Annotated in this window: 101 protein-coding genes, 1 pseudogene and 1 riboswitch (1 of these 103 only partly in view); of the genes and pseudogenes, 49 read left to right on the plus strand and 53 right to left on the minus strand. The window is 68.8% G+C overall.

Annotated features, from left to right (window positions below):
• Positions 1–634: the 5' portion of a 5'-methylthioadenosine/S-adenosylhomocysteine nucleosidase gene (locus MYL53_RS08800; protein WP_247853313.1), read on the minus strand. Its footprint begins 32 nt before the window's first position; the window shows 634 of its 666 coding nt (coding positions 1–634); its start codon is at positions 632–634; its stop codon lies off the left edge, out of view.
• A 206-nt stretch (positions 635–840) separates the two neighbouring features.
• On the opposite strand from MYL53_RS08800, the gene MYL53_RS08805 reads away from it, so the two are divergent.
• From MYL53_RS08805 to MYL53_RS08820, 4 genes are all read left to right on the plus strand, one after another.
• Positions 841–1185 carry a DUF427 domain-containing protein gene (locus tag MYL53_RS08805; protein WP_247853314.1) on the plus strand — a complete coding sequence of 115 codons (345 nt, stop codon included), beginning with the start codon at positions 841–843 and terminating at the stop codon, positions 1183–1185.
• A 178-nt stretch (positions 1186–1363) separates the two neighbouring features.
• Positions 1364–1870 carry a hypothetical protein gene (locus tag MYL53_RS08810; protein ID WP_247853316.1) on the plus strand — a complete coding sequence of 169 codons (507 nt, stop codon included), beginning with the start codon at positions 1364–1366 and terminating at the stop codon, positions 1868–1870.
• Positions 1871–1968: 98 nt separating this feature from the next.
• The gene (locus tag MYL53_RS08815; RefSeq protein WP_247853317.1) at positions 1969–2520 is read left to right on the plus strand and encodes a biosynthetic peptidoglycan transglycosylase; all 552 of its coding nucleotides are present in this window, start codon (positions 1969–1971) and stop codon (positions 2518–2520) included.
• A 611-nt stretch (positions 2521–3131) separates the two neighbouring features.
• On the plus strand, positions 3132–3623 hold the full coding sequence (locus tag MYL53_RS08820; protein ID WP_247853319.1) for a hypothetical protein: 492 nt from the start codon (positions 3132–3134) through the stop codon (positions 3621–3623).
• A gap of 164 nt (positions 3624–3787) precedes the next feature.
• Here the strand turns inward: MYL53_RS08820 and MYL53_RS08825 are convergent.
• From MYL53_RS08825 to MYL53_RS08845, 5 genes and pseudogenes are all read right to left on the minus strand, one after another.
• Positions 3788–4060: pseudogene (locus MYL53_RS08825) on the minus strand (ATP-binding domain-containing protein); the annotation flags it as partial.
• A gap of 558 nt (positions 4061–4618) precedes the next feature.
• Positions 4619–6796 carry an exodeoxyribonuclease V subunit alpha gene (gene recD / locus MYL53_RS08830; RefSeq protein ID WP_247853320.1) on the minus strand — a complete coding sequence of 726 codons (2178 nt, stop codon included), beginning with the start codon at positions 6794–6796 and terminating at the stop codon, positions 4619–4621.
• Positions 6793–10761, minus strand: a complete 3969-nt coding sequence (gene recB, locus MYL53_RS08835) for an exodeoxyribonuclease V subunit beta (RefSeq protein ID WP_247853321.1) — start codon at positions 10759–10761, stop codon at positions 6793–6795. Before recB ends, recD begins: the two co-directional genes overlap by 4 nt.
• Positions 10758–14438 carry an exodeoxyribonuclease V subunit gamma gene (recC, locus tag MYL53_RS08840; protein ID WP_247853322.1) on the minus strand — a complete coding sequence of 1227 codons (3681 nt, stop codon included), beginning with the start codon at positions 14436–14438 and terminating at the stop codon, positions 10758–10760. The genes recB and recC overlap by 4 nt, the downstream gene beginning before the upstream one ends.
• A gap of 85 nt (positions 14439–14523) precedes the next feature.
• A complete protein-coding gene (locus MYL53_RS08845) occupies positions 14524–15027 on the minus strand; it encodes an HPP family protein (protein WP_247853323.1) in 504 nt (167 codons plus the stop codon).
• A 90-nt stretch (positions 15028–15117) separates the two neighbouring features.
• On the opposite strand from MYL53_RS08845, the gene MYL53_RS08850 reads away from it, so the two are divergent.
• The 3 genes from MYL53_RS08850 to MYL53_RS08860 are packed head-to-tail and all read left to right on the plus strand — an operon-like array spanning position 15118 to position 16571.
• Positions 15118–15714, plus strand: a complete 597-nt coding sequence (locus MYL53_RS08850; protein WP_247853325.1) for a TetR/AcrR family transcriptional regulator — start codon at positions 15118–15120, stop codon at positions 15712–15714.
• Positions 15715–15739: 25 nt separating this feature from the next.
• Positions 15740–16069 (plus strand): hypothetical protein, encoded by a 330-nt coding sequence (locus tag MYL53_RS08855; protein ID WP_247853327.1) that lies wholly within the window; start codon positions 15740–15742, stop codon positions 16067–16069.
• Positions 16070–16082: 13 nt separating this feature from the next.
• Complete coding sequence (locus MYL53_RS08860; RefSeq protein ID WP_247853328.1) at positions 16083–16571, plus strand: metallophosphoesterase family protein; 489 nt, start codon at positions 16083–16085, stop codon at positions 16569–16571.
• Between the two features lie 27 nt (positions 16572–16598).
• Here the strand turns inward: MYL53_RS08860 and MYL53_RS08865 are convergent, their stop codons facing one another.
• Both MYL53_RS08865 and MYL53_RS08870 read right to left on the minus strand, forming a co-directional pair.
• On the minus strand, positions 16599–16988 hold the full coding sequence (locus MYL53_RS08865) for a carboxymuconolactone decarboxylase family protein (protein WP_247853329.1): 390 nt from the start codon (positions 16986–16988) through the stop codon (positions 16599–16601).
• Positions 16985–17968, minus strand: coding sequence for an aldo/keto reductase (locus MYL53_RS08870; protein ID WP_247853330.1), 984 nt, complete (start codon positions 17966–17968; stop codon positions 16985–16987). The genes MYL53_RS08865 and MYL53_RS08870 overlap by 4 nt, the downstream gene beginning before the upstream one ends.
• A 67-nt stretch (positions 17969–18035) precedes the next feature.
• On the opposite strand from MYL53_RS08870, the gene MYL53_RS08875 reads away from it, so the two are divergent.
• Entirely contained in the window at positions 18036–18971 is a 936-nt protein-coding gene (locus MYL53_RS08875; RefSeq protein ID WP_247853332.1) for a LysR family transcriptional regulator, read from the plus strand.
• A 5-nt stretch (positions 18972–18976) separates the two neighbouring features.
• Here MYL53_RS08875 and MYL53_RS08880 read toward each other — a convergent pair whose 3' ends face one another.
• The 10 genes from MYL53_RS08880 to MYL53_RS08925 form a co-directional block, all read right to left on the minus strand.
• Positions 18977–19627, minus strand: a complete 651-nt coding sequence (locus MYL53_RS08880) for a LysE family translocator (RefSeq protein ID WP_247853334.1) — start codon at positions 19625–19627, stop codon at positions 18977–18979.
• An 80-nt stretch (positions 19628–19707) separates the two neighbouring features.
• A complete protein-coding gene (locus MYL53_RS08885; protein WP_247853335.1) occupies positions 19708–20508 on the minus strand; it encodes an AraC family transcriptional regulator in 801 nt (266 codons plus the stop codon).
• 142 nt (positions 20509–20650) lie between these two features.
• Complete coding sequence (locus MYL53_RS08890; protein ID WP_247853337.1) at positions 20651–22174, minus strand: malonate--CoA ligase; 1524 nt, start codon at positions 22172–22174, stop codon at positions 20651–20653.
• Positions 22171–23538 (minus strand): malonyl-CoA decarboxylase, encoded by a 1368-nt coding sequence (locus MYL53_RS08895; protein ID WP_247853338.1) that lies wholly within the window; start codon positions 23536–23538, stop codon positions 22171–22173. The genes MYL53_RS08890 and MYL53_RS08895 overlap by 4 nt, the downstream gene beginning before the upstream one ends.
• A 13-nt stretch (positions 23539–23551) precedes the next feature.
• Positions 23552–24886 carry a TRAP transporter large permease gene (locus MYL53_RS08900; protein ID WP_247853339.1) on the minus strand — a complete coding sequence of 445 codons (1335 nt, stop codon included), beginning with the start codon at positions 24884–24886 and terminating at the stop codon, positions 23552–23554.
• 1 nt (position 24887) lies between these two features.
• Positions 24888–25412: a TRAP transporter small permease subunit gene (locus MYL53_RS08905; protein ID WP_247853341.1), complete on the minus strand. Its 525-nt coding sequence runs from the start codon at positions 25410–25412 to the stop codon at positions 24888–24890.
• Positions 25413–25474: 62 nt separating this feature from the next.
• On the minus strand, positions 25475–26476 hold the full coding sequence (locus tag MYL53_RS08910) for a TRAP transporter substrate-binding protein (protein ID WP_247853342.1): 1002 nt from the start codon (positions 26474–26476) through the stop codon (positions 25475–25477).
• Between the two features lie 316 nt (positions 26477–26792).
• Positions 26793–27284: a methylated-DNA--[protein]-cysteine S-methyltransferase gene (locus tag MYL53_RS08915; protein WP_247853343.1), complete on the minus strand. Its 492-nt coding sequence runs from the start codon at positions 27282–27284 to the stop codon at positions 26793–26795.
• 18 nt (positions 27285–27302) lie between these two features.
• Positions 27303–28670: a DNA-3-methyladenine glycosylase 2 family protein gene (locus MYL53_RS08920; protein WP_247853345.1), complete on the minus strand. Its 1368-nt coding sequence runs from the start codon at positions 28668–28670 to the stop codon at positions 27303–27305.
• A gap of 83 nt (positions 28671–28753) precedes the next feature.
• Positions 28754–29218, minus strand: coding sequence for an Lrp/AsnC family transcriptional regulator (locus tag MYL53_RS08925; RefSeq protein WP_247853347.1), 465 nt, complete (start codon positions 29216–29218; stop codon positions 28754–28756).
• A 135-nt stretch (positions 29219–29353) separates the two neighbouring features.
• Here MYL53_RS08925 and kynU point away from each other — a divergent pair, with 135 nt between their 5' ends.
• The 4 genes from kynU to MYL53_RS08945 all read left to right on the plus strand — a co-directional run bounded on the left by kynU (position 29354) and on the right by MYL53_RS08945 (position 34459).
• Entirely contained in the window at positions 29354–30586 is a 1233-nt protein-coding gene (gene kynU, locus MYL53_RS08930) for a kynureninase (protein WP_247853348.1), read from the plus strand.
• Complete coding sequence (locus MYL53_RS08935) at positions 30586–31383, plus strand: alpha/beta hydrolase (protein WP_247853350.1); 798 nt, start codon at positions 30586–30588, stop codon at positions 31381–31383. Before kynU ends, MYL53_RS08935 begins: the two co-directional genes overlap by 1 nt.
• Positions 31384–31462: 79 nt before the next feature.
• Positions 31463–32953, plus strand: a complete 1491-nt coding sequence (locus tag MYL53_RS08940; protein ID WP_425591744.1) for a DUF2252 family protein — start codon at positions 31463–31465, stop codon at positions 32951–32953.
• Positions 32954–32983: 30 nt separating this feature from the next.
• The gene (locus MYL53_RS08945) at positions 32984–34459 is read left to right on the plus strand and encodes a protein adenylyltransferase SelO (RefSeq protein ID WP_247853352.1); all 1476 of its coding nucleotides are present in this window, start codon (positions 32984–32986) and stop codon (positions 34457–34459) included.
• A gap of 84 nt (positions 34460–34543) precedes the next feature.
• Here the strand turns inward: MYL53_RS08945 and MYL53_RS08950 are convergent, their stop codons facing one another.
• Together MYL53_RS08950 and MYL53_RS08955 are read right to left on the minus strand one after the other, a co-directional pair.
• Complete coding sequence (locus tag MYL53_RS08950; RefSeq protein WP_247853354.1) at positions 34544–34942, minus strand: cupin domain-containing protein; 399 nt, start codon at positions 34940–34942, stop codon at positions 34544–34546.
• Positions 34943–35091: 149 nt separating this feature from the next.
• On the minus strand, positions 35092–36015 hold the full coding sequence (locus MYL53_RS08955; protein WP_247853356.1) for an AEC family transporter: 924 nt from the start codon (positions 36013–36015) through the stop codon (positions 35092–35094).
• A gap of 119 nt (positions 36016–36134) precedes the next feature.
• On the opposite strand from MYL53_RS08955, the gene MYL53_RS08960 reads away from it, so the two are divergent.
• Positions 36135–37028, plus strand: coding sequence for a LysR substrate-binding domain-containing protein (locus MYL53_RS08960; protein ID WP_247853357.1), 894 nt, complete (start codon positions 36135–36137; stop codon positions 37026–37028).
• A 103-nt stretch (positions 37029–37131) separates the two neighbouring features.
• Here the strand turns inward: MYL53_RS08960 and katG are convergent, their stop codons facing one another.
• On the minus strand, positions 37132–39315 hold the full coding sequence (gene katG / locus MYL53_RS08965) for a catalase/peroxidase HPI (RefSeq protein WP_247853358.1): 2184 nt from the start codon (positions 39313–39315) through the stop codon (positions 37132–37134).
• Positions 39316–39740: 425 nt separating this feature from the next.
• On the opposite strand from katG, the gene MYL53_RS08970 reads away from it, so the two are divergent.
• The 7 genes from MYL53_RS08970 to MYL53_RS09000 all read left to right on the plus strand — a co-directional run bounded on the left by MYL53_RS08970 (position 39741) and on the right by MYL53_RS09000 (position 48820).
• The gene (locus MYL53_RS08970; protein WP_247853360.1) at positions 39741–41240 is read left to right on the plus strand and encodes a CoA-acylating methylmalonate-semialdehyde dehydrogenase; all 1500 of its coding nucleotides are present in this window, start codon (positions 39741–39743) and stop codon (positions 41238–41240) included.
• A 294-nt stretch (positions 41241–41534) separates the two neighbouring features.
• Positions 41535–43457 carry a DUF3604 domain-containing protein gene (locus MYL53_RS08975; protein ID WP_247853361.1) on the plus strand — a complete coding sequence of 641 codons (1923 nt, stop codon included), beginning with the start codon at positions 41535–41537 and terminating at the stop codon, positions 43455–43457.
• A gap of 21 nt (positions 43458–43478) precedes the next feature.
• Positions 43479–43925 carry a YbaY family lipoprotein gene (locus MYL53_RS08980; RefSeq protein WP_247853362.1) on the plus strand — a complete coding sequence of 149 codons (447 nt, stop codon included), beginning with the start codon at positions 43479–43481 and terminating at the stop codon, positions 43923–43925.
• Between the two features lie 88 nt (positions 43926–44013).
• Positions 44014–45879: a DUF3604 domain-containing protein gene (locus MYL53_RS08985; protein ID WP_247853364.1), complete on the plus strand. Its 1866-nt coding sequence runs from the start codon at positions 44014–44016 to the stop codon at positions 45877–45879.
• A gap of 86 nt (positions 45880–45965) precedes the next feature.
• A complete protein-coding gene (locus MYL53_RS08990; RefSeq protein WP_247853366.1) occupies positions 45966–46736 on the plus strand; it encodes a hypothetical protein in 771 nt (256 codons plus the stop codon).
• A 252-nt stretch (positions 46737–46988) separates the two neighbouring features.
• A complete protein-coding gene (locus MYL53_RS08995) occupies positions 46989–47825 on the plus strand; it encodes a peptidyl-prolyl cis-trans isomerase (protein WP_247853368.1) in 837 nt (278 codons plus the stop codon).
• Positions 47822–48820 carry a HupE/UreJ family protein gene (locus tag MYL53_RS09000; RefSeq protein WP_247853370.1) on the plus strand — a complete coding sequence of 333 codons (999 nt, stop codon included), beginning with the start codon at positions 47822–47824 and terminating at the stop codon, positions 48818–48820. Before MYL53_RS08995 ends, MYL53_RS09000 begins: the two co-directional genes overlap by 4 nt.
• Positions 48821–48842: 22 nt before the next feature.
• On the opposite strand, the gene MYL53_RS09005 is transcribed toward MYL53_RS09000, so the two are convergent.
• Positions 48843–49520 (minus strand): hypothetical protein, encoded by a 678-nt coding sequence (locus MYL53_RS09005; protein WP_247853371.1) that lies wholly within the window; start codon positions 49518–49520, stop codon positions 48843–48845.
• A 126-nt stretch (positions 49521–49646) separates the two neighbouring features.
• Positions 49647–49756, plus strand: a riboswitch (TPP riboswitch).
• Between MYL53_RS09005 and MYL53_RS09010 the strand changes: the two genes are divergently transcribed.
• On the plus strand, positions 49746–51134 hold the full coding sequence (locus MYL53_RS09010; protein WP_247853373.1) for an SLC5/6 family protein: 1389 nt from the start codon (positions 49746–49748) through the stop codon (positions 51132–51134). It overlaps the preceding riboswitch by 11 nt.
• A gap of 71 nt (positions 51135–51205) precedes the next feature.
• The gene (gene ilvD, locus MYL53_RS09015) at positions 51206–52894 is read left to right on the plus strand and encodes a dihydroxy-acid dehydratase (RefSeq protein WP_247853375.1); all 1689 of its coding nucleotides are present in this window, start codon (positions 51206–51208) and stop codon (positions 52892–52894) included.
• A gap of 99 nt (positions 52895–52993) precedes the next feature.
• Here the strand turns inward: ilvD and MYL53_RS09020 are convergent, their stop codons facing one another.
• Positions 52994–53665: a hypothetical protein gene (locus tag MYL53_RS09020; RefSeq protein ID WP_247853377.1), complete on the minus strand. Its 672-nt coding sequence runs from the start codon at positions 53663–53665 to the stop codon at positions 52994–52996.
• A gap of 93 nt (positions 53666–53758) precedes the next feature.
• Complete coding sequence (locus MYL53_RS09025) at positions 53759–54034, minus strand: XRE family transcriptional regulator (protein WP_282103447.1); 276 nt, start codon at positions 54032–54034, stop codon at positions 53759–53761.
• 236 nt (positions 54035–54270) lie between these two features.
• Here MYL53_RS09025 and MYL53_RS09030 point away from each other — a divergent pair, with 236 nt between their 5' ends.
• The 6 genes from MYL53_RS09030 to MYL53_RS09055 all read left to right on the plus strand — a co-directional run bounded on the left by MYL53_RS09030 (position 54271) and on the right by MYL53_RS09055 (position 61977).
• Positions 54271–55689, plus strand: coding sequence for an APC family permease (locus MYL53_RS09030; RefSeq protein WP_247853381.1), 1419 nt, complete (start codon positions 54271–54273; stop codon positions 55687–55689).
• A 162-nt stretch (positions 55690–55851) separates the two neighbouring features.
• Positions 55852–56823 (plus strand): glutarate dioxygenase GlaH, encoded by a 972-nt coding sequence (glaH, locus tag MYL53_RS09035; RefSeq protein ID WP_247853383.1) that lies wholly within the window; start codon positions 55852–55854, stop codon positions 56821–56823.
• A 101-nt stretch (positions 56824–56924) separates the two neighbouring features.
• The gene (gene lhgO / locus MYL53_RS09040; protein ID WP_247853385.1) at positions 56925–58121 is read left to right on the plus strand and encodes an L-2-hydroxyglutarate oxidase; all 1197 of its coding nucleotides are present in this window, start codon (positions 56925–56927) and stop codon (positions 58119–58121) included.
• Positions 58122–58303: 182 nt separating this feature from the next.
• Positions 58304–59269: a TAXI family TRAP transporter solute-binding subunit gene (locus tag MYL53_RS09045; RefSeq protein WP_247853387.1), complete on the plus strand. Its 966-nt coding sequence runs from the start codon at positions 58304–58306 to the stop codon at positions 59267–59269.
• A gap of 71 nt (positions 59270–59340) precedes the next feature.
• Positions 59341–59928 carry a DUF1850 domain-containing protein gene (locus tag MYL53_RS09050; RefSeq protein WP_247853389.1) on the plus strand — a complete coding sequence of 196 codons (588 nt, stop codon included), beginning with the start codon at positions 59341–59343 and terminating at the stop codon, positions 59926–59928.
• A gap of 42 nt (positions 59929–59970) precedes the next feature.
• On the plus strand, positions 59971–61977 hold the full coding sequence (locus MYL53_RS09055) for a TRAP transporter permease (protein ID WP_247853391.1): 2007 nt from the start codon (positions 59971–59973) through the stop codon (positions 61975–61977).
• Positions 61978–62066: 89 nt separating this feature from the next.
• On the opposite strand, the gene MYL53_RS09060 is transcribed toward MYL53_RS09055, so the two are convergent.
• Positions 62067–62828 carry a YbaY family lipoprotein gene (locus tag MYL53_RS09060; protein ID WP_247853392.1) on the minus strand — a complete coding sequence of 254 codons (762 nt, stop codon included), beginning with the start codon at positions 62826–62828 and terminating at the stop codon, positions 62067–62069.
• Positions 62829–63134: 306 nt separating this feature from the next.
• Here MYL53_RS09060 and purE point away from each other — a divergent pair, with 306 nt between their 5' ends.
• Complete coding sequence (purE, locus tag MYL53_RS09065; protein ID WP_247853394.1) at positions 63135–63647, plus strand: 5-(carboxyamino)imidazole ribonucleotide mutase; 513 nt, start codon at positions 63135–63137, stop codon at positions 63645–63647.
• Positions 63648–63663: 16 nt separating this feature from the next.
• Complete coding sequence (locus MYL53_RS09070) at positions 63664–64776, plus strand: 5-(carboxyamino)imidazole ribonucleotide synthase (RefSeq protein WP_247853396.1); 1113 nt, start codon at positions 63664–63666, stop codon at positions 64774–64776.
• A 183-nt stretch (positions 64777–64959) separates the two neighbouring features.
• Here the strand turns inward: MYL53_RS09070 and MYL53_RS09075 are convergent, their stop codons facing one another.
• Complete coding sequence (locus MYL53_RS09075; RefSeq protein WP_247853398.1) at positions 64960–65967, minus strand: YeiH family protein; 1008 nt, start codon at positions 65965–65967, stop codon at positions 64960–64962.
• A 124-nt stretch (positions 65968–66091) separates the two neighbouring features.
• Between MYL53_RS09075 and MYL53_RS09080 the strand changes: the two genes are divergently transcribed.
• The 10 genes from MYL53_RS09080 to MYL53_RS09125 all read left to right on the plus strand — a co-directional run bounded on the left by MYL53_RS09080 (position 66092) and on the right by MYL53_RS09125 (position 73911).
• Complete coding sequence (locus tag MYL53_RS09080) at positions 66092–67003, plus strand: LysR substrate-binding domain-containing protein (RefSeq protein WP_247853399.1); 912 nt, start codon at positions 66092–66094, stop codon at positions 67001–67003.
• Between the two features lie 104 nt (positions 67004–67107).
• The gene (gene atpD, locus MYL53_RS09085; protein ID WP_247853401.1) at positions 67108–68589 is read left to right on the plus strand and encodes a F0F1 ATP synthase subunit beta; all 1482 of its coding nucleotides are present in this window, start codon (positions 67108–67110) and stop codon (positions 68587–68589) included.
• Positions 68567–68992 (plus strand): F0F1 ATP synthase subunit epsilon, encoded by a 426-nt coding sequence (locus tag MYL53_RS09090; protein WP_247853403.1) that lies wholly within the window; start codon positions 68567–68569, stop codon positions 68990–68992. Before atpD ends, MYL53_RS09090 begins: the two co-directional genes overlap by 23 nt.
• Positions 68985–69317 (plus strand): AtpZ/AtpI family protein, encoded by a 333-nt coding sequence (locus MYL53_RS09095; protein ID WP_247853405.1) that lies wholly within the window; start codon positions 68985–68987, stop codon positions 69315–69317. The genes MYL53_RS09090 and MYL53_RS09095 overlap by 8 nt, the downstream gene beginning before the upstream one ends.
• A complete protein-coding gene (locus MYL53_RS09100; RefSeq protein WP_247853407.1) occupies positions 69307–69624 on the plus strand; it encodes an N-ATPase subunit AtpR in 318 nt (105 codons plus the stop codon). Before MYL53_RS09095 ends, MYL53_RS09100 begins: the two co-directional genes overlap by 11 nt.
• Positions 69621–70337 (plus strand): F0F1 ATP synthase subunit A, encoded by a 717-nt coding sequence (locus MYL53_RS09105; RefSeq protein ID WP_247853408.1) that lies wholly within the window; start codon positions 69621–69623, stop codon positions 70335–70337. Before MYL53_RS09100 ends, MYL53_RS09105 begins: the two co-directional genes overlap by 4 nt.
• A complete protein-coding gene (locus tag MYL53_RS09110; RefSeq protein WP_247853410.1) occupies positions 70330–70608 on the plus strand; it encodes a F0F1 ATP synthase subunit C in 279 nt (92 codons plus the stop codon). The genes MYL53_RS09105 and MYL53_RS09110 overlap by 8 nt, the downstream gene beginning before the upstream one ends.
• A 3-nt stretch (positions 70609–70611) precedes the next feature.
• Complete coding sequence (locus tag MYL53_RS09115; protein ID WP_247853411.1) at positions 70612–71379, plus strand: F0F1 ATP synthase subunit B family protein; 768 nt, start codon at positions 70612–70614, stop codon at positions 71377–71379.
• 2 nt (positions 71380–71381) lie between these two features.
• Positions 71382–72998 (plus strand): F0F1 ATP synthase subunit alpha, encoded by a 1617-nt coding sequence (locus tag MYL53_RS09120; protein WP_282103448.1) that lies wholly within the window; start codon positions 71382–71384, stop codon positions 72996–72998.
• A 4-nt stretch (positions 72999–73002) separates the two neighbouring features.
• Positions 73003–73911 (plus strand): F0F1 ATP synthase subunit gamma, encoded by a 909-nt coding sequence (locus tag MYL53_RS09125; RefSeq protein ID WP_247853413.1) that lies wholly within the window; start codon positions 73003–73005, stop codon positions 73909–73911.
• On the opposite strand, the gene MYL53_RS09130 is transcribed toward MYL53_RS09125, so the two are convergent.
• Positions 73888–74676: a TraX family protein gene (locus MYL53_RS09130; RefSeq protein ID WP_247853415.1), complete on the minus strand. Its 789-nt coding sequence runs from the start codon at positions 74674–74676 to the stop codon at positions 73888–73890. The genes MYL53_RS09125 and MYL53_RS09130 overlap by 24 nt on opposite strands.
• A 193-nt stretch (positions 74677–74869) precedes the next feature.
• On the opposite strand from MYL53_RS09130, the gene cadR reads away from it, so the two are divergent.
• Positions 74870–75328, plus strand: coding sequence for a Cd(II)/Pb(II)-responsive transcriptional regulator (gene cadR, locus MYL53_RS09135; protein WP_247853417.1), 459 nt, complete (start codon positions 74870–74872; stop codon positions 75326–75328).
• A gap of 6 nt (positions 75329–75334) precedes the next feature.
• Here the strand turns inward: cadR and iadA are convergent, their stop codons facing one another.
• From iadA to MYL53_RS09180, 9 genes are all read right to left on the minus strand, one after another.
• On the minus strand, positions 75335–76489 hold the full coding sequence (iadA, locus tag MYL53_RS09140) for a beta-aspartyl-peptidase (protein ID WP_247853418.1): 1155 nt from the start codon (positions 76487–76489) through the stop codon (positions 75335–75337).
• 65 nt (positions 76490–76554) lie between these two features.
• The gene (locus MYL53_RS09145; protein WP_247853420.1) at positions 76555–77334 is read right to left on the minus strand and encodes a transporter substrate-binding domain-containing protein; all 780 of its coding nucleotides are present in this window, start codon (positions 77332–77334) and stop codon (positions 76555–76557) included.
• A gap of 353 nt (positions 77335–77687) precedes the next feature.
• The gene (locus MYL53_RS09150) at positions 77688–78455 is read right to left on the minus strand and encodes a transporter substrate-binding domain-containing protein (RefSeq protein WP_282103449.1); all 768 of its coding nucleotides are present in this window, start codon (positions 78453–78455) and stop codon (positions 77688–77690) included.
• A gap of 138 nt (positions 78456–78593) precedes the next feature.
• The gene (locus tag MYL53_RS09155; RefSeq protein WP_247853422.1) at positions 78594–79325 is read right to left on the minus strand and encodes an ABC transporter permease; all 732 of its coding nucleotides are present in this window, start codon (positions 79323–79325) and stop codon (positions 78594–78596) included.
• Positions 79325–80029, minus strand: a complete 705-nt coding sequence (locus MYL53_RS09160) for an ABC transporter permease (RefSeq protein WP_247853423.1) — start codon at positions 80027–80029, stop codon at positions 79325–79327. The genes MYL53_RS09155 and MYL53_RS09160 overlap by 1 nt, the downstream gene beginning before the upstream one ends.
• Before the next feature lie 22 nt (positions 80030–80051).
• A complete protein-coding gene (locus MYL53_RS09165) occupies positions 80052–80822 on the minus strand; it encodes an ABC transporter ATP-binding protein (protein ID WP_247853425.1) in 771 nt (256 codons plus the stop codon).
• A 222-nt stretch (positions 80823–81044) separates the two neighbouring features.
• The gene (locus tag MYL53_RS09170; RefSeq protein ID WP_247853427.1) at positions 81045–82037 is read right to left on the minus strand and encodes a succinylglutamate desuccinylase; all 993 of its coding nucleotides are present in this window, start codon (positions 82035–82037) and stop codon (positions 81045–81047) included.
• 264 nt (positions 82038–82301) lie between these two features.
• Positions 82302–83321, minus strand: a complete 1020-nt coding sequence (locus MYL53_RS09175; protein WP_247853428.1) for an SMP-30/gluconolactonase/LRE family protein — start codon at positions 83319–83321, stop codon at positions 82302–82304.
• A gap of 116 nt (positions 83322–83437) precedes the next feature.
• A complete protein-coding gene (locus MYL53_RS09180) occupies positions 83438–84046 on the minus strand; it encodes a lipocalin family protein (RefSeq protein WP_345740366.1) in 609 nt (202 codons plus the stop codon).
• A 145-nt stretch (positions 84047–84191) separates the two neighbouring features.
• On the opposite strand from MYL53_RS09180, the gene wrbA reads away from it, so the two are divergent.
• Positions 84192–84788, plus strand: coding sequence for an NAD(P)H:quinone oxidoreductase (gene wrbA, locus MYL53_RS09185; RefSeq protein ID WP_247853430.1), 597 nt, complete (start codon positions 84192–84194; stop codon positions 84786–84788).
• A 77-nt stretch (positions 84789–84865) separates the two neighbouring features.
• On the opposite strand, the gene MYL53_RS09190 is transcribed toward wrbA, so the two are convergent.
• Complete coding sequence (locus MYL53_RS09190) at positions 84866–85945, minus strand: tartrate dehydrogenase (protein WP_247853432.1); 1080 nt, start codon at positions 85943–85945, stop codon at positions 84866–84868.
• 105 nt (positions 85946–86050) lie between these two features.
• On the opposite strand from MYL53_RS09190, the gene MYL53_RS09195 reads away from it, so the two are divergent.
• Positions 86051–87001 carry a LysR family transcriptional regulator gene (locus MYL53_RS09195; RefSeq protein WP_247853434.1) on the plus strand — a complete coding sequence of 317 codons (951 nt, stop codon included), beginning with the start codon at positions 86051–86053 and terminating at the stop codon, positions 86999–87001.
• Entirely contained in the window at positions 86998–88323 is a 1326-nt protein-coding gene (locus tag MYL53_RS09200; RefSeq protein ID WP_247853435.1) for a glycosyltransferase, read from the plus strand. Before MYL53_RS09195 ends, MYL53_RS09200 begins: the two co-directional genes overlap by 4 nt.
• Positions 88324–88399: 76 nt before the next feature.
• Here MYL53_RS09200 and MYL53_RS09205 read toward each other — a convergent pair whose 3' ends face one another.
• Both MYL53_RS09205 and MYL53_RS09210 read right to left on the minus strand, forming a co-directional pair.
• Positions 88400–89077 carry a TVP38/TMEM64 family protein gene (locus MYL53_RS09205; RefSeq protein WP_247853437.1) on the minus strand — a complete coding sequence of 226 codons (678 nt, stop codon included), beginning with the start codon at positions 89075–89077 and terminating at the stop codon, positions 88400–88402.
• 100 nt (positions 89078–89177) lie between these two features.
• The gene (locus tag MYL53_RS09210) at positions 89178–90347 is read right to left on the minus strand and encodes a TauD/TfdA family dioxygenase (RefSeq protein ID WP_247853438.1); all 1170 of its coding nucleotides are present in this window, start codon (positions 90345–90347) and stop codon (positions 89178–89180) included.
• A gap of 107 nt (positions 90348–90454) precedes the next feature.
• On the opposite strand from MYL53_RS09210, the gene MYL53_RS09215 reads away from it, so the two are divergent.
• Positions 90455–91333 (plus strand): LysR substrate-binding domain-containing protein, encoded by an 879-nt coding sequence (locus tag MYL53_RS09215; RefSeq protein ID WP_247853440.1) that lies wholly within the window; start codon positions 90455–90457, stop codon positions 91331–91333.
• A gap of 15 nt (positions 91334–91348) precedes the next feature.
• Here the strand turns inward: MYL53_RS09215 and MYL53_RS09220 are convergent, their stop codons facing one another.
• From MYL53_RS09220 to MYL53_RS09235, 4 genes are read right to left on the minus strand one after another with little or no spacing between them, the layout of a single operon-like run.
• The gene (locus MYL53_RS09220) at positions 91349–92908 is read right to left on the minus strand and encodes an ArnT family glycosyltransferase (protein WP_247853442.1); all 1560 of its coding nucleotides are present in this window, start codon (positions 92906–92908) and stop codon (positions 91349–91351) included.
• Between the two features lie 22 nt (positions 92909–92930).
• Positions 92931–94646, minus strand: coding sequence for an ArnT family glycosyltransferase (locus MYL53_RS09225; RefSeq protein WP_247853443.1), 1716 nt, complete (start codon positions 94644–94646; stop codon positions 92931–92933).
• Positions 94647–94674: 28 nt separating this feature from the next.
• Entirely contained in the window at positions 94675–94956 is a 282-nt protein-coding gene (locus tag MYL53_RS09230) for a lipid-A-disaccharide synthase N-terminal domain-containing protein (protein ID WP_247853445.1), read from the minus strand.
• Positions 94953–95714 carry a glycosyltransferase family 2 protein gene (locus MYL53_RS09235; protein ID WP_247853446.1) on the minus strand — a complete coding sequence of 254 codons (762 nt, stop codon included), beginning with the start codon at positions 95712–95714 and terminating at the stop codon, positions 94953–94955. The genes MYL53_RS09230 and MYL53_RS09235 overlap by 4 nt, the downstream gene beginning before the upstream one ends.
• Before the next feature lie 288 nt (positions 95715–96002).
• Here MYL53_RS09235 and MYL53_RS09240 point away from each other — a divergent pair, with 288 nt between their 5' ends.
• The 3 genes from MYL53_RS09240 to sbmA all read left to right on the plus strand — a co-directional run bounded on the left by MYL53_RS09240 (position 96003) and on the right by sbmA (position 99475).
• Complete coding sequence (locus MYL53_RS09240; RefSeq protein WP_247853448.1) at positions 96003–96665, plus strand: response regulator; 663 nt, start codon at positions 96003–96005, stop codon at positions 96663–96665.
• On the plus strand, positions 96662–98077 hold the full coding sequence (locus tag MYL53_RS09245; RefSeq protein WP_247853450.1) for a sensor histidine kinase: 1416 nt from the start codon (positions 96662–96664) through the stop codon (positions 98075–98077). Before MYL53_RS09240 ends, MYL53_RS09245 begins: the two co-directional genes overlap by 4 nt.
• 165 nt (positions 98078–98242) lie before the next feature.
• On the plus strand, positions 98243–99475 hold the full coding sequence (gene sbmA / locus MYL53_RS09250) for a peptide antibiotic transporter SbmA (RefSeq protein ID WP_247853452.1): 1233 nt from the start codon (positions 98243–98245) through the stop codon (positions 99473–99475).
• A 13-nt stretch (positions 99476–99488) separates the two neighbouring features.
• On the opposite strand, the gene MYL53_RS09255 is transcribed toward sbmA, so the two are convergent.
• The 5 genes from MYL53_RS09255 to MYL53_RS09275 all read right to left on the minus strand — a co-directional run bounded on the left by MYL53_RS09255 (position 99489) and on the right by MYL53_RS09275 (position 105212).
• Positions 99489–100298 carry a M90 family metallopeptidase gene (locus tag MYL53_RS09255; protein ID WP_247853453.1) on the minus strand — a complete coding sequence of 270 codons (810 nt, stop codon included), beginning with the start codon at positions 100296–100298 and terminating at the stop codon, positions 99489–99491.
• A 4-nt stretch (positions 100299–100302) separates the two neighbouring features.
• Positions 100303–101892 carry a bifunctional GNAT family N-acetyltransferase/carbon-nitrogen hydrolase family protein gene (locus tag MYL53_RS09260; protein ID WP_247853455.1) on the minus strand — a complete coding sequence of 530 codons (1590 nt, stop codon included), beginning with the start codon at positions 101890–101892 and terminating at the stop codon, positions 100303–100305.
• Positions 101893–102153: 261 nt separating this feature from the next.
• On the minus strand, positions 102154–102423 hold the full coding sequence (locus MYL53_RS09265) for a DksA/TraR family C4-type zinc finger protein (RefSeq protein ID WP_247853456.1): 270 nt from the start codon (positions 102421–102423) through the stop codon (positions 102154–102156).
• Positions 102424–102510: 87 nt separating this feature from the next.
• Complete coding sequence (locus MYL53_RS09270; RefSeq protein ID WP_247853458.1) at positions 102511–103416, minus strand: DMT family transporter; 906 nt, start codon at positions 103414–103416, stop codon at positions 102511–102513.
• 158 nt (positions 103417–103574) lie between these two features.
• Positions 103575–105212, minus strand: a complete 1638-nt coding sequence (locus MYL53_RS09275) for a BCCT family transporter (RefSeq protein ID WP_247853459.1) — start codon at positions 105210–105212, stop codon at positions 103575–103577.
• Positions 105213–105591: 379 nt separating this feature from the next.
• Here MYL53_RS09275 and MYL53_RS09280 point away from each other — a divergent pair, with 379 nt between their 5' ends.
• On the plus strand, positions 105592–106476 hold the full coding sequence (locus tag MYL53_RS09280) for a choline sulfate utilization transcriptional regulator (protein ID WP_247853461.1): 885 nt from the start codon (positions 105592–105594) through the stop codon (positions 106474–106476).
• Positions 106477–106540: 64 nt separating this feature from the next.
• Here MYL53_RS09280 and MYL53_RS09285 read toward each other — a convergent pair whose 3' ends face one another.
• The 5 genes from MYL53_RS09285 to glcD all read right to left on the minus strand — a co-directional run bounded on the left by MYL53_RS09285 (position 106541) and on the right by glcD (position 111324).
• Positions 106541–106849, minus strand: coding sequence for a hypothetical protein (locus MYL53_RS09285; protein WP_247853463.1), 309 nt, complete (start codon positions 106847–106849; stop codon positions 106541–106543).
• Positions 106850–107025: 176 nt separating this feature from the next.
• Positions 107026–107427, minus strand: coding sequence for a heme-binding protein (locus MYL53_RS09290; RefSeq protein WP_247853465.1), 402 nt, complete (start codon positions 107425–107427; stop codon positions 107026–107028).
• 59 nt (positions 107428–107486) lie between these two features.
• Positions 107487–108728 (minus strand): glycolate oxidase subunit GlcF, encoded by a 1242-nt coding sequence (gene glcF, locus MYL53_RS09295; protein WP_247853466.1) that lies wholly within the window; start codon positions 108726–108728, stop codon positions 107487–107489.
• Position 108729: 1 nt separating this feature from the next.
• Entirely contained in the window at positions 108730–109815 is a 1086-nt protein-coding gene (glcE, locus tag MYL53_RS09300) for a glycolate oxidase subunit GlcE (RefSeq protein ID WP_247853468.1), read from the minus strand.
• 9 nt (positions 109816–109824) lie between these two features.
• Complete coding sequence (gene glcD / locus MYL53_RS09305; RefSeq protein WP_247853470.1) at positions 109825–111324, minus strand: glycolate oxidase subunit GlcD; 1500 nt, start codon at positions 111322–111324, stop codon at positions 109825–109827.
• Positions 111325–111413 lie beyond the last annotated feature (89 nt).

Raw genomic sequence — 111413 nt, forward strand, 5'->3', positions numbered from 1 at the left:
CGCCCAGCCGGTCCACGGCGGCGGCCAGCTTCTCGTCGATGACGTGGAGATACTCCGTCCAGTCGTCGACATGGTTGAGCTCCGCCTTGCCGTCCGAGATGCCGCGCAGCACCACCAGCGGCACGTCGAAGCGGGTGCAGGCGCGCAGGCAGGCGTAGCTCTCCATGTCCACCATGTCGGCGGCGATAGAATCGTAGGCCGCGCCCGAGACGATATTGGCACCGGTCGAGAGCGACGCCTCGGGAATTCCGGGAATGCGCAGCGGCAGCGGGAGAATCGCCGGCAGGTCGAGGAAGGGCGTGACGCCTTTCTGGAAGCCGAGCGGCGAGGCGTCCATGTCGCGGTAGGCCACCGAGGTCGCCTGATAGACCCCGGTCTGCTCGAGTTCCCGGCTGCCCGCCGAGCCCAGCGACACCACCAGGTCCGGCCGTTGCCCGCGCGCTGCAAGCTCCGCCAGCGCCGCGGTGAGCTCCACTGCCGCCTCCACCGGCCCCACGCCGGTCATGAAGGGCGTGAAACGCTCCCGCAGATGCGGCCCGTATTCCGCGTCCGCCGCCATCACGAACAGCACGGAGCGGCCGCCCAGCGTCGTCAGCGGCGCCGGCGGCGCCGGCGCGCGTGGTGTCTGGTGCATCCCCAAATCTCCCGCAGCTGATAAAGACCTCCATCTTGGCGGGGAAGGCGCGTTGGCGCCAAGCGGGCGAGGGCTTGAGGGAGGCGAGTGGGCCGTTCCTGCAAGATCGATCTAGATCAAAAGCCGAAGTGAAATTGTCACCAAGCGGTGACATTCTTGATCCCTCGTTCTAGGCTGAGTGATCAGCCAACCAGCAAGGGACTGCCATGGCCGATCACTCCACCGAATCCCGCATCACTTTGCATCCGCATTCCCGGCGCGTGCGCATCCTTGATGGCGACACCCTGATCGCCGATACCCGCAACTCCATCGAGCTGTGCGAGAAAGGCTATCCACACCGTCACTACATCCCGAAAGAGGATGTGGATATGGCGAAGCTTTCGATTTCCTCCACCGTCACCCACTGCCCCTTCAAGGGCGATAGCACTTATTACTCCCTGCCCGATATCGCCGATGTGGCCTGGAGCTATGAACGGCCGATTGACGATATGCAGGCGATAGCCGGGCGGTTGGCTTTTGATGCCAAGAAGGTTACGGAGCTTGTAGCATGACGTCTGCTATTTTCCCAAAGGGACGATTGAAAACCAAACCTGCTTTTTTTATGTTAATTTATTCTTGCAAAGTGCCATAAATCTAACGATAAAATAATCGTTTGGCATGTAATGTGATGTTGGTTTTTAAATGTTTTGAAAGGTATCCAGTTGGTCAAGTGAAAGGTGAAGTAAAGAAATGACGACGGAGCAATTTTGGTTAAACTTTTTGTGCAGTGTTCTAGCTACTGTTATTGGTGGCGGTATTCTCACGTTCCTCTTTTTTTGGCTAAGAGAGATGGTGTTCCCTCTTCCTAACGTAACAGGGCGCTGGTACTTTGAAATACATACGGTGAATTCTGCGTACAACCCCTATAAGGGGATGGTTTTGCGATACGTAGCTATGCTCTGGCGCGAAGGTAATCGCATAGAAGGAACAGTTGAGAAGGTATACGAGAATTCTTCAACGGGAGAAAGGGAGTACGAAGGTGAAAATAGAACTAGAGGGTTGGTGGTAGGCTATATTGAGAAAAAGTTTTTCTCCAAAGATCGAATTGTGTTACATGTCGTTGAAAACGGACATGGGAGAGAGTCAACTAATTTTTATGAGCTTAAGTTTAGTTCAAAGGAAGGGATGACTGGTTGCTTTAATTCTATGGTCGCCAAACAAGATGGTAGTGTTAAATGGCAAAGGGGTGAGTTTTGAAGTTTTTTCTTTGGGCTCTATCTCTCCCGCTTCTGTGTGCTTCCCTGTTTCTAGAGGTTTTTATTACAAAGAGAATGCGCGAGGACCTAGAATGCTGCTTGGCTGTATTGGAAAGCAGCGAAAGAATTCCCAGCTCGTTTATTAAAGCACTCGTCATTGCCGAAGACCACCGAAGCGAATTTCATCCTGGTGTTGATCCGATAGCTATAATTAGGATGCTTTTGGCTAGAGTGAAAAAGAATCAGCCACGGGGTGGTGCAAGCACAATAGAACAGCAGTATGTCAGAGTGGTTACAAGCCGATATGAGCAGACTGTATCTCGAAAGTTTAGAGAGCAAATGCTAGCAATCATGATTTCTCGCCGGGCCAGCAAAGCATCAATTGCTTCCGCTTACCTAGCAATTGCATTTTATGGAACTGGATTTGTAGGCATTAGCGGGTTAAGAGATTGTTTTGGTGAGGATCTAGAAAGTGCAACATTTTATCAAGCATTACAGATGGTGGTCTATCTTAAATACCCGCGGCCTCGTAACCCTAATGAAAAATGGGATAATAAAATTTCGACGCGGTTGAGGGTGATTTCGAGTCGGCTCGAAAGTGGTTGTTACAACTCCTTAAGGCCAGATTTAGTCTCATTGCGCGACGTATAGTTGCACAAATTTTCATTATTGCTTTATAGGTGGTCTTCACGTGATGACGATTGGGTATAGCAGAGTTAATAATAAAGCCCTATTTGTTTTTCAGTTGTTGAAGTTGTAATGCAATGGTTATAATTAGAAGGGGAGAAAAGGGTGGCTCAATCCATGCTTGGTGTGTGTTGGGTCATGCTATCGGTCGCAGGCGGATAAAAGTCGGTATTTTTCAGGTAGTACGTTAATTCCCCCTGTTGTGGTTGGAAAAATTGTTGGGACTGTGACAATGAGGCATGATTAATTGTTCTATAATGCAGAGATTTAAAAATCTGCTGGAGGCGAGGTGTGCAACGTTGAGTGCGCGTGCATTGCAATCGATATAAGAGCGCGCAATATTGAATGTATTAGGTACCAAAATGGCCCGTGATAACTTCAGTCAGTCTATAAAGGATGTGTTGGCAAAGCGCGTCGCACATAAATGTTCGAACCCTTCGTGCGGTAACATAACTACCGGTCCACATGCCGACTCTTCTAGATCGATTAACCTTGGAGTTGCCTGTCATATTACCGCCGCCTCTACCGGTGGCCCTAGATTTGACTCAATGATATCTACTGCTGAGCGAGTAAGCGTGGAAAATGGCATTTGGTTATGTCAAAGTTGTGCGAAGCTAATAGATAATGACGAGAGTCGTTATCCAGTAGCTCTGCTTAGACAATGGAAAGTCGAAGCCGAGGCTGGCGCTCTTCGTGCCATGAGTGGAAGCTCTTTAAATGACTATTTCCCCCAGCCTCCTGCAGCTAAACATGCCCCAATACCAAAAATTGCCGGGCTGTCTTATGAAACAGCAAGACTGTCGCTAATAGATGCCGGTTGGCAACCGATTGGTTATTCGATGGCCCACGGTTCAGATCCAGATCTGCAAGTTGGCAACGGTTTGTATTTTTGGCAGAAAGGCTATTATGAAATTATCGATTGCTGTCCGACTGGATTATCTCATTGTAGGTTCGGGTATCGTGATGCTTACGGGAATAAGTTAATAATAATTACATCGGGTGAGGTCTTGCCGCAAGTGGGTTCGACTGCTCGCGTTAGTAGGTGGAGTTTTGAAAATGATATTTAACGAGTTGCAGCAGATGACCTCCCAAAAGACTGCCGCGATTTGGGTTGTCTCTACGGCCTTTTGGCGTTTGATGGCAATTGACCTTCGAATTTAAATCAGTATGTGCTCGAGGTCTGCTCATGAACGAAAACGGCACTCACTCATTGTTTGGATAAGGGAGCCAATCAACACTCCAGCCAAGTCATCCGCATCACCCTTCTCTGAGCCGCGTCCATTAGTTGACCGTGGCCGGTTTCAACCAGCGTCAGCCAGGGGCGGGCGCGGGTGATGCCGGTGTACACCAGCTCCCGGGTGAGGATGGGGTTCGGCGCGTCGGGCAGCACTAGAGCGGCGTGGGTGAACTCCTAGTCCTGAGACTTGTGTATCGTCATCGCGAATACTGACTCCACGGTCTGCAGGCGCGAGGGCAGCACCCGCATGATGCGGGCGGTGTTGTCGATTTTTATAGTATTTTAAGAGTCATCAGAACTGCGTATTTATGGTGTTTTGTACGAAAAAACACTTTTTTCTTTTTCCATGGCGGAACATTAAGTGCGCGTATCAGCAAAGATTGCGAGCAATCTGATTAATTTTTTTTGATATGTGTCATGTTTTGCGCTGTAATAATTTCATGAGTCATGGAAGGATGCTAGCTTGAATCAATGTTAAGCCTTGAAGTCGGGCTTGATGGCTGAAGTGCTGATGTGCAGTTTTTATATGGCAAGAAAATTTTATAGGAGATGTAGATGATTCCGTACCAGAATCAAAATGGTGATTCCAATGTAGAAGCCTATGAAATAGGCGATGGTTCAATCACAGTACGGTTTATGTCTGGCACGCATAGAAATTATCTCTACACTAGTCGAAGGCCTGGAGCCGCAGCAGTAGAGCGAATGATACAGTTGGCTCAACAGGGTCATGGTCTGAATTCTTATATCTCAAGGATTGTTCGGTCAAATTTTGAACGTAAGTGGTAGGTTTTATCCTAGTATAAGGGGCTTGTAAGTTTTCAAACACTATATTGTCCCCAACCCACTCACCCGCATCACCCTTCTTTGCGCCGCGTCCATCAGCTGGCCGCGGCCGGTTTCCACCAGCGTCAGCCAGTGGCGGGCGCGGGTGATGCCGGTGTAGACCAGCTCCCGGGTGAGGATGGGGTTCGGCGCGTCGGGCAGCACCAGGGCGGCGTGGGTGAACTCCGAGCCCTGGGACTTGTGCACCGTCATCGCGAACACCGTCTCCACCGCTTGCAGGCGCGAGGGCAGCACCCACTTGATGCGATCGGTGCCGTCGCCGGCGGGGAAGGCCACCCGCAGCAGGCGGCGATTGCCGTCGCCAAGCGCATTGTTCGGGCGCTGTGAAGCGTGAGCCGAGTCCGGACGCGGCATGTCCAGGGTGATGCCGATATCGCCGTTCATCAGCCCCAGGCCGTAGTCGTTCTTGGTCACCAGCACCGGGCGGCCGGGGTACCAGCGCTGGCGGCCGTCCTGGCTGTCGATCAGCTTTTCCCGCTCCAGTGCCTGGCGCACTCGCTCGTTCAGGCCTTCCACGCCCCAGGGGCCGCGGCGCAGCGCGCACAGCAGCTGGAAGTCGCCGTGGGCTGCCAGCACCGCGCGGGCCCAGTCATCGAAGGCTTGCTGATCGGCGTCGTCGGCCGGGCGCCGCTCGGTCATCACGCTCAGGAAGTGGCGATAGCCCACCGGCGGCGCGGTGGCGGCGCGGGTGCCGGGCTGATGGTGAGCGAAGCGTTCGGGGCAGCCGGTCACGGCCAGGCGGGCCAGGCCGCGCTCGTCGTCGGCGGCAAGCTTGTGGTGCGAGAGGTCCGCGAAGCCGGCGTTCAGCGCCTCAGTGATGGCGCGGCGCTTGGCGGCGGGCTCGGCCTCCAGGTTGATCGCCGCCGCCAGCTGGCCGATGCCGCTGTCGGCGGTGAAGCGGTGGCTGACCCGCAGCATGGCGATGGCCTGGTCGAGGGGCTGGCCGTTGGCGTCCAGCGTGTCCGCGGGCGGCGTCTGGCCGGTGGCCTGACTTAGCCACTCGGCGGTGGCCGGGGTGTAGTGGCCACCCTCGGCCCGGGCGCACAGGTCGCCCAGCACGGAGCCGGCCTCCACCGAGGCGAGCTGGTCCTTGTCGCCGAGCAGCACCAGCCGCGCCCGGGGCGGCAGCGCCTCGAGCATCGCGGCCATCATGCCCACGTCCACCATCGAGGCCTCGTCCACCACCAGCACGTCCAGCGGCAGCGGGTTGTGGCGGTCGTGGCGGAAGCGGCGGGTCTCGGGGCGCGAGCCCAATAACCTGTGTAGCGTGCTGACGTCCTTCGGAATCACCTCGCGCAGCCGCTCGGGATCGTCGGCCAGGCCGGCGAGGTCGAGCCGGGCCACCTGGCCGGCGATGGACTCGTTGAGCCGGGCGGCGGCCTTGCCGGTGGGCGCGGCCAGGCGGATGCGCAGGGCGTCGTCGCCTTTGCCGAGGGCCAGCGCCTGGAGCAGGGCGAGCAGGCGCACCACGGTGGTGGTCTTGCCGGTGCCGGGGCCGCCGGTGATCACCGCGAAGCGCGAGCGGCCGGCCAGGGCGCAGGCGGCCTTCTGCCAGTCGAACGTATCGTTGCGAGGGAAGAGGGCATCGAGGATAGGCCGCAGCCGGGCCGCGTCCGGCGCATCGTCGTTCTCCGTTCCGCCGAGCCGGGCGAAGATCCGGCTGTGGATATCCTGCTCGTGCTGCCAGTAGCGGCGCAGGTAGAGCCGCGGGCGCGCGGCGGTGCCGGCGAGCACCAGCGGGGTGCTGCCGGGGCCGTCGGCCACCAGCTCGGGCTGGGCCAGCGCGGCGCGCCAGGCGTCGAGGTCCAGCGCGGCCATCACCCGGCTGGGCAGCGGCGGCGGGTCCTCCAGGCTGTCGCCCTCCGGCGGCAGCGAGAGCGCCAGGTCCGGGGTGGCCAGCGTCTGGGCCAGGTCCAGGCACACGTGGCCGCGGCCGAGCTGGTGGCTGGCCAGGGCCGCCGCCAGCAACAGCAGGGGTGAAGATTCACTCACCTCGCGATGCAGGAAGGCGGCGAAGGCGCGGTCCAGCGAGCGCAGCCAGCCGCGATCGACCCAGCGGTCGAGCAGGGCGAACAGCGTCGCGTGATCGCTCAGCGCGCGCTCAGAGGCGGCGGATTCCGGCGCCTGATCGGTAGCGTGATTCGGGATATCCGGGGTCATGCGGCGGCCTCCTCGGCGGCGCGGAACAGGGCATCGAGCGCCAGGATCAGCTCGCTCGGCGGGCGTTCGGCGTGCACGCCGCGGGAGGGCGCGCGGGTGCCGCGCAGGAAGACGTAGAGCGCCCCGCCCAGGTGGCGCTCGATGTCGTAGTCCGGCAGCCGGGCCTCGAGCAGCCGGTGCAGGGCCAGCAGGTAGAGGCAGTACTGCACGTCGTAGCGCTTCTCGAGCACGGCCTCCGCCATCGCCGCCTCGGTGTAGGCGGCGTCGTCGGCGCCCAGGTGGTTGGACTTCCAGTCGAGCACGTAGAAGCGCCCCTCGTGTTCCACCACCAGGTCGATGAAGCCCTTGAGCATGCCGTTCAAGGTGTCGGGCTCGAGCGCCGGCCGCGGCCGCCCGCCGAGCGTGTGAGCGCTTACGAGGGCGTCCAGCCGGCGGGTGTTGACCTGGTGGGCGGCGAACCAGAACTCCAGCTCGACCCGGTAGCCGTCCAGGGCGTCGAGGCGCAGCGGCGCGGTCTCGCCATCGCCCGGCACCGGCAGCGGCGTGGTCAGCAGCTCCGGCAGCCACTGCGACAGCGCCTCGATCTGGCCCTTCCAGCCGCGGCGATTGGCGCGCCGGGCCAGGGTGTCGGCGCGCAGTTCGGCGTCCTCGGCCACCCGGGCGAAGCCTTCCTCGCCGGCCCATTCCAGCAGGCCGTGCAGGAAGGTGCCCGCCGAGGGCCCGCGGGGGAAGCGGTGAAGCGAGCCCTCGCTCACCGTGGCCGCGGCGGCATCGAAGGGCTCGTGGATCACCTCCATGGCGGTGGCCTCGTCGGCGGTGGTGGGCTCGGGGGCCGGTTCGGCTTCGGCGGCGTCGTCCGTGCCCAGGTCGTCCGGCGTGGCGCCGGTGCGCAGCGCCGAGTAGCTGGCGATCCACCAGTGCTCGCGGATCGCCCGGGTGGGCGCGCGGGCATCAAGGAGCGGCGCGTCGTCGCTGGCGAGCTCGACCGGCGTGGCATCGGCCTCGGGGGCGTCCTGCACCGCGACCTGTGCGTTGTGATCGCCGGTGTTCTCGTCGGCCAGCGCCTCGAGCGCCGGGCGCAGGTTGTCGGGCGAGAGCGCCTCGCCCCCCTTGAGCAGATGGCCGACGGCGCTGCGCTCCATGGCGTCCAGCGGCGCCAGGCCGAGCCAGGTGGCGTGGCGGGCGCGGGTCAGGGCGACGTAGAGCTTGCGCAGATCCTCCCCCAGTCGCTCGTGGTCGGCGCGGGCCAGCGTCGCCTCGTCGGCGGAGAGCGTCAGGCGCAGGTGGCCGGCGTCGTCGTGCCAGCGCAGCGGCAGGTCGCCGGCCTTCACCGGGCGGAAGGCGGCGATGAAGGGCAGGAACACCAGCGGGTACTCCAGGCCCTTGGACTTGTGGATGGTGACCACCTGCACCAGGTCGGCGTCGCTCTCCAGGCGCAGGCGGTGGGTGTCGGACTGCGCCTGGGGATGCGCGCGGGACTCGGCCAGGAAGCGCAGCAGGGCGTGCTCGCCGTCGATCTCGGCGCTGGCCTCCTGGAGCAGCTCGCCGAGGTGCAAGAGGTCGGTGAGCCGTCGCTCGCCCTCGGGCACCGCCAGGAGCCGGCCGGGCACCGCGAAGTCGGCCAGCAGCCGGTGCAGCATGGGCAGCACGCCGCGGCGCTGCCACTGGCGGTGGTAGTCGCGGAACTGCATCACCCGCGCCTCCCAGGCCAGCTCGTCCTGCTGGGGGCCGCCGTTCAGGGCGTCGAGCTCGGCCAGGCTAAGCCCCAGGCTCGGCGTGGCCAGCGCGGCGCGCAGGCAGCGCTCGTCGTCCGGCGCGGCGCAGGCGGCCAGCCATACCTCCAGCTCGGCGGCGGCCTCGGTCTCGAACACGCCCTCCTTGTCGGAGAGGTAGACGCTGCGGATGCCGCGGGCCAGCAGGGCGCCGCGAATGGCGCGGGCCTCGCTGGCGTTGTTGACCAGCACCGCGAGGTCCGACGGCGCCAGCGGCTGGAAGTCTCCCTCTTTCTGGAAACCGGTCTGCCCGGCCTGGCCCTCGCGCAGGAGACTCGCCATCTCGGTGGCGCAGCGCGCGGCCAGCTCATTGAGATAGGCGCCCTTGGGCAGCGTCTCCTCGGCGGCCAGATGCCAGAGCGTCAGCGCCGGCTGGGCGGCGCCGCGGCGCACGAGGGCGTCCTTGCGGCCATTGGCGTCGACCGGAGTGAACGGCACGGGATTACTGAATCCCTGGCTAAATGGCTGCGCGGACGAATCACTGCGTTGCGCGGTGCTCGAAAGCTCGCCTAACCCCTCGTTATGTCTCGCTTCCTGTGCGCCGTGCGCCTTGTGCTTCATTCCGCTCGCCGATTGATCCAGGGATTCAGGTTGCCTTTTACGGAACAGGAAAGCGCCCGCCTCGTTATTGGCTTCGGCGTGGGCGAACACCCGGTTCACGGCCTCGACCATGGGCGTGGCGGAGCGGAAGTTGGTGCCCAGCGTGACGTGGCGGCCGGCGGTGTCGCGCCGGGCCTGGAGGTAGGTGTGGATATCGGCGCCGCGGAAGGCGTAGATCGCCTGCTTGGGGTCGCCGATCAGCAGCACCGCGCTGTCCTCTCTATTCGTTGCCAGCTCATAGACGCGGTCGAACAGCCGGTACTGCACCGGGTCGGTGTCCTGGAACTCGTCGACCAGCGCCACCGGGAACTGCTCGCGGATGCGCGCGGCCAGCGTCTCGCCGGCCTCGCCCGCGAAGGCGGCGTCCAGCCGGTGCAGCAGGTCGTCGGGGCCGAGCTCGGCGCGGCGGCGCTGCACGGTCTCGCGGCGCGCGGCCATCCAGTGCACGGCATGGGCGAGCAGGTCGGCGAACGGGTCGGGCAGCTCGGCGAGCCGCTCCGGCAGCTCGGCCAGGGCTTCAAGGGCCGGCAGATTCGGTACGGGATCTTCCTTCCAGATCTCGGCGATGCCGTCTGGCGTCAGGCGCTTCCAGGCGGCGGGGGTGAGATCGGGGCTCGCGAGCTCCGCGTCATAGGCCCAGTCGCGCAGGGCGGCGAGCCAGTTGGCGCGGCTCCTGGCGTTGAGCTTCTGGCCGTTGAAGGCCTTGCGCTTGGCGGCGGCCTCGAGCAGCGCCTCCAGCTCGTCGAGCCAGGCCGGCCAGGGCGCCTTGAGCTCGGCCAGCGCCGCGGCGCGCTGCTCGCGGTAGTTCGAGAGCGCATCAAACGGCGGCGGCGCCGCGGGCAGGGCGGCGGCGTGGGTGCGCAGCCGGGCGGCGGTGTCGTTGAGGGCGTCCGGCGTGGTCCAGTAGCGGGCGACGATCGCCAGCGCCTCGGGGTCGAGGTCGTAGTAGAAGCTGCGCCAGTAGTCCCGGGCGATCTCCAGGTCCATCTCCGACTGGTCCAGCGCCATCTCCAGGGCGAACAGGCTGCCGCTGTCGAAGGCGTGCTCGCGCAGCATGCGGTGGCACCAGGCGTGGATGGTGGAGACCGCGGCCTCGTCCATCCACTCGGCGGCCAGCCGCAGCCGGCGGGCGCAGGTCGGCCAGCTCTCACGGGGGTAGCTGTCGCGCAGGGCGATCAGCGGGTCGCCTAATCCTCCCTTGGGGTCAGACCCCAAAGTCCCCTGAGGGGTCTGACCCCAAGGTTCGCTGAAGAGGTCGCCGATCAGCGGGGCGTCGTCGGGGGCAGCTCCTTCATCGACCTGAAAGGCCTCGGCCGCTTCCACCAGCCGGGCGCGGATACGGTCGCGCAGCTCCTGGGTGGCGGCGTTGGTGAAGGTGACGACCAGGATCTCCGGCGGCGTCAGCGGCCGCGGGAAGCTGGCCGCGTCGTCCTCGCCGCGGGGGCCGAGCACCAGCCGCAGGTAGAGCAGGGCGATGGTGAAGGTCTTGCCGGTGCCGGCGCTGGCCTCGATCAGCCGGCTGCCGGTGAGCGGCAGGGCCACGGGATCGAGCCGGGGCGTCTCGGCGATCTGCCTGTCTTCCGTCATCGTCATGCCTTGCCTCCCTGGCCCTTGCCGCCTTTCCTGTCGTTCTTCTTGTCGCCGCCCTTGGCCTTTACCGCGTCGTGCAGCGGGGCGTAGAGCGCCGCGGTCAGCTCGGTGAAGCGCCGGCCGGCGGCCTCGTGCCGCACCAGGCCTTCGAGGTCGCGCCACTGGCGGGCGAGGTACGGGTCGCGGCCGAGCTCGCCATGGTCGCCGTTGAAGCCGGTGCCATGGAAGGCGGTGACGGCGGCCTTCCAGGCCTTGAGGTCGGCCTCCTCGGTCTTCTCCGCATCGCCGAAGACGCGGGCCAGGGCGTCGGGATCGCCGCCCTTCTCGTGCCAGGCGAAGGCGGTGTCCCGGGCCAGCGGCAGCGGCGCGGTCATGCCGGCGCGCCAGGCGCGGGCGATGGCTTCCAGATGTGCGCGGGCGGTGCCGGCGTCCAGCGGCGCCAGGGTGCCGCCGCCGGCGCGGGAGAGCAGCACCGTGGTCATGGGGCCGAGGGCGAGCTGGCCGGCCAGGTGGGCGACCCAGGGGGCCAGCCAGTGTTTCCAGTGGTACTTGCCCTTGTTGACCAGGCTGCTGGTCATCAGCACCAGCCGGCAGCGCTCGCCGGCGGCGTTCTCGCGCAGGCCGTCCAGCCAGTCTTCGATATGAATCGGTTCGTCGTTCGTGGCGAGCTCCAGCGATACGGCGGCCGGCGTCTCCCAGGCGTGGGGCCAGGCCTCGAGCGTATCGGCGTAGTCGCCGAGCAGGCCGTCGAGCGGCTCGACCAGGTGCTCGCGCATCAGCTCGGCGAAGCCGCCCATGGCCAGGCGCCCCTCGCGTTCGAGGCGTTCCAGGGTGTCGTGCACGGCGGGCATCGGCGGCTCGGCGGCATCGACGGCGCGGCGCCCGGCCTCGATCAGCGCCTGCTGGAGCTGCCAGTGGTCCAGGCCGTCCAGGGCAAAGGGCTCGTGGTCGGGGCTTTCCAGCGCCTCGCGCTCGAGGTAGACGCCGAGCCGGGTGGTGAAGAAGGCCTTCACCGGGTCCTTGAGGAAGCCGCTGAGGCGCGACAGCGTCAGCGCCGTATCGAGCTCGATGGGCGGCAGCTCGCCGTCGACGGCGGCCTCCGGCGTCGGCCGGCCGGCATGCACCGCCCGCCACTCCCGGGCGTAGGTAAACAGCCGCTCGTCTTCCGAGAAGCTCTCTACCGCGCCCGACCCCGCGCGGCTTCCTACCGTGCCCGACCCCGCACGGAAGTATTTCCGACTGAACGGCTGCAGCGGGTGCTTGGTGGTCAGCGCATCGACCAGGGCCTGGCCGGCGTCGTCCTCGTGTTCGTGGCCGGCGAGCGTCCAGCCGGCGGCGAGGTGGTCGCGCAGCTGGCCGAGCAGCACCGAGGGTGGGCGCGGTTCGTTGTCGTGGATGCTGCGGCCGACCCAGCTGACCATCAGGCTGTCGCGGGCCGAGAGCAGCGCCTCGAGGAACAGGTAACGGTCGTCCTCGCGGCGCGAGCGGTCGCCGGGGCGGTAGTCGTGGCCCATCAGGTCGATGTCCAGCGGGCGCTGTACCCGCGGGTAGTCGCCGTCGTTCATGCCCAGCAGGCAGACGTGGCGGAACGGGATCGCCCGCATCGGCATCAGGGTGGCGACGTTCACCGCGCCGGCCAGGAAGCGCTGGGAGAGGCTGGCCTCGTCGAGCTGGCCGAGCCAGTGCTCGCGCACCACCGAGAGCGGCAGTGCCTCGGTGAGGCCGGCGTCCTCGGCGGTCTCCTGCCAGTCCTCCAGCAGTTCGCCCAGGCGGTTGAGGGTGGCGAGGTCGGCCTCGTCCTCGGCGGCGAAGCAGGCGGCCAGCAGCTCGCGCAGGCGGCGGCACCAGGTGGGCACGTCGGCGGGCTCGGAGAGCGCGCGCCACTGGGCCTCGAGGGCGTCGAGCAGGTCCATCAGCGGGCCGGCCAGCGCGGCTTCCAGGCCGCCGATGTCGCCATAGGGCTCGATGTCGTGCCAGGGGCCATCCGCCGTGTCGCCCACGGCATAGCCGAGCAGAAGCCGGCGCAGGCCGAAGGCCCAGGTGTTGGCGGTGAGCCCGCCGGGCAGGTCGAGCCGGGCGCGCTGCTCGGCGTCGAGCCCCCAGCGGATGCCGGCACCCTCGATCCAGCGCCGTAGCACCGGCAGGGCGTCGGCGTCCAGGCCGAAGCGGGCGCGCAGGGCGGGCACTTCGAGCAGGTCGAGCAGGTCGCTGACCGTCAGCCGCGCCTCCGGCAGGTGCAGCAGCGCCTCCAGCGCCACCAGCAGCGGCTGGCGATGGCGGCTGGTCTGGTCGGAGAGCGTGAAGGGAATGTGGCGCGGGTCCTCCGGCGGCAGGCGGCCGAACACCGCCTGCACGGCGGCGGCGTAGGTGTCGATGTCCGGCACCATCACCAGCACGTCGCGCGGGCGCAGCGTGGGGTCGGCGTCGAAGGCGGCCAGCAGCTGGTCGTGGAGGATCTCGACCTCGCGCAGGGCGCTGTGGGCGACGTGGAAGCGCAGGCTACGATCAGCCGTCGGGTCCACCGCCGGCCAGGCCTCGCGGGTCTCCTGGGGCGGGCGCAGCTCGAGCACGTCGTCCTGCAGTTGCTGCAGCAGCCCCGGCGCCTCGCCGTCGGCGGGCGAGTCGAACAGGTCGATGCGCATCGCCTCGGCGTCGAACAGCGCCCGGTAGGCGTCCTGGTCGTCGAACTCGTCGAGCAGGCGCAGGTAGTCGCGGCCCTGCTTGCCCCAGGCGGCCAGCAGCGGCTGGGCGTGGAGGTGCAGCTGGGTGTCGTCGAGCTCCAGCGGCATGCCGGGGCGGTGGCGCTGACGCCGGCGGGCGGCTCGCAGCAGGTCCTTGTGCTCGATGATGTCGGCCCAGAAGTGGCGGCAGGGATTGTGCACGCAGAGCAGCACCTGGGTGACCTTCGACACCGCGGCCAGGGCCTCGAGCGTCTGCCGGGGCAGCGAGGAGATGCCGAACACCACCACCCGGCGCGGCAGGCCGGCGGGGCGCGTCTCGGGCGTCAGTTCCCGGCACGCCTCGAGGAAGCGGGTGTGGACCCAGGCGCGGCTGGTAGCGAGGCCGTCCTCGCCGATGTCGTCGCGAAGGCGCCGCCATAGTGCCGGCTGCCAACGCTGGTCTTCGGCCAGCGGCCGGGCCTGGCCACGGGCGTCGATCAGCTCGTCGCGGCCCTCGGCCCAGGCGGAAAGCCAGTCGGCGCGGTAGACCTGGTACTGGTCGAACAGGTCGGCCAGGCGCTCGGCCAGCTGATGGCGCTTGCGGCGGTCCTCGTCGTCGGCCAAAAAGCGCGCCAGCGGGGCGAAGGTCGCGTCGTCCGTGAGCTCCGGCAGCAGGCGCATCAGCCGCCAGATCAGCCGCGGCTTGTCCAGCGGCGAGGCCGGCGGCACCGCGTCTGCACCCAGCACCGCGCGGTAGGCCTGCCACAGGTAGCGCGCCGGCAGAGTGACGTCCATCGCCGCGGCGATGCCGGCGCCGGCGGGCGGATCGGCGGCCAGCGCCAGCTTCAGCCACTGGCTGATGCCGTTGCTCTGCACCAGGATCACCTCGTCCTCGAGCGGCGAGAGTGGGTGGTGGCGCAGCCATTCCACCGCCAGGTCGCGCAGCGCCTCCAGGCGGTTGCCGTGGATCACCATAAAGCCGGGGCTGAGCTCGGTTCCCTGGGAGAGATTAAGGGGCATGGCGAATCCTTCGCGGCGATGAAACGGGGTTCAATGGTGCCGCAAAACGCCGGAGGCATGAAGGCGGCGTGATGCCCGCCTGCGGTTACAGCCAATACGTCGGCCAGCGGCGCTCGCTTCCCAGGTTGTTGAGCAGAAGCGCCACCAGCACCAGGCTCACCGAGCCCGCGAGCACCGGTATCACCAGGAAGTCATAGCCCACCGCGCCGGACATCATCACCACCAGCGGATTGGCCCCCGCCGGTGGGTGCACCACGCGCAGCGCCTGCATCAGGGCGATGGCCAGGCCGACGCCGACCGCCATGGCTATCGGGCCGGTGCCCAGCAGCTGCATGACGACCAGGCCGACCAGCGCGGCGACGAAGTGTCCGCCGACCACGTTGCGCGGCTGGGCCAGCGGCACGCCCGGGGCGGCGAACAGCAGCACGCAGGTCGCGCCGAAGGGCGCCATCAGCAGCGGCACCTCGGTGATGCGGGTCAGCCAGGCGACCAGGCCGATGCCGCTGATGCCGCCGATCAGGCCGGTGAGGATCTGGAGGGTGTCGGGGCGCGCCGGCAGGGTGCCGCCGCCTTTCATCTTGTGGAGCATGGCGTGACTCGCTTTTCTATACAGACAGGTCTGTACAGTATTACCATGTGCTCATCGAAGCAAGCCATCCAATGACGAGGAGACACGGCCATGGCCAAGCGCGACGACATCCTGGCGACGGCGACGCGTCTGTTCGGCGAGTACGGCTATCACGCCGTCGGCGTTGACCGGATTCGCGACGAGGCGGGCGTCTCGAAGATGACGCTCTATCACCACTTCCCCGGCAAGGAGGCGCTGGTGGAAGCGGTGCTGGCGAAGCGCCATGAACGTTTCATGGCTTCCCTTCGGGCGGCTGTGGACGCTTGTCCGACGCATCAGGAACGCCTCCGCGCGATCTTCGACTGGCATGCCCGCTGGTTTTCCTCCGAGCATTTCCACGGCTGCATGTTCATCAAGGCGACCGAGGAATATGCCCGGCAGCCCGAGGCGCTGCTGGCGCTGTCGCGGCGCCACAAGGACGAGGTGGCGGCGCTGGTCGAGGAGGTTCTTTCCGAGAGCGAGGCCGAGGGCGAGGCCGTACCGGGGCTGGCGCGCCTGGTGCAGGTGATGCTGGACGGCATGATCGTCAACGCCTATCTGTTCGGGGCCGAGGCCGTGGACGATGCCTGGGCGGCGCTGGCACCGCTGCTGGGGCTGGACGCCCGGCCGCTGGCGCGCGAGGGTGAGGTGGACTGGGCGCGCCCCTGACCCTCATCTGGCCTGGAGGCATACCATGAGCTCATCGACGCCGCTGACCACGCCGGACGGCCGCTATATCGTGGTTCGCGGCCGGCTGTGGCGGTGCACCAATCCCGACCTGCCCGAGTCGGATCGTGAGAAGTGGGTGCAGCAACTGATGCGGGCCCGGCGCGGCGTGGCCCAGGCGAAGCGTGCCGACGACCCGCAGGCCGAGCGCGAGGCTCGCGATCGGGTCGACGAGGCCAAGCGGGCGCTGGGCGAACGCGGGCCGGTGTGGTGGCAGGACGGGGCGCCGGACTATACCCAACGCAAGGTCGAGAATACGCCCTATTCGGACTGGTATGCGGCGCTGGAAACGACCTGAAGGGAGGCTCTCCATGGATCACGAGCGCTTCGAGCTCGACGCCCCGGTCGGCGTGATCGCCGATACCCACGGCACGCTGCGCGACGAGGCGCTGGCGATGCTGGAGGGCTGTGGGCTGATCCTGCATCTCGGCGACGTGGGCAGCCGCGACCGCGATGCGGCGATTCTCGAGCGGCTGGGCGAGCTGGCGCCGGTGCTCGCCGTGCGCGGCAACGTCGACACTGCGGACTGGGCCGAGCGTCTGCCCTGGCATCGCGACCTCACGGTCAACGGCTGGCGCCTGCATCTGGTGCACGATATCGCCGATTTCTCTCCCGAGACGCCCTGCGACGCCGTGCTTCACGGCCACTCCCACAAGGCCCGGAATGAATGGCGCGACGGGCGGCTGCTGTTCAATCCCGGCGGCGCCGGCCGGCGCCGCTTCACCCTGCCGTTGACCCTCGGCAAGCTGTGGCCCGATGCCTCGGCCTTGCGCGGCGCCATCCTGCATCTGCCGCCGTAGCCGCGACGTCTCGGCGTCCCCCAGACGTCAGCCCACCTCCTGGGTCCGGAAGGCCGCCTTGGCCGCGTTCATGGCGTTCATCGCCGCGGGGATGCCGGCATAGACCGCGACTTGGAGCACGATCTCGACCACTTGCTCGCGGGTCACCCCGGTGTTGAGCGCCGCGCGCAGATGGAATTCCAGCTGGCCCTGGGCCGTGCCCATGGCGCCGAGCATCGCCACCGTCAGCATCTCGCGTGTGCGAAGGTCGAGGCCGTCGCGGGCGACGACGTCGGCGAAGGCGAAGCCGAGCAGGATCTCGGCGGCGTCGGCATCGAAGTCGTCCAGGTTGCGCGCGACCCTGGCCGGCGCCTCGGGCTCCAGGCGGGCCAGCAGGGCAAAGGCCTCATCGCGGCGGGTCGTCGGTGCATCGCTCATGCGTTCACCCCCTTCATGCCTTCGGCGGTGTAGCGCTCGCCGCTGACCGGCATGCGGGCGGTGGCGGCCTCGAGCCGTCGGCATTCGTCCGCCGTCAGCGAGATGCTGGCCGCCGCGACGTTCTCCTCGAGATAGCGCGGCCGCTTGGTGCCCGGAATCGGCACGATGTCGTCGCCCTGGGCGAGCAGCCAGGCCAGCGACAGCTGGGCCGGGGTGCAGCCCTTCTCGGCGGCCAGCTCGGCGATGGCCTCGGCGATCCGCCGGTTGGCGGCCATCGCCTGCGGCGCGAAGCGTGGCAGGCCGGGGCGGAAATCGCCGTCCTCGAAGTCGGAGGCGTCCCGGTAGCGCCCGGTGAGGAAGCCGCGCCCCAGTGGCGAGTAGGGCACGAAGCCGATGCCGAGCTCGCGACAGGTTGGCAGCACCGTGGCTTCGACGTCGCGGGTCCACAGCGAGTATTCGGTCTGCACGGCGCTGATCGGGTGCACGGCATGGGCCCGGCGCAGGGTTTCGGCGCTGACCTCGCACAGGCCGATGCGAGCGATCTTGCCCTCCTCGACCAGGCGCGCGAGCCCCTCCATGGTGTCCTCGATCGGGCGCGTCGGGTCGATGCGGTGCACGTAGTAGAGGTCGATGCGCTCGACGCCGAGGCGGCGCAGCGAGCCCTCGCAGGCCTCGCGGGCGTAGGCCGCGTCGTTGTTGAGGCTGCGGCGGTATTCGCCGGGACGGCGCACGATGCCGAACTTGGTGGCGACCTTCACCTCGGCCCGCTCTCGGGCGAGGAAGTCGCCGAGCAGGGTCTCGTTGTGGTGGGAGCCGTAGCCGTCGGCGGTGTCGAGGAAGTCCACGCCGAGCTCGACCGCCCTGGCCAATACGCGCCGGGATTCGTCATCATTGCGCGGACCGTAGAATTCGCTCATGCCCATGCAGCCCAGCCCGATGGCCGATACCGTCAGGTCCTGTCCGAGGGTGCGTCGTTGCATGCTGGCTCTCCTTTGGCGATGCGGAACGTGTCGACAGGCAGCGTCACACATACCGGGAACGCGCAACATGAACGACTCCGCAAAGCGGATTGCCACAAATGAAAAGCCGGCCTCGCGGCGGGTCAACTGGAACGACGCCCAGGCCTTCCTGGCGGTGGCGCGCCACGGCACCCTGAGCGGGGCGGCCGGTGCGCTGGGCGTGGGCATCGCCACCCTGGGGCGGCGCATCGAGCGGCTGGAGGGCGCGATGCGGATGCCGCTGTTCGTGCGCCAGCCGTCGGGCTACTCGCTGACCGCGGAGGGTCAGGTGCTGGTGCCCCGGGCCGAGGCGCTGGAGGCCGCCGCCCACGCCTTCTCCATCGGCGTCGAGGGGGATGAGGCGCTGAGCGGCCGGGTGCGGCTGGCCACCGCCGAGAACCTGGCGACCCGGCTGATCCTGCCGGCGCTGCCGGCGTTCCGCGAGCGCCATCCGGGCATCGCCATCGACCTGGTCACCGACATCGCGACCGCCAGCCTGTCGCGCCGGGACGCCGATCTGGCGATCCGCATGGTCAAGCCCGAGCGGGGCAACGTCTCGCTGCGCCGGCTCGGCACCCTGGGCTACGGGCTCTATGCCGGCCCCGACTATCTGTCGCGGCGCCCGGCCGGTGCTAAGGGCGATCACGATGACGCCTATATCACCTGGGGCGAGCGCCACGCTCATCTGCCTGCCGCGCGCTGGGTAACCGAGCGTCTCGACGGCCGCGAGCCGGCGCTGACCACGACCTCGCTCGATGCCCAGGTGGTGGCGGCCGAGGCGGGGCTCGGACTGGCAGTGCTGCCGCACCTGCTGGCGCGGGGCCGCGACCTTGCCTGCCTCGAGGCCGACATCGGCGTCGCCCAGGACATCTACCTGGTGATCCAGACCGACCTGTCGCGGGCGCCGCGGGTGCGCGCGCTGGCCGATTTCCTGAGTGAACGGGTCATCGAGTCGCGCTCGGCGCTGGAGGCGCCCGGGGGCTGAGTCGGTCACGCGAGCGTCAGCAGCCCGGGGGCGAGACGGGTGATGACGATGCCGAGCCCCAGCAGGATGAGCAGGGCGCCGGCCAGTCGCTCGATGTGTCGCAGGCCGTGACCGAAGCGCCGGATCAGCCCCGGATGCCCCGCCAGATGGCCGACCAGCAGGTCCCAGCCGAGCACGGCGGCGATCATCCAGGCGGCGTAGAGGCCCTGCAGGCCGGCGGGCGTGTCCCGGGCGTGCAGCACCGCGAACAGGCTGGCGTAGAACAGCGCGTTCTTGGGATTCAGCAGCCCCGAGGCCAGCCCGGCGAGCAGGGCGCCGGCCGCTGCGCTGGAGGGCGCAGTGGTCTCGCCGAGGGTGGCGGCGTCGAGCCGTGTCTCGCCCGCCTGGCGAAGGAACTGAAGGCCCATGAACAGCAGGAAGGCGGCGCCTGCCCACTGAACGGCGATGAAGGCGTCGGCCTCGGCATCGAGGGCCATCAGCCCGCCCATGGCCAGCAGGATGAACAGCGCGTTGGCCAGGCCGATGCCGAGGCTGACCAGCGCCGCGGGGCCGCGGCCACGGGCCATGGCGTAGCGCAGGATCAGGAAGAAGTCCGGGCCGGGGCTGAGCAGGGCGAGGAAGTGGGCGCCGGCGACCAGCAGGAACTGTTGCAGCATGACGTGGGGCCTCTCCGGATGGCGGGGAGGCCAGTCTGCGTCGTGCCGGCGCGACGGTATTGAAGGAAAGTGCGGACGGCTCAGGCGCCGCGATAGCGCCCCGGGGTGATCGCCACCCGGGCCTTGAAGGCGCGCTGGAAGTGGCCCTGGTCGGCGAACCCCAGCTCCTGGGCGAGATCGGCCAGCCCGGCGCCTTGGCGCAGGCGGCGGCGGGCCCGCTGGATGCGGCGGTCGAGCAGCCAGGCGTGGGGTGTCAGGCCGGTCTCGCGGCGGAACAGTCGGATCACCTGATAGCGGCTCAGGCCGTGCTCCCGGGCCAGTGCCTCGAGCGACGGCGGCCGCTCGAGGCGTTCGAGCAGGTGCCGCTGTAGGTCGGCCAGGGCGGACGAGTCCGGTCGATGCACGGCCAGGGGCTCGCCGCGACACCACAGGCGCCGGCCGAGGAATTCGATCAGCTCGGCCTCCTTGTCGGCCGCCGGGGCCGGGGAGAACAGCAGCGTATTGAGCTCACAGAAGGCTCGATAGGGCGCGGGGTCGCGGGCGATGAAGACCGTCGATGGCAGGGCCCGGTCGATGTCGCGTCCGGCCGCGGTCTCAGCCAGCACGGCGCTCGCCCAGGCCGGGTCCAGATGCAGCATCTGATAGCTCCAGCGCCCTTCCGGCAGCGGATTGCAGTCATGCACGACGCCCGCCGGCACGCTGACCAGGCAGCCCGGCGTCAGGCGCTCGCGGCGGCGCTGGCAATGGAACCGGCTCTGGCCGCGGTCGACCACGCCGATCGACAGGGTGGGATGGCTGTGGGGCCGATAGCAGGCGCGGCTGTCGCTGGCCCGTCGGCTCTCGACGAAGGGCAGCGCCGGGTCGTGCCAGAACTGGGTCATGGTCGGGCTCCCTGAGCATGGCGGCTGAGTCGTCGGCAGGGTAGCACGGACCTGCGATCGCGACGGCCGCTCCAATGACGACGGCACCGCCGTGGCGGTGCCGTCGTGTTCGTGGTGGCCGGGTGTCGCCGGCGTCGACAGCCTAGCGATAGGTGGCGTCGAAGCGCTGGCGCAGTGCGTTCTTCTGCACCTTGCCCATGGTGTTGCGCGGCAGCGAGTCGATGAAGAACACCCGCTTGGGCTGCTTGTACTTGGCCAGCCGGCCCTGCAGGTGGGCGATCACCTGGGCCTCCTCGAGATGGGCGCCGGGCTGGCACACCACCGCCGCGGTGACGCCCTCGCCGAAGTCCGGGTGGGGCAGGCCGATCACGGCGGATTCCAGCACCTCGTCCATCTCGTCGATGACCTGCTCGACCTCCTTGGGATAGACGTTGTAGCCGCCGGAGATCACCAGATCCTTGTCGCGGCCGACGATCTGCACGTAGCCGCGCTCGTCGCGGGTGACCAGGTCGCCGGTGATGAAGAAGCCGTCCTCGAGCAGTTCCTCCTTGGTCTTCTCGGGCTTGCGCCAGTAGCCGACGAAGACGTTGGGACCGCGCACCTGGAGGATGCCGATCTCGCCATCGGGGACTTCCTTGCCACTGTCGCGGTCGATGATGCGGATCTCCACCCCGGGCAGCGGCATGCCCACGGTGCCGGCACGGCGGTCACCGTCGTAGGGGTTGGAGAGATTCATGTTGGTCTCGGTCATGCCGTAGCGCTCGAGGATGGCGTGGCCGGTCTTCTCGGCGAACAGCTCGTGGGTCTCGGCGGTCAGCGGCGCCGAGCCGGAGACGAACAGGCGCATGTTGGCGGTGACCTCGGGGGTGAGGCGCTCGTCGGCCACCAGCCGGGTGTAGAAGGTCGGCACGCCCATCATCACCGTGCCGCGGGGCAGCTCCTCGAAGATCACGTCGGCGTCGAACTTGGGCAGGAACAGCAGGCTGGAGCCGGCCATCAGGGTGACGTTGCAGGCCACGAACAGGCCGTGGGTGTGGAAGATCGGCAGGGCGTGGATCAGCCGGTCCTCGGGGGTGAAGCGCCAGGCCTCGACCAGCGCCGCGGCGTTGGAGCCGAGGTTGCGGTGGGTGAGCATGGCGCCCTTGGAGCGCCCGGTGGTGCCGGAGGTGTAGAGGATCGCCGCCAGGTCGTCGTCGGCGCGGGGCACGGCGTCGTCGAAGGGCGTGGCGGCCGCGGCGCGCTCCATCAGCGAGCCGTCTGCGTCGCTGCCGAGGGTCTCGACCGCCGGGCAGCCGGTCTCGGCGGCCAGCGCGCGGGCGTCCTCGAGCACCGCCGGGCGGCACACGAACAGCGCCGGTTCGGCATCGCTCAGGAAGTAGCGGATCTCGTCGCCGGTGTAGCCGGTGTTGAGCGGCAGGTAGACCGCACCGGCGCGCAGCGTGGCCAGATAGAGCAGGATCGCCTCGGGGCTCTTGTCGACCTGCACCGCGACCCGGTCGCCGGGCGAGACGCCGAGCTCGACCAGGGCGCCGGCCAGCCGGGCGCTCTCGGCCAGGGCGTCGGCGTGGGAGTAGCGGCGGCCGTCGCGGGTGGTGATGAAGTCGGCGTCGCCACGGGCCTGCATGCGCGCGGCGAAGGTGGTGAACAGGTTGTTGTTATCGGTCATCTGGCGGTGTCTCCCTTGCCTTGCGCCTTGCGGGCCTTGCGCACGAGGTCCTTGACCTCGCCGGAACGGGCCACGCTGGCGTTGGCGGTGTAGTTCTCGTGATTGCGCTCGATGTCGTTGAGCACGTAGAGGTAGTTGACCATCAGCCCGGCGGCCTGCTCGAGGCCCTTGGCCGAGGTATCGCCGAGCCAGTTGATGCGATGCAGCTCGGCGCCGTTGCCGAGGTGGAAGCGGGCCACGGGGTTGAGCGGCAGGCCCTTGGGATTCTTCTCCTCGACCAGGTAGCGGGCGGCCAGCGGGCGCACGATGGCCTTGAGTGCCTCGGCGCGTTCGGCGTCCTGGTGCCAGCCGGGAACCTCGAGCTCGGCCAGCGCCCCGCGGGTGGTCTCCGGCAGCGTGGTGTCGTCCTTGCGCTCGGCCAGCCACCGGGCGAAGCCCGGCACCGGCGACAGCGTGACGAAGTGCTTGAGCTGGGGCAGCTCCTGCTTGAGCTCCTGCACGACCTGCTTGATCAGGAAGTTGCCGAACGAGATGCCGCGTAGCCCGACCTGGCAGTTGCTGATGCCGAAGAAGGCGGCGCTGTCGGCGTCCTCGGGGTCCTCCACGTGGCCCTTGTCGTCGTGATCGCCGGCCAGGATCGGCTGGATGCGCTCCGGCAGCCCCTTGCACAGCGCCACCTCGACGAAGATCAGCGGCTCGTCGCCGGTGGCCGGGTGGAAGAAGGCGAAGCAGCGGCGGTCGCGGGCGTCGAGCCGGCGGCGCAGGTCGTTCCAGTCCTGGATCTCGTGCACCGCCTCGTAGCGGATGATCTTCTCCAGGATCGAGGCCGGGGTGTTCCAGTCGATGCGCTTGAGCATCAGGAAACCGCGGTTGAACCAGGAGCCGAACAGGTGGGCGAAGTCGGCGTCGATGGCCGCGAGCTCGGGATGCTCCCGGCGCAGGGCCAGCAGCTGCTCGCGCATGCGCACCAGCTGGTAGGTGCCGTCGGAGGCCAGATTCAGCCGCCGGAACAGCTCCTGGCGCTTCGGCTCGCAGGCCGCAAACAGCGCCTCCAGCGAGGCGTTGTCGCGGCTGTCGCGATAGGCGGCGTAGGTGGCGTCGATGCGCTCGGGGTCGGCGGCAAACTCCTCGGCCAGGCGCATGAAGAAGCGCTTGCGCTGGTCGGCGTCGAGCCGCGCGTACATCGCCAGGGCGCGGCTGGCCAGGGCGATGCTCGAGGCCTCGCCGTCGCTCTCGAGCAGGGCGCGGCAGGCCTCGACCAGCTCGTCGTGGCTGGGGGCGTCGTCGCCGTCCGAGCGCCGCCAGCGCAGCGCGTCGCGCTGGGTGATGTTGTTGAACACTTCTTGAAGGAAGGTCATGTTCATGGCGGTGTCTCCTTCAGCCCATGATCAGGTCGGGCAGCCACAGGGCGATGCCGGGGAAGAAGCACAGCAGCACGATCGCCAGCACCATGCACAGGGCGTAGGGCAGGCTGCCGGTGAGGATGCTGCGCAGTGAGATGTCCGGCGCGATGCCCTTGATGATGAACAGGTTGAGGCCCACCGGCGGGGTGATCAGGCCGATCTCCAGGTTGATGGTCAGCACCACCGCGAACCAGTAGGGGTCGAAGTCGGCGGCCAGGATGATCGGCAGCAGGATCGGCGCGGTCATCACGATCACCGCCACCGGTGGCAGGAAGAAGCCGGCTACCAGCAGGAAGACGTTGATGACCCCCATCAGCACCCAGCGATTGACCTCCAGGTCGGCGATGGCGCCGGCCACGGTCTGGGTGATGAACAGTGACGACAGGGCGTAGGCGAACACCTCGGCGCAGGCGATGACCAGCATGATCATCACGCTCTCGCGCAGCGAGTCGCGCATGATCAGCTTGATCGGTCCGGCCTGCCACATGCGGTAGATGACGATCGACAGCGCCAGGCACAGGAAGGCGCCGACGCCGGCAGCCTCGGAGGGCGTGGCCACGCCGCCGTAGAGCGCGAACAGGATGCCTGCCACCACGGCCAGGAACGGCAGCACCCGCACCAGCGCCTTGAGGTTGGAGTCGACGTTGGCCTTGACGGTCTCCTTCAGCCGGCCGGCGGCGTCGGCCGCGGGATTCTGGTAGCCGCCGGCCAGCTTGCAGGCGATGACGGTCCAGATCATGAACAGCCCGGCCAGCATGAAGCCCGGCACCACGCCGGCGATGAACAGGCGGCCGATGGAGGTCTCGCTGGCGATGCCGTAGATGATCATGGTCACCGAGGGCGGGATGAGGATGCCCAGGGTGCCGCCGGCGGCGATGCAGCCGGCGGCCACGCCGTCTGGATAGCCGCGGGTGCGCATCTCGGGAATGCCCATCTTGCCGATCGCCGCGCAGGTGGCCGGCGAGGAGCCGGAGAGGGCGGCGAAGATCGAGCAGGCGCCGATGTTGGAGATCGCCAGGCCCGCCGGCAGGCGGCCCATCCACAGGTCCAGCGAGCGGTAGAGGTCGCGGCCGGTGGGCGAGGAGGCCACCGCGGCGCCCATCAGGATGAACATCGGGATGGCCACGAAGCCGAAGTCGGCGATGCGCTCGAAGAAGGTCTCGCCGAAGTAGGTGAGCTCCGGCATGCCCTGGTCGTAGAGCAGGGCCAGCAGCGAGACGCCGCCCAGGGCGAAGGCGATGGGCGTGCCGATGGCCATCAGGAAGATGAGGCCGAGGGCGACGAGGATGCCCAGCGTGATCGGATCCATGTCACTCCTCCTCGCCGCGCAGCAGCTCGGCGACGTACTGCAGCGTCAGCAGGGTGGCGCCGAGCGCCACCGGCACCAGCGCGGGCCACAGCGGCGGGTTCCACACCGTGCCGGTGGTCCACTGGCCTTGCCAGGCCTCGGCGACGTAGATCCAGCTGCCGTAGGACAGCGCGGCACAGAAGGCCAGGCCGACCAGCGAGCCGGTCAGCAGCATCAGCCTGCGGCCGAGGCCGCCGACCAGATCGGGCAGCAGGGTGATGGCGACGTGGCCGCCGGTCATCAGCACGTAGCCGCTGCCCAGCAGCATGGCGCCGGTGACCGAGAAGATGGTGAATTCGGTCTGCCAGCTGGTGCTCATGCCCAGCACGTAGCGCACGAAGACCATGTGGCAGATGGCGCCGACGCCGGCCAGGAACAGCGCGCAGGCGACGTAGGCGGCGGCGCGGGAGAGGCCGTCCATCAGCTTGATGTAGCCGCTGACGAGCGGCAGGCGTCGGGTCAGGGGTGAAGTGTTGGCCATGGCCATGTCGTCCTCCCGGAGTCAGAGACACCGGCCCGTGGGCCGGTGTCGAAGGGGGCGGAAGCCGGTTATTCGACGGCCAGGGCGGCGTCGATCAGGGCCTGTCCGTTGGGGACGTTCTCGGCGAAGTTCTGGTAGGAGGTCTGCTTGGCGATCTCCAGCCAGGCGTCGTAGTCCTCCTGACTCATGGTCACCACCTCGACGCCGTTCTCCTCGTAGACGTCGATCATCTTCTGATCGAGGCCGGCGGCCTCCTCGGCGAAGAAGTCCTCGGCGGCCTGGCCGGCGGCGGTCAGCGCCTGCTGCTGCTCCTCGCTGAGGCCCTGCCAGCTGCGCTCGGAGATCAGGATCGGCTCGTACATGAACCACAGGGCGTGCTCGCCCGGCGCGGTCATGCACTTCACCTGCTCGTAGATGCGGTAGGAGACGAAGGACATCGAGGAGGTGTTGGCGGCGTCCAGCACCCCGGTCTGCAGGGCGGTGTAGATCTCGGACGACGGCATGGAGGAGATCGAGGCGCCGGCGCCGGCCAGCATCTGCTCGAAGGCCGGGCCGGCGGCGCGGAAGGTCTGGCCCTCGACGCTCTCCGGCGAGGTGATGCAGTTCTGGGTGGAGGCGAAGCCGCCGGCCAGCCAGGCGTCGGCCAGCACCCGCGCGCCGCCCTCGTGGATGACGTCCTTGATCATGTCCATGAACTTGGAGTCGTTGAGGCGGCGCGCGTGCTCGTGGTTGCGCACCACGCCGGGCATCAGGGTGGCGGAGAACTCCGGGTGGCGGCCGCTGGCGTAGTCGAGCGGCAGGGCGGTGATGTCCAGGCGCCCGCGGGACAGGGCGGGCCACTGCTCGCGCGCCTTGAACAGCGACTGGCCGGGATAGACCTCGATCTCCAGGCCCACGTCGGCCTCGGCGACCTTGTCGGCCATCAGTTGCACCATCTCGTCGCGTACGTCGCCCTGGCCGCCGGGGAACTGGTGGGAGGCGCGCAGCACGGTGTCGGCCGAGGCGGCGGTGCCGGCGAGAGAGGCGGCGAGGGCCGTGCCCACGACGATGGGGAGCATTGAGCGTTTCATGGCGTCTCCAATATTGGCGTTGTTGTTATGGGCCGTTGTTGAGAGCGGCTGTGTTTCGAGCCGCTGTTTTTGAAGCGGTCGTACGACGCTTTCTTATGTGAAGTGTCTATCAGCGGTGCTGATATATATTTCAATAGGCTAAGTGAAATACTACTGTCAAACCGGACGGCTTAGACAAAGGTGTCAGCTGCGATGCAGCAAAAGCGCCGAAAGGCGGTCATGGCGGGCGATCGAGACGAGAAGAAGAAAATCGGGGAAGTCCGCCGCGAGGCCGGTCCGGGGGCCTCGCGTCGGCGAAGCGCGCCGGGCGCTCGGCTCAGCCGAGAGCGAAGGGAATCTCGCCGGCCTCGTGCGCCAGCAGCCACTGCTTGCGGCCGATGCCGCCGGCGTAGCCGGTGAGGCGTCCGTCGCTGCCGATCACCCGGTGGCAGGGCACCACGATGGCCAGCGGATTCTTGCCGTTGGCCGCCCCCACCGCGCGCTGCCCGCCCTTGCAGCCGAGCTGCTCGGCGATCTCGGCGTAGCAGCGGGTCTCGCCGAAGGGAATGGTGGCGAGCGCCTGCCAGACGCGACGCTGGAAGTCGGTGCCCTCCGGCGCCAGCGGCAGGTCGAAGGCCTGGCGGGTGCCATCGAAGTATTCGGCCAGCTGGGCGCGGGCCCGCTCGGTGTGGGCGTTGGGCCGGGCCGGTGCGTCCTCCTCCATGACGAAGGCGATCTCGGTCAGCCCCGCATCGGAGGCGCCGAGGCGGATCAGGCCGAGGGCCTCGGTCTCCGGCGGGCGGAAGTAGTCCAGGGCATCGTCAGTCATTGGCTCGCTCCTTGGTTCTCAGAGGGCTTGCGACCACAGCTGGAGGGTCAGGTAGCTGCGCCAGGGCGCCCCTCGGGCCGGGTCTTCGCCTTCCAGGCGGGGCAGGGCGCGGCGCACGCCGGCGTCGCCGTCCAGCCAGATGTCGGGGGCGCCGGTGCCGCGCAGCGCCGCGTAGTTCGCCGTCCAGGGCCCGATGCCTTTCAGCGCCGTCCAGGCCTGCGGGTCGTCGTCGGCCTCGCCGTCAGCGTACCAGCTCGCGAAGCGCCTGAGGGTCGCCTTGCGGGCGCCGGGCATGCGCAATTCGTCGAGCTCGCTGCCGGCGATGGCCGCGGGCGTGGGGAAGTGATGGCCGTGCCCTGCCGGCTCGCCGAGGGCCTCCACCAGCCGCGTGACCAGGCTGCGGGCGGCATCGGTGGAGACCTGCTGGCCGAGGATGGCGCGCACACCGGCCTCGAACGGCGACCAGAGGCCGGGCAGCCTGAGCCCCTCGACGAGCGCGAGGCCGGGGAAGGCGTCGGCCAGGTGGGCCTCGACGGTGGCGGTGTCGGCGTCCAGGTCCAGCACCCGGCGGATGCGCCGCACCGCCGGCGACAGGGCGCGCAGGTCATCGAGCATGAGGCGGACCCGGAAGGCGTGGTGCTCTGGTACGTGTTCGGCGGTGAACGAGCCGCTCGCGCTGCCCCAGCGGATATGCCGGCCGTAATGGGCCTCGCCGACCCACTCCAGGCCGGGAATGGCGCGGCCGGCGTGGAAATCGCGCAGCGCCGGCCAGGCGAAGGGCGGGCGATAGGCCAGCCACAGCGTCAGCGGCTCGCCGGCCGGGGACGCGTCGCGGCGGCGGCGCAGCTCGCGCGGCGCCAGGCCGATGCGGGTCACGAAAGCATCGTTGAAGCGTCGCAGGCTGCGAAAGCCGCTAGCGTAGGCGATGTCGGTGATCGGCAGCGTGGTCTGATGCAGCAGCTGCTTGGCGAACAGGCACTGGCGGTACTGGGCATAGGCCTTGGGCGAGACGCCGAGCCCGTCGTGGAACAGCCGGCGCAGGTGGCGCTCGCCGACGCCGAGCCGCTGGCACAGGTCGCCCAGCGAGCCGTCGCGCAGGGCGCCGTCGTCGATCAGCCTCAGCGCCCGCTCGAGCGTGGTGCGGGTGCCGCACCAGGCGGGGGAATCCGGCGCGCTGTCGGGCCGGCAGCGCAGGCAAGGCCGGAAGCCGGCCTCGGCGGCGGCCAGGGGCGTGTCGAAGTAGTGCACCCGGGTGTCTTTCGACGGGATGGCCGGGCAGATCGGCCGGCAGTAGATGCCGGTGCTGGTCACGCCGACCACGAAGCGGCCGTCGAAGCGGGCATCCCGGGCCAGGCGGGCCTGGCGGCACTGGGCAGGGTCCAGCATGACGGCGCTCCTCGATCTCGTTGACTGATCGCAGTGTAACGCGACGGCGTAGAGAGACTCGCCGGAAACGGACGCGGAGACCATCAGCTTAGCTTCAGCGGCCCGCCGCACTTGAGCGTGTCCATGGCCACCTGGGTGGCGACGTTCTGCACGCCGTCGAGCGGGCTCACCGCCTCGGCGAGGAAGGCCGAGAGCGCGCCCAGGCTCTCCACCACCACCTTGAGAAAGACGTCGTGATCGCCGGTGACGGTATGGCATTCGACGACCTCGTCGCGGGCCAGCAGCGCCCCCACGGCATCGGCCGGGCGGCGCATGCGCGACTTGTCCATGGAAATGGAGATGAAGGCCGTCACCGCCAGGCCCAGCGCCTGAGGGTCGAGCCGCAGCGCGTAGCCCTGGACGATGCCGTCGCGCTCCAGCCGCGCCAGGCGTCGCGAGCACTGGCTGGGCGAGAGGCTGACCGCCTCGGAGAGGGCGCCGAGGGTCAGGCGGGCGTCGCGCTGAAGGGCCTGCAGCAGGGCCAGGTCAAAGCGATCGAATGATGTCATTTCTCTTGTAATGGCTATTGGATGCAAGATTCTTGCGTTTAAGGTGGCCTGAGGCGCCCGAGAACGCAAACGGGCGTCGTTCGTCCTCGCCTAGAATGATCGCAGGCCTTTCCCCTGATCCTGCGGAGACCCGATATGAGCGTCAGCCTGGACCGCGTTCGCGAGCTCGATCGTCATGATCCCCTGGCGGGCTTCAAGCCCCTGTTTGCTCTGCCCGAGGGGGTGATCTACCTCGACGGCAACTCCCTCGGTGCCCAGCCGAGGGCCGCCCGCGAGGCCGTTGCCGCGACCCTGGACCAGTGGCGCGACGAGCTGATCGGCGGCTGGAACCAGGGCTGGTTCGACGCCCCGGAGCGTCTCGGCAACCGGCTGGCGCCGGTGATCGGCGCCCGCGACGGCGAGGTCGTCGTCACCGACAACATCACCCTCAACCTGTTCAAGCTGCTGGGCTATATCCTCGAGCGGCGCGGCGATGGCAACCGTGGCGCGGTGCTCAGCGAAGGCGGCAACTTCCCCACCGACGGCTACATCGCCCAGGGCTTCTGCCGGCTCGGGGGCCATGAGCATCGCGTGCTGCCCGAGGGCGCCGAGCTCGCCGACCACCTGGACGACGTGGCCGTGGTAGTGCTCAGCCAGGTCAACTACCGCACCGGGCGGCTGCGTGACATGGCCGCCACGACTCGCCTTGTGCACGAGGCCGGCGCCGAGGTGATCTGGGACCTGGCCCACTCGGCCGGCGCGCTGCCGGTGGACCTCGCCGGCAGCGGCGCCCGCTACGCGGTGGGCTGCACCTACAAGTACCTCAACGGCGGTCCCGGCGCGCCGGGCTTCCTCTACGTGCACCGCGACCATCAGGACGGCGGCTGGCAGCCGCTCTCGGGCTGGCACGGCCATGCCGCGCCCTTCGCCTTCGACGCCGACTATGCCCCGGCCGGCGACATCACCCGCTTTCGCACCGGCACCCACTCCGCGCTGGCCTACAGCGCCCTGGAGGCCTCGCTCGAGATGTGGGGCGATGTCGACATGGCGGCGCTGCGGGAGAAGAGCCTGGCGCTGGGCACGCTGTTCCGTGACTGCCTGGCCGATCTGTTCGAGGCGCACGGCATCGCGGACATCACCCCGTCGGCGGGCGAGCGCGGCAGCCAGGTGTCGCTGGTCGACGCCGACAACGGCTACGCCATCGTCCAGGCGCTGATCGCGCGCGGGGTGATCGGCGACTACCGCGAGCCGGGCCTGATGCGCTTCGGCTTCACGTCGCTCTACCTGAGCTTCGAGGACGTCTGGCAGGCCGCGCGGCACTTCCGCGAGGTGGTCGAGGGCGGCGAGTACCGCGAGCCGCGCTTCCACGTGCGTGGGGCGGTGACCTGATGGCCGATAGTGACGCTCAAGCGGCGCGGGATCATGCCTATTCGCCGAGCCGCTTCGCCCGTGACGTCGAGGCCACCCTGGCGCGCCAGGCGGACGCCGGCCGCACGCTGTCGGCCCGTCATCGGCCGCTCGAACTGGTCGACGGCGACGATGCCGACGCGCGGCTGGACCTGTTCCTTCCCGAGGGCGTAAGCGGACGCATGTCCGGGAGAGAGTCTCCCTGGCCGCTGATGGCCTTCATCCACGGCGGCTACTGGCAGGAGCTCGATCACACCGCCACCGACTTCCTCGCCGAGCGCTATCTGGCCCGGGGCATGGCCTTCGCCTCGCTGGGCTACGGGCTGGCGCCCGGGACCTCGATCGAGACCATGATCGCCCAGTGCGCCCGCGGCCTCGCCATGGCGCGTGAGGCGCTGGTGGCTCGCGGCGGCACCGGGCGGGTGACGCTCGGCGGCCACAGCGCCGGCGCCCAGCTGGCCTGTCGGGTGGCCGCCGATGGCGAGTGTCGGGTCGACGAGCTGCTTCTGGTCAGCGGCGTCTATGACCTTACGCCGCTGGTGGACACCTACGTCAACGCGCCGCTGGGCCTCGACCGGGCGCAGTTCCGGGGGCTGAGCCCGCGCTTCGGCGATCTCGCCGCGCTGCCGCCGAGCCGGGTGGTGATCGCCGAGCGCGACCCGCCCGCGTTTCGCTCCCAGGGGCGCGACTTCGCGGCCGCGCTCGAGGCCGCCGGTGGCGTGGTGGAACTCGTCGATCTGGGCGGTTGCGATCACTTCGACGTGCTCGATCAGCTGTAACCCTTGTCGGCGATGCTGGGGCTTGCTTGACTGAACGCTGCGCCCGCGGGCGTTCGCCCATGTCGGAGAAGGAAGCCCCATGACGCCACCGCTGACCCGCCACAATCGCCCTCGCCAGGTGCTCGATGCCATCGCCGCCGCCAACGCTTCGCTTGACGACGACGACCGCGAGGCCAAGTACGCCAAGCTCGCGGAATCGCCGTATCGCTTCTTCCGCGGCACCAACCACCTGTACTGGAGCGACGTCTGGCACGACTGGCGCTTCGCCCTCTACGGCGGCCTGCCCGAGACCCAGACCTGGCTGCAGGGCGACGCCCACGTCTACAACTTCGGCGCCTACGGCCACCATGACGATGCCGTGCGCTACGGCATGGACGACTTCGACGACGCCATGGTCGGCGACTACCAGTACGACCTGTGGCGGCTGGCGATCAGCCTGGTGCTGGACGCGCGGGAGAACGCCGGGCTCTCGCGCAAGGGCATCGACAAGTCGCTCGAGACGCTCATCGAGGCCTATCTGGACGAGCTCGACGACCACGCCGAGGGCGAGGTGCCGGGGGCGGTGACCCTGGAGACCGCCAAGGGGCCGCTGGCTCCCTTCCTGGAGAAGGTGGCGCGCAAGGAGAGCCGGGCGAAGATGCTCGACAAGTGGACCGTGCTCGGCGACGACGGCCGGCGCTTCGCCGTCGACGAGCGCCCGGAGAAGCTGGCTCGCCTGCCGGCCCACCTGGGCAGCCAGCTGCGCAAGGCCATCGAGGAGGAATACCGCGAGACCCTGCGCGGCACCCGCGCCGAGGCCGAGGAGGACCACTTCCGGGTCAAGGACATGGCGCGGCGGCTCGACGCCGGCACCGGCTCGCTGGGGCTCGACCGCTACTACGTGCTGATCGAGGGCGGGCGTGATCATGCCCATGACGACGTGATCCTCGACGTGAAGCAGCAGACCGCGCCCGAGGGCTGGCGGCTGATGAACGCCGCCGAGAAGCGCGACTGGCGCCGCGCCTTCGCCCACGAGGGCGCCCGCCACGCTGCGGCCTTCACCGCCATCGCCGAGCACCCGGACATCTATCTGGGCTGGCTGCATCTGGGCGACACGGTGTTCTCGGTGCGCGAGCCCTCGCCGTTCAAGGGAGGACTTCCCGACCCACAAGATCGACGGCGACAAGCCCTATCGCAAGCTGGCCAAGCAGTGGGGCCGGATCCTGGCCCGCGAGCACCTGCGCGGCGCTCAGGCGCTGAATTCCGACGATCCCGGCGCCTTCGCCCGGGCGGTGACCGGCCGAGTCGAGGGCGGCCAGGCGCACTTCGTGGACATGATCTCGACGCTGGCCTTCGGCTACGCCGACTGCGTGGGCCGGGATCACGCCACCTTCGTCGATTCTCTGTAAACGGGAACCGATGCGTTCGCCGTCGACGGGTCTGCGAGGGGCGCTGTGAACCGCTCCCTGGGCGCTATCGACGCCTTCCCTGGCGTAGGCCCTCTCTTCGACCCGTCCCCGGCGTGTTCCACGTTCAGCGCCATTCTGAATCGCGCCGATACGCCTTGGGTGCAGGCCCCCGGTCGCTGTAGGCTGGGGGCAATTCGCATTCAGGAGGCGCCATGTTTCCCCCCTTCACGCTGCGCTATGCGCGCTTCCCCGACCGGTTGCGGGCGCCCGCCCGGCCGGTGCCCGTCGAGCGCCCCGAGCTGGTGGCCTTCAACCGGCCGCTGGCCGAGTCGCTGGGCTTCGATCTCGACGCCTTCGACCCCGAGCAGGCCGCCGCGCTGTTGTCCGGCAATGCGCTGCCCGAGGGCGCCGAGCCGGTGGCGCTGGCCTACGCCGGCCACCAGTTCGGCAACTTCGTGCCCCAGCTCGGCGACGGCCGGGCGGTGCTGCTCGGCGAGGTGACCGACCGCGCCGGCCGGGTACGTGACCTGCAGCTCAAGGGCAGCGGCCGTACGCCGTTCTCCCGCGGCGGCGACGGCCGCGCGCCGCTGGGTCCGGTGCTGCGCGAGTACCTGGTCAGCGAGGCCATGCATGCTCTGGGCGTGCCGACCACCCGGGCGCTGGCGGCAGTGACCACCGGTGAGAGGGTCTATCGTCGCGTGCCGGAGCCTGGCGCGGTGCTGACCCGCGTCGCCGCCAGCCACCTGCGGGTGGGCACCTTCCAGTACTTCGCCGCCCGTGACGATCAGGAGGCCTTGCGGCTGCTGGCCGACGAGGCGATCGAGCGCCACTACCCGCATCTTGCGGAACGAGATGAGAGCGAACGTTATCTGGCCCTGCTCGAGGCGACGGTGGCGCGCCAGGCCGAGCTGGTGGCCCGCTGGATGGGGCTTGGCTTCATCCACGGGGTGATGAACACCGACAACGCGGCGATCTCCGGCGAGACCATCGACTACGGCCCCTGCGCCTTCATGGACGCCTACGACCCGCGCACCGTGTTCAGCTCCATCGACGAGCGCGGCCGCTACGCCTTCGTCAACCAGCCGCCGATCGCCCAGTGGAACCTGGCGCGCTTCGCCGAGACGCTGCTGGCGCTGATCGACGAGGATCGCGAGCGGGCCATCGAGCGCGCCACCGAGGTGCTGAAGGCCTTCGAGGAGCGCTTCGAGGCCAGCCGGCTGCGGGTGATGCGCGCCAAGCTGGGCCTGGCGACGGCGGAGGAGGGCGACGCCGCCCTGATCGAGGACTGGCTCGCGGCGATGCAGGCTGCCCGCGCCGACTTCACCCTGAGCTTCCGCCGCCTGGCCGATGCCCTGGACGGCCCCGAGGGCGAGGCGCGCCTGGCCGAGCCGTTCGGCGACCGCGAGGCGCTCGACGCCTGGCTGTCACGCTGGCGCGAGCGGCTGTCCCGCGAGGAGGCCGATGCCGCCGAGCTGGCGCGGCGCCTGCGCGGCGTGAATCCGGCGGTGATTCCGCGCAATCATCGCGTGGCCGAGGCCATCGCGGCGGCCGAGAACGACGATTTCGGCCCCTTCGAGGCGCTGCTGGCGGCGATCACCCGGCCCTTCGAGGCGCCGACCGGCGAGGTCGACTACACCCGCCCGCCGCGGGACGACGAGAAGGTGCTGCGGACCTTCTGCGGTACCTGATGCGAGCGCATCGTCACTGCGTCAAGCGACGGCCGGCCCTCCGGGCCGGCCGTCGTGCGTTCGGGAGAAACTCTGGAGAGAGCCTCACTCGGGCTGGGAGACCATGATGGGCTCGCCGGCGGGGCCGATCTGGAACACCGTGAATTTCGCGCCCTCGGCGCTGACGGTGCGCCCGACCATCGGCTGGTCGGGCATTTCGTAGAAGACCTCGCCGGCCGAGACGGTGCGCGGCTCCTGACCTTCGACTGCGACCTCGAGGCTGCCCTCGGTCACGTAGACGAACAGGTGGCCCGGGTGGATATGGCGGTCGGTGACCCAGTCGGCGCCGACCTCGAAATTCACCACGTTGACCTCCATGCCCTCCATGCCCTCGAGCTCCGTCGTCAGCAGGGTCGTGGCATCGCCGGCCGCCAGCAGCGGCATGCCCAGCAGGGTCACGCCGAGCGCCTTGGCGACACCGGTACCGATCACGTGCGTGTTCATGTTGTCCTCCCGCCGTCGGGATGACGGCAGGGTGCGGTGGAAGAGCGGAAGATGATTCCGGGACGACGGCCGTCCGTCGTCCACCTTTGGCATAGCCCCGGGAGTTAGGGCGGTCAAGATGCGGAGCGAGCGGCCCTGGAGTCTGGAGATTAAAGCCAGTAGAGGCAGGCCGACAGCGTCACCACCGAGCCCAGCGTCGAGAGCAGCACGGTGCGCGAGACGACCGCCGCCTCGCGGCCGTAGAACTCCGCCAGCATGTAGGGCCCGGTGCCGGTGGGCAGCGCGCTCATCAGCAGCGCCGACTTGGCCCACAGCGGCGGCAGCGAGAAGACGTGGAAGGCCAGCACCCAGGTGATCAGCGGGTGCACCAGCAGCTTGATGCCGACCAGCCCCCAGGCGCCGTCAGCGGAGCCGCTCTGCTTCTGGGCCAGGAACAGGCCCAGCGAGACCAGCGCGCAGGGCGTGGTGGCGTCGCCCAGCAGGCGCAGGAAGTCGTCGAACGGCGTGGCCAGCGGCGCGCCGCCGATCGCCCACAGCGCGCCCAGCAGCGGCGACACCACCAGCGGGTTCCTGCCCAGCGCCTTGAGCACCTTGCCCACCGCCCGGGCGTAGGACTGCTCGGCCTGCAGGCCGATCTCGATGCATACCACGGCGATGGCGAACAGCACGCAGACCACGATCAGGGTGGCGATCAGCGCCGGCGCCAGCCCGGCCTCGCCCAGCACCAGCAGGCTCAGCGGAATGCCCACGTAGCCGGTGTTGGCGTAGGCGGCGCCGAGGCCGTCGATGCTGGCGTCGACCAGATGACGCCGGCCGCGCAGGCGATAGCCCACGGTGAGGGCGAACAGCAGCAGCGTCGGCAGGGTCACGGCGGCGATGAAGCCGGTATGCCAGATCTCCTCCCAGCGGGCGGTGGCGGTGGTGCGGAACAGCAGCGCCGGCAGGCACAGCCAGACCACGAAGCGGTTGAGCTCGGCGGCGGCGGTCTCGCCCAGCCGGCCGGTGCGGCGGCACAGATAGCCCGCCAGGATCAGGCCGAAGATGGGCAGGACGACACCGAGAACGGATGACATGGCGGGGCGGCTCCTGGGCGATGGCAGAACGAAGACGCCAGCCTAGGCGGATCTGGCGATACCGTCTAATGCCGTTTAATCTCGTGTTTCATGCATTAAAAGTATCAATCGGGGCGGCCATGGATCTGCGACAGCTGCGCTACTTCGTGACGCTGGCCGAGACGCTGCACTTCGGCCGCGCCGCCGAGCGCCTGCACATCACCCAGCCGCCGCTGAGCCGCCAGATCGCGGCGCTGGAGGAGGCGCTCGGCACGCCGCTGTTCACCCGTCATTCGCGCTCGGTGGCGCTGACGCCGGCCGGCGAGCACTTCCTCGAGCATGCCCGGCGGCTGCTGTCGGACCTGGAGCTGGCGGTGCACACCACCCGCACGGCGGCGGAGGTTTCCCGCCGCGAGCTGCGCATCGGCTTCACCATGTACGCGGCCTGGAACCTGCTGCCGGGGCTGGTGCGTGCCCATGGCGATGCCTGGCCCGACGACGTCCTGACCCTGGACGAGACGCTGCCGCGGGACCTGCAGCAGGCGCTGATGAGCGGCGCGGCCGACGTCGGCATCAGCTTCCCGCTGCTGGTGGGCAGCTCGCTGCATTACCGGCCGCTGTATCGCGAGCCGCTGTGCGCGGTGCTGCCCGAGGATCATCCACGGGCCGATGACGCGCGGGTCGCCGTGGCGGCGCTGGCCGACGAGGCCTTCGTGACCTTCCCGGCCACCACCGCGCCGGCGCTGCACGAGGCGGTCATGGCCTGCTGCCGAGCGGCCCGCTTCGCGCCGCGCATCCGCCTCGAGGCGCACCTGCAGCAGACCATCGTCAACCTGGTGGCGGAGGGGCTCGGCGTGGCGCTGGTGCCGGACTCGATGCGTCGCATGCGCCTGCCGGGGGCGGTCTTCCGGCCGCTGGACGCCTCGCCCACGATCGAGCAGGGGCTCTACTGGCATCCGCGCAACGCCAATCCGGCGCTGGCGGCGTTTCTGGAAGGCGCCGAGCGGTTCACCGATACGACCGCTCCCCCGTAGCGGGCGGCGTGTCGTGGACTGAGGCGAAAACGAAGCGCGCCGGCCACGAGGGCCGGCGCGATGTCGTCAGGGGCCGCCGCGGGCGCGGCGGCCGGAGGTGGGATCAGGCCAGATCGAGGTCGAAGCGATCGGCGTTCATCACCTTGGTCCAGGCGGCCACGAAGTCCTTCACGAACTTGGCCTCGTTGTCGTCCTGGGCGTAGACCTCGGCGTAGGAGCGCAGCACGGAGTTGGATCCGAACACCAGGTCGATGCGGGTGGCGGTCCACTTCACCTGGTCGGTATTGCGGTCGCGGATCTCGTAGAGCCCCTTTCCGGCAGGCTTCCAGCTGTTGGCCATGTCGGTCAGGTTGACGAAGAAGTCGTTGGTCAGCTGACCCTCGCGGTCGGTGAACACGCCGTGCCGGGTGCCGCCGTGATTGGTGCCCAGCACCCGCATGCCGCCCATCAGCACGGTCATCTCGGGGGCGGTGAGGCCCATCAGCTGGGCGCGGTCGAGCAGCAGTTCCTCGGGCTTGACCACGTAGTCCTTCTTCAGCCAGTTGCGGAACCCATCGGCGACAGGCTCCAGCGGCTCGAAGGAGTCAGCGTCGGTCATCTCGGGGCTGGCGTCACCGCGGCCCGGCGAGAAGGGCACCCGCACGTCGTGGCCGGCGGCGCGGGCCGCCTGCTCGATGCCGACGCTGCCGCCGAGCACGATGAGGTCGGCCAGGCTGGCGCCGACCTCATCGGCGATGCCTTGGTAGACCTTCAGCACCTTGGCCAGGCGCTCGGGCTCATTGCCCGGCCAGTCCTTCTGCGGCGCCAGGCGGATGTGGGCGCCGTTGGCGCCGCCGCGCATGTCGGAGCCGCGATAGGTGCGGGCGCTGTCCCAGGCGGTGGCGACCATCTCGGCGATGGACAGCCCGCTTTCGGCGATCTTCTGCTTGGCAGCCTCGACCGAGTAGTGAGTGTTGCCGGCCGGCACCGGATCCTGCCAGATCAGGTCCTCGTCCGGCACTTCCGGTCCGATGTAGCGGGTCTTCGGCCCCATGTCGCGGTGGGTCAGCTTGAACCAGGCGCGGGCGAAGGCGTCCTCGAACTGCGCGGGATTCTTGCGGAAGCGCTCGAGGATCTCGCGGTAGGCGGGGTCCATCTTCATCGCCATGTCGGCGTCCGTCATCATCGGGTTATGACGAATGGACGGGTCGGTGGTGTCGACCGGCTTGTCTTCCTCCTTGATGTCGACGGGTTCCCACTGCTTGGCGCCGGCGGGGCTCGTCCTGACTTCCCACTCGTGATCGAGCAGCATGTCGAAGTAGCCCATGTCGAATTTTGTCGGGTGGGTGGTCCAGGCGCCCTCGAGGCCGGAGGTCACCGCGTTGGCGGCCTTGCCCTGCATGTTGGGGTTCTTCCACCCCATACCCTGTTCCTCGACGTCGGCCGCCTCCGGCTCCGGCCCCAGGGCCTCGGCGTCGCCGTTGCCGTGGGTCTTGCCGACGGTGTGGCCGCCGATGGTCAGCGCCGCGGTCTCCTCGTCGTCCATGGCCATGCGCTTGAACGTCTCGCGCACCTGTTCAGCGGTCTTCAGCGGGTCGGGATTGCCGTTGACGCCCTCCGGGTTCACGTAGATCAGGCCCATCTGCACCGCGGCCAGCGGGTTCTCCATGGTCTCGGGCTGGTCGACGTTCTCGTAGCGCTCGTCGGAGGGGGCCAGCCACTCCTTCTCGGCGCCCCAGTAGACGTCCTTCTCGGGATGCCAGATGTCCTCGCGGCCGAAGGAGAAGCCGTAGGTCTTCAGGCCCATGGTTTCGTAGGCGGCGTTGCCGGCGAGAATGATCAGATCGGCCCAGCTGATCTTGTTGCCGTATTTCTTCTTGATCGGCCACAGCAGCCGCCGCGCCTTGTCGAGGCTGACGTTGTCGGGCCAGGAGTTGAGCGGGGCGAAGCGTTGGTTGCCGGTGCCGCCGCCGCCGCGGCCGTCGGCGATGCGGTAGGAGCCGGCGGCGTGCCAGGCCATGCGGATCATCAGGCCGCCGTAATGCCCCCAGTCGGCCGGCCACCAGGCCTGGCTGTCGGTCATCAGCGCGTGCATGTCCTTCTTCAGCGCCTCGAAGTCTAGCTTGCGGACCTCCTGGCGATAGTCGAAGTCTTCGCCCATGGGGTCGGTCTTGCGATCGTGCTGGTGAAGGATGTCGAGGTTCAGCGCCTCGGGCCACCAGTTGGTGTTGGAATGGCCGGCGGCAGTGTTGCCGCCGTGCATGACCGGGCACTTGCCTGCACTGCCTTGTTGCGTTGCGTCACCCATCTTTCTCTCCTTCATCGCGTGAACGTAGGCTGCTGCTCCAGAAATCGATGGAGGCGGCATCGTGTCGCTGCCAAGCCGACTTCAGGGAAATCGGCGGATATCCGCAGGTGTCCAGCCTCTCGAATACAGCTTAGTGGCGGGGGGCGTGAGTGCCATTTTTCTTTCCCGAACAGCTTGATAGCAAACCTTTATCGCCCGGGAACGACGCTCGTCGTTCGTCGCATGAAGGGCTCGTCCATTGGTCGCCCCCGGCTTGCCTGGCGATTCGCGCTCTCCCTAAACTCGATGCTTCGGTTACCGCAATGCCGTGTTCGGCGCCATGTTGGCATAAAGTCGCGAACGGGGCCGATGTTCGGATAACAATCACAAACTGCAGGAGCCGGGGCGGGCCGTCGCTTGCCTCGACTTCGCCAAGGAGCCGCCAGATGTCCGTCAGAGAGATTCCGCTGTATATCGATGGCCAGGCCGTCACTTCACAGAGCCAGGAATGGCGTGACGTGGTCAATCCCGCCACCCAGGAGGTGGTCGCTCGGGTGCCGTTCTGCACCCTCGAGGAGGTCGATCGTGCCGTGGCCAGCGCCAAGGCCGCCTTTTTCGAGTGGCGCCGAGTGCCGCTGGCCAAGCGCCAGCGCATCATGCTCAAGCTGCAGGCACTGATCCGCGAGCACACCGAGGAGCTGGCCGCGCTGATCACCGAGGAGCACGGCAAGACCCTGCCCGATGCCGCCGGCGAGGTAGGCCGCGGCCTGGAAGTGGTGGAGCACGCCTGCTCGATCACCTCGCTGCAGCTCGGCGAGCTGGCCGAGAACGCCGCCACCGAGGTCGACGTCTACACCCTCAATCAGCCGCTGGGCGTCGGCGCCGGGATCACCGCCTTCAACTTCCCGATCATGCTGCCGTGCTTCATGTTCCCGCTGGCCATCGCCACCGGGAACACCTTCGTGCTCAAGCCCTCCGAGCAGGACCCGAGCTCGACCATGCGGCTGGTCGAGCTGGCCCACGAGGCCGGCGTGCCGGACGGCGTGCTCAACGTGGTCCACGGCGGCCCGGACGTGGCCAACCGGCTCTGCGATCACCCGGACATCAAGGCGATGTCGTTCATCGGCTCGACCCACGTCGGCACCCAGCTCTATCGTCGCGCCTCCGAGGCCGGCAAGCGCGCCCAGGCGATGATGGGCGCCAAGAATCACTGCGTGGTGATGCCCGATGCCAATCGCAGCCAGGCCATCAACAACCTGCTGGGCTCGGCCTTCGGCGCCGCCGGCCAGCGCTGCATGGCCAACTCGGTGGTGGTGCTGGTGGGCCAGGCCCGCGAGTGGCTGGATGATATCGTCGACGGCGCCCGCAACATGAAGGTCGGCCCCGGCACCCAGCGCGACGCCGACCTCGGCCCGCTGGTGTCGCCGGCCGCCAAGGCGCGGGTGGAAGACCTGATCGCCACCGGCGAGAAGGAAGGCGCCAGGCTGCTGGTCGACGGCCGTGGCTGCGCGGTCGAGGGTTATCCGGACGGCAACTTCGTCGGCCCGACCCTGTTCGCCGACGTGACCGCCGAGATGACCATCTACCGCGAGGAGATCTTCGGCCCGGTGCTGTGCGTGGTGAGCGTCGAGACGCTCGACGAGGCGATCGACTTCATCAACGCCAACCCCAATGGCAACGGCACCTCGATCTTCACCAACTCCGGCTGGGTGGCGCGGCGCTTCGAGACCGAGATCGACGTCGGCCAGGTGGGCATCAACGTGCCGATTCCGGTGCCGGTGGCCTACTTCAGCTTCACCGGCTCGCGGGCCTCCAAGCTCGGCGACCTGGGGCCCAACGGCAAGCAGGCGATCGCCTTCTGGACCCAGACCAAGACCGTCACCGCGCGCTGGTTCGAGCCCGAGAACGTCTCCAGCGGTATCAACAGCACCATCTCGCTGAGCTGATCCTACCCCGCTCGGTGTCCATCGACGGCCCCGCCTCGAGAGAGGCGGGGCCGTCGTCGTTGCGATCCCTGATCGCCGTGCCCCGAAGGGCGGCGAGCGGTGAAGCGACATGCGGAAACGCTGCTATGTTGGAAGTGGCTGGTTTCGTCTCCAACCGCCTAGGACGTTCAGACAGGCCTCATGGAGCGCGCCGCCCCCTCTTCGTCTGGGCCATGCCGCGGGCATGCGCCACAAGAGGGTAACGCCCCGGGGGAAGGCGTCGATGATCCCCTGACCCCGATCAAGGAGCCCTCGATGCGCTCGACGATGCTGTCCTCGACCTTGCTTGCCACCCTGCTGTCGCTGGCGGCGCTCCCCGCGGCCGCCCAGGTCACCACCGATGCCGGCACCATCGATCCGGAACGTACCGCACGTTTCTTCGATCAGCCGGGATATTCGCCCTATGCGGGGCGTCAGTATCCGATGCGACCACTGTGGGGCGAGCAGCACCTGCATACCTCCTGGTCGGGCGACGCCTTTGCCGGCGGCACCCGCGTCGGCCCCGATGAAGCGCTGCAGTACGCCAAGGGGGGCGAGATCACCTCGAGCACCGGCCAGCCGGTGCGCCTGTCGCGCCCCTACGACTGGATGGTGGTGGCGGACCATTCGGATGCGCTGGGTGTGATCGCCAGCGTTTACGAGGGCGATCCTGCCTTGATGGCCGACCCCACCCTCAAGGGCTGGCATGAAGGGATGCGTGAGGGTGGCTCCGCGGCGACCGAAGTGATGATGGATATCATTGCCCAGCAGGCCCAGGGGACCCTGCCCGAGCAGCTGACCGACAATGAGACCCAGTTTGACATGTGGCGCGAGATGACCCGGATCGTGGAGAGCCACGACCAGCCCGGTACCTTCTCGGCCATGATCGGCTATGAATGGTCGTCGAACTACGGCGGCGGCAACAACCTGCACCGTAACGTCATCTACCGCGACGGCAAGGCCCTCGCCGACCGGGTGAGGCCGCTGACCACCTTCGATACCGAGATTCCGAATGAGCTCTGGGACTGGATGGCGATGTACGAGGAGGAGACCGGCGGCCGGCTGCTGGCGATTCCGCACAATGGCAATCTGTCTAACGGCCTGATGTTCGCCACCGAGACGCCGGACGGCGAACCCATCGATGCCGAATGGGCGATGGAGCGGCAGCGCTGGGAGCCGCTCTACGAGATCACCCAGAGCAAGGGTACGTCCGAGCAGCATCCTTCGCTCGCTCCCTCGGACGAGTTCGCCGATTTCGAGATCTGGGACAAGGGCAATCTCAACGTGGTGCCCAAGGAGCCCGGCATGATCGAGTACGAGTACGCCCGCGAGGCACTCAAGCGCGGCCTCGCCCTCGAGGACGAACTCGGTACCAACCCCTTCAAGTTCGGCCTCGTCGGCAGCACCGACGATCACACCGGCATTTCCTCCGCCGAGGAGAACAACTTCTTCGGCAAGTTTCCGGCCAGCGAGCCCGGTCCGGAGCGCTCGACCGGCAACGCCTTCGACTTCGATGGCCGCACCGTCAAGGACTGGCAGCTTGGTGCGGCTGGGCTGACCGCCGTGTGGGCACAGGAGAATACGCGCGCCGCGATCTGGGATGCGATGAAGCGCAAGGAGGTCTACGGCACCACGGGATCGCGCATTGGCGTGCGCTTCTTCGGCGGCTGGGATTTCGTGGCCGAGGACGCCCAGGGGCGTAACCCGGCGGTGGTCGGCTATGGCAAGGGCGTGCCCATGGGCGGCGACCTGACGCCGGCGCCGGAGGGAAGCGAGGCGCCCAACTTCCTCGTCGCGGCGATCAAGGATCCGCTCTCGGGCAACCTCGACCGCATTCAGATCGTCAAGGGCTGGCTCGACGCCGAGGGCGAGATGCAGGAGCGGATCTACGACGTGGCCTGGTCCGGCGATCGCGAGCCGGGCGAGGACGGCAAGGTCCCGATGGTGGGCAGCACGGTGGATGTCGAGAATGCCACCTGGACCAACACCATCGGCGCCTCCGAGCTGATCACCGTGTGGCAGGATCCCGACTTCGATCCATCGCTAAAGGCCTTCTACTACGCCCGGGTGATCGAGATTCCGACGCCGCGCTGGACGGCCTATGACGCGGCCTATTTCGAGGACGCCGACTTCGCGCCGGAGGTGCCGATGACCGTCACCGAGCGCGCTTATACCTCACCGATCTGGTACACGCCGTAAGACATGGCAGAGGAGCGAAACATGAGACTGAACAACGCAATCACGTCAGGGATCGTGGGAGGTTGTGCCCTGCTGCTGGCCGGCTGCGGTGCCCAGATGGCATCGGAGGAGCAGGCGATGCAGCAGCCGGACAACTCCCTGATGCGGGTCATCAGCGGTGAGGTGTGGTATCGGGAGCGCATGGCACTGCCGCCGGGTGCCAGGGTCGTCGTGACGCTCGAGGAGCAGTCGCGTGCGGATGCCCCCGCCACCGTGCTCACCGACTACACCCATAACGTCGATGGCAGTCAACCGCCGTATCCGTTCCGGCTGGCCTATAACCCCGAGGCCATCGACGAGCGCATGACCTACGGGCTGCGGGCGAGGATCACGATGGACGGCGAGCTGCTGTTCACCAGTACGGAGCATGTCGATCCGTTCGCCGGCGAGGCCGGTGAACCCGTGAGCATCATGGTCTCGCGCCAGTGACTGATCCACTGGGCCGATAACTGAGTCGATAAAGGACATCGCCATGCACCCTCCCAGGCATTTCCCCAAGTGCACCCTGGCATTCGCTATGACCCTGGCCCTGCCCGCGGCGGCGCAGGAGCTGCAAGTCGACATGCCCGATCGAGAGATCGAGTATTCGCCTTACCTGCGGGAAGACTTTCCGAACCAGGTGTTCTTCGGAGACACGCACCTGCATACGTCCTACTCGGCTGATGCGGGTCTCGTCGGGGCGACCACCACGCCCAGCGACGCCTATCGCTTTGCCAAGGGCGAGGAGGTGATCTCATCGAACGGGGTGCCGGCACGGCTGCGGCGTCCGCTGGATTTCCTGGTCGTTACGGATCATGCGGAAAATCTGGGCCTGCCGGCGGCGCTGTCGGATGAGGATCCGATTCTCACCGAAACCGACTGGGGAGCGCGGATAGCCGAGATCGCTGCCCCCGGCACCGAGGAGTCCCAGATTGCCGCCTACGAGTTCTGGATGCAGGCGACCTTTGCGGGGGACGATCCACTGGCCGGTACGCCCTTCGGCCAGACGATGTGGGAGCGAGTGACCGAGGCCGCCGAGCAGCATAACCAGCCTGGCACCTTCACCAGCTTCATCGGTTTCGAATGGACGTCGCAGCCGAACGGCTCGAACATGCACCGCAATGTGATCTATCGGGATGGAAAGGATCGGGCCGATCAGATAGTACCTATCAGCTCCTATGACACCGACGATCCGGAGGTTCTCTGGCAGTGGATGGCCGACTATGAGGAGCAGACCGGCGGCCGGATGCTCGCGATCCCGCACGGCGGCAACCTCTCGAATGGGTTGATGTTCGATGACATCACCCTGAGTGGCGAGCCGCTCAGCGGCGACTACGCGGAGCGTCGGATGCGCTACGAGCCGCTCTACGAGATCACGCAGATCAAAGGGGACGGCGAGGCTCACCCGATGCTGTCGGCGGAGGACGAGTTCGCCGATTATGGCACCTGGGACAAGGGCAGTTTCGGACCGGAGCCCAAGACGCCCGAGATGCTGCCCAAGGAGTATGCCCGCAACGCCTTGATGCGGGGGCTTGCCTATGATGCCGAGCTTGGCGTCAACCCCTTCAAGTTTGGTGTCGTGGGATCGACCGATGCGCATACGGGGCTGTCGACGGCTGAAGAGGACAACTTCTTTGGCAAGGTTGCGCTCGTCGAGCCGACGGGGGATCCGATCCGCTACGAGGAGGCCATCACTGGCCGCGCTACCCCCGATGATCCCTCCGATGATCTGACCCATGCCGATGCCATTGCCGCCGGTCTTGCCGCCGTCTGGGCCCGCGAGAACACCCGCGAGGCGCTCTGGGACGCGATGGCGCGTAAGGAGGTGTTCGCCACGACTGGAACGCGGATGCGCGTGCGCGTGTTCGGCGGCTGGGCTTTCGACGAGGCCGACATGGGTCGCTCCGATTTCGCCGCCTACGGCTATCAGAACGGGGTGCCGATGGGCGGCGATCTGGCACCAAGGCCCGAGGAAGGGACGCCGCGGCTGATGATCCGCGCCCTGCGCGATCCCGACGGTGCGAATCTTGACCGCGTGCAGGTCGTGAAGGGTTGGACGACGCCCGACGGTAAGACCGAAGAGCGCGTCTATGACGTCGCCTGGTCGGGAGATCGAGCGCCGGATACTGACGGCAAGCTGCCGGCGGTGGGCAATACCGTGGACGCCGAAACGGCGACCTACACCAATGCTATCGGTGCCCCGGCCCTGGGAGCCTATTGGCAGGATCCGGACTTCGATCCCGAACAGCGGGCGTTTTATTACATACGAGTGCTGGAGATTCCGACCCCGCGTTGGACGACCTATGACGCGGTCTTCTTCGGGATCGAACGGCCGGAGGGCGTTCCCGTGAGCCAGCAAGAGCGAGCCTACACTTCACCCATCTGGTACACGCCAGACGCATAGCCAAGCAGGGTAGCAAAGGCAGTGTGCACGGCTCTCATCGGGTCGTGCACATTCACGGCATCAAGGGACAAGCTGGGGATCAGGGGATGTTGACACTCGACAGGCTTTTTATCGCTATCTTTTCGGCCGTGCTGCCAGCCGGAGTGGCCATGGCGCAGGATGACAGTCTGGGCTCGGAGGCCAACGACCCCACGGCCTCCGTCATGTCCTTCCAGCTGCAGGACTTCTACACCTACAAGTATCACAACCTCTCCGACGGTGACGGAAACCGCCTGCAGTTCCGCGCCGCCGTTCCGTTCACGCTGGGCGGTTACAGCAACATCTTCCGACTCACCGCGCCTTACGTGACCGACTCGCCGAATGACGCGAGCGGCTGGTCCGACATGACCCTGTTCGACCTTGTGACCTTCGACCGGTCATGGGGGCGATTCGGCGTGGGTGCGGTAGCGCTGCTGCCGACCGGGGAAGACGGCCTGAGCGCCGAGAAATGGGGCCTCGGTCCGGCCGTGGGCTTCGTGGCCAGCAAGCCCTGGGGGATCTGGGGGCTGTTCAACCAGAACGTGTTCACGGTGGCGGGAGATGACGACTACCGCGACGTGAATATCTCAATCGTGCAGCCGATCGTGAACTACAACCTGGGGAATGGCTGGTCGGCGGGGGCCTCCGACATGTCGGTCACCTATGACTGGGAGCGCCACGACTGGGTGAGCCTGCCCCTGGGCGTGGCCCTCAACAAGCTGGTCAGGATTCGACAGCATCCGGTGCAGTTCACGGCCAGCTACGAGCACAACTTCTACGATGAAGGCGTGAGTGCCTCGGACACCATCAATGTCACCGCGAAGCTGCTGCTGCCATAAGCGGTGGCGACCAGAACGAGACGCTGACGCGATATCCCGGCCTCCTCGAGCAACGATGCCCGATCATGGATGCGAGAAGCTGGGATCACGTCGTGAGGGTGGTCGCGGCCGTGTTTGGGCGAGCCTCCCTCGGCAGCTCATCTCTTGTCGGCTGTCGAGGATTGTTCCGTGGGTGATGGTTTGGTCGGGACGTCCATCGACCCAGGCGATCCGGCTCCGGTTCTCGTGTGAGGTCCATCACAGGAAGGCACTATGATACTTCGCAAGATTCTCCTCTCTCCGCTCCTCCATTTCTTCGTGCTGGGCCTGCTGATCTTTGCCGTATTCTCGGTCCTCGATGAGGAGGCCGCGGCGCCCGCGCCCGATGCGATCACCCTGACACCACAGAAGGCTTCGCGCCTGGCCGAGCAGTTCACGGCCACCTGGAATCGACCGCCCACGACGGAGGAGCTGGAGGGCCTGATGCGTGCCTGGGTGCTGGAAGAAGCCCATGTGCGAGAAGCCCTGGCGCTTGGCCTCGACAGGGGGGATGCGGTGATCCGGAACCGATTGAACCTCAAGATGCGCTTCCTGGCGGAGTCCGGGGCCGCGGCGCTGGAGCCGGACGACGCGACGCTGCAAGCGTATCTCGACCAGCATCGGGCGGACTTCGAGCGGCCGGCACGCATTGCCTTCCAGCAGGTCCAGCTGCCTCAGGGGCAGGCCGAAGAGGCCCGGGCGATCAAGACCGCACTGGAAGGGAATGCGTCTCCCTCGTCGCTGGGCGCGGCGAGCCTGCTGCCGATGTCGATGCCGATGACGGCGGCCCCCGCGGTCGACCGCCTGTTCGGCAAGGGGGTTCATGCGGCCCTGGTCGAAATGCCGACGGGGCGCTGGCAGGGGCCCGTCGAGAGCGCCTATGGCCAGCATCTGGTGCGCGTGACCAACCGCGCCGAGGCCGTGTTGCCGCCCCTGGCCGAGATCCGGGCGCGCGTCGAGGCCGAGTGGCGTGCGAAGAAGACTCAGGAAATGCGTGAGAGCTTCGGCGAAGCGTTGCTCGCGCGCTACTCCGTTACCATGCCCGAGGCGGCAGAGGTGCTGGCCCCATGAAGCGACTCCTGCTCGTCCTGATGCTGGTCTTGACGACATCGCTGCCGACCCTGGCCTCCGCCCATGCCCTCGATCCGGCCTACCTGGACCTGGTGTCCCTGAACCAGGATCGCTGGCGTGTGACCTGGAGGGTACCCAACGTGAGCGGCCGCCCGATGCCGCTCGAGGCACGCCTGCCCGATGCCTGTTCGTATGAGACGCCTCCGCCGCCGGATTTCGATGGACGTGCCTGGACGACCGGCTGGGTGGCCCGCTGCCCGGGTGGGCTTGCGAGCGGCGTGATCGAGATCGCCGGGCTGGATCGGACCAATACCGACGCTCTGGTCCGCTATGAGCTGACGCCGGGAGAAACGCAGGTCCATCGGCTGACCGCATCCGAGACCGCCTTCTCGGTGCCCGAGGAGGCCGGAGTCGTGGGCATCCTGAGCAGCTATATCGCGCTCGGCGTGACGCATATTCTCGAAGGCATCGACCACCTGCTGTTCGTCTTCGCGCTGCTGCTGCTGATTCGCCAGCGGACCCGCCTGCTGTGGGCCATCACGGCGTTTACCGCGGCGCACAGCATCACGCTGGTGGCCGCCTCGCTCGGCTGGCTCAGGGTGCCGCCGCCGCCCGTTGAGGCCGTGATCGCGCTCTCCATCGTGTTCCTGGCCTATGAGCTGTCCCTGCCGGCCGAGGCCCGAGATCCCTTCGCTACTCGTTTCCCCTGGCTGGTGTCCTTTGCCTTCGGCCTGATCCACGGGCTGGGTTTTGCCGGCGCGCTGCGCGAGATCGGCCTGCCGGACGGCGATATTCCGCTGGCACTGTTTGCCTTCAATGTCGGCGTCGAGCTGGGCCAGGTGATGTTCATTGCTTTCGTGTTGATGGTCGGCGTCGCGGCCCGGCACCTGTATCCCGGCATTCGCCAGTGGGCGGCAGGCATGACGAGAGGCGCCAGCTACGCCATAGGTGGTCTGTCCGCGTTCTGGGTCATCGAACGGGTCGCCGCGTTCTGACGCCTTGTCGAGCCTGCCGCGCTCAGCGGTGGGCCAGCCCTTCCTCCAGCAGCTCGCCCAGCGGCTCCAGCTGGCTCTCGTGGAGCAGCAGCACGCTCTCGCCGGATTCTCCCTCGACGGGGCACATCACGGCGAACTCGCCTTCCTCCAGGTGGAACTCGTGGATCTCGCGGGTGCCTTCGGTCGTCTCGCAGCGAATCGCGCGGTAGGCCTCGTCCTCGCCGTAAATCAGTCGATGATAGACCTTGAAGAAGGTGTAGAGCGTGAGCCCCCGGGTGAAGGCCGGCCAGCGTGCCGGATTGGCGCGGGTCTCGGCGTCGATCTCGATTCCCTCGCTGGCGGCGGCAGCGAGGGCGGCAGTCAGCGGCTCGGCGAGCAGGATGGCAGCCTCGCCGGGCAGCGGCGCCAGCGCCTCGACGGCCTCTCGGTAGCGTTCGGCCACGGCGTGCAGGTCGGCCAGTGCACGCAGCGGATGGTCACTGTGCCGCAGCGCCTCGGGGGCGCAGCCGCCGTTCTCCCAGCCGTGGATCACCCTCAGCGTCAGGCGCCCCTGGCGCATCGGGGCCTCCAGCAGGGCCTGCAGGGCCACGCGCAGATGGAGCAGGCGTTCGCCGACCCGGTTGTCGAAGGCGGTGTAGGGGTCGGCGAAGATCCGGTGCAGGCAACCGGGGGCGTGTTCATGGGCTTCGGTAAACGGCATGGCGGGCTTCCGGGGTGTGGCGCGTTCGAATGTCGGCGTCGTTGTGTCATGATGGCGCGGCCATCCGGATATCGGCCATTCGAGCATTGTCTTGAGGGCCGTCGAGGATCGCCACCACAATTCATTCACTGTCGCCAGGGGAGTCATGCCGAGGGCATGGCTGAGAGAGCGTTCGTCGCTGACCCTGGAACCTGATCCGGTTCATGCCGGCGGAGGAAGTGCGACATGCCTTATCTGACGTCAGCCGTGCTTGGCGCGGCGCTTCTGTGTTTCACCGTTCTGGGCCTGCGTGCCCGTCGGGCCGACGGGCCGCTCGACGACTACGTCACCGCCCGCAACTCCCAGTCGGCCTCGACCCTGGGACTGTCCTTCCTGGCCTCCGGGATGGGCGCCTGGATCCTCTTCGCGCCGCCCGAGATCGGCGCCTTCGTCGGCCCGCTGGGCCTGGCCGGCTATGCCATCGGCTCGGCGCTGCCGTTCATCGTGCTCGGTACCTTTGGCCCGGCCATCCGTCGCCGCCTGCCCGAGGGGCGCAGCATCGGCGAGTACGCCGAGGCCTGCTTCGGCACCGGCATCCGCCGCTGGGTCGCGCTGGTCTCGGTGCTGTACATGGGCTGCTTCCTGGCCGCCGAGCTGACCGCCATCGGCGCCATCACCGGGCTGCTGTCCGACGTGCCGGTGGCACTGGTGGTGGTCGGCGTGGCGCTGGCGACCCTGCTCTACACGGCGCTCGGTGGACTGCGCGCGAGCCTCGCCACCGATCGCTGGCAGGCCTGGCTGCTGCTGGCCCTGCTGCTGGTGGTGGGCGGCGTGGCGTTCGCCCGGCTGCCCGAGCTGCCGGGCGAGGCCGCGCTGCCGTCGATACCCGCCGCCGATGCGCTGTCCGTGGCGCTGACGCTGGTGATCGCGGTGACCGCGGCCAACCTCTTCCACCAGGGCTACTGGCAGCGGGTCTGGGCGGCCCGGGACGACCGGGCGCTGGGCCGCGGTGCCTGGCTGGGCGGCGGTATCACCGTGCTGGTGGTGGCGGTGGTCGGCGGGCTGGGCATGCTGGCCGCCATGGCGGGCGTGTCGCTGGGCGAGCCGCCGATTCCCTTCTTCGCGCTGCTGGCCGAGGCCCCGGGCTGGCTGGCGCTGCCGGCGCTGGTGCTGGCGGTGACGCTGGTGGCCTCGAGTGTCGACACGTTACAGAACGGCATTGCCTCGCTGGTGGTGGCCGGCAGCGGCCGGCGCGGTCTGTCACTGGGAGCGGCCCGCTGGGTCACCGTGGCGCTGATGGTGCCGGTGGTGGCGATCGCCCTGCAGGGGCTCTCGGTGCTGCGGCTGTTCCTGATCGCCGATCTGCTGTGCGCGGCCATCGTGGTGCCGGTGCTGCTGGGGCTGTGGGCGCGGATGAGCGCCACCGCGGCGCTGGCCGGCGGCATCGCCGGTCTGGCGGGCGCGGTGCTGCCGGGCTGGATCGTCTCGGGCAGCGCGCTCGCGGGCCTGCTGGCGGTGAGCTTCCCCGGCGGCGTGCCGACCCTGCCGCCCTTCCTCGGTGCGCTCGCGGTCTCCAGCGCGGTGGCGCTGCTGGTGGCCTGGTGGCGTCCGGCCGTGGTCCAACGTACGGCCTGACCGGTTGCCAGGCCGCGGGATGACGGCCACCCTCTGAAGGTTCCCCCGCATCGATCAGAGGAGGCTGCATCATGAGCGATACGCCAAAGGATCCCCGTCGACGCCATTCCGCCCCGGTGGTGGATGGCGTCGGCAAGTCGGCCAGCCGCGCCATGCTGCGCGCGGTGGGTTTCGAAGACGCCGACTTTTCCAAGCCCCAGGTGGGCATCGCCTCCACCTGGAGCCGGGTCACGCCCTGCAACAGCCACATCGGCGAGCTGGCCGAGCAGGCCAGTACCGGTGCCGATGCGGCCGGCGGCAAGGGCGTGATCTTCAACACCATCACCATCTCCGACGGCATCGCCAACGGCACCGAGGGCATGAAGTACTCGCTGGTGTCGCGGGAGGTGATCGCCGATTCCATCGAGACGGTGGCGGGCTGCGAGGGCTTCGACGGCCTGGTGGCCATCGGTGGCTGCGACAAGAACATGCCGGGCTGCCTGATCGGCCTGGCGCGGCTGAACCGTCCCGGCGTCTTCGTCTACGGCGGCACCATCCTGCCCGGGGCGGGGCACACCGACATCGTCTCGGTGTTCGAGGCCATGGGCGCTCACTCCCGCGGCGACCTGGACCGCATCGAGCTCAAGCAGATCGAGGAAACGGCGATTCCCGGCCCTGGCGCCTGCGGCGGCATGTACACCGCCAACACCATGGCCTCGGCGATCGAGGCGCTGGGCATGAGCCTGCCGGGCAGCTCGGCGCAGAACGCCGTGTCGCAGGAGAAACGCGACGACTGCCGTGCGGCGGGAGAGGCGGTGCTTGAACTGCTCGAGCGCGGCATCACGCCCGCCGACATCATGACCCGCGAGGCCTTCGAGAACGCCATCACCGTGGTCATCGCCCTGGGCGGCTCGACCAATGCGGTGCTGCACCTGATCGCCATGGCCGACGCCATCGGCGTGTCGATCACCCTCGACGACTTCACCGCGATCGGCAAGCGCGTGCCGGTGCTCGCCGACCTGCGGCCCAGCGGACGTTACATGATGAGCGAGCTGGTCGAGATCGGCGGCATCCTGCCGCTGATGAAGATCCTGCTCGACGCCGGGCTGCTGCACGGCGACTGCCTGACCGTGACCGGTCGGACGCTGGCCGAGAACCTGTCGGGCGTCGAGCCCTATCCTGACGGCCAGGACATCATCGCTCCGCTCGAGGCGCCGCTGAAGGCCCAGAGCCACCTGCGCATCCTGCGCGGCAACCTGGCGCCGGAGGGCGCGGTGGCCAAGATCACCGGCAAGGAGGGCACGCGCTTCTCGGGTACGGCCCGGGTGTTCGGCTCCGAGGAGGAGGCCCAGGCGCGCATCAACGACGGCAGCGTGGTGGCCGGTGACGTGGTGGTGATCCGCTACGAGGGGCCGCGGGGCGGGCCCGGCATGCGCGAGATGCTGACCCCGACCTCGGCGATCATGGGACGCGGGCTCGGCAGCGAGGTGGCGCTGATCACCGACGGCCGCTTCTCGGGCGGCAGCCACGGCTTCGTGGTCGGCCACATCACCCCCGAGGCCTTCGACGGCGGCCCGCTGGCACTGGTGGAGGACGGCGATGCCATCACCATCGATGCCGAGGCCGATACCCTCGAGGTGGCCCTGAGCGACGCCGAGCTCGCGCGTCGCCGTGCGGCCTGGCAGCGGCCGGCGCCGCGCTATACCCGCGGGGTGCTGGCCAAGTACGCCCGCACGGTCGGGCCGGCCTCCGAAGGCGCGGTGACCGATCGCCCGGACTAGCGCCGCGCTCGTGATCGATGCCAGACGCGACGGCGCCGCCCTCAGGGGCGGCGTCGTCGTTCGTTGCATGGCGGGCGATACGCTACCCGGCCGGGGGGCCTACTGGGAGATGGCCTGGTTCATCATGTCCTCGAAGGTCATGGCGTCCTCGGGCAGCGTGAAGCGGGAGGCGGCCGGGGTCTCGTCGGACAGCGATGCGATCCGGAAGCGATCGCCGAAGCTCAGCATGCCGAGCCCGCGTTCTTCCAGCGCCATGGCGATGGGGTCGGGGTCGCCGGTCATGGTCCGCTGGTAGGCGTGAAAGGCGCTCATCAGCTCGCGGACCCGGGCGTCGTCGCTCAGCACCAGGGTGTCGTCATGGGCGTTGCCGGCCTTGTCGGTCCAGGCCAGCTGGTAGACGTCACCCTCGAGGCCGGCGACGGTCTGCTGTTCGCCGGTTGCCTCGAGGGACTCGACCGAGTCGGCCTGCTGGCTGGTCAGCCCGGCGACGGCCTGGTCGTTGCCCATGCTCTCGGCCATCTCCTTGAGCCGCGCCATGTCCATGACCATGGTCTGGCCCTGCATCTGGCTGACCATGTAGCCCTTGCCGTCCTTGAGCAGCATGTAGCCGGCCTGAGCCTGCTGCGGGAAGTCCATGCGCAGGTCGTCGCCGGCCCAGCTGACCTGCATGGTGGCGTTGCCCTGGCCGGACTGGCTCTCGAGGATGGCCTGGCCGTCGGCCAGGGCGGGCAGCGAGACGGCCAGCAGCAGGCCGGTCATGAGGTGGCGCATCGGGAATCTCCCTGATCTCGAATCCATGGGGCTTGAGGGCCGGCGAGACCGGCCCGCGGGGCCTGAGTCGCGGGCGAGCGCGTCGCCAGGCGGCTAGGGCGGCGTGAGTTCGTGGTCGATGGTGCAGCGCAGTGCCTGTAGCTCATCGAGGGTGAGCTGCTCCAGGCGGCCGGCGAGGAGGTCGCTGATCTTCTGCATCGGCAGGCCCGCGCGGCGGGCGATCTCGCGGTTGCCGAGATCCGATACGGCGATCAGCCGGGTGATGATACGCATGAGTCGCGTACGTTGTTCCAGGTCCCTGACGTCGAGGTCAGGGCATCGTCGCGGAGGGTCGAGGAGTTCCGCGTTGGAAGGGCTTGCCGTGCTCATGATGCTCCAGAGGACAGAATCGACTGCCACAGCATGAAGCCTTTTGCGGCGTTTCGCCAGTGTCCAAAAGGGGGAGTCGGCCAGATTCGGCGCCGACCGTCGCACGATGGCGGAAATCGCCAAAGGAGGGGCGGGCGGGGAACGTCGAAGTGTTTGAAGTCGCTGGGAATGTTGTTTATTTTGCACGTCGTTGCATAAATACAACGCGATCTGCCGCGACACAAGGACACTGTAAAATGAACAGCGATACAACGCATCTTTCTCGCGTGCTGGCGCGCAAGGACGTGCTGGCCCTGGCCTTCGGCGCCATGATCGGCTGGGGCTGGATCGTGATGACCGGCAACTGGATCCAGTCGGCGGGCAGCCTGGGGGCGATCACCGCCTTCCTGATCGGCGGTGCGGTGATCGTGCTGGTGGGCCTGACCTATGCCGAGCTGGCCTCGGCCATGCCTCAGGTGGGCGGCGAGCACGTCTACAGCTATCGCGCCATGGGCCATTTCCCTTCCTTCCTGTGCACCTGGGCGATCACGCTCGGCTATGTCAGCGTGGTCTCCTTCGAGGCCGTGGCGCTGCCCACGGTGGTCGAGCACCTGTTCCCGCACTATGCGGTGGGGCAGCTGTGGACCCTCGCCGGCTGGGACGTGAAGGCCACCTGGGTGGCGGTCGGCATGGCCGGCGCGGTGGCGATGACCGCCATCAACTACTTCGGCGTGCGCACCGCCGCCCTGGTGCAGAAGGTGGTGACCCTGCTGATCCTGGCGGTGGGCGTCATGTTCATCACCGGTGCCCTTTTCGAGGGCCATACCACCACCATGGAGCCGCTGTTCAACGTCGAGGGCGGCGTGATCGGCGGCATCATGACGGTGATCATCATGGTGCCGTTCATGTTCGTCGGCTTCGACGTCATCCCCCAGGCCGCGGAGGAGATCGACCTGCCGTTCAAGGAGATCGGTCGGGTGCTGATGATCTCGGTCGTCATGGCGGTGTTCTGGTATGCCCTCATCATTCTCGGCACCGCCCTGATGCTGGACCCGGCGGCGCTGGCCGAGAGCTCGCTGGCGGTGCCGGCGGCCATGCAGGCGGTCTTCCAGACGCCCTGGGCGGAGAACCTGATGATCCTGGCGGGTATCGCCGGCATCATCACCAGCTGGAATGCCTTCTTCATCGGCGGCTCTCGCGCCATCTATGCGCTGGCGCACTCCGGCATGCTGCCGGCCTTCCTGGCCAAGCTGCACCCCGAGCATCGCACGCCGACCAATGCCGTGCTGCTGATGGGCGCGCTGTCCGCCGCCGCGCCGCTGCTGGGGCGTCCGGCGCTGGTCTGGCTGGTGGTCGCCGGCGGGCTGGGCATCGTCATCGCCTACCTCTTCGTGTCGCTGTCCTTCGTGCTGCTGCGCCGCCGCGAGCCCGACATGCCGCGTCCGTTCAAGGTGCGCCGCGGCAAGACCGTGGGTGCGTTGTCGGTGATCCTCTCCCTGGCGCTAATCGGCCTCTACCTGCCCGGCAGCCCGTCGGCCCTGTCGCCCTTCGAATGGGCGCTGTTCGCCGGCTGGATGCTGATCGGCCTGGCGCTCTATGTCTGGTCGCGGGCCCACTACGGTGTCGACTACAGCGACCGGATGATGCAGCGCGAGCTGGCGGGTACCTCGTCCTGACGAACCGGCCAGCGCCGTCCGCCTGATTGAGACCCCGGCCCGTGGCCGGGGTCTTTCGTTGTTCGGCGTTCGACATCGGTCGTGCCGGGCTCGCAAGTGTTGATGTTTTATAAAAATGTAGATATTTTTGGCGCATCGATCCTCGACACCCTGGAGACCCCGATGACCGCGCTGACCCGGATTCCCGACATCGCCATGCCGCTGCCCGCCGACCTGGAGGGCTTCACCCTGACGCCGTCGGCGCAGTCGCCGCGGCTGCTGCGGATGACTTTCTCCCGCGAGGTCGTCGAGGCCTTCGTCGAAGCCGTGGCCGACTGGCCGGTGCAGGCGCTGGAGTACAAGTCGATGCTGCGTTTTCGGGTGGCGAAGCTGCTCGACGACCTGTGCGGCAACACCCTGCAGCCGGTGCTGATCAACACCCTGGTGGATCGTGCCACGGGCGGGCTGCAGGTGGTGCCCGAGGGCCTGGACGACGTCGAACAGGCCGAGGACATGGTCAAGTTCGCCACCGCCGTGGCGCACCTGATGGGGCGCTCCAACTTCGATGCCATGAGCGGCCAGTACTATGCGCGCTTCGTGGTCAGGAACGTCGACGAGTCCGACAGCTATCTGCGCCAGCCTCATCGGGTGATGGAGCTGCACAACGATGGCACCTTCGTCGAGCAGGTCACCGACTACGTGCTGATGATGAAGCTCGACGAGCGGCACATGCAGGGCGGCGATTCGCTGCTGCTGCACCTGGACGACTGGGAAGACCTCGAGCGCTTCTATCGTCATCCGCTGGCGCACCGCGAGATGCGCTGGGCGGCGCCGCCCAGCAAGAAGGTCGCCAGGGACGTCTTCCATCCGGTGTTCGACGTGGATCGCGAGGGGCGGCCGATCATGTCCTACATCGACCAGTTCGTGCAGCCGAAGGACTTCGAGGAGGGCAACTGGCTGTGCGAGCTCTCCGAATCGCTGGAGGGCAGCGCGGGGATCCTCTCGGTGCCCAATCCGGTGGGCAGCTTCCTGCTGATCAACAACCACTTCTGGCTGCACGGCCGGGATCGTTTCACCCCGCATCCGGAGCTGCGCCGCGAGCTGATGCGCCAGCGCGGCTACTTCACCCATGCCTCGACGCGCCCCCAGCGTTGAAGCGGGCGGCGACGTCGGATCGCGCCCCGGGGGTATAACGGGGCATGACCGGGCCACGCCGTCTTCGCGGCGTGGCCCACGCTCATCGCAACGAGGACGGCATGTACGATTTCATCATCATCGGCGGCGGTATTCTCGGCATGTCCACCGCCATGCAGCTCAAGCAGGCCTATCCGGACCGTCGGATGCTGGTGCTGGAGAAGGAGCGCGAGCCGGCCTGCCACCAGACCGGCCATAACAGCGGGGTGATCCACGCCGGGGTCTACTACACCCCGGGCAGCCTCAAGGCGCGCTTCTGCCTGGAGGGCAAACGCGCCACCAAGGCCTTCTGCGACGCCCACGACATTCCCTACGACAGCTGCGGCAAGCTGCTGGTGGCCACCAACGATCTGGAAAAGCAGCGCATGCAGGCGCTGTGGGAGCGCACCGAGGCCAACGGCCTCGAGCGCGAGTGGCTGGGGCCCGAGGCGCTGGCCGAGCGCGAACCCAACATCACCGGCGTCGGCGGCATCTTCGTGCCGTCCAGCGGCATCGTCGACTATCGCGCCGTGACCCGCGCCATGGCCGGCGAGTTCGAGCGGATGGGCGGCGAGATCCGCTACGGTGCCAAGGTGACCGGGCTCGAGGAGCGGCGCCAGGAGGTGGTGGCGAGCACGAGCCTCGGCGAGTTCAGCGGGCGTTATCTCGTGACCTGCTCGGGGCTGATGGCCGATCGGGTGGTGCGCATGCTGGGCCAGGACCCGGGCTTCACCATCTGCCCCTTCCGCGGCGAGTACTACCGGCTGCCCGAGCGCCACAACGCCATCGTCAATCACCTGATCTACCCGATTCCGGACCCGTCGATGCCGTTTCTCGGCGTGCACCTGACGCGCATGATCGACGGCTCGGTCACCGTGGGGCCCAACGCCGTGCTGGCCTTCAAGCGCGAGGGCTATCGCAAGCGCGACATCTCGCCGCTCGACCTGGCGCGGATGTTCACCGATCCGGGCATCCTGCGGGTGCTGGGCAGGAACCTGCGCCCGGGGCTTGCGGAGATGAAGAACTCGCTGCACAGGCGCGGCTATCTCGAGCTGGTGCGCAAGTACTGCCCGAGCCTGACCCTCGAGGACCTGGAGCCCTATCCGGCCGGGGTGCGCGCCCAGGCGGTATCGCGGGACGGCAAGCTGGTCGATGACTTCCTGTTCGTCAACACGTCGCGCACGGTGAACGTGGGCAACGCGCCGTCACCGGCGGCCACCTCGGCGCTGCCGATCGGCGCCCATATCGTGGCCAAGGTGAAGGAGCTGGTCGGAGACTGAGCGAGACGTTGAAAGGCGGTCGCCGGCCAGCGCTACAGTAGTAGCCGTATCGACGTTGGTGGTGTGGTCGTTTCGATGGCGGGCTGCTAGCGTTTTTTCCAGGCGGATCGGCGAGTTAGCGACTGGCTCGGCGCTGCCCCAACAAACACAACAATTCTCTCGAATCGTCTGCAGGAGGCTTCATGCGCGCACTCAAGACGGCACTCGCCGCGACACTTCTGGTGGCCGCCGCACCCGCGGCCCTGGCTCAGCAGCAGCTGTCCATCGCCACCGGCGGCACCGGCGGCACCTACTATCCCTACGGCGGCGGCCTCGCCGAGCTGATCAACAAGCACGTCGACGGCTATGACGCCGTGGCCGAGGTCACCGGCGCTTCGGTGGAGAACATGGGGCTGATCTGGCGCGGCGACTCCGACCTGGCGCTGGCGCTGGCCGATACCGTCTATCAGGCCTACACCGGCACCGGCGACTTCGAGGGCCGCCAGCTCGACAACGTTCGCGCCTTGGCGTCGATCTATCCCAACGCCGTGCAGATCGTGACCATGGCCGATTCCGGCATCGAGTCGCTCTCCGACCTCAAGGGCAAGGTCGTGTCGGTGGGCGCGCCGGGCAGCGGCACCGAGATCAACGCCAGCACCCTGCTGGAGGCCAACGGCATCACCTACGACGACATCGATGCTCGCCGCCTCAACTTCAACGAGACCGCCGATGCCATCCGCGACGGCGACATCGATGCCGGTTTCTGGAGCGTGGGGCCGCCCACCAGCTCGATCATGAACCTGGCCACCACCCGCGACATCCGCCTGATCGGCCTGACCGACGAGGAAATCGCCAACGCCAAGGACGAGGAGCCGGTGTTCGCCGCCTACGAGCTCAAGTCCGGCCTCTACGAGGGCATGGAGGATCCGGTGCAGACCATCGGCATCCCCAACGTGCTGGCGGTGAGCAGCGAGATGGACGATGACCTGGCCTACCGGATCACCAAGGCGCTGTTCGAGTACACCGACGAGCTGATCGCCATCCATCCGGCGGCCAACGACACCACCGTCGAGTTCAGCGTCGACTCCACGCCGATCGCCTTCCATCCCGGCGCGCTGCGCTACTACGAGGAAGTGGGCGCCGAGATCTCCGACCGTCAGCGTCCCTGAGGCGCGCCGACATGTCGTTGATGACCCAGGGGCGAGCCGCGAGGCTCGCCCCATCGTCGTGGTGGGCGCCGATGCTGGGCCTGCTGATGGGGCTGTTCGCACTGCCGGCGCTGGCCGACTGCCCCAGCCATGAGCTGAAGGTGCGCGCAGCCGACGGCCGGCTGCTGGTGCGGCTGCCGATGCCGGCAGGCGAGGGCTGGTGCCTGGCCTGGAACCACTCGGTGGAGGGCTTCACCGTCCACGACTGCTACCGCAACGTCGAAGGCCGCATGGTGCTCCAGCGCAGTCACCTGCCTGACTTCGCCGCCGGCCTCGACCACATTCCCGGGCGCGGCCGCCAGGTCTCCGACGGCCACGGCGGCTACTGGATCGAGGACCTCGACGAGCCGGTCCCCGGTGACGCCTACCGGCTGAGAGTGGGCGCGATGCGCGTCGATCATCGCCTGGTCAGCCGTCCCGAGGGCGCGCCGCTGGCAACGCTGCTGACGAACGCCCGGGACTGCCGCGCCGGTGAGCGCTACGCCGCTGACCTCGTGGCCCTGGCCGCCGAGCCGCCAGTCGTCGTGAGCCTGAGCGAGCTCGCCGCCAACCAGCGCGTGACTCTGGCGCTGGAACCTCTGGCGCTCGAGCCTCCCGCCGAGCGCGACGAGACGCCCTGACATGACCCTGCCCCCCTGTGACATTTCGAGAGAGACACGCCCATGAGCGAAGCGGGTTCTTCCCCCATCGTCCCCGGTAGCCAGGCGCCGCACTCGCGTCCGGTGCTGTGGCTGATCAGCCTGGTGGCCGTGGCGCTGTCGCTGTTCCAGCTCTATTCCGCCGGCATCCAGCCGCTGGGGCTGTTCTACCAGCGCAGCATCCACCTGGCGCTGATCATGATGCTGGCGTTTTTGATGTTTCCGGTGTTCGGGCCTCGTCACAAGCGCGGTGCGGTCGGCGGGCTGATCGACCTGGCGTTCTTCGCCGGGGCGGTGATCACCGGCGGCTACATGACGCTGTATCTCGACGACATCATCAATCGCGCCGGCTTCTGGAGCCAGACCGACATCACGGTCGGCATCATCGCCACCGTCACCGCGCTCGAGGCCAGCCGCCGGGCGGTGGGGTTCGGCATGACGGTGATCGGCGTGCTGGCGATCCTCTACGCCTTCGCCGGCCCGCGCGGCGAATTGCCCTGGCTCGGCGAGTGGCTGCCCGGCATCCTGGAGCACCGCGGCTACGGCCTGGATCGCCTGGTCGGGCAGCTCTACCTGGGCCAGGAGGGCATCTTCGGCCTGCCCATGGGCGTGGCGGCCACCTACATCTTCATCTTCGTGCTGTTCGGCGCTTTCCTCGAGATCACCGGCGCCGGCAAGTTCTTCATCGACCTGGCCTACGCCGCCACCGGCCGCCAGCGCGGCGGGCCGGCCAAGGCGGCGGTCATTGCCTCGGCCGGCATGGGCTCGATCTCCGGCAGCGCCATCGCCAACGTGGTGACCACCGGCGCCTTCACCATTCCGCTGATGAAGCGACTGGGCTACAAGCCCCATCAGGCCGGCGGCATCGAGGCGGCGGCCTCCACCGGCGGCCAGATCATGCCGCCACTGATGGGCGCCGGCGCCTTCCTGATCGCCGAGTACACGCGGATGCCCTACCTGGACGTGGTCAAGGTCAGCATCCTGCCGGCGATCATGTACTTCGGCACCGTCTACCTGTTCGTGCACATCATCGCCCTGAAGCAGGGCATGCAGGGCATGGCCAGGAGCGAGCTGCCGCAGCTGCGCGACGTGATGGCCGCCGGCTGGCACTTCCTGCTGCCGCTGGCGGTGCTGGTATGGCTGCTGGTGATGAACATGTCGCCGATGCGGGTGGGCTACTACGCCATCCTCACAATGCTCGCGGTGGCGGCGCTGCGCTTCGCGGTGTGGTTCTTCTTCGTCGCGCCCAGGCGCGGCGAGCCGGTCACCGGGGCGGCGCTGGTCCAGGCGCTGAAGCAGGGCGGGCTCAAGGTGATCGAGGGCCTGGAGCTCGGCGCGCGCAATGCCGTGGCGGTGTCCATGGCCTGCGCCGTGGCCGGCATCATCGTCGGGGTGGTGGGCCTCACCGGGCTGGGGCTCAAGTTCTCGGCCATGATGATGGCGTTCTCCGACGGCAACCTGCTGCTGGCGCTGGTAATGGTGCTGCTGGCCAGCCTGGTGCTGGGCATGGGGCTGCCGGTGACCGCCAGCTACATCGTGCTGATCGTGCTGGTGGGGCCGGCGCTGACCTCGGAGTTCGGCGTGCCGCTGCTGATCGCCCACCTGGTGGTGTTCTGGTACTCCCAGGATTCCAATGTCACACCGCCCATCGCGCTGGCGGGCTTCGCCGGGGCGGCGATCGCCGGGGCCAAGCCGATGGACACCGGCTTCCAGGCCTGGAAGTTCGCCAAGGGGCTCTACCTGATCCCGCTGTTCATGGTCTTCAATCCGGAGATCATCATGGGCGGCCCGCTGCCACTGTTGGTCTGGACCACGCTGACCGCCTTCCTGGCCTTGGCCGCCTTCGCCGCGGCGCTGGAGGGCTACCTGTTCACGCGCATGTCGGCGCCGGTGCGGCTGGTGCTGCTGCCGGCCATCGTCGGGGTCTTCTACCCGAGCCTGATCGCCGAGGCCGCGGGTGCGGCGGTGATGGCGCTGGCGCTGGTGGGCAACTGGATCGCTAGCCGCAGGGAGGCCGCCGTGGCCGGTTGAGGGCTTTCCCTGCGGTCGGACACATGGCCAGACGACACACGGCCCCGCCCGGATGATCCGGACGGGGCCGTGTCGTTGACGCGATGGCCTTACTGGGAGGACTGAGCGTCGTCCTCGGTCATCTCGTCGACTTCCTCCGCGGCGCTGTCGGCGGCGTCTTCGGTCGCTTCGGCGACATCGGCGGCGGCGTCCTGGGTGGCGTCGACCGCGTCGCCGGCGGCGTCCTGAGTGGCATCCGCGGCATCTCCGGCCGCGTCCATGGCGTCATCGGCGGTGTCGGCCGCGGCGTCGCCGGCCTGGTCCACGGCGTTCTCGGTGTCTTCCAGCGCCTGGCCGGCGATGGAGCCCTGGCTTTCCACCGGCTCCAGGCTCACGGTGATCGGCGCCTGCTCGGCATCCGGGCCGACCTCGACCTGATGGCGCTGCGGGCTGGTCCACAGCAGGTTGCCGTCGGCGTCGCGGATCTCGGCGCGCAGGGCGTGGGCATGGCCCGGGTCGACCTGGTCGGTCGGGTAGTCGAGGCTGAACTCGACCGGGTCGCTGCCGGTGACGTCGACCATGGTCTCGGAAATGGTGGTGGCCGGCGCGTCGGCCCGGGCCACGTCGAGCAGGCTGACCGTGACCCGCGCGTCGTCCGGCAGCGGGGTGTCGGTGGCGACGAACTCCAGCACGCCCTCGAGGGTCTTGCTGGCCTGCTGCTCGCCGTCCTGAGAGGCCTGTTCGCTGCCGGTCGTCTGTTCGGTCTGAGTGGCGGTATCGGCCGCACTCTGTTCACTGTCGTCGGCCTGGTCGCAGCCGGCCAGCGCCAGGGTGCCGGTCAGGGCTGCCGCAATGAAAAGTTGACGCTTCATGGTCGGTCTCCTTCAACACGTGTGCCGTGTATGGGTGTGTGGTCGCGTCCCTGTCGACCGCTTCGATCATCACCCTATCAAGCTAATCTGCAGGAAGGTTGAAACCCGCTGTCGCCGGATGGCGACGAGATGGCGGCACGGGGTGCGGCAGCATTCGGGACGTTCTGCCGCGATCGCCTACCTTCACGGCGCGTGGGAGAGGTAGGCGTGGTGCGGCTCTGTTAGAATAGTGGGTTCCCAATTTTCATCACCCGCCCGCGGCGATGGCTGCGAGGCGGCGACACCCCCGTTTTTCAGGAGCCCAGGATGACAGCATCGAAGGAGACACCGCGGGTCGGCGTGATCATGGGGTCGAAGTCCGACTGGCCGGTCATGGAGCATGCAGTGACCATGCTCGAGCGCCTCGGCGTGCCCTACGAGACCCGCGTCGTCTCGGCCCACCGCACCCCGGACCTGCTGTTCGACTACGCCAAGTCCGCCGCCGAGCGCGGCCTGCAGGTGATCATCGCCGGCGCCGGCGGCGCGGCCCATCTGCCGGGCATGGTAGCCTCCCAGACCGCGCTGCCGGTGCTCGGCGTGCCGGTGGAGTCCAAGTCTCTCAAGGGGCTGGATTCGCTGCTGTCGATCGTGCAGATGCCCGGCGGCATCGCCGTGGGCACCCTGGCCATCGGCAAGGCCGGCGCCACCAACGCCGGCCTGATGGCGTCCCAGATCGTCGGCCTGCAGGATGCCGAGGTGCTCAAGGCCGTGGAGGCCTTTCGCGCCGAGCAGACCCAGACCGTGCTGGACAACCCCGATCCGCGACCCGAGTCCGAGTAAGAGCGAGGCAACCACGATGAACATCGGCGTACTGGGAGCCGGCCAGCTGGGCCGGATGCTGGCCCTGGCGGGCTATCCGCTGGCCAACCGTTTCACCTTCCTCGACACCACCGGCAACCCCAGCGCGGGGATCGGTGATGTGATGGTGGACACCGATCAAAAGCACCTCGAGAGCTTTCTCGACAAGGTCGACCTGGTCACCTACGAGTTCGAGCACCTGCCGGTCTCGCTGGTGCGGGCGATCGAGGAGCGCAAGCCGGTCTATCCCGGCAGCGAGGCGATCCGCGTCTGCCAGCACCGCGCCGAGGAGAAGGCGCTGTTCGATCGGCTGGCCATCCCGACCCCGGCCTATCGGCTGGTGGACAGCGCCGAGGCGCTGGAGGCCGCGGTGCGCGAGCTGGGCACGCCGGTGGTCGCCAAGTCCGTCACCGAGGGCTACGACGGCAAGGGCCAGGCGGTGATCAAGGACCCGGCTGACGCCGCCGAGGCCTGGCGCTCGATCAACCACCCGCGGCTGATCGTCGAGGCCTTCGTCGACTTCGTGCGCGAGGTGTCGATCATCGCCGTGCGCGGCCGCGACGGCGAGGTGGTCTTCTACCCGATGGCCGAGAACGTCCACGTCGACGGCATCCTGCGCTATTCGGTGGCGCCGATGCCGGACCTGGACGACGCCGTCCAGCAGACCGCGGACGGCTACATCCGCGCGCTGCTCGACGAGCTCGACTACGTCGGCGTGCTGACCCTGGAGCTGTTCCAGACCCGCGACGGCGCTCTGCTGGCCAACGAGATGGCCCCCCGGGTGCACAACTCCGGGCACTGGACCCAGGACGGCGCGGTGACCAGCCAGTTCGAGAACCACCTGCGCGCCATCCAGGGCCTGCCGCTGGGCAGCACCGCCGCCCGCGCGCCGACCTGCATGGTCAACGTGATCGGCCGCGAGGGCGACCCGGCGAAGCTGCTCGAGATCGACGACGCCCACCTGCATCGCTATGACAAGGGCGAGCGCCCGGGTCGCAAGCTGGCCCACGTCAATCTGGTGGCGCCGACTCACGAGGCGCTGCTGGAAAAGGTCCGCGCCTGCGCGGCCCTGCTGCCCGACGCCCCGGCGCCGAGCTTCAGCTTCGAGTGAGACTTCGCCTTATCGGCCGAGACGAAAAAGGCCGCGCCCCTCGGGCGCGGCCTTTTGCATGCTTCCATGGGGTAGACCGATAGACTCTTGCCTCGCACCTCGCACCTCGCACCTCGCACCTCGCACCTCGCACCTCGCACCCCCCACCCCGCACCCCGCACCCCGCCCCCCGCCCCTCGCCCCTCATCCCATCAACACCCAGCTGGCCAGCCCGCCGCCGCCCACCAATAGCGCGAACAGGATCAGCGCCAGCAGGAAAGGCTTCGGCCCCAGGGCGCGCAGCCGGGAAAGGCGCGTCTCGAACCCCAGCGCCGCCATGGCCATGGTCAGCGCCAGCTGGCCGAGCTGCACCAGGGCCGCGTGCAGCGGGGCGGGCAGGGCGACCAGGCTGTTGAACGCGACCATGGCCAGGAAGCCGAAGGCGAACCAGGGAATCACCAGGCCGCCGCGATCGCCGCTTTCGGCGCCGCTCGCCTGCCGGCGCATCCACCACTGGCCGACGATCAGCAGGAAAGGTACCAGCAGCATCACCCGCACCAGCTTGACGATCACCGCGTTGGCCAATGCCTCCGGGCCCACCGCCTCGCCGGCGGCCACCACCTGGGCGACCTCGTGCACGGTGGCGCCGATATAGATACCGAACAGCCCCTGCTGCAGGTCCAGCAGCGAATAGAGCAGCGGATAGATCAGCATCGCCAGCGAGCCGAACAGCACCACCGTGGCCACCGCCATGGAGGTGGCGGCGGGGCGCGCGCGAATGGTCGACTCGGTGGCCAGCACCGCGGCGGCCCCGCAGATGGCGCTGCCGGCGCTGGTCAGCAGTGCCGTGTCGCGGTCGAGCCCCAGCAGCCGAGTGCCGATCCAGTAGCCGCTGGCCAGCACGGCGGCGATCACCAGCGCGTCCAGCACCAGCACCTTCGGCCCCAGGCCGACCACCTGCTGCAGCGTCAGCGAGAGCCCGAACAGCACGATGCCGCCGCGCAGCAGCCGGCGGGTGGCGAAGGCGAGCCCCGGGCCGGCCTGGCTCAGCTGTCGAGACAGGCGCCGGGGCAGGGGCAGGTTGCCGGCCACGATGCCCAGCAGCAGTGCCAGCACCAGCGGGCTCACGCTGGCCTCGGCGATCATCGGCAGCCGCGAGAGCGCGGTGCCGCCGAGGGTCAGCAGGGTACAGATCGCAAGGCCTTGCCACATGAGATAGGGCTCCGGACGGTGTGAGGGGCGGATGTTGTGAGCGCGGTGCGCTATCGTCATGCTAGGCACTGATAGCTCATATGGTTATCAGCTAATAACGAACCTCCTCTTCGGAAAAACCGATATGTCGCCCCAGGTCAGCTTCCGCCAGCTCCAGGTCTTCGCCAGCGTCGCGCGGCTTGGCACGGTCAGCGCCGCCGCCGAGGCGCTGTCGCTCTCCCAGTCGGCGACCAGCCAGGCGCTGGCCGACCTGGAGCGCCAGCTCGGCGTGGCGCTGTTCGAGCGCCCGGGCCGGCGGCTGGTGCTCAACGAACTGGGACGCGGCCTGCTGCCCCGCGCCGAGGCGCTGCTCGACGACCTGGCCGGCTTCGTCGCCGCGGCCCGCGAGCCCGAGGGCGAGCTGCGCGGCTCGCTGGACGTCTCGGCCAGCGCCACCGTGGGCACCTATCTGCTGCCCGGGCTGGTGGGGTGCTTCAGCGAGGCGCATCCGAACGTCGAGCTGCGCCTGCGGCTGCGCAACACCCACGAGGTGGTCGGCGACGTGCTGCGGCTGGAGGCCGATCTGGGGCTGATCGAGGGCGAGTGCCGCGAGCCGGCGCTGGTCAGCGAACCCTGGTGCGAGGACCGGCTGGTGGTGGTGGCCGCGCCCGGCCACCCGCTGGCGAGCGGCGGCCTCGAGGACGGCGATCTGGCCGAGGCCGGCTGGATCCTGCGCGAGCCGGGCTCCGGCACCCGCGAGGTGTTCGAGCAGGCCATGCGCGACCGTGGCCTGTCGCCCCGGGTGCGCATGGCGCTGGGCCAGCACGAGGCGATCAAGCAGGCGGTGCTGGCGGGGCTGGGGCTCGGCTGTCTGTCGGCGCTGAGCGTGGCCGGCGAGCTCGAGCGCGGCGAGCTGATGGCGCTCGACAGCCGATTGGTGCTGCGCCGCACCTTCTCGCTGGTGTGGCACCCCGATCGCTACCGCAGCCCGCTGTGGCAGGCCTTCAAGGTGTTCCTCGTCGAGTCCCGGGACGACCGCATCGGCCGAGTCCCGTGACGCTCCCTCGAGCGAGTCGCCGCTTTCTTGATCTGGCCCCGGAGCGCCGTCGCGAGGCTGGCATACACTGAAGGCCAGTCGAGGCGTCAGGGGGCGGGCAGCGGATGAGCCGGGAGGGCGACAGGACAGGCGGTGGCGCGTCGGCAACGCTCGCGCCGGGGGCGATCTTGGCCGTGCGCGGCAACGTGGTCGATGCGCGCTTCGACGCCGGCCTGCCGCCGCGCGGCCGCATGCTGCGGGCCGGGCCGGCGCCGGGGGTGGTGCTGGAGGTGCAGTCGCACCTCGACCCGCACCGGGTGCGCTGCATCGCCTTGCAGCCGACCCGGCGCCTGGGCCGCGGCATGCCGGTGGCGGACAGCGGCGGCCCGCTGACCATTCCGGTGGGCGAGGGCCTGCTGGGACGCATGCTCGACGTCTTCGGCGAGCCGGTCGACGGCCTGGGCCCGCTCGAGGCCGAGCGGCGCTGGCCGATCCACCGTTCGCCGCCGTCGCTTGCCGAGCGCACCACCGCCGACGAGATCTTCGAGACCGGCATCAAGGCCATCGACCTGCTGGCGCCGCTGGAGCGCGGCGGCAAGGCCGGCATGTTCGGCGGCGCCGGAGTCGGCAAGACGGTGCTGATCAACGAGCTGATCCACAACATGGCCCAGGCCTACGCCGGGGTCAGCCTGTTCTGCGGCATCGGCGAGCGCCTGCGCGAGGCCGAGGACATGTACCGCGCCATGGCCGAGGCCGGGGTGCTCGAGAAGACGGTGCTGATCTACGGCCAGATGAACGAACCGCCCGGCGCGCGCTTCCGGGTCGGCCACGCGGCGCTGTCGATCGCCGAGCACTTCCGTGACGTGGCCCGTCGCGACGTGCTGCTGCTGATCGACAACATCTTCCGCTTCGTGCAGTCCGGCACCGAGGTCTCGGGGCTGATGGGGCGCATTCCCTCCCGGGTCGGCTACCAGCCCACCCTGGCCAGCGAGCTGGCCGAGCTCGAGGAGCGCATCTGCAGCGCCCGGGGCGCCAGCATCACCTCGGTGCAGGCGGTCTACGTGCCGGCCGACGACCTCACCGACCCCGCCGCCACCCATATCTTCGCCCACCTCTCGGCGTCCATCGTGCTCTCCCGCCAGCGGGCCAGCCAGGGGCTCTATCCGGCCATCGATCCGCTGCAGACCGACTCCAAGATGCTCAACCCCGGGGTGGTCGGCGAGCGCCACTACCGGGTGGCCCAGGCCGTGCGTGCCACCCTCGCCGAGTACGAGGAGCTCAAGGACATCATCGCCATGCTTGGCCTCGAGGAGCTGTCCCGGGAGGACCGCGCCACGGTGAGCCGGGCGCGACGCCTCGAGCGTTTCCTGACCCAGCCCTTCTTCACCACCGGCCAGTTCACCGGCAAGGGCGGGCGGCGGGTCGCGCGGGACGACACCCTGGACGGCTGCGCGCGGATCCTCGCCGACGAGTTCGCCGACCTGCCCGAGCGGGCCCTGTACATGATCGGCACGGTGGAGGAAGCACGAGACGATGAGGCAAGAGACGGCGAGGCCGGCGATGGCGATGTGACGGAGGGCGCCCATGGCGAGCGGACCGATGCCTGACGGCCACATGCGGCTGCAGGTGCTGCTGCCCACCGAGGTGCTGGTCGACGAGCCGGCGCGGCGGATTCTCGCCGTGGCCGAGGACGGCGCCTTCTGCCTGCTGCCGCGCCATATCGACTTCGTGACCGCCCTGGTGCCCGGGGTGCTGCTGTTCCACGACGCCGACGATGTTGAACGCTGCCTGGCGGTGGATCGCGGGCTGCTGGTCAAGTGCGGGCACCGGGTCCGGGTCTCGACCCCGGACGGCGTGCGCGGCGAGCCTCTCGAGTCGCTGCAGGCGCTGGTCGAGGAGCGCTTCCTGGCCCTCGACGATCAGGCGCGCCGTACCCGCTCGACCCTGGCACGCCTGGAGGCGGGCACCCTGAAGCGCTTCCGCCAGCTGCAGGAAAGGCGCCATGGCTGAGCCGCCGCGTCGCTCGCAACAGGGCCAGCGACAGGGCTTGAGAAAGGACAGCCGTCTCGGCCACGAGGTGGGGCGCCAGGCCGAGCGCAAGCGACGCGCCCGGGCGCGCGGGAACCGAGTGGCCTGGTTCGGCCTGGGCACGTTCGGCCTGGTGGGCTGGTCGGTGGCCATTCCCACCCTGGCGGGGATCGCCTTCGGCGTGTGGCTGGACCGTCGGACCGAGGGGCCGGCGTCGTGGACGCTGACCTTCCTGCTGATCGGCGTGATCCTCGGCTGCCTCAACGCCTGGTACTGGATTCGACAGGAGAGCTCTGATGACGACTGATCTTCTCGCCGGCCTGGACGGGCCGCTGCTGGCCGGGGCGCTGCTGGCGGGCGTCGGCCTCGGCGCCGCCTTCTTCGGCGGCCTTTGGTGGACGGTGCGGCGGCTGCCGACGGTGAACCATCCGGCCGCCTGGCTGCTGGCGAGCCTGGTGCTGCGCTTCGCCCTGGTGCTGGCCGGGCTCTGGTGGCTGGTGACCGAGGGCGGGGCCGAGGCCGGGCTGGCCGCGGCGCTGGGCCTCGCCCTGGCGCGCTGGGCGCTGGTGCGGCGGCTCGGCCCGCGGGCGCCGACCGGAGCGCTGCGGCCATGACCCTGGGGCCCGACAGCGAGGTGGTATGGCGCTGGGGCGAGGCTGCGCTGACCGCCACCCTGGTCAACACCTGGCTGGTGATGGGGCTTTTGACGCTCGGCGCCTGGTGGCTGACGCGGCGGCTGTCCGACGGCCCGTCGCTGTCGCGCTGGCAGAACCTGCTGGAGAGCCTGGTCAGCGGCATCGACGACCAGATCCGCCAGGTCAGCCACCAGCCGCCGGCGCGCTACCGGCCCTTCGTCGGCACCCTGTTCCTGTTCATCGCCGTGTCCAACCTGCTCGAGGTGGTGCCCGGCTTCGCCTCGCCGATGGGATCGCTGTCGACCACCACGGCGCTGGCGATCTGCGTGTTCGTGGCGGTGCCGCTCTACGGCATCGCCCGGGAGGGGCCGCTGGGCTATCTGCGCCACTATCTCCAGCCCAGCTGGCTGATGCTGCCGTTCAACGTCATCGGTGAGCTGTCGCGCACCGTGGCGCTGGCGGTGCGCCTGTACGGCAACATCATGAGCGGCACGCTGATCGTGGCGATCCTGCTCGGCCTCACGCCCTATGTGTTCCCGGTGCTGATGCAGCTGCTGGGGCTTTTGACCGGGATGATCCAGGCCTACATCTTCGCCGTGCTGGCCATGGTGTACATCGCCTCCGCCGCGTCCGCGCAGCGCGAGCGACGCCAGGTGCCGCGGCCCACCGAGGGAGGAAACACCCATGGATAGCCTCACCCTGATCGGCATGGCGTCGATCGTCACCGCCGGCCTGACCATCGCCATCGGCTGCATCGGGCCGTCGCTGGGCGAGGGGCGGGCCGTGTCCCAGGCGCTCTCGGCCATCGCCCAGCAGCCCGACGAGGCCTCGACCATCACCCGTACCCTGTTCGTCGGGCTGGCGATGATCGAGTCCACCGCCATCTACTGCTTCGTGGTGTCGATGATCCTGATCTTCGCCAATCCCTTCTGGGACCAGCTCGTCGCTGCGGCAGGGCGCTGAGCCATGACGATCGACTGGCTCACGGTCTCGGCGCAGATCGTCAACTTCCTGATCCTGGTGTGGCTGCTCAAGCGCTTCCTCTACCGGCCGGTGCTGCGGGCCATGGACCGCCGCGAGTCGGGCATCCGCGAGCGCCTCGAGCAGGCCGCCGCGCGGGAAGCCGAGGCCGAGCAAAGCCTGCACGACTATCGCCGGCGCGAGGCCGAGCTGGCACAGCAGCGTCAGACGCTGCTCGACGAGGCCCGGGACGAGGCGACGCGCCGCCGCCGCGAGTGGCTCGATGCGGCACGCGACGAGGTCAACGCTCAGCGCACGGCCTGGCAGCAGCAGCTCAACGAGGAGCGCGAGGCGCTGCTGGAACGCTTCGGGCAGCGGGCGCTGGCGAGTCTCGAGGCCACCCTGCGACAGGCGCTGCGCGACCTGGCCGACCGGGAGCTGGAGGCCCGGCTCATCGACGCCTTCATCGCCCGGCTCGACGCCCTGGACGCATCCGCCGGCCGGCGCCTGGCCGAGGGCGCGGGCGAGATCGAGGTGGCGACGTCCTTCGCCCCCGCGCCGGAGGACGAGGCGCGGCTGCGCGAGGCGGTGAAGCGCCGGCTGGGCGAGACGGCCGAGGTGAGGTTGACTCGGGCATCGTCGCTGATCTGCGGCGTCGAGCTGATGCGCGACGGCTATCGGCTGGGCTGGAGCCTCGCCGACTATCTTGAGACGCTGCACGCGCGGGTCGAGGGCGACCTGAACGCGGCGGCCACGGCCGGGGAGGCCGGATAGCGATGGTGGAGATGCGACAGGAGGCGGATCGGGAGGCCGGCAGGGAGGCGATGGACGAACGGCTGGATCAGGCCCTCTCTCGGCTGGAGCGGGCCCGCGGATCGACCCGATTCGAGATGTCGCTGTGCGAGGTGGGACGGGTGATCGAGATCGACGGCGGCCTCGCCCGGGTCGAGGGGCTGCCGAGCGTGACCGCCGAGGAGCGGGTGACCTTCGCCGACGGCACGCCGGGCATCGTCTTCGATCTGACGCCCGAGACGGCGCAGGTGATGCTGCTTGACGGGGCGCCCGACCTCTCCGCCGGGAGTCGGGTGGTGGCCACCGGCCACGAGGCCGACACGCCGGTGGGCGAGGCGCTGCTCGGCCGGGTGCTCGACGCCACCGGCCGGGTGCTGGACGGCGGCGAGCCGCTCGGCGAGCTCGAGCGCTGGCCGGTGGAGGGGCCGGCCCCGGCGATCCTCGACCGGGCGCCGGTGGAGGCGCCGCTGCAGACCGGCATCAAGGTCATCGATGCGCTGATTCCCATCGGTCGTGGCCAGCGCGAGCTGATCGTCGGCGACCGCCTGACCGGCAAGACCTCGGTGGCGGTGGACACCATCCTCAACCAGCGCGACAGCGGCGTGATCTGCCTCTACTGCGCGATCGGCCAGCGCGGCACCGCGGTCTCGCGGGTGGTGGACACCCTGCGCGCGGCCGGTGCGCTCGCCCACAGCGTGGTGGTGGTGGCCTCGGACGCCGACACTGCGGGGCTGCGCTACGTCACGCCCTACGCCGCCATGAGCATGGCGGAATACTTCATGGCCCGCGGGCGCGACGTGCTGCTGGTGCTCGACGACCTCACCCGCCACGCCCGGGCCTATCGCGAGCTGTCGCTGCTGGCCCGCCGGCCGCCGGGGCGCGAGGCCTTCCCCAGCGACATCTTCTATATCCACTCGCGGCTGCTCGAGCGCTCCACGCACCTGGTCGAGCGGCTCGGCGGCGGCTCGCTGACCACGCTGCCGATCGTCGAGACCCAGGGCCAGGACATGTCGGCCTACATTCCCACCAACCTGATCTCGATCACCGATGGCCAGGTTTATCTGTCGCCGGCGCTGTTCCACAAGGGTCAGCTGCCGGCCATCGAGGTCGGGCGTTCGGTGTCGCGGGTCGGCGGCGCAGCCCAGTATCCGGCCTTCCGCGAGGTGGCCGGCGACCTGCGCCTGGCCCACGCCCAGTTCGAGGAGCTGGAGACCTTCTCGCGTTTCGCCACCCGGCTCGACGAGCCTACCCGTCGGGCCATCGAACACGGGCGCCGGGTGCGCCAGGTGCTGCGCCAGCCCGAGCACCGGCCGGTGTCCGTGGCCGAGCAGCTGGTGGTGCTGCGGGCGGTCAACGCCGGGCGCTTCGATGACCTGCCGAGGGAGCGGATCGAAGCGGCCGAGACGGCGGTGCGGAAACGCATGCTCGAGCAGGGGGACGAGCGAGTGGACGAGGGCTGCCGGCGGCTGAACGCCGGCCAGACGCTGGAGGATGCAGAGTGGGAGCGGATGATGGCGATCGTCGACGAGGCGCTGGCCGAGTTCGCCGCCTCGTCCGAGTCGGCTTCCGAGACGTCCCGCGAGAAGAACGGCGAGGACTGAGGCCATGGAATCCCTCGAGGCGCTGCAGGGCCAGCTGGGCACGCTGGGCGAGCTGCGCACCATCGTCCGGACCATGAAGTCGCTGTCGACGGCCAGCGTGCGCCAGTACGAGGAGGCCGAGGCCGCCCTGGCCGGTTACGCCACCACGGTGGCGCTGGGCCTGCAGGCGGTGCTGCGCGACGTGCCGTTGCCCGATCCGGCGCCGCCCGTCAGCGCGCCGCTGGGCGCCATCGTATTCGGCTCCGACCACGGCCTGTGCGGGCGCTTCAACGAGAGCATCGTCGATCATGCGCTGGCCGAGGTCGAGGCCATGGCGCCGGTCTCGACGCGCTGGCTGGCGGTGGGCGCGCGGGCGGCGGACGGCCTCGAGCAGCGCGGCATGGCCTGTGATGCCTGCCTGGAGACGCCGGCGTCGGCGGCGCGCATCACCGGCACGGTGCAGGCGCTGCTCGAGCGGGTCGACGCCTGGGAGCGGGAGGGCGTCCAGCGGGTGCTGTTGTTCCACCAGCGCCGCGACGGCGCCCAGCTGTCGCGGCCGATGACCCGCATGCTGCGGCCGGTGGACCTGCATCGCTACTCGCGCGTCGAGGCGCCGCCCTGGCCCTCGCGGCGGTTGCCCGACTATCGCATGGCGCCCGACACGCTGCTGCGGCGGCTGGTGGGCCAGTTCCTGTTCGTGCGGCTGTTCCGCGCCTGCGCCGAGTCTCTGGCCAGCGAGCACGCCAGCCGGCGCATGGCCATGCAGGCGGCACAGCGCAATCTCGACGAGCGCCTCGAATCCCTGACCCAGGCGCTGCGCCGGGCCCGCCAGACGCAGATCACCGCCGAGCTGCTGGAGGTGGTCGGTGGCTTCGAGGTGATCGCCGGCGAGGCGAGGGGCGGCGCCGGGTCAGGCGCTCAGGCCCAGCCATAGCGCGATGGCCGCGAAGTGGGCGGGATACCAGGCCAGCCATAGCCGGCGTGGCATCGAGAACGGCACCCGGGGCGAGAGTCGATGAGCGCCGGCGGCCAGCAGCAGGGTCCCCAGGCAGGTGGCGACGGTGAAGGCCTTGGCCATCTCGGAGCTGTTCATCAGCCCGGCGGTGACCAGTACCGGCAGCGTCGCGACGACGCTGGTCAGCCGCTCGGCGTAGGCGTCGCCGGCGGCGTGCAGCCGCTGCATGGCCAGCATGTAGAGCGGAATCATCAGCAGGCCCAGGTGGCCATATTCGACGATCCGGCCCGCCAGCGCCCACACCGCCAGCGCGGCCAGCGCCTCGGCGGTCACCTGCCAGGCGGCGACTCCGCGTGCCCGACGCCCCGGCAGGCCCAGCAGCCAGGCGCCAGCGATCAGACCCAGCGACAGGGTGAAGCAGATGTTGAGGATCAGGCCGTCGGCGTCGCGGGGCATCAGCGCATAGGGCAGCTGGGCGACCAGGCCGATCACCAGCACGCGTCGGGCGTAGCGCAGCGGATCGCGGGTGTTGAAGAGCCCGTGCCAGGCGACCATCCCGGCGAACAGCGGAAAGGCGATGCGCCCCAGCGAGGAGTCGATCCAGCCCAGGCCCCAGGACTCGGGCACCGCGTAGCGGGCCAGATGATCGAGGGTCATGGTGATCAGCGCCAGCCACTGGCCCCAGCCCGTCCAGGCCGAGGAGGGGCGGTCGAGGTCGGCATCGGCGTTGGCGGCGAGGGACATCGCGATCTCCTTGTCGTGGATGACCCTATCGATGACCGCCGGGAGGCGAGCGGGTTCGGCGCCCGGCGGCGCCTTGTCGATTTACTGCACAGGGTGTCGCCGGCCGGCATCGCCAGGCACTCCACGGAGATCGGCTTGTCTCAGTCGTTGCCTATAGTCACTATAGAGATATACCCACCACCGGAGCCTGCTCATGAAGATCGGCGAGCTGGCGCGGCGCACCGATTGCCGCGTCGTCACCATCCGCTACTACGAGCGCGAGGGGCTGCTGCCCGAGCCCGCCCGCAGCGAGTCCAATTATCGGCTCTACGGCGAGGCCCACGTCGAGCGGCTGGCGTTCATTCGCCACTGCCGGGCGCTGGACATGACCCTGGACGAGATCCGCGCGCTGCTGGACTGTCATGACCATCCCGACAGTCCGTGCCAGGAGGCCGATGCGCTGATCGACGCCCACCTCGATCACGTGGCCGCCCGCATCGCCCAGCTGCAGACGCTGGAACGCTCCCTTCAGACATTGCGTGCCCGCTGCCAGGGGCAACGCTCCGCCGCCGAGTGCGGCATTCTGGACGCCCTGGCGCATCCGCCGGAGGACGCCGCGGCCATCGCCTCGTCCGATGACGATCACGTGGCGGGCGTGCATCCGAGGGTGTGAGCCGGGTCAGGCGCGACGGTGTATCCGGCGTCCCATCGCCCAGACCTCATCGATGGCCCAGGCGTCATCGGCCAGCACCAGCAGATCCGCGTCGTGGCCCACCTGCAGGCGTCCCTTGCGTGACAGGCCCAGGGCGTCCGCGGCGTGAGTGCTGGCCGCGCCGATGGCCTTGTCGAGCGCCACGCCGTGTCGTTCGATGCACTCGCCCAGGGTCTCGAACAGGCTGCTCAGGCGGCCGGGCTGGAGGCCGACGAAGCGGCCCTGGGCGTCGAAGCGCGGCAGCGAGGCGTTGGCATCGGAGGACAGCGTGATCCGCGAGGGATCGACGCGCGCCTCCAGGGCACGGGCCACGGCGAGGGCGGCGGGCACCTCGCCGTCGGCCAGCAGCTCCGGCGTGGTGCTGGTGGTGAAGTCGATGCGCCCGCCCTCGCGGCCGAAGCGCAGGCCGTCCTCGAACAGCTCGGCGGTGCGGTTGATGTGGGTGGGCAGGAACTGGGCCAGTGGCAGGGCGCTGTGGCGGGCCACCTCGCGCAGCGGCTCGAGGCCGCCCTCGGCGTCGCCGGTGTGGATGAAGACGATGCCGCCCTTGCCGGCAAGCATCCCGGCGGTACGGGTCTCGGCGGCCAGACGGGTGAGCGCCTCGCGGCTCGGCTGCGAGCCGCGGTGGTCGCTGATGGCCACCTCGCCCAGGCCGATGAATTCGGGAATGAAGGCGATGTCACTGGCCACCGAACCGGTCAGGGTCACCGGCGGCAGCTGGTAGGAGCCGGTGTAGCAGTAGGTGCTCAGCCCGCCGTCGGCCAGCTCCCGGGCCTTGCCCAGCAGGTTGGCGGGCGTGCGGGTCAGGGCGTCGGTGCCCAGGGCGCCGACCAGGGTGGTGACCCCGGAGGACAGGGCCTCGTCCAGGCCGAGCTCGGGGGTGCGGGTGCCGAAGCCGCCCTCGCCGCCGCCGCCGATGAAGTGCACCAGTGGGTCCACCAGCCCCGGAATGACGCGACGGCCTTCCAGGTCCTCGACCGTCACCGCCGGGCCCTGCGCGGGCAGCTCGCCGTCGTCGTCCGCCGGGGTGATGGCGGCGATGCGGCCGTCGCCGATCAGCAGGTGGCACAGGCCCTTCGGCTCGGGGGCATGCAGCCGGGCATTCTTGAGCAGGGTCAGCATCATCGCTCCTCTCGAAATGAGGACGCCGGCGGGCCGCCGGCGTCCGGTGAAGGCCGAATTGGGGCTTACAGCTTGACGTCGTAGCTGAAGTACCTGGCCATGATCTCGTCGTAGGTGCCGTTGGTCTTCAGCGCCTGCAGGGCCTCGTTGAACTGCTCGGCGAGCTCGCGGTCGCGCTGACGGAAGGCCACGCCGACGCCCTGGCCGAAGTACGTCTTGGGCTCCTTGATGAAGTCACTGATGCGCTGGAAGTCGCTCTCGGCGGTGTCGATGTCGATCGTCGCCTCGGCGATCGGATAGTCCATGAAGGTCAGATCCAGGCGGCCGGTGCGCATGTCGGCGACCACGTCGTCGGCGCTGGCGTAGCGGCGCACCTCGAGGACGTCGCCGTAGAGGTCGGTGACGTAGCGGTCCTGCAGGGTGGCGCGCTGGACGCCGACGGTCAGGCCCTCGAGGCTGTCGCGGTCCTGCAGGTCGATGTCGGTGCCCTTGGCCGTGATCCAGGCGCTCGGGGTGGTGTAGTAGGGCTCGGAGAACAGCACCTGGCGGGCGCGCTCCTCGGTGATGGCCATCGAGGACATGATGGCATCGAACTTGCGGGCCTTGAGGGCCGGGATCATGCCGTCCCAGGGCTGCTCGATCCAGGTGCACTCGCGTTCCAGGTACTCGCAGACGGCGTTGCCCAGATCGACCTCGAAGCCGGTCAGGGTGCCGTCGGGCAGCTTGTACTCGAAGGGTTCGTAGGGCACGTCCACGGCCAGGCGAATCGGGTCGTCGGCCTGGACGGTCGCGGTGAAGAGGCTGGCGCCGAGGGTGGCGGCCAGCAGCAGCTTGGTGTGACGCATGGGGAACTCCTCCCGTCAGGGCATGGATGAGGTGCTGGATTCAGGTCTCGCCGCGGTGGCGAGGGCGGCGGCATCGCCGCGGTCGGCGCGGGGCGCCTCAGGGGATCGGCACGGGCGTGCCGGGACGGCCGGAGCGGCCATCCGCATGGCTCATTCGTCGAACCATTCGCTGAGATAGAAGCGCGGGGCGGGCGAGCGGGCGGGCATGGCGCCGGCGGGCAGGGGGTGACGTGGCGGTGGCATCATGGGCGGTGCCGAGCAGAGCCGCCCCGGACGTTCCGGGGCGGCGATCGTTGCGGTGAGGTCTGCGTTCACGGGGGCTGACTCGCCGAAGACCTTATTCACCCAAGACCTTATTCACCAAAGTACTTGGCCTCGATCTCGTCGTAGGTGCCGTTGGCCTTGAGCGTGGAGAGCGCCTCGTTGAAGGCCTCGGCCAGTTCGCCGTCGCGTTGGCGGAAGGCGATGCCGAAGCCTTCGCCGAAGTACTTCACCGGCTCGCTGATCTTCTCGCCCACGGTCTTGTAGTCGCCGGCCTCGCTGTCGATCAGGGTGGACTTGCCGATCGGGAAGTCGAGGAAGGCGATGTCCAGGCGGCCGGCGTCCATGTCGAGCACCATGTCGTCGGCGGTGGCGTAACGGTTCACGTCGGCCACGTCGCCGTACAGGTCGGTGACGTAGTTGTCCTGCAGGGTGCCGCGCTGCACGCCGATGGACTTGCCTTCCAGGGACTCGGCGTCCGGGGTGACGATCTCGCTGTCGGCCGGGGCGAACCAGGCGGAGGGCGGCGTGATGTAGGGATCGGAGAACAGCACCTGCTCGCGACGCTGCTCGTTGATGGTCATCGAGGACATGATGGCGTCGTACTTGCGCGCCTTCAGCCCGGGGATGATGCCGTCCCAGCCCTGCACGACCCATTCGCACTGGATGCCGATCTCGGCACACAGGGCGTTGCCCAGGTCGATGTCGAAGCCGGTCAGTTCGCCGTCCGGCGTGCGGAACTCCATCGGCTCGTAGGGGACGTCGACGCCGATGCGGATATCGCGCACGTCGGCACTGGCGGTGCCGGCGATCACGGCGGCGCTCAGCACGCCGAGGCTCAGGATCTTCTGAATCTTCATGAGGGTTTCCCTTCTTGTTGATGGTCCACCTTGTGGGCGGTGACTCCGGGATGATGACCCGCCCACCTTAGCGGAAGGTCGGGCGGGTCGAAAGCTCGGGAACGAACGTTGGTTCCCAACGCTTGTTTGACGCTCGATTCAGTTGCCCGCCGGTTTGAGGTGCGCGAGCAGCCGATTCTCCAGTCGACGGAAGAAGAAGATGATCGAGAAGGTCAGGCACAGGTAGATCGCCGCCACGAACAGGAAGGCGTCGAAGGGGGCGTAGAAGCGCGCATAGACGAAGCGCGCCGCGCCGGTCAGGTCCATCAGCGTCACCACGCTGGCGATGGCGCTGGCGTGGAGCATGAAGATCACCTCGTTGCCGTAGGCCGGCAGCGCGCGGCGGAAGGCGCTGGGCAGCACGATGCGCCGCATCATCAGCCCCCAGGACATGCCGTAGGCCCGGGCGGCCTCGATCTCGCCCTTGGGCGTGGACTTGATCGCGCCGCGGAAGATCTCGGTGGTGTAGGCGCCGGTGTTCAGGGTGAAGGCGATCAGTGCCGGTACGAAGGGCTTCTCGAGCAGCACCCACAGCCAGGTGTCCTGGATGCCCTCGACGAACACCACGCCGTAGTAGATCAGGTAGAGCTGCACCAGCAGCGGGGTGCCGCGGAACACGTAGCAGTAGAAGAAGATCGGCAGCCGCACCCAGGCCTTCTTCGAGCCGCGGCCGATGGCCAGCGGCACCGCCAGCACCACGCCGATGATCAGCGACAAGAACACCAGCTGCACGGTGGTGACCAGGCCGTCGCCATAGTAGGACAGCGTCTGCAGGGTGAAGATGCTGTTGTCGGCCAGCTGGGCCTCGAGCCAGTTCATCAGGGCCTCCATCAGTTCGCCTCCCCGTAGCCGATGTCATAGCGCTTCTGCAGGCGGGCGAAGCCCCATTCGGAGACGCTGGCGATCAGCAGGTAGATGATCGCGACGATGATCATGAAGGTGAAGGGCTCGCGGGTGGCCTTGGAGGCCTCGGAGGCAACGCGGACCATGTCCGACAGGCCGATCACCGACACCAGGGCGGTGGTCTTGAGCAGTACCATCCAGTTGTTGGACAGGCCGGGCAGGGCGTGGCGCATCATCTGCGGGAAGCGGATGCGGCGAAACAGCAGCCAGGGCTTCATGCCATAGGCACGGCCGGCCTCGATCTGGCCGCTGTCCACGGCCATGAAGGCGCCACGGAAGGTTTCGCCCATGTAGGCGCCGAAGATCAGGCCGATGGTACCGACGCCGGCGACGAATTCGTTGACGTTGATGAAGATATCGACATCGAACTGGTCGTAGAGCCAGTCGGTGACCATGTTGATGCCGATCTGGCCGCCGAAGAACAGCAGCATCATCAGCACCAGGTCCGGCACGCCGCGGATCAGGGTGGTATAGAGGGTGCCGAGCTGGCGCAGGCCCCAGTGGCGGGACATCTTGGCGCTGGCCGTCAACAGCCCCAGCACGATGGCCAGCAGCAGCGACAGCACCGCCAGTTCGATGGTGATCAGGGCGCCTTCGAACAGGCGCGGGCCGTAGCCTTGCAGATCGATCATGGGAGTCTCCTCGGGCGGCGCCTCAGTGCTTGGGCGCCAGGAACTGCTTGAGTCGCTCGGAGCGCGGGTTGCCCAGCACCTGCTCGGGCGGCCCGGCCTCCTCGACCTGGCCCTGGTGCAGGTAGACGACCTGGGTGGAGACGTCGCGGGCGAAGGCCATCTCGTGGGTGACCACGATCATGGTGCGGCCTTCCTCGGCCAGGTCGCGCATGACCTTGAGCACGTCGCCGACCAGCTCCGGGTCGAGCGCCGAGGTCGGCTCGTCGAACAGCATCACCTCCGGGTCCATGGCCAGCGCCCGGGCGATGGCGCCGCGCTGCTGCTGGCCGCCGGAGAGCTGGGCCGGGTAGTAGTCGGCGCGCTCGCCCAGGCCGACTCGCTCGAGCAGCTGGCGGGCATGCTCGATGGCTTCCTGCCTGGGCTTGCCGAGCACGTGCACCGGCGCCTCGATGACGTTTTCCAGCAGCGTCATGTGGGCCCACAGGTTGAAGCTCTGGAAGACCATGGAGAGCCGGGCGCGCATGGCCACGACCTGCTTCCAGTCCGCCGGCTCGCGGCCGTGCTTGGTCTCCTTGAAGCGGATCTTCTCGCCGTGGACGATCAGCTCGCCCTCGTCGGGCTGCTCGAGCAGGTTCATGCAGCGCAGGAAGGTGCTCTTGCCGGAGCCGGAGGCTCCGATCAGGGTGATGACGTCGCCCTTGTGGGCCTGCAGGGAGAGCCCCTTGAGGACTTCGTTATCGCCGAAGCGCTTCTTGATGTTGCGCACTTCCAGCGGGATCGGTGTGTCGGCCATGGAAAAGGCTCCAGTTCGAAGGGATCACCTGGGCGCTGCCGGAAGCCGCGCCGTGGGCGGGACTTCGGGCAGGACCCCGTAGACCGTGGGAGACGGTCGTCCGGCGTGAAAAAGGGGGCGATTCTACCAGTCTCGACGGTGAACGGCAGTTCTTCTTGCTTGTTTGATGCTTCGACCTTGGTCCGAGGCCGAGCGGTGCCCGGCCTGCCAAGATCTGCACCGCTAGGTGGCGTCGTCCGGCGGCGTCGTCGCGCTGACCAGCAGCGCGGCGCGGGCGCCGATCTCTACCCTGGCGTTGGGGAAGACCACCCGCAGTGGCGCCGCCTCGACCGTGAAGGCGCCGCCCACGGCGTCTTCCGCCAGCCGGGTGCCGGGCGCGAACTCGGTGAAGTTCGGCGTGGCCTCGGCGAAGCACAGCCGGAAGTCCTCGGCCTGGCGCTTGAGCTCGTGCTCGACGCGGAAGAAGGCCATCTCGCTCGCCGGGCGCTCGACGGGCGGCGTATCCGCCACCAGCGCGGCGAGCAGTGCGCCCATGGGCGCCAGCGGCGCCAGGTCGTTGTGGCCGAACGGCAGGGCGCGGCCCAGCTCCAGGGTGAAGGCGGCCGCGCCGTGGTAGTGCTTCGAATAGTGGGAGAAGGTCCAGCTGTGGGTGTGCTGGTGCAGCACCGCCTGGATGTCGGCGCCGGCCAGCTGTCGCCACTGTTCGGCGGGCGTCTCGGCCTCGGCGAAGGGCTCGACGGCGAAGCGCGGATACTGGCTGTCGCGGATCGCGGTGTGCAGGTCGTGGTGGACCCGGGGCCGCCCGTCGTGGCGTGAGTAGAAGGCGTCCACCGCGGCCATCAGTTCGCGGGCGCGATCCGCCTCCCGGCCCCTGGCGTCGAGGCCGCGGCGGAACAGCCGGTTCAGATTGGTCTCGACGAAGCGGGTGCCGGCGCGGATGGCCTCCAGATTGCCGAGGATCACCAGCGTCGGGGCGCCGAGCGTCAGTCGGCCGGCTTCCAGCCGCGCCAGCAGGTCGCCGAGCAGCTCGATGGGGGCGGTCTCGTTGCCGTGGATGCCGGCGGAGACCACCAGCGCCGGGGCCGTGGGCGACGGTGATGCGGGGGTCAGCTCGAGCAGGCCGGGACCGAGGATGCGGTAGCGGCCGCCGAGCAGCTCGCCGGCGGGGGCGGCGGGTGCATCGTCCAGGGTGGTGGAGAGCCACTCAGCCAGCATGGCGACCTCGCGCGATCGGCGGCCGGTGGGCGGCCTGCGGGGCCTTTGGCATCGGAATGCAGGGCATGGCGCAGAATCCTTGTTATATCGTTGTGGAGGCGGAGTCTGGGCTTACCTTCCCGGGACGGGCCGGCCGCCGCAAGGGCCCCTGTCGATTTGATGAAAATGCCCGGTGCGTGAATGAAAAGCCGGCGCCCTGCCATCGTGGCCGGGCGCCGGCCGAGCGGCGCGACGCGAATGCGCGCCGAGTCGGTGCGGGCGGGCTCAGACGCCGCGGGCACCGGTGTAGAGGGTGTAGATGGAGCGGCTCGCGGTCATCAGCAGCCGGTTGCGGTCCTCGCCGGCGAAGCAGACGTTGGCGCAGACCTCGGGCAGCAGGATGCGACCGATGCGCTCGCCCTCGGCGGTGAAGATGCTGACGCCGTCCTTGCCTTCGCCGCCGGAGGTGCCGACCCAGAGATTGCCGTCCTCGTCCACGGCCATGCCGTCGTAGCCCTCGCCCTGGCCTTCCACCAGGCGCTCGCCGTCGGAGACGGCCTTGCCGTCCTCGGCGAGCGTGAAGCGGAAGATGGCGGGCGGCTGGTCGGGATAGTGCGACGGCGCGGTGTCGGTCACGTAGAGCTTGCGCCGGTCGGGGCTCAGGGCGATGCCGTTGGGCTTGTAGGGAGCGGTGGTCAGGCGCAGCGGCTCGTCCAGGGTGTCGTCGACGTAGTAGACCGCCGGCTCGATCTCCAGCTCGCGCTTGTGGCCCTCGTAGTCCACGTGGGCGCCGTAGCCGGGATCGGTGAAGATGACGCCGCCGCCGGGCAGGGTGACCAGGTCGTTGGGCGCGTTGAGGCGCTTGCCCTGCCAGCCGTCGGCCAGCACGGTCACGCCGCCGTCCCATTCATAGCGCACCACCCGGGCCGGCGAGTGCTCGCAGGCGATCAGCCGGCCGCGGTCGTCGAAGGCGTTGCCGTTGGAGTGGCCGACCTCGTGGCGCAGCACGCTGACCGTGTTGCTGGCCTCGTCCCAGCGCATCTGGCGGGCGCGGGGGATGTCGCTGAACACCGCGTAGCGGCCGACGGCGTTCCAGGCCGGCCCCTCGAGCCACAGCCCGCCGCTCCAGATCCGCTGAAGCGGCGAGTTGAACAGCATGTAGCGCTCGAAGCGCTCGTCGAGCACCTGCCAGCAGTCGTTGGGATAGCGTTCGGGCAGCTCGGCGCGGGCGAACAGCGAGGGGGAACTCGCCACGGCGGTCAGCGCGGCGGTCCCGGCCAGGAATTGACGGCGTCCTATCGTCATATATCACCTCATGTGAAAGCACGTTTGTTGTTCGGAGTGCGTTCATGAGGATGACGTGAAGGTCGTGTATGTGTAACTACGACAAACGTATGTTGTACATTTTGCATGGCACGCGATCAGCCCTCGCGGCGCCAGGGCCCGCAGGCGGCCTCGCCCTGTTCCACCTCGATCAGCTCGTTGACCGGGAATTCAAGCGACGCGGCGCGCTCGACCAGGTCGCGGTAGATCGCGTCAGGCAGCTCGGGCGTGCGCGAGAGGATCCACAGGTAGTCGCGGTCGGGGCCGGCGACCAGCGCCCAGCCGTAGTCGTCGTCCAGCGCCAGCACGTTGTAGCCGGCGTAGAAGGGGCCGAAGAAGCTGACCTTGAGCCGGCCCTGGCCGGGCTCGCCGGTGGGATAGGCCTTGCCCTCGGCGACGTCGACCTCGCCGGTCGCGAGATCGACGCCGCGGTTGATCACCCGGATGCCGCCGTCGTCGCGACGGGCGTAGTCGGCGGTGACGCAGTCCAGGCCCTCCTCGAAGGAGTGATCGAGGCGGGCGATCTCGTACCAGCGGCCCAGATAGCGCTCGGCGTCGAAGCCGTCGACGACCTGGGTGCCCTGGGGCATGCCGGTGCAGGCGGCGAGCCCGAGCGGCAGCAGGGCGGCGCCGAGCAGCGCCCGACCGCGGCGAGGCAGGGAAGGGAGCGAGGTGGAGCGTGGGAAGAGACGCGTGGCGGTGGGCATCGGGACCTCCGTGTCGAGTGCGTGCCGGCTCGGATCAGCATAATCGCGAACCGGCGCGACCTCCAGGCGGCTACCGCGAAAGATGGCTAGGCTGCATAGGCGCAACCGCTATCCCTTATTGCTCAACGCCTCAGGAGGCAGACTCATGACCCAGGTGCTGGTGCTCTATCACTCCATGTACGGCCATATCGATACCCTGGCCCGGGCCGTGGCCGACGGGGCCGGCCGCGTCGCCGGCGTCGAGGTCACCGTCAAGCGCGTGCCCGAGACCATGGACGCCGAGGTCTTCGCCAAGGCCGGCGGCCGGACCTTCGACACCCCCGAGGCGAGCCCCCAGGAGCTGGCCGACTACGATGCGCTGATCGTCGGCACGCCCACGCGCTTCGGCAACATGTCCGGCCAGATGCGCACCTTTTTCGACCAGACCGGCGGCCTGTGGGCCAAGGGCGCGCTGCGCGGCAAGGTCGCCAGCGTCTTCACCTCTACCGGCACCGGCGGCGGCAACGAGTCCACCATCCTCAGCGTGTGGCCGACCCTGGCCCACCACGGCATGGTGATCGTGCCGCTGGGCTACGGCCTCGAGGCCCAGTTCGACATCTCCGAGGTCAAGGGCGGCTCGCCCTACGGCGCCGCGACCCTCGCCGGCGGCGACGGCTCGCGCCAGCCGAGCGACACGGAGCTCGAGCTGGCGCGCTTCCAGGGCGAGCACGTGGCCGGCATCGCGGCGAAGCTGGCCGGCTAGTCCGCTCGATTCGGCGCAGACGACGCCCCGCTGCCGCGGGGCGTCGTCGTTCAGGGGCCGTCGTTGCGGGCCCTCATTCACGCATCGGCGGCAATGCGCTCGGCGATGGCGCGGCCCAGGCCCGCGGTGGTGCCGAGGCCCTTGAGATCCGGCGTCAGCGTCCCGGCGTCGCCCTCGGCTAGCACCGCCTCGATGGCGGCGAGGATGGCCGCGCCGGCCTCCGGGTGGCCCAGGTGCTCGAGCATCATGGCGCCGGACCAGATCTGGCCGATGGGGTTGGCGATGCCGCGCCCGGCGATGTCCGGGGCGCTGCCGTGGACCGGCTCGAACAGGCTCGGGAAGGTGCCCTCGGGGTTGATGTTGGCCGAGGGCGCCACGCCGATGGTGCCGGTGCAGGCCGGGCCCAGGTCGGAGAGGATGTCGCCGAACAGGTTGCTGGCCACCACCACGTCGAACCAGTCCGGGTGGAGCACGAAGTTGGCGGTGAGGATGTCGATGTGGAACTTGTCGACCTCGACCTCCGGATAGCGCTCGCCCATGGCCGCCACGCGCGTGTCCCACCAGGGCATTGTGATGGCGATGCCGTTGGACTTGGTGGCCGAAGTGAGCTTTTTTCTCGGCCGCGACTGAGCCAGGTCGTAGGCGTACTTCAGCACCCGGTCCACGCCGGTGCGGGTCATCACCGTCTCCTGGATCACCACCTCGCGCTCGGTGCCCTCGAACATGGTGCCGCCGACGCTGGAGTACTCGCCTTCGGTGTTCTCGCGCACCACGTAGAAGTCGATGTCGCCCGGCCGGCGCCCGGCCAGCGGGCTCTCGATGCCCGGCAGCAGGCGGCAGGGGCGCAGATTGACGTACTGGTCGAACTCGCGGCGGAACTTGAGCAGCGAGCCCCACAGCGAGACGTGGTCCGGCACCTTCTCCGGCCAGCCGATGGCGCCGTAGTAGAGGGCGTCGAAGGCGACCAGGGTCGAATGCCAGTCGTCGGGCAGCATCTGGCCGTGCTCGAGGTAGTAGTCGCAGCTGGCGAAGTCGAAGGCCTCGAAGGCCAGGTCGAGGTCGAAGCGGCGGGCGGCGGCCTCCAGGGCGCGCAGGCCCTCGGGCATGACTTCCTTGCCGATGCCGTCACCGGCGAGCACGGCGATGCGCTGGGTCATGGGAACTCCTGTCGGGGAATGAGCGTAGGTCTAGTCTAGCGGCGGGCATGGCGGAGATAATCGGGGTAACATTCAAGCCATTGTTGATTTCAGATGGAGAATGCGGTGGCGCCCCTCGACGATCTGGCCTTCTTCCGGCGCCTGGCCCGGGCCGGCAGCCTGACCGCCACCGCCCGGGAGCTGGGGCTGTCGCTGTCGGCGGTGAGCAAGCGCCTGCAGCGGCTCGAGGCACGCCTGGGCGTGTCGCTGGCGGCGCGTACCACCCGACGGCTGACGCTGACCGCCGAGGGTGAGCGCTATCTGGCCCGCGGCGGCGCCATCCTCGACGACCTGGCCGAGCTCGAGGAGACCCTTGGCGATCGCGGCGCCGAGCTGTCCGGGCCGCTGCGCATCAACGCCACCTTCGGCTTCGGCCGTCGCCACGTGGCGCCGCTGCTGTCGGCCTTCTGCAGTCGACACCCGCGCCTGGAGGCGAGCCTCGAGCTGACCAACTTTCCGCTCGGCCTGGCCGACCAGGGCATCGACATCGGTATCCGGGTCGGCGAGCCGCCGGACTCGCGTCTGGTGGCCCGGCGCATCCTGGCCAGCCGGCGCGTGCTGTGCGCGGCGCCGGGCTACGTGGCCGACATGCCGCCGCTGAACGAGCCGACCGATCTGGCCCGACACCCCTGTCTGGTGCTGCGCGAGATCGCCAGCGACTACGCGGTATGGCGCTTCGAGCGCCGCGACGTCTCGGACCAGGAGCGTGCGGTCAAGGTCACCGGCCCGCTGGCCAGCAACGACGGCGAGGTGATCCGTGGCCTGGCTCGCGAGGGCCATGGCATCGCCCTGCGCTCCTGGTGGGACGTGCACGAGGATCTGGCCGCGGGGCGCCTGGTCGAACTGCTGCCGAGCTGGCGGGGCGTGCGCGCGGACTTCCATGCCGTGTATGATCGGCGCCGCCATGTCCCGCTGCGGATTCGTGCCTTCATCGCCTATCTTGAGCAGGAGATGCCGGGACGCGTGCCGGCACAGGACGTGCTTCCGCAAGCCAGGCAAGGAGAGTCGCCACCGTGAATGTGCTGATGTTCACCAATACCTATCTGCCCATCGTCGGCGGCGTCAGCGAGTCGGTGCAGCGGCTCAAGCGGCAGCTCCAGGCCGCGGGGCACAAGGTGCTGGTGGTGGCCCCGCGCCTGGAGGGGCAGCCCGACTTCGAAGCCGACGTGGTGCGGGTGGTCGCGGTCCAGCACTTCAACGGCAGCGACTTCTCGCTGCCGGTGCCGATCCCCGGTCAGCTCTACGACGCCATCGAGGCCTTCGAGCCGGACCTGGTGCATGCCCATCACCCTTTCCTGCTCGGCGACACCGCGGCCCGCGCCGCCGAGACCTACGGCCTGCCGCTGGTGTTCACCCACCACACCCTCTACGAGCACTACACCCACTACGTGCCGGGCGACTCGCCGCGCATGCAGCGCTTCGCCGTGGCCCTGGCCACCCAGTACACCTGGCTGTGCGACGCCGTCATCGCGCCCAGCGAGAGCATCCGCGACCTGCTGCTGGCGCGGGACGGCAATCCCGAGATCCGCGTGGTGCCGAGCGGCGTGGATACGGCGCGTTTCACCCAGGGCGACGGCGCCGCCTGCCGGGAAGCGCAGGGCATTCCCGAGGACGCCTACGTGATCGGCCACCTGGGGCGGCTGGCCCGGGAGAAGAATCTGGTGTTTCTGGCCGAGGCGGTGTGCCAGGCGCTGGACGCGCGGCCGGAGGCCCACTTCCTGGTGGTCGGCGACGGCGATGCCGCCGAGGGCATGGCCGCGGTGGCCGAGGAGTGGGGCGTGGACGCGCGCGTCCACTTCACCGGGCGCCTGCAGGGCCAGGCGCTGATCGACGCCTACCACGCCATGGACGTCTTCGCCTTCGCCTCCCACAGCGAGACCCAGGGCATGGTGGTGGCCGAGGCCATGGCCGCTGGCCTGCCGGTGGTGGCGGTCGAGGCGCCCGGCGTGGTCGAGGTGGTGGCGGACGGCGAGAACGGCCGCCTGCTGGCCGAGGACGACGCCGATGCCATGGCGGCGGCGCTGATCGAGCTCGGTGACGCCGCGGTGCGCAAGCCGCTGCATCACGGCGCCCTGGTGACCGCTGCCGACTACGACGAGCGGCTCTGCGCCGAGCGCTGCCTGGCCGTCTATCGGCGGGTGATCGCCCGCGGCGGCCCCTTCACCCACGCCGACGAGGGCGGCTGGGATCGGGTGCGCGGCCGGCTGGGCGCCGAGTGGCAGATGCTGCGCTATCGCGGGCGGATCCTGCGCCACCTGGTGCAGGAGGAGTGGGAGCAGGAGCGGCCCTCCTGGTGGCCCGGCAATCGCTCCGACGAGCCCGAACTGCCCTCCAAGTAAGCCGCCCTCCATGTAGGCGGCTCTGCAAGCGCGCCACTCTCTATCGTGCGAGCTCCTCGAGGCCGGCCGGTCCCCGTCAGCGGCGCCGGCGGCGATCGGCCCAGCGCTTGAGTCCGAACAGCAGCCCCGCCCCCAGCGCCAGCCCGCCCAGGGCCACGATCACTTCCTTGCGGCTCTCGGCGGCGGCCAGCTGTCCGAGCTGGCTGCCGAGCAGCGTCACCCCGGCGAGCCCCGGCAGGATGCCCAGGGTCGAGCCGATCATGTAGTCGCGAAAGCGCAGGTGAAAGGCGCCGGCCATCATGTTGGTCAGGGTGAAGGGAGCCAGCGGCAGCAGGTTGACCAGCGTCATGGTGCGGATGCCGCGCCCCGAGAGGTAGCGCGACATCCCCTTGAGCCGCTGGCCGCCGTAGCGCAGCAGGGCATCGCGTCCCAGCTTGCGACCCACCCACCAGGTCAGCACCGAGGCGCTGAGCGTGCCGGCCAGGGCGTAGCCGAAGCCCCACCAGGGGCCGAACAGCAGCCCCGTCAGCGCCACCAGCAGGCTCAGCGGGAACATCACCAGCGAGGCGCCGGCGTAGACCGCCATCACCACCAGCACCGCCCAGGGCGCGTCGCGCCAGGCCACCGAGCCCTTGGCCAGGGCCATCAGGCTGTCGACGGTCAGCAGGTCCTGCATGGCCAGCCACTGCCACAGCAGGCCGAGGGAGACGAGCAGGGTGAGGGTCAGGGCGATGAGGCCGAGGGATCGGGACATGGGGCGCGAGCTTCCTGTTCAGCGTCAGGCCACAGCATACGGCAGTGACGCCATGGCCCAAAGCCCCGGCGCCGCAGGACCGCGACGCCGGGCTGGCGGATCAGGCGTCGCGCGCCAGTACCCGCAGGCGGGACTCGCACAGGTCGAGGTCCAGGTAGGTGCCCTGGAGGTGGCGGCGGCCGCTCTCCGGGTTGAAGGCCTGGCGGCCGTGCAGTACCCGGCGGTTGTCGAAGGCGACCATCTGGCCCGGGGCCAGGGCGAATTCGAGCCGGTTGTCCGGATCCTGGGCCAGCTGCCAGAAGGCGCGGTAGGCGTCGTACCAGGCGTCGATCTGCTCCAGCGGCAGGCGCAGGGTGTCGCGGATCCAGTTGTTGAGGCGCACCTCGATGACGTTCCCGGCCGCATCGAGCGACAGCAGCGGGGCGGTCAGCACGATGTCGTGCGCCTCGTCCTGAAAGCGGAAGTCGATCGGCGTCTCGGCGAGGCGGCGGAACGCCTCCGGGGCCTGGCGACGCAGGGCCTCGGCCGCGGCGAAGCCGTCGACGAAGGTCGACTCGCCGCCCTCGGCGTCGTTCTCCAGGCAGTAGAGCAGCTGGATGTCCGGCGGATGGCGCCAGTTCGGCAGGTCGGTGTGCAGCGCCAGGCCGATGGCGGTGTAGGCGGCGTTGTTGGGGGTGGGCTTGGAGCGAACGTCGAAGCGGGCGCCGAAGTTGGTGGCGCGCAGCGGGCCGATGCGGCCGGCCAGGCGGCTGACTTCCTCGTCGGCCAGCGGGCCGTCCTCGAGCAGCACCAGGCCGTCACGCAGCAGGGCGGTCAGCCAGGCGCGTTCGCCCTCGGCGCCGGCCACGAAGTCGGCGTGGGCGACGCTGACGGGGCGGAAGCCTTCCTGCCAGGGGCGGCGAGCCGGCACGGCGTCGCGGCGTGGCTGGCCGGGGCGGCGCTGGTGCAGCCAGCCGGCGTCGAAGCGGCTGACGTGGCCGTCGGCCCAGATCAGCGTCAGGTTGCCGTCCTCGAGGCTCGCCTCGAGCGTCTCCGGCACCTCGAGGCCCATGTAGAGGCGCTCGCGGGTGGTCGGATGGCGGCACTCGGGGCAGGCGCAGTGGTCGCGCAGCCAGCTCAGCGGAAAGGCGGCGCGCTCGCCGTCTTCCCAGGCCAGGGTCAGGCGGGTCGCGCCGGCGTCGACCTCGATCAGCCCGGCGCCGCCGGCATGGTCGTCGAGTTCGGCCATGGGCAGGCTGGGGCGTGCTTCGGCGGTCGGCGTGTCGGTCATGATCGGCTCCTCCTTCATGGATGCGACGAGGATGAAGGCTGGGCGCTGCGCCGACAAACGATTAATCTGGGGCCTATGACCCCATAAAATTTATGACAGGCTTTTTCATGATGTCGCTGCCACCGCTGCTGTGGCTGCAGGCCTTCGAGGCCGCCGCCCGCACCCTGAGCTTCACCGCCGCCGGCCACGAGCTCGGCGTCACCCAGGCCGCGATCAGCCAGCGGGTGCGCCTGCTCGAGGATCGCCTGGGCCAGCGGCTGTTCGTGCGCCACCCGCGCAGCCTGAGCCTGACGCCCGCCGGCCAGGCCTGGCTGCCCAGCCTGCAGGACGCCTTCACGCGGCTGGCCGAGGGCACCCAGGAGGTGTTCGGCGAGCCCGGCGAGTCGCCAGTGACCCTGCGTACCACGCCGGTGGTGCAGCAGAACTGGCTGGCCTCCCGGGTGGCGGCCTTCCGCGAGTCCCATCCCGACATCGCGCTGCGCCTGGTCAGCGCCATCTGGCCGGACGACTTCGGCCCCGAGGGCGCCGATCTGGAGATCCGCTACGGCCGCGGCGACTGGCCGGGCGTGGAAGCGCTGTCGCTGGGCCAGGCGGTGATGGTGCCGGTGTGCGCGCCGGCGCTGGCCGAGCGCCTGACGACGCCGGCGGACCTGGCCGGCCACACCCTGCTGCATGCGGTGGGGTTTGCGGTGGGCTGGCCGGCCTGGCTGGAGGCGGTGGGCGCCGCGGGGATGGAGTCACGCTGTGCGGCGCTGTCCTGCGACAACCAGATGATGACCCTGTCGCTGGCCGCCCGCGGTGCGGGCATCGCGCTGACGCACCGCCGGCTGGTGACGGAGCGCGACGATCTGGTCATCGCCCTGGACCTGCCGGTGGAAAGCGACGAGGGCTTCTGGCTGGTGCGACAGGCGCGGCGCCGGCCGCGCCCGGAGGCCGAACGGCTGTGGGCGTGGCTGGCGCGGGGGCTCGAGTCGCCGGCCGGCTGAGCCGGAGCGGCGGATCTAGTCGGACGAGGTGGCGATGAAGGCGTTCCAGCGCTCGGCGGGCACCAGGAAGTAAGTGCGTCCCCGGTAGGGCTGATGGAAGGCCGCCAGGGCCTCGCGGCGCGGCGAGGTGGTGCGTCGCGAGGCGATCAGGTAGCCCCCTGGATGGGCGCGGGCCCAGTCGGCCAGCGCTTGGTCGTGCTCGAATACCGCCAGGTCGGTGCTCAGGCGACCCAGGAAGCGGAACTGGTCCTGATAGTCGCCGTCATAGGCCAGCGGCGCGGCCTGATGCTCCAGTCCGGCCAGCCGCTCGGCCATCGGCGACAGGTCGTAGTGACGCTGCAGGGTCGGCGACAGCAGCCACAGCAGGGCGAGCAGCGCCGCGGGCCAGGCCAGCACCAGCACCGCGCGCCGGGGCCGCCGGAACAGCCAGGCGGCGAGCCCCAGCGGCAGCAGGGCGCCGAGGCGCGTCCAGCCGGACAGCGGTTCGGCGGGCAGGGTGCGGGCGGCGAGCTCGGGCAGCGCCAGCATCAGCCCGGCGACCCCGGCCAGCAGCGCGATGAGGTACCAGGGGCGACCAGGCGGGCGCGCGACCAGACGTTCGGTGAGCCACAGGGCCAGGAAGGGCAGCGTCGGCATCAGGTAGTGGATCTGCTTGCCGCTGATCAGGCTCAGCAGCAGCAGTGGCGGCAGCACGCCCCAGGCGGCGAAGCGCTGCAGGGGCGTGGCCAGCCAGGGGCGCTGCCGACTCCACAGCGCGACCCAGGGCAGGCCCGCGGCGAGCAGCACCGGCAGATACCAGTACCAGGGGCGGGCGTGGTCGAAGGCGTCGACCAGCCGCCCCGTGGCCTGATGCCAGAGGATGGCGCCGGCATAGTCCGAGCCGCCGACCCAGGCCGCCGGCAGCGCCCAGGCCAGGCCGATCAGCGCGCCCAGCAGGCTCGCTGCCAGCACGCCGCGGTAGGCGGCGGCCGTCGTCGGGCCTGCTGCCGGCCGCCAGCAGCGCAGGCCGAGCGCCAGCGGCAGCCAGTAGAGATACACCACCGGACCCTTGGCCAGCACCCCGAGGCCCAGGCCCAGCCCGGCCAGCCATAGCGCCCGGCGGTGCCCGCCGGTGAGATGGCGCACCAGGCCGTCGACGGCCAGCAGCAGGCAGGTGGTGAGCAGGATGTCGAACATGCTCAGCGGCAGGTAGAGCCACCACAGGGTGGTGCCGAACAGCACCAGCGGCGCCCACCGGGCCGTGGCGCGAGCGTCCGGGGCCAGCCGCCGCACGATGTCGGCCAGCAGCCAGAAGGCCCCGAGCCCCACCAGCGGAATCATCAGCCGAGAGACGAGCGTCGAGGTGCCGAACAGGGCCCAGCCGAGCTGGATCAGCCAGAACAGCAGCGGCGGCTTGTGGGCGTAGGGCTCGCCGTTGAGCAGCGGCACCAGCAGCGAGTGGTGCTGCCACATCTCCCAGGCCACCGACAGGTAGCGGGTCTCGTCGATGGGCATCAGCGGCAGCGCGCCGACCCGGATCAGCAGGCTGGCGGCCCCCAGCAGGGCCGCCAGCGCGGTCCCGCCAAAGAGTGTCATGCAGGGGCGCATGGCGGGCTCGCTAGTCGTTCGTCCGGGGCAGGGTGGTGGGCGCCACGAAGAGCGGCGCGGCCTGGGCATCGCCCTGGCAGGCGGTGAAGGCCGTGCCGGGGATCAGCCACCAGGCTTCGCTGTTCTGCACGCCCATGTCGCGGGCCTGGGCGAGGTCGGCGCAGGCGATGGCCTCGTCGCGGTGCTGGGGCACCAGCATCCAGCGCTCGTCCGGGGCCGCGTTGAGCCAGGCGAAGGCGCGGGCGAACTGCTCGGCGTCCGGGGTGTGATAGCCGAAGTGGACCATCGGCTGACGCGCCTGGAGCAGGAACTCCTCGTCGAAGTCGGGCATCGCCAGCCAGGCGTCGGGGCCGGTCTGCGCCACGGCCGCGGCCATGAAGTCGCGGGGCGAACGGGCGTGATCCATCAGCGCGTAGCCCCAGGTCGACCAGCTCAGCCAGAACACCGCCAGCCAGGCCGAGAGCGTCACCAGACCGCGACGCGGGCGGCCCCAGGCCAGCAGCCCCAGGGCGGTGAGTCCGAGCAGGCTCCACCAGGCCCAGGGCACGACGCCGTGCTTCTCGGCGAGATCGGCCAAGGCCGGCAGCCCCAGGGCGCCGAGCACCCCGGCGGCGAGGAAGACGACGCCGAACAGCGCCAGCACGGCGCTGCCCAGCCAGTGCAGCCGCGGCCGGCACAGCAGGCCCGCCAGCAGCGGCGCCGAGGCCAGCACCAGCAGCGGCAGGGTCGGCAGCAGATAGACCCCGCGCTTGCCCGGCGACAGCGAGAAGAAGGCGATGATCATCACCAGCCCGCCGAGGGGCAGCAGCACGCGGGCGTCCAGGCGCTTGCCGCGCCGCCACCAGGCGGGCACCAGCCAGGGCAGCGCCAGCACCATCGGCAGCCAGGCCCAGGGGATCACCTCCGCCAGGAAGTAGTACCAGGGCTTCAGGTGGTGCCAGGAGTCGGCGTAGCGCTCGCCGGTCTGCTTGAACAGGATGTTGTCGCGGTAGGCGGTCAGCAGCGGATTGTCGCTGAGACTGGTGGTGATCGCCATGGGGCCGACCCACAGCAGCACCACGCCGAGCAGCACGGCGAGTCCCAGGCCGAGGTCGCGCCAGGTGGGGCGCGTCGCCTGGCCGCGCCAGGCCAGCAGCGCCCAGAACGGCACCATCAGCAGCGGCAGGAAGCCGACGCCCTTGGTCAGCACGCCCAGGCCCATGCCGGCGCAGCCGATCAGCCACCAGCGGCGATCGGGGCCGAGCAGGGCGTGGCGCATCAGGCCGTAGGCGCCGAGGGTGATGAAGCCGGTGACCAGCATGTCGATCTGGGCGGTGCGCGCCTGCAGGCCGAACTGGAAGCACGACAGCAGCGCCAGGCCGGCCAGCCAGGCCACGCGGCGGCCGTAGAGGCGATTCGACAGGTCCATGACCAGCCCCAGGGTGCCCAGGGCGCCGAGCAGCGAGGGCAGCAGGAAGCCCAGGCGCACCGAGCCGGTGAGCTGGATGCCGGCGGCGATGGCCCACATGAAGATCGGCGGCTTGTCCGGATAGGGCTCGCCGCCGCGGAACGGAATCCAGAACTGCCCGGTGCGGATCATCTCCAGGGCGTTGAGGGCGAAGCGCGGCTCATCGGCGGGCCAGGGGTCGCGCAGGCCTAGGCCCACGCCGAGGAAGATGGCGGCGAGGCCGAGCAGCCACCACCAGGAGAGGGACGGAAGACGGTGAAGGTAGGCGGGACGCGTCATGGTCGATCTCGCGTGGGGTAAGCGTGGGTCACTGCTGAGCCCGGCTGAGGCGGGTCTCGCGGCGGATCAGCATCAGGTTGCGGAAGTAGATGAACAGCCCCGCGCCCTGGCCGGCGATGAACACCGGGTCGCGGCGATAGATGGCGTAGGCCAGCAGGGTGACGCCGCCGGCGAGGCTGAAGAACCAGAAGGCCTTGGGCACGATGCTGCGCCGGGCACGCTCGCTGGCCAGCCACTGGACCAGGAAGCGCGCCGAGAACAGCGCCTGGCCCAGGAAGCCCACGGCCAGCCACAACCACTCGGTGTTCATGGGGTGTCTCTCTGCGTCGAGGAGGTATCGTGATGCTCGCGTTCCAGAGGCGTCAGCTCGGCCGGCAGCCGCGAGCGGTGGCTCAGCCACATCACGCCGAGGATGTCGAGCAGGCCGGCCCACAGGCGGTTGTTGAGGCCGTAGTGGGAGCGCCCGGCGCCGCGCGGGCGGTGGTTGACCGGCAGCGACACGCAGCGGCCGCCCTGGGACAGGATCAGTGCCGGCAGGAAGCGGTGCATGTGGTTGAAGTAGGGCAGGCGCAGGAAGGCCCGGCGATGGATGACCTTGAGGCCACAGCCGGTATCCGGGGTGTCGTCCTTGAGCAGGGCGCTGCGCACGCGGTTGGCCACCTTAGAGGACAGGCGCTTGAGCCAGTCGTCGCGACGGGTGGTGCGGTGCCCGGCGACCAGGGTGACGTCGCCCTGGCGGGCACGCTCGATCAGTCGCGGCAGGTCGGCGGGGTCGTTCTGGCCGTCGCCGTCGAGGGTCGCCAGCCACTCGCCGCGGGCCTGGTGAGCGGCCTGCCACACCGAGGTGCTCTGCCCGGCGCTCTCGGCATGGCGCAATGGGCGCAGCCGGTCGTCCGCGGCCGCCCGGGCTTCGAGCATCGCCCAGCTGCCGTCCCGCGAGGCGTCATCCACGACCAGCACTTCATGGTCGATGGCCGCCAGGGCGGCGGCGATTTCGTCGAGCAGTCCGGGCAGGTTGCCCGACTCGTCTCGGGCGGGAATGATCACGGAAACTAGCGGGACACTCACTGGGGCTCACTCTCCACTGTCCAGGGCCCTTTCCACTGGCTTGGGCTCAAAGCGAATAATCTTAAGGCGACTGTCTTAACCAAGCCTTAAGCTTGCTTCATTATGGTGCCTGTGAAAAGCCCGCGCGAGGGAGGCAGGACGAGGACGCCGATATATCGCAACTCCCCGTCGCGCCTGGGTTTCCGAACAGGTGTGGTCTGCGGTGGTGGGCGCTTAAGCGATGACTATGCCCACGAATGACAACGCTTAAGAAAGCGGACCGGACGAGGCGACGAAAGGGAGAGGCGCATGCGCGTGCTGCTGGTGGAGGATGACCCGCTGCTGGGGGACGGAATCAAGACCGCCCTGCTGCGCGAGGGGTATGCCGTCGATTGGCTGGAGAACGGCCACGAGGCCATGGCGGCGGCCCGCTATGACGATTTCTCGGTGATGATTCTCGATCTGGGCCTGCCGGACATCGACGGCATGAAGGTGCTGGAGGCGGTGCGCGGCCGCGGCTCGCTGCCGGTGCTGATCCTCACCGCCCGCGACGACATCGAGTCGCGCCTGGCGGGCCTCGACGGCGGTGCCGACGACTACGTGCTCAAGCCCTTCGACCTGGCCGAGCTGCTGGCCCGCCTGCGGGTGGTGATGCGCCGCGCCGAGGGGCGCGCCTCGCAGTATCTCGATGTGGGCGAGCTGCGCATCGACGAGGCCCGCCACCGGGTGATCTGGCAGGGCGAGGAGATCACGCTGACGCGCCGCGAGTACGCGCTGCTGCTGGAGCTGGCGCGCCATGCGGATCGGGTGATGACGCGCCCCAGGCTCGAGAACCTGCTCTACGGCTGGGAGGAGGAAGTGGCCTCCAACGCCGTGGAGGTGCATATCCACCACCTGCGCAAGAAGTTCCACAAGGGCCTGATCACCACCATCCGGGGTGTCGGCTATCGCCTGAACGCCGGCAGCGCATGAAGTCGATTCGCCGCTATCTCAGCCGCACCCTGGCGCTGGTACTGGCCGGGGCGACCCTGCTCACGGTCACCGCCGCCTACCTGATCACCGCCCACGAGACCGAGGAGATCCTCGACGCCCAGCTCAGCCTGCAGGGGCGGGTGGTGGCGAGCCTGATCGGCCCCGATACCTCCACCGACGATTTCCGCCGGATCGCCGAGCGGCTGAGTCAGCCGGGGCATCTCGCGCGTTTCTATCACAACGGCGAGCCGACCCTCGGCGAGACCGGGCAAGTGGCGGCGCTTTACCATCACGAGGAGCGGGAGCTGTCGCTGGGCTTCTGGCAGCGCGACGGCAGCCCGCTGCTGATGGGCTCGCCCTGGAGCCGCGAGGGCGCCTTCCCGGCGCCCGACGAGGAGGGCTATGCCTGGGTCGCGTACGACGGCGGCCGCTGGCGGGTGTTCTCGATGTTCGACGACAACAGCGGGCTGTGGATCCGCTCCGGGGTGAGCATCGAGTTCATGCAGGAGCTCGAGCGCAAGGTCGCCCTGGGCAACCTGGTGCCGATGCTGCTGGCGCTGCCGCTGCTGCTCGTCGCCATGGGCTGGATCGTGCGCCGCGGGCTGATTCCGATCGGCACCCTGTCGCGTGAAGTGGCCGGGCGCGGCGAGCGCGAGCTCGGCTTCATCGACGTCGGCGTGCCCCGCGAACTCACCGGGCTGCGCAAGGCGATCAACGACTTCATCGCCCGCCTGCGCGAGACCCTCGAGCGCGAACGGCGCTTCACCGCCGACGCCGCCCACGAGCTGCGCACGCCGCTGGCCGGGCTGAAGATCCATCTCGACAACGCCCGGGCCGGAGAGAAGGACTCGCTGGACAAGGCCTATCGCGGCGTGGAACGGCTGCAGCGGGTGGTCGAGCAGCTGCTGGTGCTGGCGCGGCTGGATCGCCGCGAGACGCGCGAGGCCCGCAACATCGACCTCTATCCGCTGGTGCTCGAGCTGGTCGCCGAGCTGTGGCCCTGGGCTCAGGCACGGCAACAGGAGATGACCCTGCACGGTGCTCAGGCGCTGTGGGTGCGGGCCGATCCGGTCGAGGTGGGCATCCTGATCCGCAACCTGCTGGACAACGCCCTGCGCTACACCCCGGAGCACGGCGAGGTGGCGATCACGCTCTCCGAGACGCCCGGCGGCGCCGTGCTTTCGGTGCGCGACAGCGGCCCGGGGATCCCGGAAGAGGCTCTCGCCACCATCACCGAGCGTTTCCGGCGCGCCGCCGACCAGCGCACCACCGGCAGCGGCCTGGGGCTGTCGATCGTCAAGCAGCTGGCCGAGCGCCAGCAGGCCCGGCTGACGCTGCGCAACTGTCATCCGCACGGCCTGGAGGCTGCGCTGTGCTGGCCGGCGGTGGAGGGCGATGGCACCAACGCCTGAGCCTTGCGTCCCCGGAGGCGTGGCGCCCGCCGGGCGCCGCGCGGGCAGGATCGACGGGACCGATGGCGGGCGAACCGAGCCTCGCTGAACATGAGCGCTGGCTTGTGGTCGATGACAACACTGTTTCGTTGCTAACGACCACCTCCCGCCACCGAGGGCCTCGCCGTGTTCCGTTCCTTCTTCCCCAAGCCATCCTGGTTCTTCGCCAGCGCCGCCCTGTGGGTATTGGCCGTCGGCCTGCTGTGGGAGACGACGGCGAGAGGCTGGGGCGGAGTCGTCGGGCTGGGCCCGCCGGGCGACGGCGCCGCGCTGCCCATCGGCGCCTCGCGCTTCTGGTCGCCGAGCTTTCTGTGGTTCTACCTCTACTACGCCCTCTGCACCGGCCTGTTCGGCGCCTTCTGGTGCTGGCGGCAGCCGCACCCCTGGCAGCGCTGGTCGATCTTCGGCAGCGCCCTGCTGATCTTTCTCACCTACTTCATGGTGCAGACCAGCGTCGCCGTCAACGCCTGGTACGGCCCCTTCTGGAACATGATCCAGCAGGCCCTGAGCGGCGACGGCACGGTCGCGGCGAGCGACGTCTACGGGGAGATGGCGGCGTTCGCCGGCATCGCCTTCTTCGCCGTCTCGATCGGGGTCTTCAACCTGTTCTTCGTCAGCCACTACATCTTCCGCTGGCGCACGGCGATGAACGCCTACTACATGGCTCGCTGGCCGCGCCTGCGCGGGGTCGAGGGCGCGGCGCAGCGCGTTCAGGAAGACACCATGCGCTTCTCGAGCACCCTGGAGAGCCTGGGCGTGAGCCTGCTCAAGTCGGTGCTGACGCTGATCGCCTTCCTGCCGCTGCTGGTCGGGCTGTCCCGCCACGTGGTGCAGCTGCCGCTGATCGGGGCGCTGCCCGACGCCCTGGTGTGGTCGGCGCTGGTCTGGTCGCTGGCCGGCACGCTGCTGCTGATGCTGGTGGGGATTCGCCTGCCCGGGCTCGAGTTTCGCAACCAGCGCGTCGAGGCGGCCTATCGCAAGGAGCTGGTCTATGCCGAGGACGATCCGCGGCGGGGCGAGCCGGTCACGGTCGCCGAGCTGTTCGCCAACGTGCGTCGCAGCTATTTCCGGCTGTACTGGCACTACGCCTACTTCAACGTCGCGCGGATCTTCTATCTGCAGGCGGACACCGTCTTCGCCTTCGTCGTGCTGACGCCGTCGATCGTCGCCGGCAAGCTGACGCTGGGCCTGCTGCAGCAGATCCTCAACGTCTTCGGCCAGGTGCGCGAGTCGTTCCAGTACCTGGTCAACTCCTGGCCGACCATCATCGAGCTGCTGTCGATCTACAAGCGCCTGCGGCATTTCGAGGCGATGCTCGCCGAGCAGGAAGCGCCTCGCCTGGAGGCCCAGCCGGGCTAGACGTCTGGCGGCCTCAGCCGTCGTGCGCGGCGGCGGGCCAGCTCCGCGGGTCCTGGCCGAAGTAGCGGGCGAGCAGGGCGTAGAGGGCGGGATAGGCGGCGTGCAGCGCCTCGGGGGCGGCGAAGAAGTATTCGCAGCTCACCGCGAAGCATTCACCGGGATGGCTGGCGGCGTAGTCGTCGATGGGCGTCGGCTCGCCGCGGGCGAGGTGCGCCTGGAGGTCGTCCCACACGGCGGTGAAGACCCGGTGCCAGTCGTGCGGGTCCATGTCGCCGGGGAGCGGCGGATAGCCGTCGGCGTCCAGCGAGTTGGCCATGTCGAGCTTGTGGGCCAGCTCGTGGATCACCACGTTGAAGCCGTCCAGCCTCCCGCTTTCCATCAGGTCCGGATAGGCCACCACCACTGGGCCCTGGTGGGAGGTCTCGCCGGCGCGCTCATCGTCGTACGCGTGCATCACCCCGAATTCGTCCATCTCCTCCACCCGGCGATGGAAGGCGTCGGGCACGATCAGGATCTCGTGCAGCCCGGCGAAGGCCTCGCGGTGGGTGGTCTCGTCCCAGCCCAGGGTCAGCAGGCAGCCCTGGGCGGCGATGGCCAGCCGCGCCGGCACGTCGAAGTCGATCGACGGATCGAGTTCGGGATGGCGGCTCAGGCGCTTGGCATGGGCGAAGCGCCAGGCGCGATGACCCAGGCGTTCGGCGGCCGGCTCGGGCACGGCGGCGAGCAGCGGCAGCCGCGCCCGGGCCTCGACCCAGTCGTCGGCGGGGAAGGGGTGGCGGGCCTCGAAGCGCGCCGCCCGCCAGCGCTTCAGCCGTTCCAGCACGGCCTCAGCTCTCGTCCGCGTCGCGGCCCCCGGATGGCCGCCCCCCGGACTTCCACGACCAGTCGCGCAGGCGCAGGTCGAACAGGTCCTGGCGGCGGTCCTTGAGGTTGGTCACCGAGCCCTCGTTGCGCACCACGGTGAGCCGGGTCAGGTCCAGGTCCGAGAACATGATCATCTCGGTGTTGGGCGTGGTCTCGGCCAGCACGGCATCGTGGGGGAAGGAGAAGTCCGAGGGCGAGAACACCGACGACTGGGCATACTGGATGTCGAGGTTCTCGATCGACGGCACGTTGCCGACGCTGCCGCACAGCACCACGTAGCACTCGTTCTCGATGGCGCGGGCCTGGGCGCAGTGGCGCACCCGCAGGTAGCCGTTCTTGGTGTCGGTCCAGAACGGCACGAACAGGATGTCCATGTCCTGCTCGGCGAGCAGCCGCGACAGCTCGGGGAACTCCACGTCGTAGCAGATCTGGATGCCGATGCGGCCGGCGTCGGTCTCGAACACCTGCAGCTCGTCGCCGCCCTCGATCACCCAGTCGCGACGCTCCTGGGGCGTGATGTGCAGCTTGGCCTGGCGTTCGATGGAGCCGTCGCGGTGGCACAGGTAGGCGACGTTGTAGAGCCGGTCTTCCTCGCCGACCTCGATCATCGAGCCGGCCACGATGTTGATGTTGTAGGCCACCGCCATGCGCGACAGCTCGGTCTTGAAGCGTTCGGTGAAGCCGGCCAGGAAGCGGATGGCGGCGATCTGGTCCTGCTGGGCGGCGCGGTCCTGCAGGCCCATCAGCGGGGCGTTGAACAGCTCCGGGAAGACCGCGAAGTCGCTCTGGTAGTCGGCCAGGGCGTCGACGAAGTACTCGACCTGCTGCAGCACCGCCTCGACCGAGGCGAACTCGCGCATCTGCCACTGCACGGCGCCGACGCGGACCTGGGTCTTGCGCGTCTCGAGCACTCGCTCGGCGGGCTCGAACAGGATGTTGTTCCACTCCAGCAGGGTCGCGTAGCCCTGGGACTTCTCGTCCTCGGGCAGGTACTTGCGCAGCAGCCGCTTGACCTGGAAATCGTTGGCCAGCTGGAACGACAGGATGGGGTCGTGAATCTCCTTGCGCGCCACCTTGTCGATGTATTCCGCCGGCGAGAGCTCGTCGGCGTACTGGTGGTATTGGGGAATCCGCCCGCCGGCCAGGATCGCCCGCATGTTCAGCGAGCGGCACAGCTCCTTGCGCGCCTCGTAGAGTCGCCGACCCAAACGGTAGCCGCGGTAGTCCGGGTGGATCAGCACGTCGAGGCCGTACATGGCATCGCCCTCGGCGTCGTTGAGGATGATCTCGCGGCTGCCGATCAGGTCGTCGTACTGGTGGGGGTTGGAGAACTCGTCGTAGTCGACCTGCACGGTCAGCGCCACGCCGACCAGCCGGCCGTCGTCCTCGATGGCGATCTGGCCGTCGGGAAACGCCTGGATCAGCTTGTCGATGGTGTGCTCGGGCCAGGCGCCGCCGATGTCGTGGTAGACGGCGTCCATCAGCGTCTTGAGCTGCGGATAGTCGTCCTGCGTCAGGTTGCGCAGATTGAGATGCAGATCGTCGAGGGACATGCCGCGGGCTCTCCGGTCGGGGAACGAAAGCCGCAGTTTAGCAGCCTCTTGGCCTCGGGCCGACAGGCGTAGTGGGGGAGCCTCGCGATCGCACTCGACCTTCCGGCGCAATCGAAAAAGTCGTCGAGCGAAGGCTAGACAAGGCAAACATCAGCGAGAATGCGGAGTTTACTTGGGGGGTAAATGAGCAGTTCGATCGGACTCGCGCACGAGCTGATGTTTAACGCCGTATAGCCGAGCGCAGACACTTTCCTGCACCGTCTAGCGCAGCTGGCTGTCCTTGCTGCCCCGGCGATTGAAGCCGCCGCCACCCGGCCCCTGGCGCCTGTCGCGTTCGGCCTGGCAGGCGAGGCACAGCCGCACGCCGGGCACCGCCTGGCGCCGCGCCTCGGGGATCGGCTCGCCGCATTCGTCGCATTCACGGGCGCTCTCGCCGCGGGGAATCGCGCGCCGGGCGCGCTCCAGCTCGTCCTGCACGCTGTCGTCGATCTGCTGCTGGACGTCGCCGTCCTTCGACCAGCCTCCGGCCATCTCCGCTGTCCTCCGTGGTGGTTGTGGTGTCGTGGTTTCATCCTAGGGCCTGTGCGGGCCGCGTCCAGAGCGTCCGGCCGGGATCGACTAGCCCGTGCGCCGAGTTGCCTGGCGGCTGACCAGCGGGCGGGTCAGCGTCTGGGCCATCACCACCCCGGCGAGAATCAGGGCGCCGCCCAGGAAGTGGAAGGCGGAGACGGTCTCGCCAAGCACGAACATGGCGATGATGGCGCTGAACAGCGGCATCAGGTTGATGAAGATGCTCGAGCGGTTGGCGCCGATACGGCGGATGGCGTGCATCCACAGGTAGGTGGTGACGATCGAGGCGGGAATGCCGGCGTAGGCGATCAGGCCGAGATTGTCGGCGTTGACCGGCGTCATCGGGCCCGCCAGGTAGGGCGGCAACAGCAGCAGCACGGCGAAGATCACCTGGGCGTAGAGCAGCACCCAGGGCGGCAGGTCGATCGTCCAGCGCCGCAGCATCACCCCGTAGAGGGCGTAGCAGGTGGCGGCCACCACCATCAGCGCGTCACCCGTGGCGACCTTCAGCTCGAGCAGCGACAGCGGGTCTCCCTGGCCCAGCAGCACGCTGACGCCGGCGAGCGCCAGCACGCCGCCGGCCACGCCGCCGAGGCTCGGCGGTTCACGCAGTATCAGGGCGCTGAGCAGCACCGTGATCAGCGGCACCATGGCGGCCAGAATGCCCATGTTGGTGGCCGAGGTGGTCTCGGCGGCCACGTAGGCCAGGCCCTGCCACAGCCCCATGCCCAAGAGCCCGAGCGTCGCCAGCTTCGGCCATTCGCGGCGGATGGTGGCGCGATGGCGCCAGGCGGCCGGAGCGACGAAGGGCGTCATCACCGCCAGCGCCAGCAGCCAGCGCAGGAAGGCGATGCTGCTGGGGGCGATGGCGCCGACGGTGAGCTGATTGATGGTCATGTTGCCCGACCAGATCAGCACGGCGCCGAGCGGCAGCAGGAAGACGAACGGTGACATGGCATCCTCGCGTCGACGATGGCGGTCGTTAGCGACCTGAATATGAGCCATCGATGATAAGGCGAACGAGCAGAGGGGGCCAGACGAGAACCGCCCCCCGGATGAGTCGCCGCGACACGGCGATCCCCCGGGGGGGGGGCATCAGCGGGTGACCGGCCTCAGCGCAGGGCGCGCAGCTCGCCGTTCAGCGCCTTGATGATGGTGAAGCACATCACGATCATCACCACCGAGAACGGGATCGCGGTGGCCGTGACCCCGGCCTGCAGCGCCGAGAGACCGCCGCCGATCAGCAGCACGATGGCGATCAGGCCTTCCACCGTGGCCCAGAACATGCGCTGGGGACGCGGCGCGTCGATCTTGCCGCCGGCGGTGATGGTGTCGATCACCAGCGAGCCGGAGTCCGACGAGGTGACGAAGAAGATCAGCGCCAGGATGATGCCCAGGGTCGACATCAGGCCCGACAGCGGCAGCTCGTTGAGCATGCCGAACAGCGACAGTTCGGGGCTGTAGTTGTCGATCACGTATTCCTTGACCAGGCTGCCGGCCGGGTTGGCATAGAGCTGGTCGAGGGCCGTGGCGCCGAACACGCCCATCCAGATGAAGATGAACAGGCTCGGGATCAGCAGCACGCAGATCACGAATTCACGCACCGTGCGGCCGCGGGAGACGCGGGCGATGAACATGCCGACGAACGGCGCCCAGCTGACCCACCAGGCCCAGTAGAAGATGGTCCAGGACTGGCGATAGGCGTCGTCCTCGCGGCCGAAGGGCGCCGACAGCGGGAGGAACTCGGTGACGTAGGTCTCGAGGCCGGTCCAGAAGCCGCTGATGGCCGCCAGGGTCGGGCCGGCGAACAGCACGAAGAAGAAGAACAGCACGGCCATCAGCATGTTGAGCTCGGAGAGCCGCTTCACGCCGCCGTCCAGCCCGCGCCACACCGAGACCAGCGCCACCGCGGTGACCAGGGCGATCACGACGACCTGGGTCGTGATGTTGACGTCCAGGCCGAAGACGAAGTTCATGCCGGCGTTGGCCTGCTGGGCGCCGAGGCCGAGTGAGGTGGCCAGCCCGAACAGGGTGGAGAACACCGCCAGGATGTCGATCAGGTGACCCGGCCAGCCCCACACGCGGTCGCCCAGGATCGGGAAGAACGCCGAGCGGATCGAGAACGGCAGGCCCTTGTTGTAGGTGAAGATCGACAGCGCCAGCGCCATCACCACGTAGACGGCCCAGCCGTGGATGCCCCAGTGCAGGTAGGTGCCGGCCAGGCCCATGGCGGTGGCGTCGGCGATGGCATCCGGGTTCAGCGTGCCGTCGGCGCCGAAGGGCGAGAGGGTGCCCAGCGGCGAGGAGACGTTGGCGTGATAGACCGGCTCCAGCACGCCGAAGAACAGCAGGCCGATGCCGATGCCGGCGGCGAACAGCATCGAGAACCATGACAGATAGCTGTATTCGGGCCTGGCATCGGGGCCGCCCAGCCGCACCTTGCCGTAGGGCAGCACCACCAGCGCCAGGCTGAACACGATGAAACCGTCCACCACGATCATGAAGTAGCTGTCCAGGGTGGTGGTGGAGAAGCTGACGATGGACTGGAAGAGGCTTCCCGCGCGCTCGGGAAACAGCAGCGTGAGGACGATGAACAGGATCGAGGCCAGCGCCGAGATGGCGAAGACCCGGTTATGGATATCGAAGCCGATGGGGCCCAGGTTACCCTCGATATTGTCCTGGCCGACGGTGTAGTCCGTCTGCATGTCGCTCGACACCGTCGGTGGGGCCGGCTCGCTTGGATGGCTCATGGGAGAGTGCTCCTGCGGATAGGGGAGGAGGAATGGCGGAGCGCGTCTCTCGACGCCTCCGACGGCATGGCGCTGGTCGGCCATGCGGGGGCGTGATGCTTGTCGCGTTGTGTCATGGAGCGCGCTCCCTCGTGGAAAAGATGGCGGGCCCGGCAACGGGCCGGGCGCTGCCGGTTCAGGCCGGGTGGGCGCCGCGGCGTGCGGCCGTCCGGCATGAGCCCTGGCTCAGGCTCGGCGCGGCGGCCTCGAGGCGGCTCCAGGCTACATCCTAGCCCGGTCTGGCAGCGGCGAAAGTCTCACAGCTAATATCAGACCCTGTAAACTCGCTGATTTATTATGTTTCGTATTAGGACGGCTAATGGCTTTGATGGATAGGCGAGTGTCACCCGACGGCCTGCGGGTGTTCGAGGTGGCCGCTCGCCAGCTGAGTTTCACCGCCGCGGCGCGGGAGCTGCGCTCGACCCAGTCGGCGGTCAGCCAGCGGGTGCGTGCCCTGGAGGAGGCGCTCGACCTGACGCTGTTCGACCGCGTGCATCGCGGCGTGCGCCTCACCGACGCCGGCCAGCTGCTGTTCGAGGCCGTCCAGCAGGGCTTTGCGACCATCGACCGGACCATCGACCGCCTGCAGCAGCATCAGCGCAACCCGCGCCTCAACATTCTCACCGACTTCTCGCTGGCGACGTACTGGCTGATGCCGCGGCTGCCGGATTTTCGCCAGCGACACCCGGATATCGACGTGCGCCTCCAGACCAATCAGGGCGTGTTCGACTGGCAGGGGCAGGAGGCCGATATCGCCATCGTGCTCGGCGAGGGGCGCGATCTGGAGGGCGCGATGCGGCTGCTGGACGAGGAGGTGTTCCCGGTCTGCAGCCCGGCGTTTCTGGACCGGCACGGGCCGATCGACGGCCTGGCCCGGCTGGGCGAGGTACCGCTGCTGACGCTGACCGCCGATCAGGGGCAGCGCTGGATGGACTGGCCCGGCTATTTTGCCCGCCTGGGCGGCCGGGTGCAGCCGGCGCCGTCGGAGCTGATCTTCAACAACTATCCGCTGCTGGTGCAGGCGGCCATTGCCGGCCAGGGGGTGGCGCTGGGCTGGCGCGGGCTGGTCGACGACCTGCTCGAGCGCGGCATGCTGGTGGGGCTCGAGGGGCTCTCGCTGAGCACCTCCAACGGCTATGGCGTGATCGACGTGCATCCGGAGGACCATCGCGCCGCCAAGCGGGCCTTCCTGAATTGGGTGAAGTCACGGCGCAGCCGGCCGTGACACGAAAAACCCCGGCCTTGGCCGGGGTTCGCTGGGCATTCGCCTTCCTTGGTCTGCGCGACCCTCAGTCCTCGGGGTCGTTGGCAGAATCCACGCCGCCTTCGACAGCCATGTCGTCGGCAACGCTGCCTTCAGCATGAGTGGCGGCTTCCTGCGAGGGATCGTTGGCGCTATCCGTGCCCCCCTCCTCGACGATGGCTTCGTCGCTCATGGCGCCGTCATGACCTTCCATGGTCGCATGCTCCACGTCATTGGCGCTGTCGACGCCGTTGTCGGGAGCCATCTCATCTTCCTCGTGATGCGCCGCCAGAGCGGAGCCTGAGAGCATCATCAGTGCGCTAAGGGTGAGGGCAGCAGTCGCATTGCGTTTCATGGTGTACCTCTCGTCCGTCGATGGGCGTGATAGGCATCCGTGCGTTTCATCGAATGCTATACAAAACCTATGCAAAAAATGGCTAATACGCAAGTCTTGTCTCGAATATTCGGCACCGAAACGACAGAACCCCGGCCGTGGCCGGGGTTCCGAGGCAACACGCGGGGCGTGCGAGATCAGGCCACCGCGGCCACCGCGGCCTTGGCGATCTGCACGTCCTGGTCGGGCTTGACGCCGGAGATACCGACGCTGCCGGCCACCTGACCGTCGACGAGGACCGGTACGCCGCCGGCCAGCAGGGCCTGCATCGGCGCGGTGACGAAGGCGGTGCGGCCGTTGTTGATCATGTCCTCGAAGGCCTGGGTCTCCTTGCGGCCGATAGAGGCGTTGCGCGCCTTCTCGCTGGCGACGCCGGCGCTGAAGGGCGGTGCGCCGTCCATGCGGCGCAGGCCGAGCAGGTGGCCGCCGTCGTCGGCCACGGCGATGGTCACGGCCCAGCCGTTGGCCTCGGCTTCCTTCTGGCCCGCGTCGAGCAGGGCGTTGACATCGTCCAGGGTCAGTACAGCTTTTGTTTGCATGGTAATTTCCTCTTCTCTATGACTTCTTGTAAGTGAGAAACGCCGAGTCGCGCCGATGATCACGCCAGCGCCTCGTCCACGATCTCGATCCAGTGCCTGACCGGAGTGCGGCCGGCGCCGTTCAGATGCGTCTGGCAGCCGATGTTGGCCGTCGCGATCACCTCCGGATCGCCGGCCTCCAGGGCGTCGAGCTTGTTGTCGCGCAGCTCGGTGGCGAGCTCTGGCTGGGTCACCGAGTAGGTGCCGGCCGAGCCGCAGCACAGGTGCGCGTCCTGCACCGGGGTCAGCGAGAAGCCGAGCCGGGCCAGCACGGCATCGACGCTGCCGCCGAGCTTCTGGGCGTGCTGCAGAGTGCAGGGGCAGTGGAAGGCCAGGCGCTTGTGTTCGCGCAGCGTCAACGGCTCGAGGTCCTCGTCGCGCAGGATCTCCACCAGGTCCTTGGCCAGGGCGCTGATGCGCGCGGCCTTGTCGGCGTAGTCGGGGTCGTCGGCCAGCACCTCGCCGTATTCCTTGACCATGGCGCCGCAGCCGCTGGCGGTCTGCACGATGGCCTCCACTCCGGCCTCGCCCTCTTTGTCGATATGGGGCCACCAGGCGTCGATGTTGGCGCGCATCCGCGAGCGGCCGGCGTCCTGGGCGTTCAAGTGATAGTCGATGGCGCCGCAGCAGCCGGCCTCCGGGGCCGGGGTCAGGCCGATGCCGAGGCGGTCGAGCACCCGGGCGGTGGCGGCGTTGGTGTTGGGCGAGAGCCCCGGCTGCACGCAGCCCTCGAGGATCAGCATCTGACGTTCATGACGCTTGCCTTCGGGGCGCTTGCCGGCATCCACCGGCGCCGGCGGCATCTTGTCGCGCAGGGTGCCGGGCACCAGCGGGCGGAAGGTCTGGCCGAGCTTGAGCAGCGCCTGGAAGCGGGCCGGCTCGACCAGCACCTTGCGCAGGCCGAAGCGCAGGGCGCGCTCGGCGGCGGGACGCGGCACCCGGCGCTCGATCTCGGCGCGGCCGATGTCGAGCAGCTTGTGGTATTCCACCCCGGACGGGCAGGTGGTCTCGCAGTTGCGGCAGGTCAGGCAGCGGTCCAGGTGCAGCCGGGTCTCCTCGGTGACGACGTCGTCCTCGGGGTTCTCCAGCATCTGCTTCATCAGATAGATGCGTCCACGGGGGCCGTCGCGCTCGTCGCCCAGCAGCTGGTAGGTGGGACAGGTGGCGTTGCAGAAACCGCAGTGCACGCAGGTGCGCAGCACCCGGTCGGCCTCGCGGATGTGCGGCTGTTCGAGATCCTGTTCGGTGAAGTGCGTCTGCATGTCAGAGCTCCGCGTAGAGTCGGCCTGGATTGAAGATCCCCTTCGGGTCCAGCTCGGCCTTGAGGCGGCGGTGATACTTGAGCATCACCTCGGGCAGCGGCGTGAAGGGCTCGGCGGCGCCCGGGGTCAGGCAGGTGGCGTGTCCGCCGGCGGTGGCGCAGGCCTCGCGCAGGGCCGCGGCGGGCAGCTCGGTCCTGAGCCAGCGCTGGGCACCGGCCCAGTCGTGGAGCATGGCCTGCTCGTCGAGGCCGTCGGCCTCGAGCCTGGCGCGCTGGGGCAGCGAGATGCGCCACAGCGGGCGGTCGTCATCGCCGCCGAACAGCGGCAGGCGCTGCTCGCGCAGGTCGTCCCAGAAACCGGCATCCAGGTCCTCGCCGCCGAGGCGCTCTCGGGTGGCGGCCACCGAGCCGGGGCCGCCTTCGAGGCGCAGGTGCAGGGCGCCGTCCTGCCAGGCGGCGGCGGTCAGCGGCAGCGGATGGCGGCCCCATTCGGCGAGGCGTTCGCGGGCCTCGTCAAGCGGCATCTCGAGGCGCAGGCCGTGGCTGGAGGAGGGGCGCGGCAGCACCTTGAGCGTGACCTCGGTGAGCAGCCCCAGGCCGCCCTGGGCGCCGACCATCAGCCGCGACAGATCGTAGCCGGCGACGTTCTTCATCACCTCGCCGCCGAAGCGCTGCTCGTCGCCGGTGTGGGTGATGACCCGGGCGCCGAGCACGAAGTCGCGCACCGCACCGGCCCAGGGGCGGCGCGGGCCGGAGAGCCCGGCGGCGACCGTGCCGCCGACGGTGGCGGCGTCGCCGAAGTGGGGTGGCTCGAAGGGCAGCATCTGGCCGTTCTCGGCCAGCGCCGCTTCCAGCTCGGCCAGCGGGGTGCCGGCGCGCACCGAGACGATCAGCTCCACCGGGTCGTAGCCGGTGATGCCGCGGTGCTCGCGGGTTGAGAGCACCTCGCCCTCGACGGCGCGGCCATAGAAGGCCTTGGTGTCACCGCCGACGATGCGCAGCGCCGTGCCCGCGGCGTTGGCCTGGCGGACGCGCTCGCCCAGCTCGGTGCTGACGTCCCGGTCTTGCGGGGATGTGGGTGTGGCCATGATCATTCCTCAAAAACGGGGCAGCTCGGGATGCGGCAGCTCGCCGCCGTGCACGTGCATGGCGCCGAACTCGGCGCAGCGCGCCAGGGTCGGGATGTTCTTGCCCGGGTTGAGCAGGCCCTCGGGGTCGAAGGCTGCCTTCACCGCGTGGAAGGTGGTCAGCTCGTCGCTGCCGAACTGGGCGCACATCTGGTTGATCTTCTCGCGGCCCACGCCGTGCTCGCCGGTGATCGAGCCGCCGGCTTCGACGCACAGCTCGAGGATCTTGCCGCCCAGCGCCTCGGCTTGCTCGAGCTCGCCCTCGCGGTTGGCATCGAACAGGATCAGCGGGTGCATGTTGCCGTCGCCGGCGTGGAAGACGTTGGCCACCTTCAGCCCGTAGGCGTCGGACAGGTCGCTGATGCCCTGCAGCACGCGGGGCAGCTCGCGGCGCGGGATGGTGCCGTCCATGCAGTAATAGTCCGGCGACATGCGGCCCACCGCGGGGAAGGCGTTCTTGCGCCCGGCCCAGAAGCGGGCGCGCTCGGCCTCGTCGCGGGCCTGCTGGATGTCGGTGGCGCCGGCCTTCTCGAGCACCTCGCGGACCCGGTCGACGTCGTCGTCGACGTCGGCTTCCACGCCGTCCAGTTCGCACAGCAGGATGGCCTCGGCCTCGACCGGATAGCCGGCGTGGATGAAGTCCTCGGCGGCGCGGATCGCCAGGTTGTCCATCATCTCCAGCCCGCCGGGAATGATACCGGCGGCGATGATGTCGCCCACGGCGCGGCCGGCCTTGCCCACGTCGTCGAAGCTGGCCATCAGCACCTTGGTGGTCTCGGGCTTGGGCAGCAGCTTGACGGTGATCTCGGTGACCACGCCGAGCATGCCCTCCGAGCCGTTGAACAGCGCCAGCAGGTCGAAGCCCGGGGCGTCCAGCGCCTCGCTGCCGAGGGTCATGCGTTCGCCCTCGATGGTGAGGATCTCGACCTTCATCACGTTGTGCACGGTCAGGCCGTACTTGAGACAGTGCACGCCGCCGGCGTTCTCCGCCACGTTGCCGCCGATCGAGCAGGCGATCTGGGAGGAGGGGTCCGGCGCGTAGTATAGCCCGTGGGGCGCGGCGGCCTCGGAGATGGCCAGGTTGCGCACGCCGGGCTGGACGCGGGCGATGCGGGCATCGGGGTCGATCTCGAGGATGCGCTTGAAGCGCGACATCACCAGCAGCACGCCCTGCTCCAGCGGCAGGGCACCGCCGGAGAGGCCGGTGCCGGCACCGCGGGTGACCACCGGCACGCCCAGTGCCCGGCAGCCCTTGAGCAGCGCTTCGACCTGCTCGAGGGTCTCGGGCAGGGCCACCAGCATCGGCATGACGCGATAGGCGGCCAGACCGTCGCATTCGAAGGGATGCAGGTCTTCCTCGCGGTGAAGCAGCGTCAGGCCGGGGGCGGCCTGCTGGAGGTGGGCAAGCACCTCCGCCTTGTCCCGGCGGGGCAGCTCGCCATCGAGTCGTGCGTCGTAGTGGATGTTCATGACGGCTCCGGCTGGTGAGGCAGCGATGGCATGACAGCGATCAGAACACGCCTCGTGCGTTTGCAAAAATATTTTCCAGGTTCTTACTC

The organism is Halomonas getboli, from assembly GCF_023094245.1.
Classification (GTDB): Bacteria; Pseudomonadota; Gammaproteobacteria; order Pseudomonadales; family Halomonadaceae; genus Halomonas; species Halomonas getboli.

Excerpts from the sequence above, each read along its gene's own strand:
- MYL53_RS09175 (WP_247853428.1), bottom strand. The coding sequence starts at position 83,321 with ATGACGATAGGACGCCGTCAATTCCTGGCCGGGACCGCCGCGCTGACC.
- recD (WP_247853320.1), bottom strand. The coding sequence starts at position 6,796 with ATGACCCCGGATATCCCGAATCACGCTACCGATCAGGCGCCGGAATCC.
- MYL53_RS09110 (WP_247853410.1), top strand. The coding sequence starts at position 70,330 with ATGGATAGCCTCACCCTGATCGGCATGGCGTCGATCGTCACCGCCGGC.
- MYL53_RS08885 (WP_247853335.1), bottom strand. The coding sequence starts at position 20,508 with ATGACCCAGTTCTGGCACGACCCGGCGCTGCCCTTCGTCGAGAGCCGA.
- MYL53_RS08935 (WP_247853350.1), top strand. The coding sequence starts at position 30,586 with ATGGCCGATAGTGACGCTCAAGCGGCGCGGGATCATGCCTATTCGCCG.
- MYL53_RS08900 (WP_247853339.1), bottom strand. The coding sequence starts at position 24,886 with ATGGATCCGATCACGCTGGGCATCCTCGTCGCCCTCGGCCTCATCTTC.
- MYL53_RS09240 (WP_247853448.1), top strand. The coding sequence starts at position 96,003 with ATGCGCGTGCTGCTGGTGGAGGATGACCCGCTGCTGGGGGACGGAATC.
- MYL53_RS08860 (WP_247853328.1), top strand. The coding sequence starts at position 16,083 with ATGGATCACGAGCGCTTCGAGCTCGACGCCCCGGTCGGCGTGATCGCC.
- MYL53_RS09270 (WP_247853458.1), bottom strand. The coding sequence starts at position 103,416 with ATGTCACCGTTCGTCTTCCTGCTGCCGCTCGGCGCCGTGCTGATCTGG.
- MYL53_RS09115 (WP_247853411.1), top strand. The coding sequence starts at position 70,612 with ATGACGATCGACTGGCTCACGGTCTCGGCGCAGATCGTCAACTTCCTG.
- wrbA (WP_247853430.1), top strand. The coding sequence starts at position 84,192 with ATGACCCAGGTGCTGGTGCTCTATCACTCCATGTACGGCCATATCGAT.
- MYL53_RS09105 (WP_247853408.1), top strand. The coding sequence starts at position 69,621 with ATGACCCTGGGGCCCGACAGCGAGGTGGTATGGCGCTGGGGCGAGGCT.
- MYL53_RS08975 (WP_247853361.1), top strand. The coding sequence starts at position 41,535 with ATGCGCTCGACGATGCTGTCCTCGACCTTGCTTGCCACCCTGCTGTCG.
- recB (WP_247853321.1), bottom strand. The coding sequence starts at position 10,761 with ATGACGATGACGGAAGACAGGCAGATCGCCGAGACGCCCCGGCTCGAT.
- MYL53_RS08925 (WP_247853347.1), bottom strand. The coding sequence starts at position 29,218 with ATGACATCATTCGATCGCTTTGACCTGGCCCTGCTGCAGGCCCTTCAG.
- MYL53_RS08850 (WP_247853325.1), top strand. The coding sequence starts at position 15,118 with ATGGCCAAGCGCGACGACATCCTGGCGACGGCGACGCGTCTGTTCGGC.
- MYL53_RS08905 (WP_247853341.1), bottom strand. The coding sequence starts at position 25,412 with ATGGCCATGGCCAACACTTCACCCCTGACCCGACGCCTGCCGCTCGTC.
- MYL53_RS09080 (WP_247853399.1), top strand. The coding sequence starts at position 66,092 with ATGTCGCCCCAGGTCAGCTTCCGCCAGCTCCAGGTCTTCGCCAGCGTC.
- MYL53_RS08855 (WP_247853327.1), top strand. The coding sequence starts at position 15,740 with ATGAGCTCATCGACGCCGCTGACCACGCCGGACGGCCGCTATATCGTG.
- MYL53_RS09290 (WP_247853465.1), bottom strand. The coding sequence starts at position 107,427 with ATGCAAACAAAAGCTGTACTGACCCTGGACGATGTCAACGCCCTGCTC.
- MYL53_RS08895 (WP_247853338.1), bottom strand. The coding sequence starts at position 23,538 with ATGAACATGACCTTCCTTCAAGAAGTGTTCAACAACATCACCCAGCGC.
- MYL53_RS09095 (WP_247853405.1), top strand. The coding sequence starts at position 68,985 with ATGGCTGAGCCGCCGCGTCGCTCGCAACAGGGCCAGCGACAGGGCTTG.
- cadR (WP_247853417.1), top strand. The coding sequence starts at position 74,870 with ATGAAGATCGGCGAGCTGGCGCGGCGCACCGATTGCCGCGTCGTCACC.
- MYL53_RS09165 (WP_247853425.1), bottom strand. The coding sequence starts at position 80,822 with ATGGCCGACACACCGATCCCGCTGGAAGTGCGCAACATCAAGAAGCGC.
- MYL53_RS09005 (WP_247853371.1), bottom strand. The coding sequence starts at position 49,520 with ATGCCGTTTACCGAAGCCCATGAACACGCCCCCGGTTGCCTGCACCGG.
- MYL53_RS09265 (WP_247853456.1), bottom strand. The coding sequence starts at position 102,423 with ATGGCCGGAGGCTGGTCGAAGGACGGCGACGTCCAGCAGCAGATCGAC.
- MYL53_RS08875 (WP_247853332.1), top strand. The coding sequence starts at position 18,036 with ATGAACGACTCCGCAAAGCGGATTGCCACAAATGAAAAGCCGGCCTCG.
- MYL53_RS09090 (WP_247853403.1), top strand. The coding sequence starts at position 68,567 with ATGGCGAGCGGACCGATGCCTGACGGCCACATGCGGCTGCAGGTGCTG.
- MYL53_RS08970 (WP_247853360.1), top strand. The coding sequence starts at position 39,741 with ATGTCCGTCAGAGAGATTCCGCTGTATATCGATGGCCAGGCCGTCACT.
- MYL53_RS09120 (WP_282103448.1), top strand. The coding sequence starts at position 71,382 with ATGGTGGAGATGCGACAGGAGGCGGATCGGGAGGCCGGCAGGGAGGCG.
- atpD (WP_247853401.1), top strand. The coding sequence starts at position 67,108 with ATGAGCCGGGAGGGCGACAGGACAGGCGGTGGCGCGTCGGCAACGCTC.
- MYL53_RS09220 (WP_247853442.1), bottom strand. The coding sequence starts at position 92,908 with ATGACACTCTTTGGCGGGACCGCGCTGGCGGCCCTGCTGGGGGCCGCC.
- MYL53_RS09215 (WP_247853440.1), top strand. The coding sequence starts at position 90,455 with ATGATGTCGCTGCCACCGCTGCTGTGGCTGCAGGCCTTCGAGGCCGCC.
- MYL53_RS08985 (WP_247853364.1), top strand. The coding sequence starts at position 44,014 with ATGACCCTGGCCCTGCCCGCGGCGGCGCAGGAGCTGCAAGTCGACATG.
- MYL53_RS09130 (WP_247853415.1), bottom strand. The coding sequence starts at position 74,676 with ATGTCCCTCGCCGCCAACGCCGATGCCGACCTCGACCGCCCCTCCTCG.
- MYL53_RS09170 (WP_247853427.1), bottom strand. The coding sequence starts at position 82,037 with ATGCTGGCTGAGTGGCTCTCCACCACCCTGGACGATGCACCCGCCGCC.
- MYL53_RS09100 (WP_247853407.1), top strand. The coding sequence starts at position 69,307 with ATGACGACTGATCTTCTCGCCGGCCTGGACGGGCCGCTGCTGGCCGGG.
- MYL53_RS09000 (WP_247853370.1), top strand. The coding sequence starts at position 47,822 with ATGAAGCGACTCCTGCTCGTCCTGATGCTGGTCTTGACGACATCGCTG.
- ilvD (WP_247853375.1), top strand. The coding sequence starts at position 51,206 with ATGAGCGATACGCCAAAGGATCCCCGTCGACGCCATTCCGCCCCGGTG.
- MYL53_RS09050 (WP_247853389.1), top strand. The coding sequence starts at position 59,341 with ATGCTGGGCCTGCTGATGGGGCTGTTCGCACTGCCGGCGCTGGCCGAC.
- MYL53_RS09275 (WP_247853459.1), bottom strand. The coding sequence starts at position 105,212 with ATGAGCCATCCAAGCGAGCCGGCCCCACCGACGGTGTCGAGCGACATG.
- MYL53_RS09075 (WP_247853398.1), bottom strand. The coding sequence starts at position 65,967 with ATGTGGCAAGGCCTTGCGATCTGTACCCTGCTGACCCTCGGCGGCACC.
- MYL53_RS09025 (WP_282103447.1), bottom strand. The coding sequence starts at position 54,034 with ATGAGCACGGCAAGCCCTTCCAACGCGGAACTCCTCGACCCTCCGCGA.
- MYL53_RS08950 (WP_247853354.1), bottom strand. The coding sequence starts at position 34,942 with ATGAACACGCACGTGATCGGTACCGGTGTCGCCAAGGCGCTCGGCGTG.
- MYL53_RS09125 (WP_247853413.1), top strand. The coding sequence starts at position 73,003 with ATGGAATCCCTCGAGGCGCTGCAGGGCCAGCTGGGCACGCTGGGCGAG.
- MYL53_RS08805 (WP_247853314.1), top strand. The coding sequence starts at position 841 with ATGGCCGATCACTCCACCGAATCCCGCATCACTTTGCATCCGCATTCC.
- MYL53_RS09210 (WP_247853438.1), bottom strand. The coding sequence starts at position 90,347 with ATGACCGACACGCCGACCGCCGAAGCACGCCCCAGCCTGCCCATGGCC.
- MYL53_RS09020 (WP_247853377.1), bottom strand. The coding sequence starts at position 53,665 with ATGCGCCACCTCATGACCGGCCTGCTGCTGGCCGTCTCGCTGCCCGCC.
- purE (WP_247853394.1), top strand. The coding sequence starts at position 63,135 with ATGACAGCATCGAAGGAGACACCGCGGGTCGGCGTGATCATGGGGTCG.
- MYL53_RS08880 (WP_247853334.1), bottom strand. The coding sequence starts at position 19,627 with ATGCTGCAACAGTTCCTGCTGGTCGCCGGCGCCCACTTCCTCGCCCTG.
- glcD (WP_247853470.1), bottom strand. The coding sequence starts at position 111,324 with ATGAACATCCACTACGACGCACGACTCGATGGCGAGCTGCCCCGCCGG.
- lhgO (WP_247853385.1), top strand. The coding sequence starts at position 56,925 with ATGTACGATTTCATCATCATCGGCGGCGGTATTCTCGGCATGTCCACC.
- MYL53_RS09030 (WP_247853381.1), top strand. The coding sequence starts at position 54,271 with ATGAACAGCGATACAACGCATCTTTCTCGCGTGCTGGCGCGCAAGGAC.
- recC (WP_247853322.1), bottom strand. The coding sequence starts at position 14,438 with ATGCCCCTTAATCTCTCCCAGGGAACCGAGCTCAGCCCCGGCTTTATG.
- MYL53_RS09245 (WP_247853450.1), top strand. The coding sequence starts at position 96,662 with ATGAAGTCGATTCGCCGCTATCTCAGCCGCACCCTGGCGCTGGTACTG.
- MYL53_RS09060 (WP_247853392.1), bottom strand. The coding sequence starts at position 62,828 with ATGAAGCGTCAACTTTTCATTGCGGCAGCCCTGACCGGCACCCTGGCG.
- MYL53_RS09070 (WP_247853396.1), top strand. The coding sequence starts at position 63,664 with ATGAACATCGGCGTACTGGGAGCCGGCCAGCTGGGCCGGATGCTGGCC.
- iadA (WP_247853418.1), bottom strand. The coding sequence starts at position 76,489 with ATGCTGACCCTGCTCAAGAATGCCCGGCTGCATGCCCCCGAGCCGAAG.
- MYL53_RS09010 (WP_247853373.1), top strand. The coding sequence starts at position 49,746 with ATGCCTTATCTGACGTCAGCCGTGCTTGGCGCGGCGCTTCTGTGTTTC.
- MYL53_RS09180 (WP_345740366.1), bottom strand. The coding sequence starts at position 84,046 with ATGCCCACCGCCACGCGTCTCTTCCCACGCTCCACCTCGCTCCCTTCC.
- MYL53_RS09230 (WP_247853445.1), bottom strand. The coding sequence starts at position 94,956 with ATGAACACCGAGTGGTTGTGGCTGGCCGTGGGCTTCCTGGGCCAGGCG.
- MYL53_RS08870 (WP_247853330.1), bottom strand. The coding sequence starts at position 17,968 with ATGCAACGACGCACCCTCGGACAGGACCTGACGGTATCGGCCATCGGG.
- MYL53_RS08960 (WP_247853357.1), top strand. The coding sequence starts at position 36,135 with ATGGATCTGCGACAGCTGCGCTACTTCGTGACGCTGGCCGAGACGCTG.
- MYL53_RS09150 (WP_282103449.1), bottom strand. The coding sequence starts at position 78,455 with ATGAAGATTCAGAAGATCCTGAGCCTCGGCGTGCTGAGCGCCGCCGTG.
- MYL53_RS08915 (WP_247853343.1), bottom strand. The coding sequence starts at position 27,284 with ATGACTGACGATGCCCTGGACTACTTCCGCCCGCCGGAGACCGAGGCC.
- glaH (WP_247853383.1), top strand. The coding sequence starts at position 55,852 with ATGACCGCGCTGACCCGGATTCCCGACATCGCCATGCCGCTGCCCGCC.
- MYL53_RS08955 (WP_247853356.1), bottom strand. The coding sequence starts at position 36,015 with ATGTCATCCGTTCTCGGTGTCGTCCTGCCCATCTTCGGCCTGATCCTG.
- MYL53_RS09260 (WP_247853455.1), bottom strand. The coding sequence starts at position 101,892 with ATGTCCCTCGACGATCTGCATCTCAATCTGCGCAACCTGACGCAGGAC.
- MYL53_RS09155 (WP_247853422.1), bottom strand. The coding sequence starts at position 79,325 with ATGGAGGCCCTGATGAACTGGCTCGAGGCCCAGCTGGCCGACAACAGC.
- MYL53_RS09055 (WP_247853391.1), top strand. The coding sequence starts at position 59,971 with ATGAGCGAAGCGGGTTCTTCCCCCATCGTCCCCGGTAGCCAGGCGCCG.
- MYL53_RS08940 (WP_425591744.1), top strand. The coding sequence starts at position 31,463 with ATGACGCCACCGCTGACCCGCCACAATCGCCCTCGCCAGGTGCTCGAT.
- MYL53_RS09145 (WP_247853420.1), bottom strand. The coding sequence starts at position 77,334 with ATGCGTCACACCAAGCTGCTGCTGGCCGCCACCCTCGGCGCCAGCCTC.
- MYL53_RS09190 (WP_247853432.1), bottom strand. The coding sequence starts at position 85,945 with ATGACCCAGCGCATCGCCGTGCTCGCCGGTGACGGCATCGGCAAGGAA.
- MYL53_RS08980 (WP_247853362.1), top strand. The coding sequence starts at position 43,479 with ATGAGACTGAACAACGCAATCACGTCAGGGATCGTGGGAGGTTGTGCC.
- MYL53_RS08995 (WP_247853368.1), top strand. The coding sequence starts at position 46,989 with ATGATACTTCGCAAGATTCTCCTCTCTCCGCTCCTCCATTTCTTCGTG.
- MYL53_RS09225 (WP_247853443.1), bottom strand. The coding sequence starts at position 94,646 with ATGACGCGTCCCGCCTACCTTCACCGTCTTCCGTCCCTCTCCTGGTGG.
- MYL53_RS08910 (WP_247853342.1), bottom strand. The coding sequence starts at position 26,476 with ATGAAACGCTCAATGCTCCCCATCGTCGTGGGCACGGCCCTCGCCGCC.
- MYL53_RS08990 (WP_247853366.1), top strand. The coding sequence starts at position 45,966 with ATGTTGACACTCGACAGGCTTTTTATCGCTATCTTTTCGGCCGTGCTG.
- MYL53_RS08810 (WP_247853316.1), top strand. The coding sequence starts at position 1,364 with ATGACGACGGAGCAATTTTGGTTAAACTTTTTGTGCAGTGTTCTAGCT.
- glcE (WP_247853468.1), bottom strand. The coding sequence starts at position 109,815 with ATGGCCACACCCACATCCCCGCAAGACCGGGACGTCAGCACCGAGCTG.
- MYL53_RS08890 (WP_247853337.1), bottom strand. The coding sequence starts at position 22,174 with ATGACCGATAACAACAACCTGTTCACCACCTTCGCCGCGCGCATGCAG.
- katG (WP_247853358.1), bottom strand. The coding sequence starts at position 39,315 with ATGGGTGACGCAACGCAACAAGGCAGTGCAGGCAAGTGCCCGGTCATG.
- MYL53_RS09205 (WP_247853437.1), bottom strand. The coding sequence starts at position 89,077 with ATGTCCCGATCCCTCGGCCTCATCGCCCTGACCCTCACCCTGCTCGTC.
- MYL53_RS09045 (WP_247853387.1), top strand. The coding sequence starts at position 58,304 with ATGCGCGCACTCAAGACGGCACTCGCCGCGACACTTCTGGTGGCCGCC.
- MYL53_RS09160 (WP_247853423.1), bottom strand. The coding sequence starts at position 80,029 with ATGATCGATCTGCAAGGCTACGGCCCGCGCCTGTTCGAAGGCGCCCTG.
- MYL53_RS08865 (WP_247853329.1), bottom strand. The coding sequence starts at position 16,988 with ATGAGCGATGCACCGACGACCCGCCGCGATGAGGCCTTTGCCCTGCTG.
- kynU (WP_247853348.1), top strand. The coding sequence starts at position 29,354 with ATGAGCGTCAGCCTGGACCGCGTTCGCGAGCTCGATCGTCATGATCCC.
- MYL53_RS08845 (WP_247853323.1), bottom strand. The coding sequence starts at position 15,027 with ATGCTCCACAAGATGAAAGGCGGCGGCACCCTGCCGGCGCGCCCCGAC.
- MYL53_RS08920 (WP_247853345.1), bottom strand. The coding sequence starts at position 28,670 with ATGCTGGACCCTGCCCAGTGCCGCCAGGCCCGCCTGGCCCGGGATGCC.
- MYL53_RS09285 (WP_247853463.1), bottom strand. The coding sequence starts at position 106,849 with ATGAAACGCAATGCGACTGCTGCCCTCACCCTTAGCGCACTGATGATG.
- MYL53_RS08945 (WP_247853352.1), top strand. The coding sequence starts at position 32,984 with ATGTTTCCCCCCTTCACGCTGCGCTATGCGCGCTTCCCCGACCGGTTG.
- glcF (WP_247853466.1), bottom strand. The coding sequence starts at position 108,728 with ATGCAGACGCACTTCACCGAACAGGATCTCGAACAGCCGCACATCCGC.